This window comes from Acetobacter fabarum, assembly GCF_029069195.1.
Taxonomy (GTDB): Bacteria; Pseudomonadota; Alphaproteobacteria; order Acetobacterales; family Acetobacteraceae; genus Acetobacter; species Acetobacter fabarum_A.
Window position 1 is genome coordinate 1 of record NZ_JARDYK010000001.1, and the last position, 112,623, is coordinate 112,623.

Genomic DNA, 112,623 nt, shown 5'->3' on the forward strand with positions numbered 1-112,623 from the left:
TGGCTGATTACAGGACTGTTGTCCATGTCATGGCCGATGCCCAGAGGCTGGGGGTCACCCAGATGGGTATCGTCGGGCAGGAACAGTTCGTCGATCAGTAAGGAAATGAAGGAACTTCAGTTCAAAACGGGCGTGCCATAAGGCAGGCCCGTTTTTTTTATATCTGGTGCAGGGAATGTTTTGGAGGACGGTACACCAGAAATCATAAAAATAACATACGGGCAAAAATGTTTGCAGCGTATGATGCGCTCAAGGGAACTCGGGCATCTGTTGAGCGTATGGCACGAACAGAGCGGCATTGCATAACAAGGAGCAAAGCATCATGCGCCGGATGGGGGGAGTGCTGGTGGTGGCGACGTTGCTGTGGGGGCACGCAGGGTACGCACAGGCCTACCAGCGCACTGTTCATTTTCCCACTCAGGGGGAAGAGGCAACTGTTGCTGGCACGGTCGAGGGGGATGAAGTCGTCCAGTACAAGGTGCCAGCAAAAGTCGGGCAGTTTCTGCTGGTCGGGGGGCATGCAAAAAGCGCGCATGTCAGCTTTTGGGTGCATGATCCCGGTGGGGTAGAGGTTTATAACAGCAAGGTCCAGAACGCTGCTTATATTGGCAGGCCCGAGCAGGATGGAACGTATGTCGTAGGGGTGTTCCTGCGCAAGGCCGATGCCGCGCGCGGGCAGGCTGCGTTTTTTCGGCTGCGTTTTTCACGCAAGTCTCTGCCGGAAGGTTAAGGGGCGGGTGTGCTGCTGTGCGCGAAAGCGCAGGCACGTATCTGTCTGGTGCAGGGCAATGGTGCTGCCCGTTGTGGTATGGCGGACAAGAGGGTTGGAGTATGTTACAACGCACGCGGCAATGCCTGCTGCTCTGCGCGCGCGGCGTAACGGAAGAAGAGACTCCATGAGAAAGCCCGAAACAATAGCCAAGTCCCTGATTACGCGGTTTAATATGGCCGTTGCGGTAAAAATGACCATGCTGTTTGGCAGCATCTGGTGTGTTTATGTCTTTTTTGTATTTTCTCTGGTTCCGCTTATTGTGCCTCAATGGCAGGATACGCTGCTCTACATAAGTAATTGCATTCAGCTGGTTGCATTGCCCGCCCTTATGGTGGGGAGTGCGGTGCTGAGTCAGGGGGCGGACCAGCGCGCATCGGAAGACCATGCCGCCTTGCTGGAAATCCTGTCCGATGTGCGTGAAGAACTTGCAGACCTGAAGGATAAGACTGCCGGGATCGCACGGGATACAACCGAAGCTCTGGAACGCCCGGCAGTGACCGATGTCTCCATTTCCGACCAGACCATCGTGCTGGGGGATAAATCGGACGGAGACGAAAACTAAGACCATTTTGTGCGCTATATACCTGCATGTGTGGCTATGAGCATGACGGGGAGATGTGCGCTGGATAAAGGTCATAAAGGGTGCCAGACCTTGCGGGTCATATGGGCCTGTTATGGGGTGTCTGCTGTTTTTGTGGGAACTGTGGGGTCTCCCGCCGTGGCGGGAGAAACTGCGCTGGCTGGCAAGGCGCAGGTTGTTACGGTGCATGCCAGTCTTGCGCATCTCCCTGCGGGTGGGGGGCTGATCCGCCCCCAGTCAGAACCTCAGGCCCAGAGCATGGTGAATGCCGAATATATTGCCCGTCAGGCCCCCTCTGCCACGGCGTTTGACCTTGTCGCCCAGTTGCCGGGGGCTACGGTCAGCGGGTCGGACCCGTTCGGCTTTTCTCCCCAGAGCAGTATTTCCGTCAGGGGGATGAACGGGGATGCCATAGGGTATGTGCTTGAAGGCATGCCACTGAACGACATTGCCTATTACACGGGCTACCCGAGCCAGTTTGCTGATAACGAGAATTACGAAACCATAAGTCTGCAACAGGGGGCTCCAGACCTGAGCAGCCCGGTGCTGAATGCGGCTGGTGGATTGATGACGCTGCGGTTCAAACCCCCGGCGGACAAAGCCGGTGGGGTGTTTGATACCTCTTACGGCTCGTATAATACCAACCGTCAGTTCCTGCGGCTTGAAAGTGGTGAAATAGGCCATACCGGTCTGCGGGGTTTTGTCTCCTACTCCCACGGGGCAACGGATAACTGGCGTGGTCCGGGGCGGGATGAGCGCCAGCACGTCGACTTCAAGCTCCTTAAAACATGGGGGCAGAAGAGTAGTGTTGCCCTGCTTGGGTCATGGAACCAGGCGATAGACAGCTATTACCCGCAGGTTACAAAAGATGCCTGGCAGACTGATGGCATACATGGCGGCAATAATCTTGCCGCCCATTACAATGCAGACAACGCGGCAGGGGGAACGGATTACTGGCGTCTGGCCCGCCAGCCGGAGCGCACACTTTACATGGCCGCCCCCGTTACCCTCAGTCTGGGCAATGGGCTGGAACTGAGGGCGACGCCCTATGCGCAGGGGGCTTACGGCAATGCGGCGGGGGGCATGCAGTTGCCCGGTACGGGTCTGTTTAATGGCACGGAGGCTGTGCAGCTTGCTCCGGCTCTGGCTAACAGTCCGGATGGGTTCCTGCCCGTGCGGGCGGATTATACGCAGCGGAGTTACCGCTCAGGTTTTACCACTGCACTGGACTGGAAGCGTGGCCCCAATGACCTGACCATAGGCTACTGGTACGATTACGGGGATGATGCGCAAAAGCAGACTTTTTCCATGCTGGATGCCTCGGGGGCGGCCGGGTCCATATGGGGTGGTAACCCGCTGCGCACGGCAGGAGGGCAGGTGTTATGGGGGGTCAATAACCATACCATGACCCAGACCAATGCCCTTTTTGTAGGCGACCGGCTGAGTCTGCTGCATGACCGGCTGTTGCTGAGTGCGGGTTTTAAAGAAGTCATGTTCTCCCGCACAGGTAAAAACGCCATGCCGGGCAGCCGCTATGATGTTGGTATGAACACGGCTGTACCCTTGCCCCGCCTTGGTGCCAGACTTCAGATAACGCCGCATCATCAGATTTTTTTTAATGCCACCACCAACTTTCGTACTCCAGCAGAAACGGCGCTGTATGATGTCTATGCCCCCACAAGTGGTGCCTTGGAGCAAAAAGGCACTGGCAGTCTGAAGAATGAATACTCCATTGCAGAAGAACTGGGGTACCGTTACGCGGATGATCTGCTTGTGGGGAGCGTGACCCTGTTCAATTACAACTTTACCAACAGGCAGGTTTCTACCCTTGTCATGCTCAATGGTGCGCCGGTGCAATCCAGCATGAACGCAGGCGGGCAGACCACACGAGGGGTGGATGTGGAGGTGGGTCTAAGGCCGTGGCATCATATAAGTCCTTATTTTTCAGGTGAATATCTGCATTCCATTCTCGATAATGACCTGCCTTCGGGCTTGGAGGTTCTGCCAACACGGGGCAAACGTTCGGTGCGTTCCCCCACCTTGCAGGCGGCGGCAGGGCTGACATATGACGATGGACATTTTTTTGGAGTGATGACGGTCAAATATACCGGGCATCAGTATGCAACCTTTATGAATGACGAGCGCATGCCCTCCCACGTAACGGGCAATCTGGCGGTGGGGTACCGTATGAAGGATGTATCCGTGCTGCATGCCCCGCAACTGCGCATGAACTTCATCAATATTACCAACCAGCATTATCTGTCTGGTATTGCAGACCCGACCCTTGCCGCGCACGATACGGTGGGACGGCACGGGAGCGTCATCTCTGGCCAGTCGCCTGATTATTACATTGGGGGAGGTTTTGCCGCCCTGTTTACCGCATCCACCGGCTTTTAAGGCATGAGTGGGGAGGGGCAGGCCCAGTTTGGAGTGAACGGCGTGCAGCAGCGGCGCGACTGGCCCTGTCTGACCCTGGATGAGAGCCGGTTGATCCTTGGTTTTTTCCATAATATGCCGCCAGTTCAGGGTGTGGTGTGGCACAGCATGCGTCCTTTTTCTGCTCTGGGGCGTGTGCGGCTGGCGGGGCAGGGGGACTGTCTGCTCAAACGCCACCACGGAACCCTGCGCTCTGTAAAATGGCTGGAAGAGGAACATGCTTTCATAAACCATCTGGCAGGGCAGGGAGTTTCTGTCTGTCCGCCGCTGGTGTTGCCCGATGGCCATACGGCCTTAACGGTTGGGGATTGGACATACGAGGCTTTCTTGCCCGCCAGCGGGAGGGATGTTTATCAGAATGTCATGTCATGGAAGCCGTATCTGTCGGTAAGGCAGGCTTATGGTGCGGGTGTTGCGCTGGGCAGGCTGCATCTGGCTGCTGCCGGGTTTAAAGCTCCCGCGCGCGGTGGGGCGGAGGTGCCGCCGCTGCTCTCGGGGCTGCGGGCTGTGGGCCAGCCACAGCTTGTGCCTGCCTTGCAGCATTGGGCAGTCCGGCAGCCCCATCTGCCATCTGCTCTGGCCCATCGTAGCTGGGTAAGGGATGTGGAGGCAGTGCTATTACCCTTCCATCAACGTTTGCAGCCTCTGTTGCCCCATATTGTTCCGGCATGGGGGCACGGGGACTGGCACGGTTCCAATCTGTTCTGGAATGGAGATGGCGTGAGCAGTGTGCTGGACTTTGGCATGGCTGATCGTACCTGCGCATCTTTTGATCTGGCAGTGGCTCTGGAGCGGGCTGTGGTGGACTGGCTGGCCCTGCCAGCTACTGGTCTTGTTGCATGGGAGCAGGTGGCAGCCCTGCTGGAAGGGTATCAGTCCGTTCGCCCGCTGAGTGCTCTGGAGTGTGCGCAGGTTGTGGCGTTTCTACCCCTTGTGCATGTGGAATTTGCTTTGTCCGAAGTCGGCTATTTTACCGGGCTGGTTCATGATCTGGCCTCGGCCGAGGTTGCCTATACGGACTATCTGCTCGGGCATGGTCGCTGGTTTGCCTGTGGGGAGGGCAAGGCGCTTCTGGCTCGTCTGCCTGCTCTGCTGCGCCAGACCAGAGGCCAGCGGGGGGTAGAGTGAGCACGCTGGAATGGGCTGCCGCCTTGGCCAGCGCCCTTGGAGTCTGGCTGACAGGGCAGCGTCTGGTGGTATGCTGGCCTGTGCTGGTGGTGGCATCGGTCCTGTATGGCATGGTATTTGTGCAAGCCGCTTTGTACGCGGATGCCGCCTTGCAGGGTGTGTTTGTTGCGCTGTCCCTTTATGGCTGGTGGCAATGGCTATGTGGGGCCCGCGCAGAAGGGCAGGTGCGGGTAGCCTGCCTCCCCACAGCCGGGCAGTTATGGGGGCATATGGGGGGCGCGGGCCTTGCTGGTATAGGTCTTGCACTGGCGTTGCGGCACTGGACGGATGACCCGACCCCCATCGGCGATGCCCTGTTGAGCGCATACAGCATTCTGGCGCAGTTCTGGGGCGCGCTCCGTTACAGGCTGAGCTGGGTGCTATGGGGAGTGGTGGACGCCTTCTATACCCTGCTGTTTGTAGAGCGCGGCCTGTGGGTGACGGCGGTCCTGTACGCAGGGTTTGTGGTGCTGGCATTTCGGGGCTGGCAAAAATGGGGGCAGGTGCAATAAGACCTGCCAAACTGCGGGTCAGGAAAAAATAATGGTGCGATGCCCGTTCAGCATCACCCTATGCTCGGTATGCAGTTTGACTGCGCGCGCAAGCACCTGCGATTCCACCCCTCGGCCTGTGGCAATATAGTCATTGGGAGAGTGGTTATGGCTCACTCGTGCGGTTTCCTGCTCGATAATCGGGCCTTCATCCAGATCAGCGGTAACGTAATGCGCGGTTGCACCAATCAGTTTGACGCCGCGCGCATAAGCCTGATGATACGGGCGAGCGCCTTTGAAGGAAGGCAGGAAGGAATGGTGGATGTTGATGATCCGCCCGCTTAACTGTGCGCTCAGAGTGTCCGAGAGCACCTGCATGTAGCGGGCAAGAACAATCAGGTCTGTTTGCGTGTCGCGTACAAGTTCCAGCAGTCTGGCTTCCTGCTCCGCCTTGTTCTGCGGGGTTACGGGCCAGTAGTAGTAGGGAATACCTGCCTGTCGGGCTGTGGCCTCGCTGTCGGGGTGGTTGGAGACAATGGCTACAATCCGGGCCTGTAACCAGCCGACACGAACCTGATACAGCAGATTGAGCAAAGCATGGTCAAAGCGGGAGACCATAATAATCATGCGTGGCGGCACGGCTGCATCATGCAGGCGCATGTTCATGCCAAACTGTTCAGCCACGGGAGCCAGGCAGGTTTTTATGTCCACCATATCGTGGGGCGCAGGGGTGGAAAAAGCCAGCCGCATGAACAACTGGCCCGTACTGCGGTCACTGAACTGGTGGGTCTCTGTAATATCCGCACCCTGCCGTGCCAGCGCTGAGGTCACGCCCGCAACAATGCCAGCTTTGTCCGGGCAGGAAAAAGTAAGAATGAACTGCATAAGGCTCCGTCTGCTCCTCGGGCATGGAAGGAATCGCGCCGTAGTGTGCCAGTCATTTCCATATCTGCGCAATCAGGTGCGTGGAACTGGAGCATGGTTTGGGTGTGCGGGGGTGGGCATGTCAGGCTGTGGATGAATTACAACACCCCGACTCGTTGTTGGAATAAGAGGTCAAGAGGGTTTGGTGTCATAAAAGCTTAAAAAAGCTACAAACCGCAGGAAACAGACATTTTTAATACTCTTCGGGCAAAGAGGCAGATAAGCTTATCCACAAAGGAAGGGGACGGATTACGGGAAAACCCTGTGGATAGTTTTGTGGAAGGCAGGAGCGCGCATATGTTTCATCGTCTTTCTGCATTTGTTCCATATTTTACCGGTTTGTACGCAGGCAGGACGGGAAGTGGGTTCGCATTTTATAAAAACCATGCCAGTTAGGCGACATTCAGGATCAGTCCTGTCTGCCTTGGTGTGGGATCTTCCCCGCCCTGTCCGTAACCCGATGGAGCAGATTTTTTTGTTATGCGTCTGACTTTGTATACCGACTATGCATTACGCACCTTGCTGTATCTGGCCGTACACACGGACAGGCGCGTTTCCATACGCGAGGTGGCCCAGACTTATGGCATTTCCGAAAATCATCTGGTCAAGATCATCCATCATCTGGGGCGCGGCGGGTTTGTACATACACAAAGAGGGCGCGGTGGCGGGCTGACGCTGGCTCGCCCTGCCGAAGAAATTTGTGTGGGGGATGTCGTACGCCATACGGAAGAAGATATGGTGCTGGTCGGCTGTATGACCCGTAATGGGGAACAGGGAATGCCCTGCCTGCTTGCAAAGGGGTGCAGCCTGCGCGGAGTGCTGGGGCAGGCGCTGGATGCATTTATGGGGGTTCTGGATAAGGCCACACTGGCAGATCTGCTGCACCCCTATGAGCGGCGTACATTGTTGCAGGCGGCAAATCTCCGCCACAGCCCCGACCCTGCCGCCGGATAAGCCGGGCTGCTCCTCGTATGCGGCATGCATTTGTGTGTGAGGGCGGGTTACGGTGTTGGTGATACCAGCATGCTGGCATAGGCTGCTGGCGGTATTCTGGCAGAAATGGAAACAGATCAATGTCGCAGAAATTCAAAATCGCACTGGTAACCGGAGCGACTGCCGGGTTTGGGCACGCCATAGCTCTACGTCTTGTGCATGAAGGATACCGGGTTATTGCAACGGGCCGCAGGCAGGAGCGGCTGGAGGCTCTGGCAGGGCAGGTTGAGGCAGGCCGTATTCTGCCGCTACGTCTGGATATGACCGATCTGCCCGCCATACGCGCCCTGCCGCAGAGTCTGCCGCAGGAATGGCAGGCCGTTGATGTGCTGGTCAATAATGCGGGGCTGGCGCTTGGGCTGGAAAAAGCATGGCAGACCAATCCACAGGATTGGGAGACAATGATTGCAACCAACGTAACCGGGCTTGTGGAAATAACCCGTACCCTGCTGCCCGGCATGGTTGCGCGTAACCAAGGGCATGTTGTGTCTTTGGGGAGCACTGCTGGCACTTATCCTTACCCCGGCGCCAATGTGTATGGGGCGACCAAGGCTTTTGTGGATCAGTTCATGCGGAATCTGCGCAGCGACCTGCTGGGCAGGCAGGTCCGGGCGACAACCATTGCGCCGGGGTTGTGTGGGGGCAGTGAGTTCAGTCAGGTCAGGCTGGGGGATCAGGGTCAGGCTGATGCCGTATATGCAGGCACCGCCCCGCTGTTGCCGCAGGATATAGCTGAAACCGTGGCCTGGGTGCTTGGCCTGCCCGCCCATGTCAACATCAACCACGTGGAAATAATGCCGACCTGTCAGGCCTCTGCCGGTCTGGCAGTGGACCGGAGCATGCTGGGTTGATGTGATCTGTTGAGCGTTGCCGCAGCAGACAGAACGCAGCCTCGTGTTGTGGCTGTGTATCTGTCTGGTGTGGCTTAAGCGTGACCCTTTAGCTGCAAACCGGGTTATTCCGGCACTTTACAGGCAATACACAGCTTGTTGCCATCAGGGTCACGCAGATAGGCAAGGTAGAGCGGGCCAACGGGTGTCTGGCGTACGCCGGGTGGGTTTTCAATGGCTTGACCACCGTTTTCCACGCCTGCCTTATGCCATGCGTCCGCCATGGCTGGAGTATCTGCTTCAAAACCGATGGTGCCGCCATTCGCTGCTGTGGCGGGTTTGCCATCCAGCGGTGGGGTTACCATAAACCGGACGCCATGCTTGCCATAGGAAATGCGGCCCTTGGCGTTGATTTCTGCTGGAGGAATGTTCAGGGCAGCAAAAACGGCATCGTAGAATTTTTTTGAGCGGGCAATATCATTGGTACCCACCATGATGTGCGTGAACATGGTCTGTCTGTTCTCCAGTGGTTGGAACACGGGGAGGATGGCCCTCTCCGCTCCACACGGCAAGTCCTGTTCAGCTTATGCCCGCAATGCGTGCAAACCGTTGCTGCCGGCGGATGAACAGTTTTGCCGAAACGCGGAATGCCACGGTCTGCAACCAGCTATGGGGTGGCAGGCCAATGATCTTGAACACCATGGTTGTTACGCGGCGCAGGTGCTGGGGCCGGTAATTGCGCATGGCCCGCACCATATAGGCTGCAATACAGCGTGTATGGTCGTAGGGTTGGTCCGCCGGTACGTTGGTTGTGTAGTAGGCGGAGGCCAGTTCATCGTCCTCGGTTTCCGTCACACGGCCCAGCGCAATGCGGATGCGCCGCCACAGGCCAATCTTCTCGCGGTGCAGGTAACGGTGCATGTGGTCGTAAAACAGTTTGAAATGCCGGAACTCATCAGCCGCAATCTGTTTGCACAGGGCTTTAAGCACGGGTTCTTCCGTGGTGTCGGCCAGAGCAGAGTAAAAAGAAGAGGTGCCTGTTTCCACCATGCAGCGGGCGATCAGTTCCCCCGTGCGTGAACCGCGCACGGAGTGATCGACATCCAGCGGAATCTTGTAAAAATCGCGGTAACGCTGGAATGCTGCCTGATAATCCCAGCCGGGGTCGGCCAGCATGGCCCAGCGGCCCAGCGCATCCCCGTGCTGGATTTCTTCTTCCGCCCAGTGGTTGGCCGCCGTGCAGAAGTCCGGATCATTCCGGAAGACGTTGTTGAGGTATAACGCGTAGTCCACGCTGTTGCGCTCTACAACAGCGGCCGCCTTGATGGCGGGGATCAGTTCCGGGTCAACCTTGGAGGGATCAAAACGATCCCATGGCAGTTGATCAATCTGCCAGTGCTTCATGTACCGGACCTCCTGTTGCGCCAAATCCCTGCCGGTCCTGCATGGTTCGCCCTGTTGGAACAGGGGAGGGAGCAGAAGGGGCAGGCGGGTTTTTTAAACCATATGGTGCGTTGGCAAAGTAGCGCGTGACAAAAAAATATATCTGTACCCAAAGTGCCGCATATCCTGCCGGGGTCTGCCCCATGCGCAAGGTGGGTGGCGTAAGGGGCTGTTTATGGCACGGGTTGCCCGTGTACTGAAACAGGGAAAAACACGGCGCGGCAAATAAGGCCTGCGGCGCATCGTGGCTTAAGGGGTAACGATGCTGCCCGTCCCTTTGTGGAATATCCGCGTTTTTGGGGGACACTCAGGCGTTTTCGGGGCTGGTTGAGGGGAGCGTGTCTTCAAACGGCGGGAGTGCGCGTGGGCGGCGTTTGTCATCCAGTGCGACAAAAATGAACTCCCCTTCCGTCACCTTGGACGTAATATGGGTGTGGCGTGCCCTGCGCCATGTTTCCACATGAATGGTCAGCGACGTGCGGCCTGTCCGGATGATTTTGGTGTAGATGCTCACTTCATCTCCCACCACAACAGGTTCGAGAAAAACAAGACTGTTGATCGCAACGGTCACGCACCGCCCATTGGCCCGGAAGGCGGCGGTTGTTCCTGCGGCAAGATCCATCTGTGAGACAATCCATCCGCCAAACACGTCTCCTGCGGGGTTGGTGTCTGTTGGCATGGCCACAACGCGGATTGTGGGCACACCCGGCGGCAGATTGGAACTGGATGAAGGTTGCATCGCAAGTCTGTCCTTAATTTTTTCTGGATCGTCTGGAGTGGCGGAGATGAGTGTACACGATAAGCAGAATTGCACCGAGGATGCCTCCTCAGTTTTATGTGATCTGCATGCAAGGCCAACGGCAGCCGCGCATAATCAGCTCGGAACAGCATGGGCTGCATGTCTAGTTGCGGATAAGGATGTAATTCACGGTGACATCGAAGTTGATATGTTGGTCCTTCATGTCCGGGGGCACCGGGGGGAGTTGAGCGCCCTCGAACATGCCAACGGTTGAGGCGTCCAGTGCCGGGGTTGAAGAGCCGTTTAGGAAGACTTTAAACACATGTCCAGAACGGTCCAGAATAACATGGACGGATGTGCTGCCTTCTTCCCCCCGTTCAGCGGCTTCTGGCGGGTAGAACAGGTGGCGCTGGATCCATGCGTCAATTTCCGCACCGTAATCGCTGCTTACGCCATGGACGCTTGTGCGTGAGGCGTAGTGGGCATTCAGCTGTCCGTTTTCCACCATCGGTCCAATGGACAGGTCCAGCGGGGCGGATGACCCGCCAGGGCGCCCCCGGTTGGAGCGGCGGGGGGCTGGTGCCTCGTTAAATGAATAATCCATCGGGTGCTGAAGCAGGGATTTCAGGTTTCTGGGGAGCTGCTGGGGGGGCGTGTGCGTGCGCGGTACCGCGCGGCTGTTCGGCTTTGCTGTGGATTTGTGCGGAGTTGGCCGTGCTTTCTGGGGGGTGGATTGGGGCTTGGGCAGACCGTCATCCGACTGCGGAAGAGGGGGGACGTCCGGTGTTGCCGCACGGGTTTCGGGTGGGGCTGTCTGGGTTTCGGGCTGCTGTTCGGCCGGAGGCGGAGGGGCTGCCTGCGGAGCTGCATTGCCGCTGCCAGCTTCGGGCGAATGGGGGCCGACCATACCGCTGGAGGTTGTAGGCTGGGAAAAAACCATTTCCACCGAGGAAGACTGGGACGACTGGGGGGAACCAGCCTGCCCGTGGTGGGTCGCCTGATAGAGAAGCGCCGCCAGTAACAGAAAATGCGCAAGGGCGGAGGCTGTAAACACCGGTCCCAATGTGGGGTCGGCGTATATGTCCTTGCGGATGAGTGGTGTGGATGAGCCGCGCACCGGGCTGCCCGGTGGTTTGGGCACAGGCATGAACGGGAACAGCCGTGACCGTTGCCCCGCACCGTCTTCCATTCCATCTGGTGGAGGAGGGGCGGAAAGGGAGGGCGCAGGTTGCAGGCGGGGTTCCTGCCTGTTGAGCAGGGCGGTATTCGGGCGTGAGGAAGAGCGATGCTTATCGACCATGGACTGCCCGAGTTCTCCCTTGTCCCGCATGAGTATGGTGTGCGTGGGTATAGCCCACTTGCCCGCTATTTTGCCATTGCTCAAGCCCCGGTGCTACAGAGAACTTCAGTCCGGGGTCTGCACAGGTAATGGGTTGGGTAAAGGACCACTACAGGAATGGTCCGGTGTTGCAAGGCGGTTTGTCCTGCCGTAGCAGGTGATTTTACCAGATTTTAACGCGCTGTTGCAGCGGTAGGTACAGTTTGTCGCCGGGTTGTACGTTCCATGCATCATACCATGCGTCAATATTGTGCATGGGCAGGTTTACACGGGCTTCGGGAGGGGAGTGCGGGTCCGTGACAACCAGCCTGCGGATGGTTTCCTCCCGCAGTTTTTCGCGCCAGACCTGCGCCCAGCCCAAAAATACGCGCTGCTCACCACTCAGCCCGTCCACTACCGGGGCGGGTTTGCCATTAAGCGATGCATGGTAGGCATCAAGCGCTAAAGTCAGCCCGCCCAGATCGGCAATGTTTTCTCCCATGGTCAGCTTGCCGTTGACATGCACACCAGGCAGAACTTCAAACGCATCATACTGAGCACCCAGGCGGTCAGCCAGTTTCTGGAAGCGTTCGGCATCGTCCTTTGTCCACCAGTCGCGCAGGCGGCCGTGCTCATCAAACTGGCGGCCCTCATCATCGAATGAGTGGGTCATTTCATGGCCGATCACGCCGCCAATGGCGCCGTAGTTCACGGCCGGGTCCGCCTTGATGTTGAAGAACGGCGGCTGAAGAATGGCGGCGGGGAAAACCACCTGATCAAAAAGCGGGTTGTTGTAGGCGTTAACCGTTTGCGGGGTCATGTCCCATTCGTTGCGGTCTACCGGCTTGTCCAGACGGTCCAGCCAGTAGCGCCATTCAAAGGCCACACCGTTGCGGGCGTTTTCGTACACATCGCCTTTTTTCACCACAAGGCCCGTGTAGTCGCGCCAGCGGCTAGGATAGCCGACCTGAATTTCAAAGTTTTCCAGCTTGCGGAGTGCTGCGTCCTTGGTGGCCGCGCTCATCCAGCTATTGTTCTGCAACCGGACCCTGAAGGCGTTTTTCAGGTCGGCAGTCAGTTTTTGCATGGCTACGCGGTTTTCGGGGGGGAAGTAGCGCTGCACATAAACCTTGCCCAGCGCCATGCCCATGGCGGCACTGGTGGCCTGCACGCCCCGCTTCCACCGGGCGGTCAGGGTTGGCTGGCCGGTCAGGGCTTTGGTAAAGACAAACCGGGCCTGTTCAAAACTGTCCGGCAGGTAGGTTGTGGCATTTTCCACAAGATGGAAGGCAAGCCACGCACGCAGGGTGTCCATGTCTGTTGCCGCCAGAACCCGGGCTTCTCCTGTAATGGCGGAGGGCTCTCCGACAATCAGGCTCCGTTTGTCCATGTCCTGTGCGGACAGACCGGAGGCGCCTAGCCATGCGACCCAGTCAAACCCCGGTGCCCTGGTCCCCAGTTCGGCCAGTGTCATGGGGTTATAGGTTTTCTGTGGGTCACGCAGGTCTGCGCGGGGCCAGTGTGCTTCGGCCAGCTTGCTCTCAAAAATCACAATGGCGGCTGCGGCCTTGCCGGGTTCGGGCCAGCCTGCGAGCGTGAGTGCTTTTTCGATATAGCTCTGATAAGCGGCTTTTTTGGCCGCAAAGGCGGGTTTGAGATAATAGTCCCTGTCTGGCAGGCCCAGCCCGGCCTGATCAAGCGTGAGCGCATAGCGCGTGGGGTCCTTGGCGTCGGGGTTGATCCCAAGGGAGAAGGGAGCAAACTGGAACGACCCCGCAGCCGTACCGCTGAGTGCTGCAAACCCCGCCATGTCCTTTATGGCCCTGATGGCGTCCATATCCTGTGCCAGAGGCTGTGTGCCAAGGCGTTCCACTTCCGCCACATCCATGTAGGAAGCGTAGAAGGTGCCCAGTTTTTCTTCCGTGCTACGGGGCGAGGCCACAGGATGGGCGGACAGGTCATTCAGAATACTCTGGACCCGTGTGCGGGAGAGCTCGGCCAGAGCATTGAACGGGCCGTAGCTGGTCATGTCCGCAGGGATTTTAAGGTGCCCCAGATACGCGCCGTTGGCATAGCGGAAAAAATTGTTCCCCGGAACTACCGCAAGGTCCCGTCCGGCAAGGTCTACGCCCCATGCGCCAAAGCTGCCCTGTGCTGTTGGTGGCGTGCCCTGTGGCGCAGCGTGGGTCTGCCCGCCCAGACTCCCCGTCCCCACAATGGCGGAGAGCATAAGGGCATGGCGAAAAATGGCGCGCAAGGACAGGTCTGGCACAGGGGAACTCCGGTTCTTTATTATAGTTGCTGACACTACGGATTGCTGGCCGTGTTTCTTATGCAAAACACAAGACAAGCTTTTACCTTAGCCAGCTTGTTCCGGCCTGCCTACCCTCTTGTGGGCGAAGGTTTTCTTAAAAAAAACCTTATACACGGGTGCCGGTCTTTTTGATCGGGATATGCATGAATATGCAGCAAAACAGTTAAAAGTAAGATGGATTTGGGCCAACAGTCTTGCACAAGAGGGACTGTTTCCGTCATGAAAGAGGCAGGCTTTGCCGGGGGAGCATGGCTTGCGTGGCAACATATGGGTGGGGAAGGAGCGGATTATTTTCGGGCAGCAAGCATATGGCCTTCCTCTGGCCATGCACACAGGCAGGCAGAGCCGCACGTACTGGCAGCGTATGCTGTGCTGTGTCAGCCTGATCCCTCTCAGTCTGTTTGCTGTCCCTGCGGCACAGGCGCAGAACATATCAGGTCGTCCGGGCAAAGCGTCTGTATTGCCAGCCCTCCCTGTCAGGCCGGGCAAGGTGGGGCAGGTAAAACCCGCTCTTGTAGCCGCACATGGCATAACCCATGTGGATGTGGGGGCGCACCGGTCCGATTTTGCTTTTCCCGCGGCCCAGCATGAGCCGGATGCCACAACGTATTTAAGTGCGGAAATGCTGCGTAACAGGGATGTCACCACCCTGCGCGGGCTGGAGCGCGTGGCCCCAAACCTGACCATGCAGAGCATCAACGGTACGGCCTCGACCAATTTTTACCTGCGTGGAGCAGGGTTTAATGATTTTACACAGAACAACATGCCCCCCGTTCTGACGTATATGGATGATGTGGCCTACGCTTACCCTGCCATGAGCAACGGGTTGCTGTTTGATATGGCCGACGCGGCAGTGGACCCGGGGCCGGTGGGCACAAAACATGGTCAGTCCACCACTGGGGGGGAAGTGCGCCTGCGCACCAACGACCCGACCACCACATGGCATTACGGTGGAATGGAGGATATAGCCTCCTACGCCCGGAGCCGGAGCGAGGCTTATGTGTCTGGTCCGCTGGCCAAGGGGTGGAGTTTTCGGCTGGCAGGGCAGACGCGCCAAGGCGGGGGATGGCAGTATAACCCGACTAATGGCGCGCATCTGGGGGATGCGGATCTGTGGGCATTGCGGGGCAAACTGCGCTGGCAGCCTAATGAGCGCACGACCATCCAGCTCGGTGGTCATTTTGTGCAGGATAACAGTCAGGTGGTCACTGCGGTTCCTGTTCACAGGCTTATCGGGTCACAGCCTTTGCCGGATTTTGGGCTGGGACGGCAGGCGGAGTGGTCCATGCGGCCAGAGTTTGCAAGGCTGGTGGGGCGTGGTGCGGGCCTTAAACCCAGCGAGCATAACCAGTACTGGGGGGCTGACCTGCGGCTGATCCATGATTTTGGCCCCGCTACCTTTACCGCCATCAGCGCGTTCGAGACCGAGCGCCAGGGCGAATACACGGATCAGGATGGCACGGCCCTTTCTCAAGCGGATACATACCGTACCATAGATGCCAACGTGTTCACGCAGGAAGCCCGGCTGAACGGGGTTGCCCTGCGTGGGCGCCTGAGCTGGATTGTGGGGGCGTATTACCAGCGCAGCCGCATGGACCAGAAATTTTTCTTTGACTATACGGATTACTCTGCCCGCCGGTACATGATGGCCACAATCTTCGGCCTGAATCAGGACAGTGTTTCCGAGTTCGGGAATGTCAGTTACCGTCTGCCGCATAATGTGACCATCTGGGCCGGGCTTTTGCATGAGCTGGATGACCGGGGCATAACCAGCCTGAAGTCCCGGATATTCGGTGGAGCGACCCGGAATTTTGAACCCGAGAATACTGCTGCCAACCAGTTTGCCGGGCAGGTTGGGGTTTCATGGCAGTTCGTACCGCAGGCTCTGCTGTATTACAAAATGAGCAGGGGCTTCAAACCCGGTGGATTTAGCGCCAACAATACACAGGTGCAGGCCCAGTTGGACCCGTTTAAGCCGGAAACGGTTCTGACCTACGAACTCGGTCTGAAATCTGACCCCATACCGGGGCGGCTACGCCTGAATGGCGCTGCGTTTTACAACGATTTTCATAACCAGCAGGTCATAGGCACCGTGCTGATCCCCAATTTTGGTCCGTTGAGCGAAATTACCAACGCCCCCAAATCCGAAAGCTGGGGGTTTGAGGCAACACTGGAAGCCCACCCGTTTGGCCACCTGTTTTTAATGCAGAACCTTGGTTGGCAGCGCGGGGATTTTCAGGATTTTCCGAATGTGGACCGGGCCGCCACCAATGCTTACCATGCAAGCCATCCCCAGCAATGGCGGGCCGTGGAACGTAATTTTAGCGGCGTGGATAACGGCTCCCCCAAACTGACCCTGAACGGAGATGCCACATGGCGGCAGCCTTTACCCCAAAACTACAGGCTGGATTTTGGGCCGGACTGGCAATACAGGGGTAGTCAGGCCATTACCGTGGGGGGAACCGGGTTTTACCGCCTGCCGCCATATTTTTTGCTGGGGGCCCATGCGACCATGCACTCTCCCTCCCAGTTGTGGGATATAACGGTTTATGCCCGCAATATTCTGGACCGTCGCTATGCGGAGAGCGGGGGCATGGCCACTACAACCTATTTTTATATCCCCGGCGAACCCCGTTTTATTGGTGGCCGCATTGCCTGCCACTTTTAGCCGCTGAAAAAGCCATTGCCTGCAATCTGGCCCCCTATGGGCAAACAGGGCATGATGGCAGCATGACAAAACAGGCCGTTCAGACACAATCCTTCCTCCTCCGGCTAGCAGAGCAGACAGTGCATGTTCGCCAGGCAGGGGAGGGGCCGGGGCTGCCGCTGCTGCTGGTGCATGGTTTTGGTGGCAGCGCAACCAACTGGCAGCTTACTCAGCAGGTGCAGGCTGCTCACCGGCGGGTCATCGCGTTTGACCTGCCCGGGCATGGCCGGTCCAGCGTTCTGGCGCAGGCTCCAACACTGGCGCGTTTGGCGCAGGTTACAGCCCTTGTGCTGGATGGGCTGGGTGTGAGCAAAGCCCATATTCTGGGGCATTCTCTGGGGGGAGGTATTGCCCTGTCCTTGCTGGAGAGTGTTCCTGCGCGGGTTGCCAGCCTGTCCCTGCTGGCTCCGGCCGGGCTGGGCCGTACAGTCAACATGGCGTTCATGACCAGCTTTGTGGAGGCCAGCACTGTGGCGGATATGGCGCAGGCCATGGCCATGGCTGTGTACGATCCCAAGCTGATCGGGCGCAAGATTGCGGAGTTTCTGGTAGAAGCCCGCGCGGTGCCGGGGGCGCGCGCCGCGTTGCGCGCTATTGCGCAGACCTGCTTCCCCCACGGTGAGCAGGCCAATAACCTGCGTCCGCTGCTATATAATCCGCCATGCCCCGTGCAGATTATATGGGGGGAGGCAGATCAGGTTTTACCCGCCACGCAGGCGCAGGGGCTTTGCGCTCAGGATATCTGCCATTTTCTGGCCCGTACAGGCCATCTGCCGCATATAGAACAGGCGGCTACGGTGAATGCGCTGGTAAGGAAATTTTTATGTGCGTGTGAAAAAACCTGAGTACATCAGAGTGTTTGAACCAGATGGCATAGCCCTCCCCGGTAAAAAACGGGGGAGGGCTATGTGCCTAGTCCATGCGCACGGAGGGACGGATAAAACCATCCAGCCAGTCTGCAAAGCAGGCAATGGCGCCACGGAAGGGGCCATGCAGTTCAAACTGGTGCTGCCGGTAAAGAGCCATATGCCCAAGGCGTGCGCTCAGGCCGTTTAAAAACCCGCCACCAAAGGTCTTGCCGTCGGCAAAGGCGCCCCAGCCGTTATAGTCGCCAAGAGCGACAATGGCGCCCCGGTTACGGAAGTGGAAGTCAGGGACAGGCTTTTTGTTAAAGATATAGCCCGGCAGGTGGCGGGCCAGATGGTGGGCCTGCTGGCGTGCGACCTGAGCGGTAGGCGCAACGGGTGCATCCTTGATAAAGGAGCAGTCACCCAGCGCAAACACATGCTCGTCCACTGTGCTTTGCAGGTTGGCCCGTACGGTCAACTGGCCACCACGCTGGTAATCCAGCCCATCCATATCCCGCGTGACATCCGGCGCTTTAACACCCGCTGCCCAGACGCGGAACTGCGCATTAACGCGGCTGCCATCTTTGAGAATAAACCCGGTTTCGTCCGCACCGCTGACCATGGTGTTGGTGCGCACGGCAATATTCAGGTCTTCAAGCTGCTTCTGGGCTGCATCCGAGACAGTCTGCGGGAACGCGGGCAGAATGCGTGGCCCGGCTTCCAGCAAGGTTACGCGCATTTCCGGAGTGACCGGGGTAAAATTGTACAATGCGCCAATGTCGAGCGCCTTGTGCAGTTCTGCTGCAAGCTGCACGCCGGTGGCTCCTCCGCCGACAATGGCAATATCAACGGGCGTGCCACGGCCATAGGCCTGAATAATGGCATGGCGGAAGCGCTCGTTAAAATTATTGGCCTCAACCACATTGTCGAGGAACATGCAGTGTTCCACCACACCGGGGGTGCCAAAATCATTGGCGCGGCTGCCAATGGCAAATACTGCGGCGTCGTAATCCAGATGCCGCTCTTCAAGCAGAAGCTGGTTGTTCTCTTCCATCAGCGGGGCAAGGGTGATGCGCCTTCTGGCCCGGTCCAGATGTGCAATCTCGCCATAACAGAAGCGGAAGCCGTGGGCCGCAGCATGGGAGACAAACGTAATCCGGTCGTTTTCGTTCCGGGCGGTTCCAGCGGCAAAACAGTGGAGCATGGGTTTCCACACATGGCTGAAGCCTTTGTCCACAAGCGTGATTTCCAGCCTGCCGGAGCGACCGAGCGTGTTGCCCAGGCGGGTCGCCAGGGCCAGACCGGCAACGCCTCCACCAATAATCACGAGCCGGAACCTGTTCGTCATATCATTCCTGTCCTTTGTCTCCCCCTTTTGGCCGAAGGGGGAGACTGCTTTGCGGTATGTCGTCTGTCTGCGCCCCTGCACGGCGGACCGGCAGCGGCAGGGGTGTGCGTGGTTTTGTCCGGCTCAGGCTGCGCTGGACAGATCCAGCAGCCCGATCACTCCATCCTCCGTGCCAAAGCCCAGTGTGCAGCCATCCGGGCTGTAAGCCAGTGCGGTTACCGCGCCAGCCTGACCCAATGATACAGGAAGAACGCGCTGGGTCGTGGGCTCCATCATCACAACCGTGCCATTGGCAAAGCCAGCCGCCACAACTTCCTGCGAGGGATGGAAGGCAACGCGGGTGCACAACGCGCCACCTGCGCCGGGGAGTTCTGTCGGGGGTTTGCCCATGGGGCCGCCCCCAAAAAACGGCCACATCACCACAATATCCGCACCACTGGTGGCCAGCCATTTGCCGTTGCTGGAAAAAGACATGGAGCGGACCTTTGTCGGGTAGCCGCTCATGCGGATGTTATGTCCGTCCGCCAGCCGCCAGCCGTGCAGGTCGTTTTCCTGCATGGCGGTGACAACCGCATCTCCATTCGGGTGCATGGCGATGCCCAGATGGCTGCCCTTCCATTCCAGCAGTCTGGCGCTGCCATCCTTGGACTGGGTAAACCACAGCGACACACCATTATAGTGTGATGCGGCAAGGCGCTTGCCTTTGGGGTCAAACGCAATGCCGCCTACGGTGGTGGGGTGTTCAAGCGTGCGGGTAACCGTGCGGCCTGTGGCGTCGCGCAGTTCCACATTCTTGTCCGATGCAGCGGCGATCAGGGCGGTTTTGTCGCTGACAAATGTAGTAATGTGCTCCACCCAGCGACGGGTCTTGGCCAGTTCTTCAATTTCGCCCGTGGGGTCCAGGCGGCACAGGCGGCCATCATCCCCACCGGTTAAAAAGCTGTCAGCCAGCGTATCGGGGGAGAGAGCGAGCACCGGCCCGTCATGCACCGCGTAGGTTGTCCACGCGTTGGGGGTATTCAGGTCATGCCTGTGGGCGAGCACCACATCGCCTTCACCCGTGGTAAAGGCGAACCGGCTGGAATCGCGTGAGGCAACGCAGCCCGTAATTTCTCCCTCGATCTGCCTGAAGGCTCCACGCTTTTCAATCAACCCGCGCAGAAGGGTTTTCTGGGGCGCGCTCATGCTGCAATGCAGCTTTCAAGCCCACGGCGGAGTTGTGGCCTGTTCAGGTTGCGACCAATGAAGACCAGACGGCTCTCCCGCGGTTCGCCATCTTTCCATGGCCCAATGGCGTTGCCATCGGCCATCATGTGCACGGCCTGAAAAGCAAAGCGTTCGGGTTGGCCTGCAAAGTCCAGAATACCTTTGGTGCGCAGCATGTCTGCCCCTTTTTCCTGCAGCAGGGCGCTGATCCATGCCTGAAAACGCCCCGCATCCAGTGGCTGCTTGATCTGAAGGGACACGCTGGAAATGTCTTCCTCGTGGTGGTGTTCGGGGTGTTCAAGAAAATCAGGCGTGTTTTCCAGCACACGTGCCAGATCAAACCCACCACGGTCCAGCACATCGGTCAGGCGTACATTGCCCTTTTTGGTGTGGTGGATGGGAGCGGAGGCATTAATCTTGCGAATGGCGGCCTCAATCCGGGCAATCTGGTCTGCATCCACCAGATCGGTCTTGTTGAGGATAATCACATCGGCAAAGGCCACCTGTTCACGCGCTTCGGGGCTTTCGGCCAGTGTAGTCAGGAAGTTAAAGGCGTCCACAACCGTAACCACGGCGTCCAGTCTGGCTTTTTCGCGCACATCTTCATCCGCAAAAAAAGTCTGTGCTACGGGGGCAGGGGCGGCCAGGCCGGTAGTTTCCACAATAATGCCGTCAAATTTGCCGCGACGCTTCATCAACCCGTTCAGAATACGGATCAGATCGCCCCGGACGGTGCAGCAGATGCAGCCATTGTTCATTTCGAACACTTCTTCATCCGCATCCACAACCAGATCGTTGTCTACGCCCAGTTCGCCAAATTCATTAATGACCACGGCATATTTGCGTCCGTGTTCAGCGGTCAGGATATGGTTGAGCAAGGTGGTTTTGCCCGCGCCCAGAAAGCCGGTCAGCACCGTAACGGGCACACGGGTATCGGGCGTGCTTGTGGCAGCATTTTCCGGCGCGAGGGATGCGTCAGACATAGGGTAAGCCTCCAATTCAACAATCGTGCTTTTCATATAGGACGCCAGATTATGAGAAACCAGAGAGGCGCGGCCCTGCTGCGCCATAACCGGAACTTCCGTGGCGTGTAAAAAGCTTAGTTTCTGTGTGTATCCGTGGCGGTTGTGAGGGGCTGGAGTTTTTGTTTGGGAGCGGTAGACCGCAGGAACCGCACGGCCAGTGCACCGTAAAGTGCATGGCTGCACAATGCGCGTGAGACCCCAAAAGCCAGAAATGCACTGGCCATCAGCGCCAGAGTGATCTGCTGGTTATCGCACATTTCCATCACAATAACGGTGGCGGTCAGGGGGGACTGGGTGACTGCGGCAAAGTAGGCCACCGTGCCCAGAAGCACCACTGCGCCGGGCGTGGTGTGAGGCAGAAAATGCGCGATCCATCCCCCCATGCCCGCCCCGACGGAGAGCGAGGGTGCAAACAGCCCACCGGGAATGCCCGAACAGTAGGAAATAAGGGTAGCCAGCAGCTTGAACAAAAAGAACGAGGCCGGATACTGGTCCGAGCCCATAATAATGTCACGCGCCTGTGTGTAACCCGTGCCATAGGTCATGCCACCGCAAAGCAGGCCGATTATGGCCAGCGCCAGCCCGCATAACGCGGCGAACAGAACAGGATGCAGGCTGATAAACCGCCCGAACGCCCCGGGAATCCCACGGGAAATACGGACCAGAAGGGCGGAGAACATGCCCCCGCACAGCCCCCCCACAACCCCGCAGACCACAACGGCCAGCCAGCTTGCCCCAACCGGCACGGCGGAATAGGTGTGGCCGAAATAGGTGTAGTTCCCCACGAGGGCAATGGCGGTCACGCCGGAAATAACCACGCAGGTCAGCATGGTGCCGCTGGTGCGTTGCTCAAAAGAGTGGGCCAGTTCTTCTATGCCAAACACAATACCCGCAAGGGGGGTATTAAAGGCGGCGGCTACCCCGGCTGCCCCGCCCGCCTTGATCAGGGCGCGCTGTTTGGTCACATCGGTCAGGCCCGCAAGGCGGCCTACCGTGTGCATGATGGACGCCCCCACCTGTACGGTGGGCCCCTCGCGCCCGATGGAGGCGCCACACAGCAGGCCAAGGCAGGTCAGGCAGATTTTGGCCAGTGCAATCCGCAGGGCCAGAACCTTGTCCACAATAGTCATGTCATGCAGGTGCATGCAGGCAATGGCCTGCGGAATACCGCTGCCCTGTGCGCCGCGGAACCATGTGCGGGTCAGCCAGGTGGAAAGCGCCAGCCCCAGCGGGGTTATCAGCAGCATCAGCCAGGGGTTGATATGCATAAGGGTGGTACGCACATGCGCCGCTTTGTCTGCCAGCCCGGCAAAGGCCACGGCGACCAGACCAACCAGAGCCGCCCCCGACCAGTACATAAGCTTGCGCCGCCAGCTTACCGTACCAGCCTTGGCGTGCTCACGCAGATGGCGCAGGGACTCTGCAGTGGGTATCACGCTCGCGGAGGGCATGAGGCATCTCTTGTGTAAAAGAAAAAAGATGCGGCACAGTTTAACATTTCATGCGGCAGAAGAAAGACATTACCGTCTTTTATAACGGTTTTCTGTTTATTTTTCTGCTGAAGAACCGGAACTGGCGGAGGATGCCCCTGCGGGTGGTATGTCCAGAACCGAATTATCGTGCTTGGCGCAGGTTTCTGGTTCTATGTGAATATGGACAAGCGTGCTGCCCATATGCACGCGCAGGGCGTGTTCAATGCGGTCGCATATATCGTGCGCGGCTTTTACGTTCATGCTGCCCGGGACAACCAGATGGAAGTCAAGGAATGTCATGGCTCCCACAATGCGGGTGCGGATATCATGTGCCTGAATGGCACCCTGCCCGTTGGCGGTAATAATTGCGCCGATCTCGCCCAGTGTCTGGGCGTCCGGGGCTTCGTCCATCAGCCCGGCAATGGAGTCGCGCATGACTTCCCAGCCAACCCGCAGCACGTTCAGGGCTACCAGTCCGGCCAGAACCGCATCCAGTTGCGGCCAGCCCAGCAGGGGGATCAGCGCAACACCGACCACAAGGGCAACCCCTGTCCACACATCGGACAGCACATGCTGCCCCCCTGCGACAAGGGCTGGGGAGTGGCGGGCCCGCCCGGCGCGGAGCATGGTCAGCCCCCAGATCAGATTAACGCAGGTTGCCGCCCCGTTCAGCAGCAGGCCGCCCCATGGGGCCAGCGTGGTGTGGGGGTGCAGCCAGCCTTCCACCGCTTCGCGGCCAATGACAAACGCGGTAATGACCACCAGCGCCCCCTCGGCCACGGCGGACAGGTACTCCGCCTTGTAGTGGCCGTAGGTGTGGTTGTGGTCTGCCGGGCGCTCTGCAACGCTCAACGCCCACAGTCCTCCGGCGGCGGCAACCACGTTAATAATGGTTTCTATGGCGTCTGCGTGCAGGGCAACGCTGCCGCTTACGGCAAAGGCTGCGTATTTGAGCCCCAGTGCCACAAGGCTGACAAACAGGCTGACAACGGCAAGGCCCCTGTTACTTCTGGGGAGCGGGAGTTCGGGCATGGGTTCTTGTTTATCTGGTGTTAGACGGTATGCGGATCGGAGAGGTGACAGGTGGGGCTGTAATCCTGTGTTTCCATCTGCACGGTGGGGTGGGCAATGCCAAAGCGCTGGCGCAGGGTGGTGACGAGTGTGCTGAGCAGGAGGGTATCGCTTGCCTCATCTACGGGGGCTGCGCTGCGGACCAGATGCACGGTCAGGGCGGTTTCGGTCGTGCTTATGGGCCAGATGTGCAGGTCATGCAGGTCCGCAACTCCGGGGATACTGCGCAAAAAGCTTTCCACGGCACCGGGGTCCACCTCACGCGGGACGGCATCCAGCGCCATATCCAGCGAATCCCGCAAAAGGGACCATGTGCTCAGGACCACAACAACGGAAATGGCGAGGCTTATGGCAGGGTCTATCCATGCAACATGGCTAAGCAGTACCAGCCCCCCGGCAATAACCACGGCAAGGGATGTCAGGGCATCGGCCATGAGGTGCAAAAAGGCCCCGCGAATGTTCAAATCCCCTTTCTGCCCTGCTGCAAACAGCATGGCGGAGGCACCGTTTACTACAATGCCAATGCCTGCAACCACCATCATGGTCATGCCTGCAACCGGGGTGGGGTGCATCAGGCGGTGGATGGCCTCCCATGCAACGCCGCCAGTGACCAGCATGAGAATGATTGCATTGGCCAGCGCTGCCAGAATGGAGGAGCGGCGTAGCCCATAGGTAAAGCGCACGGTCGGGCTTTTGCGTGAGAGATACTCGGCCAGCCACGCGGCTGCCAGTGCCAGCACGTCAGAGAGGTTGTGCCCCGCATCGGCAATAAGTGAGAGCGAATGGGCATAAACACCCCATACCGCCTCCGCCACCAGATAGAGCGAGTTAACGGCAATACCTATGGCAAAAGCCATGCCAAAGGAGGCGGGCGTGTGCGCATGGTGGTGGCCAAATCCGTGCTTGTGCGTGCAGGCTGCCCCGTTGCCTTCATGCTCATGCTCATGCTCATGCTCATGCTCATGCTCATGCTCATGCTCATGCTCATGCTCATGCTCATGCTCATGCGTGCAGGGCGCGGGGCCGGTATTGTCTGCGCAGCCTGACTGATCCGTATGGTCATGCGCACGCATGTCTGGGGCTGGCATGGCTCTGGCTGCTTTCATTCATGCAAGGGGCCATGGAGTGGCCTTATCCGGGGGGCTGATACTTTATCTAGGGTGGGTTGGTGCGGAATGGAAGTGGAATATTCCTCCACCGATTACGCAGCAGACGTTGCACGCCCAAGCCGTTCCAGAATAGGGAAGGAACCAGAAGATTGTTTTGCCTCATATGCAATGACACTGGATGAACACGCCCCATGCTCCGTCTGACTGAACTGCGGCTACCGCTGGACCACCCGCCCGAAGCACTTCGGCAGGCAATCTGTGAGCGGTTGGGCATTGGTGCGGATGCACTTGAACACTATACCGTGTTCAAGCGTGGGCATGATGCACGCCGCCGCTCTGCCATATGGCTTGTGTACACACTTGATTGCGCAGTAAGGGACGAGACAGAGGTACTGGCCCGTTACCGGAGCGCGCATCCCGGCAACACCTGCGTACAACCCGCGCCGGACATGGTCTGGCATGCGCCCATTACCAATGGCGCATCCCTTGCCGCAGCCGTGGGGTATAAACGGCCCATTATTATCGGGGCCGGACCATGTGGGTTTATGGCTGCCCTGATTCTGGCCCGTATGGGGCTGCGGCCGCTGTTGCTTGAGCGCGGCAAGGTTGTGCGTGAACGCACGGTGGATACATTCGCCCTGTGGCGTCGCTCGGTGCTGACCCCGGAAAGCAACGTACAGTTTGGCGAAGGCGGGGCGGGCACTTTTTCCGATGGTAAGCTGTACAGTCAGGTGCGGGACCCGCGCTACCTGGGCCGCAAAGTGCTCGAAGAGTTTGTAAAGGCTGGTGCCCCGGAGGATATTCTGTATCTGGCGCACCCTCATATTGGCACGTTCCGGCTGGTCTCCATGGTGGAGCATATCCGTCAGGAGGTGGAACAGGCCGGTGGAGAATACCGCTTTGGGGCCAGAGTGGATGATCTGCTGCTCAATGCAGCCACCCGTAAGGTAGAAGGGGTAAGCCTTTCCACCGGGGAGGAAATTGCAGCAGACCATGTTGTGCTGGCCGTGGGCCATAGTGCGCGCGACACGTTCGCCATGTTGCAAAAACAGGGCGTGAGCATGCAGGCCAAACCTTTTTCCATGGGAGTACGGATCGAGCATCCGCAATCGGTTATTGATACGGCCCAGTTTGGCCCCAGTGCTGGCAACGAGCAGTTGGGAGCGGCTGAATACAGGTTGGTCCACCACGCAGTCAATGGGCGGGGTGTGTATTCCTTCTGCATGTGCCCCGGCGGTACGGTGGTGGCTGCAACCTCGGAAGAAGGGCAGGTTGTTACCAACGGCATGAGCCAGTATTCCCGCGCCGAGCGTAACGCCAATTCGGGCATGGTGGTGGAACTGCGTCCGGGGGAGGACTACCCGGATGATCCGCTGGCGGGCATTGCCTATCAGCGCCACTGGGAACGGCAGGCATTTCTGGCCGGAGGCGGGGATTACCGTGCTCCTGCCCAGCGTGTGGGGGACTTTCTGGCCGGTCGCCCCTCTACCGCGCTGGGGGATGTAGTGCCCTCCTACAAACCGGGAGTAACCCCGGCTGACCTGTCCACCTGCCTGCCGGGCTTTGTGGTCGAAGCCCTGCGGGAAGCTCTGCCCCGGTTCGAGCGTAAACTGCGTGGTTTCACCATGGATGATGCGGTTATGACCGGGGTGGAAACCCGTACATCCTCCCCCATCCGTGTGCCACGGGAGGGGAATGGACAGTCCATCAACACGCCGGGCCTGTACCCTGCGGGGGAAGGGGCTGGGTATGCCGGGGGAATCCTCTCTGCCGCCATGGATGGTATTCGCATGGCCGAAGCCGTGGCGCAGGATATGGCCGGTCTGCCGGTTACTCTGGCGTAAGGGTTTACCCTGCAGATGCGGGGTGTCAGGGAATGTTGGCCAAAAATTCTTCTACCAGTTCGCTAAAGCGCTGGGGGGCATCGGCATGGACCCAGTGGCCCGCACCACGAATGCTTTCCAGCCGGTGGTTGGGAAAAAGTGCCTGCATGGCCGGATGGTTGTCGGGGCTGATATAAGGCGAATTTTCCCCGCGAATGAACAGGGTCGGCCCATCATACCGTAAGTTCGGGGCAAGATGGGGCCAGCCCATGATATCGGGCATGGCGGCCAGAATGTCATGCAGACCTATGGCCCAGCCGGGATGATCGCCCAGCCTTATGTTCTGCACCATAAGCTGGCGCACTGCATCGCTCGTAATATAGGGGCGCAGCAGGTCGTTGGCGCTGTGCAGGTCCAGATGTGGGGGAAATTGCAGCCTGTCCAGATTTTCCGGCAGGTCCAGCCGGTCAAACCCGCCCTGTGCCGGGGCTATGTCCACCACAATCAGGGCGCGTATGGCGGCTGGGTGGGTCAGGGCCGCCATCATGGCTGTTTTGCCCCCCATGGAGTGCCCGAGCACAATGGCGGGGCTGGCATGGTGGTGTTCCATTGTGTCCAGCACGTCCTGCGCCATGGTGGGGTAGCTCATGGGACCATGAGGGCTGTTGCCATGGTTACGCAGGTCCATGGCCAGTGTACGTCGGGTTGTGGCAAGTTTGCGTTGTACAAAACCCAGATTGCGCGCCCGGCCAAACAGGCCGTGCAGCAGCACAACCGGCAGGGTTTTTTCGGGTGTTGGGTGTTCGGGGCCGCGCTCGCTCACGTTTAGCAACACTGTTCTGCTCTTTCCTCTGCTCTGGCGCGTAGGCGCATGGTGCGGGGAGTTTTGCCCAGCTTTATCGCTGAATGCGAGGGGCGGGATGCTGTTTTTTCTTCACCTTCCAGAGAGAGGGCATGTGTGCCACAGTCAGGTACAGCATGCACAGCCTTGCGGGTGGGCTGTCTGGCTGGGTGTTCAGGGTGGGCTGAGTGTTTTGCGTGCAAATGTCCAGCACAATGCGCCAAAGCCCAGCGTGCCTAGAATGGCGGGTAAGCTCTGAGGTACAAAAGCCGCGAGGGAAAAAGCATTATCCCGCCCTGTGGCACCGGAAAGAACGGCCAGTAATACCCCGGTCAGGCTTTCGCCCACAATAAAGCCCGATGCCAGCATGGTGCCGGTGGAGCCGCCCTCGGGGTTACTTTGGCCCGTAGTGTTGGCAGCACGCTGGTTGCGGTTCTGGCTGATCCGCTTGAGTATCCATCCCAGTATGGCTCCGCAGGCCAGTGTCAGGCTGACGGAGGCTGGCAGGTACAGGCCCACGGCCACACCTAGCGGCGGAAGAGCCCGCCCCCGGCGGCGCAGGCCAAGGTCCAGCGCGACCAGGCCCACCCCAAGAGCCATGCCTGCGCAAAGCATGCTCCAGTCCAGCGAATGGGTAAAAATACCCTTTGCAATAAGCGTGATCAGGGCAGGCTGGGGGGCAGACAGCGCATGGGCAGGGTCCATGCCCGGGCGGGGCATGGCGCCGGTAAACCCGTAAGCCTGATACAGCAGGTTGAGAACGGGCGGAATAACAGCGGCTCCAACAAGGCAGCCCGCTATTAACGCGACTTCCTGCTTCCAGGGTGTGGCCCCTACGAGCTGTCCGGTCTTGAGGTCTTGCAGGTTGTCGTTGGAAATGGCGATGGTGGCGGTAATGGCCGACAGAAGCAGGATGGTAAACGCTGTGGCCAGTTTCTGGCTATCTGCCGTCATGGCTTCAGGTGTCAGGCCCAGAGTTTCCAGCGCCAGAATCATCAGGGCGCACAAGACGGCACCAATAATGATAATGCCCGAAATGGGGGAGGACGATGACCCCACAATACCGGCCATGTACCCGCAGGCTGCTGCCATGACAAAACCGAACACAACGCAGAACAATACAGCCACACCGACAATTGGCCAGAACCCGTGTGTTACGGGGGCTAGAAACGCGGCAAAAAAACCAGCCAGCAACAGCATGGCTCCCGCCATAAGTCCTCCCATGGTACGGGCGGAAAGGTCCCTGTCTGTCGCAGAGGTCAGGCCCGTTGTGCGTTGCAGCATGGTGCGTATGCCCCGTAGCACGGGGGGCATGAGTTCGATCAGCGTCCACAGGGAGGCAACGGCAATGGCACCAGCCCCCACAAAGCGGACCTTGTGCAGCCAGATGTCCTGCGCAAACTGGGCTGGAGGCAGGAGTGTGGGGTTGGGTAACAGGCTGGTCAGCCAGGGCACACCTACGCCCCATGCCAGTATGCAGCCTGTCAGCATGGCCATGCCCCCGCTCAGGCCGACCAGATACCCGGCCCCGATCAGGGCGGGGGAAAACGCGGCACTGAACTGGAATACGGCATTACCCGCGCTGGCGGTCAGGTTAAGCCCATCGGCCAGCAGGCGCAGACCGCCACTGCAAAACGAAAAGACGGAGGCCATGACCCCGCCGCTTATAAGTGCCTGCAGGCCGCGCTGGTTGTTCCTGTCTGCCCCTGCGCGCAGAATTTCGGCTGCAGCCACGCCTTCAGGGTAAGGTAGGCTGCTTTGTGTTACCAGCGCGCGCCGGAGCGGGATGGTGAACAGGACCCCCAGTACCCCACCAGCAAAAGACAGTCCCGCCGTTTGCCAGAAGGGAAAATGTGTCCAGAACCCGGCAATGATCAGTCCGGGAAAGGTCGCAAACACGCATGACAGGGTGCCCGCAGCAGAAGCCTGACTTTGCACCATGTTGTTTTCCAGCAAGGTGCCCCCACCCATAAGGCGCAGCACAGCCATGGAAATAACCGCAGCAGGTATGGATGAGGCAAATGTCAGTCCGATCCGCAGGCCCAGATACACATTGGATGCGGTAAAGACGATGGTAATAAGCGCGCCAAGCAGCAGACCACGTAGTGTAAGTTCCCGTTGGGGGTTCGGGCTGGCCATGCGTCCTGTCTCTCCCGGAGGGTCATGGGGGGCACCATACGGTCAGGGGTGTGGTCTGGCGTTCCCCTGCGTATGCTCAGGAGCGGAGGCTTGCGGGCAGGCCGCGCTCCTCCACTCCTTTGTGCACATACGATGCTCACCGGGATTTGTCTGCCCCAAAGCGGGTCAGAAGGTCAGTTCAAGGTTGCTTTGTACAAAAGCACCAGACGTAGCTCCGGCGTTGATCATGCTATGCGAGGCAAAAATATATTCTCCATCAATGCTAAACGTAATGTGGCGCGTGGCCCGCCAGGTAAAGCTGGCCTGTGGCATGGTGGCTGTGTAGGCTCCATGCGGGCGATAGGCGTAAAAGGCGGTGCCATTGGCGTAAATGGCGTCCTGGCGGCTGTTGCGCCACACCGCAGGCACCTTGAGCAGCAAAGTGGTGTTGGGAGTGGGGGCAATCGTGGCGATGGGGCCTACGTCTATCAGGTTCGACTGACCGATGTAGGTACTTATATCCAGATAGTAGGCGCTGGGAACATAGGGGGACATGAAGCTACCCCATGAGCTTTGTTGGTCTTTGTGCATATTCCCGCCAGAGATACTGTCCACCTGTATACCGATGGCCGGATGGCCCGCCCATTTTGCAAACCGCCAGGAGAGCGTGGCATCAATGGCATAGGCGGAAACCGGGCGCGTTGGCCCGTTTTTGGCCGCGCGGAATTCACCCCCCTGCCACATTGCTCCGATCGAAAATTCCAGCGGGCCAGCATTGCCCCATATGCGTGTGCCCGGCGTGTCGCGGTGGGTGGACCCCGCAATGGAGCCACCACCTGGAGTGGGCAGAGCATTTTTGGAGAGAATGAACCCCAGATAGAACGTATCCACAAAAATCTGACTGTTGCGTCCCATGAACTTGAAGCTGGGCACCGCATAGGATGTATAGGCTCCGAACAGGCGCGAGTTCCATCCGACCTGATCGTGGAACATGGCCGAAGGTGCGGTGTTGGTCAGGGTCAGGTAAAACCCGTCTACACGGAAGTTTTTCCAGAACGCATAGCCGCGCAGGCCATTCCATGAATAGGGCACGGAGGGGTACACGCTTCCTGCGGTAAAATAAGGTGGTGCATCCAGAAAGGTCATGCGCCCGGCCATGCCACCCACAGTGGCATTGAGCACCTTGCCGCGCACTTCCACAAAGGCCTGTTGCACATCCAGTCTGCTGCGCCAGCGGCCTCCGGCATAGCCATAGTAATTGACCCCTGCGGCCTGACCGCTCATCAATTCCCCATACAGGCGCACATGCTCGCCCAGATGCAGGTCCGCGCCTCCATTCCAGCGGAAGTTGTTGCGGTAGGCGGGCACTTTCTGGGTTGCGCCAAAACCTGGGCGCTGGTCATAAAAATTGTGTTGGCGGAAGTTGCCACTCAAGGTCAGGTAAATATCGCCCGACGTGTTGAGCGGGATGTATTTGAGCGGATCCATGAAGTCCAGCCGATTGTGTTTGTCGCGCAGGCTGGACCAGTCCTCCGCCCAGCGGGAGACGGCATAATACCCCACAGTGCCAAAGCCTGCGGCTGCCCCCGTATTGGTGTTGAACACCCCCCACGGCCCCTGATGCAGCAGCGCTGTAGGCAGGGGAGTGAGCTCGAGTGACTGGGGCTGGCCGTAAGCTTCGGGGCGGCTGGTCAGGGTGGGGAGCAGTCGGCTGTTATCCCAAAAGCCGGCCCGGGGGGGCGTGGACGCAGGGGGGGTGACCGTAACAATACGCGCCCCTTTAACCTGCGCAGGAGCGCTGACGGTGATTGTTGTTGTGTCCGCCTGTGTGCTCTTCTGCGCAGCGGGTTGTGTGTGCGGCATATGGAGATACGCGGCATTGGGCGCGGTTTCGGCCCGGACGGGTACTGCCCATAGGCAGAGCAGGGCCGAGCCAGAGGCCAGCAGGCCTGTACGCAGGGCTATGGAAGGGCCGTGGCACCGCAGGCCCGCCAAGGGAGGGCATGCGGTGCGGGCAGAGGTTGGAGTGGTGTGGTCGGTGATTACGGTCATGGGCCGAGGTCACTTCTTGTTATTTTTATTAGGTCTGATAATTCATTCAGTTATTGAATGACTTATATTAGCATTATTGCTATAAATGCGCTTATGTCATATCGCATTTGCGTGTGCTGCATTGCTTATACGCAATGCAGGGGCATTGTTCGATAAAAAATTAGAAAAATTCTGTTAACAATTCTGTGTTTTTTCAAAATATGTTAGAAAAAACACAACTCAGGCTGACGGAGCCCTGCGCTGGAGCGTATGCAGGCAGGTTTGTGTGCGCGTAGCCAGGCGAATGTCATGTAATTTGGTTACGGCTCGTTCAGCCTGCTTGCGCCATGTGGTGGACATGCCTGTGGGCGAGCAGATGTTTCTGGTACTGCCAGTTGCGGCCGCATTGGGCTCGGTCGCGCTCAGCACCATTGCAGGCTGGCGGGGAAGCAGGCGTTGGAGTGTGTGTTCCAGTGTTCGGGCCGTGCGGGCATCGGTCTGTGGCATAACGGTCGCCACAATGCGGGCGGCCTCTGGCCTGCCCCGTGCCAGAGCCTGCATGACGTCGTCCCACCCATGAGGGCGGGAGAGTGCTGTTGCAGTCTGGGCTATCCCATCATGCGTTGCCATGTACAGCACGTGATCTGTTTTGTCGTTCTGCATGGTTGGCGGCAGGCGGCTGCCCTGCGTGGCCATAATGCACAGTCCGGCGGACACGCAGATAAGCAGGGCGGACAAAAGGGGGCGCAGTGCTCGCACGGTATAGGTATCTCCCTTGGTGAGAGAGACAGTTACACGGTGGAAAATGGCGCGGGCATGGCAAGGACGTGGCGCGTCTGCCAAAGGTTGCCCCGCCCGAGCGGGATGGCCTATAGGGTGCGGAACAGATCGGAAGGCGCGCACGCCGGGTTTATGGTCGTTCACCGTTGGCGGGACGATCGGATATGCCCCGTGCCCTGTTTTTCCTGATGCGTGATTTGGCTCGACTAAGGAATGAATGACATGAGCGATTCTCTTTCTGCTTCAGAGATCACCCGCCTCCAGAGCGCGCTGCGCCGCCTGCTGGGTTCGCCTGAACTGACCGTAAACCCGGCTCCGCGTGCAGGCATGTCGGTCGAACTGGCCGTAAAGGGTGAAGTTATAGGCACCGTCCACCGTGATGATGAAGATGGCGATGTCAGCTACGCCGTAAACATGGTGGTGCTGGAAGAAGACCTGCCTCGCGCCTGAACTGCAACACCAGCAAAAAGCCAGTCCGCCGCAATGGAGGACTGGCTTTTTTGTGGGTTCTGCTCAGCCTGTTCTCAGGTGTTGGGAGGTGTAGCCGATGCCTGCATGATGGGGGCACGCCGCACGGGCAATTCCACGTTGGTAATTTTCCATTTCCAGCCTTGAATGCGCAGTTCAACGCGCAGAGGCGTTTCACGCTCATGGCCGGGCAGGGGCAATTCCATGACAAACTGGTCCAGCCGGTTGAAATGGACCGAGGCCCGCGTAGCCAGCGATGCAAAAGACGGCGTGCCAGACTGCGCCGGGGAGGCGGAGGTGGGCAGGGCCTCATCCAGCAATGTGCCAAGGTTGGCCTGCGTGAGCGTGGTATCCACTGCGTTGGATACAGCCGTTGTGGCAAAGGACGAACCAAAATCGGGCAGTTCGTTCGCTGCGGGCTGTATGTTCAGGTGCAGGCCAGCCAGTGTCTGCCGTTTGAATGAGGCATCCAGCGCACCCCAGTTGATCATCCGCCCAAGGGCTGTGGCATCGTGGCGTTGCAGGTCGGAGGCAACAGACCACAACGTGACAAAAGGGGAGGCCAGATACAGGCTAAACGACGCAGCTGCCGTGGCAACACACACCCGGCGCGCGGTCTGGCGGCGGGGCAGACTGGCTGGCCGGACTGTCGGTCCGGGCTGGGTGAAGGTTGTCATATTACACATTCCTCGTATGTGTTTGGTGCAATTCTTATAAACCAGATATCCTCTTCTAACCAGATAATAATGTGTAAGGTTTCATGTGTTATTACAAAAATATGACCTTTGTTGCATGGAGTTTGGGATATCCATAACGCGTACGGGGGAGCGTATGCCCCCGGAGTACTCAGGAGTGGATACATAAAACCCATGCAGCTTGACCTTAGCGAAAATGAAATCCAGCGCTATTCTCGCCATATTCTGTTGCCCGAGGTCGGCGGGACGGGGCAGGTCGCATTAAAGAATGCTTCCGTGCTTGTGGTGGGGGCCGGGGGGCTGGGTGCGCCAGCGGCTTTGTATCTGGCCGCTGCGGGCGTGGGCCGAATCGGTCTGGTGGATGATGATGTGGTCGAACTGTCCAATCTTCAGCGGCAGGTGCTGCACACCACGCGCGCCGTAGGGCGTAAAAAGGTGGATACCGCATGCGAACAGCTGACCGCCCTGAACCCCGAGATCGTGGTGGAAGCATGGGATTTGCGGCTCAATGCCCGGAATGCCCATGACCTTGTAGCCAGATATGACCTTGTGTGTGATGGGTGCGATAACTTTGCGACCCGCTACGCGGTCAATGCCGCCTGTGTGCAGGCAGGTAAGGTGCTGGTCTCTGCCGCAGTGCAACGCTTTGAAGGACAGTTGGCTACATTCAGCCCTACACAGGCAGGGGGGTGCTATAACTGCCTGTACCCCGCAACAGATGGTCAGGCATCCGGTCTGAGCTGTGGCGAGGCCGGTGTGTTCGGCGCGGTGACCGGGGTGATGGGCACGTTGCAGGCAACCCAGGCGCTCAAGCAGATTCTGGGCCTTGGCAATACCGGCGCGGGGGAATTGCTGATGTGGGATGCCCTGCGCATGAAGTTTACAACCATGACCCTGAGCGCCGACCCGGCCTGCCCGGTCTGTGGCGCAGAGCACGCCCATGGCTGAGAGCAATGCCCCCTCCTGCGATCTGGTTTTGCTGGTAGTGGAGGCCCGGTACGAGCGTATTCATGCCGCTTACATGCTGGCTGCCACGGCGGCTGCCATGGGGCAGTGCGTTCTGCTGTTTGGCATGGGGGCCGGGGTTTGCGCTTTCTGCGGGGACTGGAACGGGCTGGACGGAGCCGCAGGCGCGGATATGCGCAAGCAGGCAGGGGTTGCCGGGCTGGATGACCTGCGTGAAGCAGTGGTGGATATGGGCGTAACCCTTATGGTGTGCGACTCCGGTGTAAAAACGCTGGGGCTGGATACGCAGGCCCTGTTGCCGGGGGTTGAAGTCGTAGGTCTGCCGAGTTTTTTTGACCGGGCAGGTGCTGCCCGACAACTCGTGTTTTAGCGGGCGAACATGCATGCAAAGGCAGGTTTGAACAGGGTTGAGGTGCAAGTCTGTTCTGCTGTGAAACGTAAAGTCGCGCGCGAAGTGTGCGCGCCCTCTTGCCCCCGCGTCACTCTCTTGGCAGGGATGCAGCCATGATGTGCACTCGCTCCTTTTTCCGGTTTCGCCTGCTTGTCTGCGTGACGGGCTGCATGGCAGCTTTTTCTGGCATCACGGCGTCTGCCGGTTTTGCGGTCGATGGTGTGGCGCCCCCGCTCCATAAACACCATAAACATACCCAGACAGCCCCACAGGCTGCATCTGCGCACAAGAGCGGGGGTAGTAAGGCCAAAACCAGAGGCAAGCATGAGACTGCCCTCACACGGAGCGGCAAAAAAGGCGCGCACCACAAAAAGCATGAGGCCGCCAACCTAAAGGCCGGAGCCGCGCACCATATTCCTGCGCACCACCATGTTGCGGCCGCCGCAGGTGCTGCGGCGGTTGCGGGTGCCGCTGTGGCGGCTTCCACCTCCACCACCACGCCCGCCGATATGGGAGCACCTGATGCAGGCGTGCAGAATGACCCCGCAAAAGGGAGCGTAACCGGCCTGCCGTTGCCACGCTATGCCGCCCTGCGCTCGGATGAGGTGAACATGCGTGCGGGGCCGGGGCAGCGTTTTCCTATTCTGTGGGTCTATCATCGGCGGGGTATGCCGGTACGGGTGGAACGGGAATTTGATGTCTGGCGTCTGGTGGAAGACCCCACCGGGCAAAAAGGCTGGATGCAGCAGGCCACATTGGCGGGCGGGCGCGATTTTCTGATTCCCGGTGAACCTCCGGGGGACGAAACGCCCGTGCCCTCACAGGCGGGTAAGGATGGTGAGAAGACCTTGCCTTCGGGGCATATGGATGCTCGGGTCGTAGCCAGTGCTGGCTCGGCGCAGGATGCGGCAAAACTGTCCGGCGTGGTGTTCATGCGGGCCAGTGCCAGCGAGGATGCTCCCATAGTGGCCGTGTTGCGGCCGGGTACGGTTGGTTCAGTCAGGGAGTGTGCGGCAGGCTCGGCCTGGTGCAAGGTTTCGGTCAAACAATATAACGGATGGGTGCCGCGCCGGGCCATCTGGGGAGTGGACGCTGAGGACGTGATCAGCCCATCCTGAATTTTTCCGGCGGATTGTTAAGGAGAATCAGGTTTATGTCTCTTGTCACAACGTCGGAGAGTCAAAAAACAGAGGCTGGGGCCTGTCGCACTAAAATTGTTGCAACACTTGGCCCAGCTTCTTCCGATTACGCCACCATCCGCGACCTTGCTTTGGCAGGGGCGGATGTGTTCCGCTTCAATTTTTCCCACGGCACACATGCCGATCACGCCAGTCGGCATGCTTTTGTAAGGCAGGTTGAGGCCGAACTGGGCCGCCCCATTGGTATTCTGGCCGACATGCAGGGGCCAAAGCTGCGGGTCGGGCGCTTTGGGGCTGGCAGGGTCGAGCTGGTGGCGGGGGCATCTTTTCGGCTTGATCTGTCCGATACACCGGGGGACGCTACGCGCGTGCAACTCCCCCACCCAGAAATCATCAAGGTCGCTACGCCCGGCAGCCGTCTGCTGATGGACGATGGCAGACTGGCCGTTGTGGTGGAGCAGGTCGGGCCGGACTGGCTGGCAACGCGGGTGGAAATCGGGGGGGCGCTCTCCGACCATAAAGGGGTGAACGTGCCCGATGTGGCGCTGCCCATTCCCGCCCTGACGGAAAAGGACAAGGTGGATCTGGCCTATGCGCTGGAGCTGGGGGTGGATTATGTGGCCCTCTCCTTTGTGCAAAGACCGGAGGATATGGTGCATGCCCGCAGCCTTGTGGGGGAGCGGGCCGCATTGCTGGCCAAGCTGGAAAAGCCTCAGGCGGTGGAAAACCTGTCCGCCATTCTGGCCCTGAGCGATGCCGTGATGGTGGCGCGCGGTGATCTGGGGGTGGAACTGCCGCCAGAGAGTGTTCCTCTTATTCAAAAACGGATTATCCGCGAGGCCCGCAGACTGGGTAAACCGGTGGTGGTGGCCACGCAGATGCTGGAAAGCATGATAACCGCACCAACGCCCACACGGGCGGAGGCCTCGGACGTGGCGGCAGCCGTGTTTGATGGGGCAGATGCAGTCATGCTCTCTGCGGAGTCGGCTGCGGGGCAGTACCCGCGTGAGGCGGTGCGGATCATGAACCGCATTTTGTCGCGGGTGGAGCAGGATGCAGGCTGGCAGGCCCACATGGCCGCAGCCCGCCTTGCTCCGGAGGATTATGTGGCGGATGCCATAGCCAGTGCTACCCAGCAGGTTGCAGCCACTCTGCGCGCTCCCGCCATTGTGGCCTATACGCACAGGGGGGCCACGGCCCTGCGTATTGCGCGTGAACGCCCGACATGCCCAGTACTGGGGGTAACACCCACGGCACAGGCCGCGCGGCGGCTGGCCCTTGTGTGGGGTGTGCATGCGTTTGTCAGCCCGCCGCACACGGCATCCACCACGGTGGAGCGGATGGTGGAAGAGGCACTGGCTGTTGTGGCCCGTGCACGGATTGGCGCCTCTGGAGATTCGGTGGTTATTGCCGCAGGTGTACCTTTTGGCGTGAGCGGTTCCACCAACCTGCTCAGGGTCGCCAGAATTCCCTGAACTCTATGCATCGTGTCAGAGCCTGCCGGAGGTGACAGTCCCCCCGTTGCAGGGTATGGCGGGAGGCGGCGGGGCCGGGCACTGGTCGTATGGGCGGCGTGCTGGCAAGGTAAGGCGCAAGGGGCTCAGATGGTAACCTCAGTACGGAACAGGTTGGTCAGGCGCAATGTAATCAAGGGGTTGTCCGGTCTGTCTGCCGGTCTGCTGCTGCCACGCATGAGTGCGCCCCAAAGAGCGCTGGCCGCCAGTGCAGGTGCGGCGATGACCGCCTTTCCGCCAGATGTGACCACCCAGCCGCCCCGGCAATGGGGGCCGGACGTGCCTCCATCCTATGCGCCGGACCCCGATGTGGTGGTGATCGACCGCTCTTTCCGCGATCTGGTCAGTGGTCATGCGACCATCCATCGTGTGTGGAATGGCGGGGTGTGGCTGGAAGGCCCAGCATGGTCGGCCGAGGGGCGCTACCTGCTGTTTAGCGATACCGTTACAAGCCGACAGTACCGCTACCTGTGGGAGACGGGGGAGGTTACGCTTTTCCGCCCGGAATCCTACCATTCCAACGGGAATACGTTTGACTATCAGGGCCGCCAGATTTCCTGCGAGCATTTTTTACGCCGTGTTGTGCGCTGGGAGCATGACGGGTCGGTACATGTGGTGGCCGATCATTTTGAGGGGAAACCCCTCAGCTCCCCCAATGATGTGATTGCCCATCCCGATGGTAGCATCTGGTTTACGGACCCGGGGTATGGAGACAGTGTGGCAGAAGGCCACGCTGATGCCGCCGGAGGGGAGGCCAATCCCGATGGGCGTATTCGCTGGCGGATGGGCGAGGAGCTGATCGGTGCTGTGGGCGGCGTGCACAGGCAGCCTGACCACACGTTCCGGGTTGATCCTTCCGGTCGGATTGATGTCGTGTTGACCCAGGACCAGTTGCCCAACCCTAACGGATTATGTTTTTCGCCCGATTTTTCGCATCTGTATGTCATTTCCTCAGGGCGGCAGAATGGTGCGGGCGGACATGATGGAGATCTGGCTGTGCATGAGTTCGATCTGCACAGACAGGAACTCCCTCTCTCCAACCCAAGGCTGTTCACCAATATGCGCTTTGAAGGGGTTCAGATGATCCCCGATGGGTTGAGGGCCGATATTTATGGCAACCTCTGGTGTGGGGTGAGTGGGCCATTGGGCCTGTGCGGGGTGTTCATCTACAACCGCGAAGGGCATCTGATCGGACGCATCCGCCTGCCTCATGGTGTGTCCAACCTGACCTTTGGCGGCCCCAAGCGGGACTGGCTGTTCATGTGCGCAGGGGAAGCCCTGTACAGCCTTCAGGTGAATACCCAGGGGGCTGGCCCGGCCTGATTGTGCACAGCACTCCTGCGTCAGCCGTTGGTTTTTAAAGCCGGGACAGGGGGTTTTGTGGAGTGTCCCCGATCAGATGGTTCAGCAGGTCGGGGGCAGTTACACGCTCTTTTTCAAAATCAGGGGCAGCAGGGCGAACAGGCCACATAATGTGGCGGCAAAAAGGGCAAGACCATGCGGGCTGGCCTGCATGGCTGCCGCACTTATGGCAGGGCCGGTAAAACTGCCCAAGCCCCATGCCAGAGAGCACAGAGCGTATACGGCAATCAGGTCTCCATCGCGGTAGCGGTTGCCTGCCGCGGCCATGGCAACGGAATATACGCTGGCGAATGCACCGTCCCATATAAACATGAGCGGGTAGGCAAAGGCGGGCTGGCGCATGGCCAAAGGCCATAGCAACGCGCCGCCACAGGCCAGCAGAGCCAGAATGATCTGCAAGGACCGTCGGTTGGTTCTGTCCCCGATCCAGCCAATGGGCACCTGCATGACCGTTGCGCCCAGCAGCATGACGCTCAGCAGCAGGGTGGCCGCCCGCTCGCTCCAGCCGGACTGGATGGCATAGAGCGCGAGAAAGGACGTGGCCGCAGCATCCAGCATGGCGATCAGCAACGTAGCGGTAATGGCAATAGGTGCCAGTGCCAGATAACGCCAGAGCCGGTGCTGCGTTGGTGCCGCAGGGAGTGGGGCTACCATCCATGGTGCCTGCGTTATGATTGCGGCCAGAAGCAGAAGGGCGGCGGTGCCAAAAAATGGCAGGTTACCCTGTCGTCCAGTCAGGCTGAGCAGGGCCGGACCTATGGCGATGCCAACAAAAAGCAGCGTGTTGTAAAGCCCCATGACACGGCCCCGTGCATGGTTGTCCGTTATCTGGTTCAGCCAGCTTTCGGACAGAACCAGAATGACCTCGCAAAATGCCCCGAGCAGGACACGCAGCGGGAACCACGGCCAGATGGAGTGACCCAGCGGAAAAAGCAGGAGTGTCAGCCCCGCGCCTGTCAGGGCCAGAAAAATGGCCCGTCGTGGCCCAAGGTATGTGGCCAGTCGGGGCATGAAGGGCGCAATGCCCAGCGCGCCCAGCGCATGCATCATGCTGTTGGCGGCCACCATGCCCGCGCCGTAGCCCCGATCCGTCAGATCGAGTGTAAAAAGAGGAGCGCCCAAGCCCATGACCAGCCCAAACACAAGGCCCATAAACGTCAGGGTTGTCGTGGGCCAGAACTGGATGCGCGGATTTAAAGAGGATGCGTGGTCCGGCATGCGGTCCTTCAGGGGTGTTGGCGTTATCAGGGCATCAAGGCAAGTCAAAGCCCAGTGGAGTCGCACAGGGGAGAAGCCGTTGGGTAGGGGCATCGGGTCTGTGCTGTGGTGCTCTGGTTCTGACGCACGCAGGGCTCAGGTCAACCCCCATGTGGGATAGACATAAGAATTTTACGTGCATTCTGGTGCGGGGAGAGCTATCTGTGCGGCCACGCAAACACCACAGCGATCGCTGACCGCCCTTTCAAGCACGGAGGAGGCGGTAAGGCGCGCAGGAGCAATCAGGCCGACTTCATGGATATCCGCAATATCGCCATCATTGCACACGTCGATCATGGCAAGACCACTCTCGTTGACGAACTGCTGAAACAGTCTGGCTCTTTCCACGAGCATCAGCACGTTGCTGAACGCGCCATGGACAGCAATGATCTGGAACGTGAGCGTGGTATTACCATTCTGGCGAAATGCACCTCTGTTGTGTGGAAAAATACCCGCATCAACATTATCGACACACCCGGACACGCCGACTTTGGCGGGGAAGTGGAACGTATTCTGAGCATGGTGGACGGCGCGGTTGTGCTGGTCGACTCTGCTGAAGGCGCTCTGCCCCAGACCAAGTTCGTTGTGGGCAAAGCTCTGGCCCGTGGGCTCAAGCCGATTGTGGTTGTGAACAAGATCGACCGTGGCGATGCCCGCCCCGACGAAGTTCACAACGAAGTGTTCGACCTGTTCGCAGCTTTGGGTGCGAATGACGAACAGCTTGACTTCCCCATGCTGTACGCCTCTGGCCGTCAGGGCTGGGCCGATCTGGAACTGGAAGGGGCCCGCAAGGACCTCAGCCCCATGTTCGACCTGATTATCAAGCATGTGCCCGCTCCTGTGCTGGACAAGGAAAAGCCGTTCGCCATGACGGCCACAATCCTTGAAAACGACAACTTCCTTGGGCGTGTGCTTACCGGGCGTGTCGAGCAGGGCCGTGCCCGCATGAACATGCCGGTCAAGGTGCTGCGCGCGGACGGTTCTGTGGTTGAAACAGGCCGCCTGACCAAGCTGCTCTCCTTCCGTGGTCTTGAACGCGTTGCGGTTGAAGAAGTGGAAGCAGGGGACATCGTGGCCGTGGCTGGTCTGTCCGAAGCTACTATTCCGGACACGATCGCCGCACCCGAAGTGACCGAACCGCTGCATGCCATTCCGGTTGACCCGCCGACCCTGTCCATGACCTTCCGCCTGAACGATGGCCCTCTGGGTGGCCGTGAAGGCAAGAAGGTGACGTCCCGCCAGATTCGTGACCGTCTGTTCAAGGAAACCGAAAGCAATATTGCTATTCGCGTGACCGACAGCCCCGAGAGCGAAGCGTTTGAAGTGGCTGGACGTGGTGAACTTCAGCTTGGCGTGCTGATCGAAACCATGCGCCGTGAAGGGTTTGAGCTGACCATCGGCCGTCCGCGCGTGCTGTTCCGCACGAACGAAGAAACCGGTGAACGCGAAGAACCGTACGAAGAAGTCACCATTGATGTGGACGAACCCTATTCCGGCGTGGTTGTGGAGAAGATGTCTCTGCGTAAAGGCCAGATGCAGGATATGCGTCCCTCTGGTGGTGACAAGGTTCGTCTGACCTTCATCATCCCCTCGCGCGGGCTGATCGGCTACCACGGCGAATTCCTGACCGACACGCGTGGCACAGGCATCATGAACCGTCTGTTCTTTGGGTATCAGCCTTACGCTGGCACCATTGAAGGGCGTCGTAATGGGTCGCTGATCTCGGCTGAAGATGGTAATACCACAACGTATTCCCTGTTCTCTCTGCAAGAACGTGGCACGCTGTTTGTGGATGCTGGCGAAAAAGTTTACGTTGGCATGATCATTGGTGAGCATTCGCGTGAAAACGATCTGGAAGTTAATCCGGTTCGTGAAAAGAAGCTGACCAACATGCGCGCATCCGGCAAGGACGATGCTCTGATGCTGACCCCGCCGCGCCGCATGTCTTTGGAACAGGCTATTGCTTACATTGAAGATGATGAACTGGTGGAAGTAACACCTTCAGCCATTCGTCTGCGTAAGCGTTACCTTGATCCGAACGAGCGCAAAAAGCGGTCCAAAAGCCGCGAAGGCTGATTGACCGGGGGCCACGCGCAAGCGTGGCCCTTGTTTTTTGTGGGCAGAGGCAAACTAAGGTTACTCTGTGGCAGGGATTATTTTTTTTGAGTGCATTACAGATATGAAAATTGGATACGGCTTTCTAAAATCAAGGAAAACCGCCCATTCGGGGCGGTTTTTTTATTGAGGATTTTTAAAATAAGGCAAAAATATGGCATGTGTGCGTTAAACACATAATAAGTGGGAATGTTGCGCAAATTTTAAACGCAGACGGCCGGTCTATGCCGTGATATGCATGAAGCCAGAAACCGGCTGAAGGTTTTTTTGCACGGGATGGTGCAGTAAAACCAAAGGAATTCTGGCCGGTTGTATTGGAGATTTAAGAAATGATTTCTCGTCGTCTGCTCGCAGCTCTTTCCACAGTCGCTCTGATGGGCGCTGCAGCTCCTTCTTTCGCTCAGGAAAACGCAGCTCCTGCCGCACCGGCTGTTGCCGCTCCTGCAGCTCCTGAAGCCGCAGCTCCTGCTGCAGCAGCTGAAGAAGGCAAAAAAGCCGAAAAGCATGCCAAGCACGCTGGCAAGCATGGCAGCAAGCACCACGCTAAAAAAGGCGGCAAGAAAGCTGCTGAAGGTGACGCTGCTCCGGCTGCTGAATCCGCTCAGTAAGTCTGCCATATCCAGTGGTGGAGTGGCGTAAGCCAGTCCACCAGTGATGTGGAGGCACAAGCGCCTTAAAACAAAAGGGCCAGAGAAGGAATTCTCTGGCCCTTTTGTTGTGTCTGCCGACCTGTAGCCGTGCTTAACCGTAGCGGGTTAAAGCCAGGTCCAGGGCAGGGATATCGGTTTTGCGGCCATCTATCATGTCTGCAATCAGGCGGCCGGAGCCGCAGGCCATGGTCCAGCCCAATGTGCCGTGACCTGTGTTGAGCCATAGATTACCAAATGGCGTAGCAGGGCCAATAATGGGTGTGCCATCGGGCGTGCAGGGGCGCAGGCCGGTCCAGTATGTAGCGGCACTCAGATCCCCCCCGCCATACAGTTCGGAAAAAGAGAGTTCCAGTGTTTCTCGCCGGTCAGGGCTGAGCTTAAGATTATACCCGGTCAGTTCTGCCGTACCGCCCACTCTTATGCGGTTGCCCAGACGTGTGATGGATACTTTGTAGATCGCATCATTCACCGTAGCAGCCGGGGCATGGCTCTCATCAGTTAGGGGGAGGGTCAGGGAATAACCTTTAACCGGGTATATCGGCAGGCGTAGCCCAAGGGGGCGTAGCAGGCGGGCGCTGTAGCTGCCCAGCGCCATAACATAGGCATCTGCGCTCAGGTGCCCCGCACTGGTCCTGACGGAAACAACCGTGCCCGCTGTGGCATCCAGTCCTTTAATGGTGGTGTTGTAGAGAAAGCGCACACCCCTGGCTTCGGCCATGCGGGCAAGTCTTTGGGTAAAGATGTGAGCATCTCCCGACTGGTCGTTGGGAAGAAACAGCCCGCCTTTGAGCAGATGAGCCGCGTGGCGTAACCCCGGTTCGCGGTCCAGAATATCGTCCACGCCGAGTAACTGGTGGGGAATACCGCTTTCGGCCAGCAGGCGCATGTCGCGCTGGCTTTTGTTGATCTGCTGTTCTGTCCGAAAAAGCTGGATCAGCCCTTGCTGGCGGTCGTCATAGGTCATGCCGGTTTCATCGCGCAGGGCGTCAAGGCAATCGCGGCTGTATTCGGCCACGCGAAGCATGCGGGCCTTGTTGAGTGCATAAGACTGCGCATTGCAGTTTTTAAGCAGTTGCCGCATCCAGCGCAGCATGGCCATGTCCAGCCGCTTGCGAATGACCAGCGGGCTGTGGCGGGGGTGCAGCATCCATGTCATGGCCTGCCAGGGCAGGCCGGGTGCTGCCCAGGGGGAGGAATAGCCGGGCGAGACCTGACCCGCGTTGGCAAAGGATGTTTCCAGCGCAGGGGCAGGCTGGCGGTCTATAACGGTGACTTCATGCCCCAGAGCGTTCAGGTACCAAGCGGAGGTTACGCCAATCACGCCTGCGCCAAGAATAACGATTTTCACGGCTTCATCCTTATAAGAGGATGGGAGGGAACTCTCCCGCCAGTATGGAAAGAGAGCCTGCGGGGCACCCTGCCTTTACCCCCCTACCCGGCAAAGGCGGTGGCATTATGGCAGCATGCCCGGCAGGTCGGACGGCGCAGATTACGCGGCAGGGACACCCTTACTGGTCGAATATTCAAAGTGCAGGGCCTGCTCGGGGTAAATAATGGGGTGGATGGCATGGGCAGCCATGGCGGCCTCGCTAAAGCCTTGCAGGATCAGCTTGAGCTTTCCGGGATAGGTGGCGACATCGCCAATGGCAAAAATGCCAGCAAGGCTTGTTTCACAACTGGATGGGGTGACGGGAATGGTGGAACGCAGGGTGTCCATACCCCAGCGGGCAACAGGGCCAAGATCGGTTGCCAGACCGAAGAAGGGGAGCAGTACATCTGCTTCAAGCGTGCGGGTGGCACCATCCATGTCAATAACATCCACGCCGTCAAGCACGCCATTGGCCCCTTGCAGGCCGTGGAGCTGGTAAGGCACCACTTTTTCAATCTGTCCGGCGGCTACGGCCTCCTCAAGCTGGCGGAGGCTTTCCGGTGCACCGCGGAAGCGGTCGCGCCGGTGCACCAGATAAAGCTTTGCTGCCGTGCTCTTGAGGGAAAGCGCCCAGTCCAGTGCGGAGTCTCCACCGCCTGCAATAACAATGCGCTTGTTCTGGAAATCTGCTTTGCGGCGTACATAGTATTGCACCGCACCGCTTTCTTCATACGTGCCAAGCCCGTCAAGTGGGGGGCGGTTGGGGCCAAAAGCGCCAGCGCCAGCGGCAATGATCACAGCCTTGGCGTGCAGATGTGCGCCCTTGTCCGTAGTGAGCGAAAAATCTCCGCGCTGGCCGCTTAGCCCCTCGACCCGGTGCTTGAGCAGGCGGGGAATGTCAAACGGAGCAATCTGGCGTTCCAGATTGGCAACCAGTTCGGCTCCCTCCACGGCGGGGCAGGCGGGAATGTCGTAGATCGGCTTTTCGGGGTAGAGGGCTGCGCACTGGCCGCCCACTTCGGGCAGAACATCAATGAGCACACAACGCAGGCGCAGCATGGCGCATTGGAAAGCGGCAAACAGCCCGGCTGGACCTGCCCCTATAATGGCTACGTCTGTTTCTGCGGGGATGACTGACATGCGCAGGGTCCTGCTCTTAAGGTTATGCTAAGATTCAAAGCCCTGTTTTGCGTCAGCGCCGGTTTGGACGCAATGGCAAATGGCATGGTTCCCAGCATATTTGGCAGGCCCTGCGGCGCGTGGTTGGCAGACGCATAAAAAGCAGGCCCACAGTGTGCGGGCCTGCTGTGACGGGTTTAGGCTTTGGCCAGTTCGTTCTTCAGCCTTTTGTCCAGCACGTCCAGAAAGTCCTGAGTATTGAGCCACTGGGCGTTTTTGCCAACAAGCTGGGCAAGGTCCTTGGTCATCTGCCCGGCTTCTACCGTATCAATGCACACTTTTTCGAGCGTGTTGGCAAAGTGTACCACGTCTGGGGTGTTATCAAACCGGCCACGGTAAGCCAGTCCGCGAGTCCATGCAAAAATGGAGGCAATGGGGTTGGTGCTGGTAGGGTTGCCCTTCTGGTGCTCGCGGTAGTGGCGGGTGACTGTGCCATGAGCGGCTTCGGCTTCCACCACATCGCCAGAGGGGCTGAGCAGCACGGAGGTCATCAGGCCAAGGCTGCCAAAGCCCTGAGCCACAATATCGCTCTCCACATCGCCATCGTAGTTCTTGCAGGCCCAGACATAGCCGCCGGGCCACTTGAGGGCGCAGGCCACCATGTCATCAATCAGGCGGTGTTCGTAGGTCAGGCCCAGTTTTTCAAATTCGGCCTTGAACTCCTTTTCATACACCTCGGCAAAGACATCCTTGAACATGCCGTCATAGGCTTTGAGGATGGTATTTTTGGTAGACAGGTAAACCGGCAGCCCACGATCGCGCCCGTAGGAAAGGGAAGCCCGGGCAAACCCTTCAATGGATGCGAAGGTGTTGTGCATGCCCAGCGTTACTCCGGGGCCCTTGAAGTCATGCACATCCAGCGTAATGGGGTCTCCCCCGTCATCTGGCACATAGTTCAGCGTGACCTTGCCGGGGCCGGGAATTTTTGTTTCGGCAGCACGGTAGATGTCTCCGTAGGCGTGACGGCCAATCACGATCGGCTTTGTCCAGTGCGGTACCAGACGGGGCACGTTGGAGCAGATGATGGGTTCGCGGAATATGGTGCCGTCCAGAATATTACGGATGGTGCCATTGGGGGAGCGGTACATTTTTTTCAGGCCAAATTCCTTCACACGGGCTTCGTCCGGTGTGATGGTGGCGCACTTGACCGCAACACCGTAGCGCTTGGTGGCCTCGGCGGCATCAACGGTGACCTGATCATGCGTGGCGTCGCGGTGTTCTATGCCCAGATCGTAGTATTTGAGGTCAATATCCAGATAAGGCAGGATCAGCCGCTCGCGGATGAAGTGCCAGATAATGCGGGTCATTTCATCCCCGTCCATCTCGACAACCGGGTTTTTGACCTTGATTTTAGCCATGATTACCAATCCATTTCCGACATGTTTTTCTTGATTTGTTCTTACAAATGCTGCGCAATATGTATGAGCGTCATGCACTGTATGGATTGAACAGCTTATCGTAGCCGTAAACAGCCAGAGACTTCACATTCGGGACAGAGGTTGCAGGCTTTATGCGCATATCTGGCAGGAATACGCCATTTTTTCGCCGGATAAACCCGCTTCATCACATTCTGGTCAGGCCCGCGGGCAGTGGGTGTTCCGTGGGCTCCCGGCCCTGCTGTCTGGGGTGGATTAGCGGCTGGGCACGGCTGGAACTGGCTGCAGAATAGGGTCCATGGGGGTGTTCATCTGTGCATTCTGTTGCACAAGGGCCGAGTTTTCCTGCTCCTGAATAAGCCCGATCTCGCTCCCGAACTGGTCGGGAGTGTAAAGGCCCTCGCGCAGATGCCGGGCGGCTTCAACCCCTTTTGACGCACCTTCCATATAAATGGCGGCATAGGGGCCATAAGCCTGTCGACCATATTTTTGTGTGGCTCTGGCAAGGCAGGTCATCAGCTTGCTCATGTTGTCCTTTGTAACCTGTCCAGGGCGGGTCTGGTAGGTGTCCAGGCAGTTCTGTTTGGCTTGGTACAGCGCGGATTCAGCCTGTGGCGTATTGGGGGGCGGCATAGGGGGAGTGCAGGCCGGAAGCATGATCAGGGCGAGCAGGCTTATGGGGGGCAACGTGCTTTGCATCGTATGATCTTATGCTATTGCCGCAGTGTTGGAAAATACACCAAACAAGGACTCTGGCCTGACTATGCTGCCACATATGCCGCAGCTATGGCAGCCTGATGGCTGGTGGTTTTAAAATCTTTTATTTTATAAGGGAATATGCTGGGGCGAACGACGGGACTTGAACCCGCGACCACCGGTACCACAAACCGGCGCTCTACCAGCTGAGCTACGTCCGCCGCACAGCAAGCGGACGTTTAGAGAAAAGAGTGTGGTCCGTCAATTGGATAATTACGGAATGGGTAGAAAAAACCGTTTTAGCGGTTTTTCCATGCTTCCATCCGGTTCAGGGCCTCTATCAATACCTCGGGGCGTTTGCAAAAGGCAAAACGGATCAGGTTACGTGGTGGGTCGGCCGCATAAAACGCGGAAGCGGGAATGGCGGTCACGCGCGCCTGCTCCGTAAGCAGGCGGGTAAAGGCGACATCATCCTGCCCATTCGCCAGTGGCGTAATGTCGGCCATGATAAAGTAGCTCCCCTGATAAGGCAGCACGCCAAAGCCCAGACGTTGCAGGCCAGAGGCAAGAATTGTGCCCTGCGTGGCCATGTCTTGCGCAAGAGTGGTAAAATAGGCTGCATCCTTGTTCAGCCCAAACGCCACAGCGCGTTGCAGGTTGGGGGGGGTGGCAAACACAAGGTTCTGGTGTGCCCTGGCAATAACGCCGGCCAGCGGTGCGGGGGCTGTGGCATAGCCCACCTTCCAGCCGGTCAGGGAAAAACTCTTGCCAGCACTTCCAATGCGCACGCAGCGTTCACGCATGCCGGGCAGGGACATGAGCGAGATGTGCCGGGTGTTGAACACCAGATGTTCGTAAACCTCATCGCAGATGGCGAACGTGTTGTGCTGCTGTACGAGCGTGGCAATAAAGGCCAGTTCGTCTGCCGTGAACACCTTGCCGGTCGGGTTCATGGGGGAGTTGAGGATAACCGCTTTGGTACGGGCAGAAAAAGCATCGGTCAGAGCCTGCCGGGGCAATGCCCAGTCGGGGGCTTGCAGCCGCACAATGCGCGGCACACCTCCCAACTGGCGGATAACAGGCAGGTAGGTATCGTATAGGGGTTCCATCAGCACCACCTCATCCCCCGGTGTGATCAGCGCCATAAGGGATGCGGCCAGCGCTTCCGTTGCGCCTGATGTGACTACGACTTCCGAATCGGCATCGACCCGAATGCCCTGAAAGCGCAGGTTGGCCTGTGCTACGGCGGTGCGCAGGTCTGGGAGTCCTGTCAGGGGCGCATACTGGTTCTGCCCGTCAAGCAGGGCATCGGCTGCGAGGCGAATCATGTCCTGCGGGCCTTCCTGGTCAGGAAAGCCCTGCCCGAGGTTAATGGCGCCATGCTGGCGGGCCAGTGCGGACATGACTGTAAAAATTGTTACAGGAAGATCGGCAAACTGCCGGTTAAATGCTTTTGTCATTGCAAATTTCCTTGCCCGGCAGGCGGAAAAGAAGAAAGATGGAGACGGAACCGAAACGGTCGCGATGAAATTTCTGTTTAATGCTTTACCGATACAAATTCGCATCTACCCGATTGCCCGACGGGTCAAGCCGTGCAAGTGTGTTCGGGTCTGATACCTGAAGTTTGTAACGGGTCGGGCAAAAGAACAAGAGAGTACAGGCCCCCATACGGGTCCAGCAACGGTGTGTTGACGACGCGAGATGAAAAAGATCGAGGCCATTATAAAGCCCTTCAAGCTTGATGAAGTGAAGGAAGCCCTTCACGAGCTCGGGTTGCAGGGTATTACCGTGATCGAAGCCAAGGGTTTTGGGCGCCAGAAAGGCCATACAGAGCTTTATCGCGGCGCTGAATACATTGTTGACTTTCTTCCAAAGATGAAAATCGAGGTTGTCTGCCCCGCTTCCATGGTGGAGCGCGCTGTGGAAGCTATTTCCACGGCAGCGCGCACCGGACGGATCGGTGATGGCAAAATTTTTGTGATCCCGGTGGATGATGTAGTTCGAATCCGCACGGGTGAGCGGGGAGAAGACGCGATCTGATCCGTGCTGCATGTCAGCAGGTTCGGGCAAGGCGGGCTCCATAATTCCACGGCATGTTTCCGCAGGGTGCGGAACATAAACAGGCTTTTTAGGTGAAGAGAGCATGGTGAAGAAAACAGCTTCGGCGGGCGACAGCAAGGCTGCTGCAATTGCCAAGGTTTTTGAGCTGATTCAGGAACATTCGGTCGAACTGGTTGACCTGCGGTTTACGGACACGCACGGCAAATGGCAGCATACGTGCCAGCACGTCAGCACCATTGAGGAAGACAGCTTTACCGACGGCTTTATGTTCGACGGGTCTTCCATCGCAGGCTGGAAAGCCATTAACGAAAGCGACATGGTTCTGCTGCCCGATCCGACATCGGCTGTTATGGACCCGTTTTCCGCCCGTCCGCAGCTTATCCTGTTCTGCGATATTATCGAGCCGTCCACCGGGCAGCCCTATAACCGCGACCCGCGTTCCACCGCCAAGCTGGCCGAGCAGTATCTGAAGTCCTCCGGTCTGGGTGATACGGCCTTTTTTGGCCCCGAAGCCGAGTTCTTCATTTTCGATAACGTCCAGTTCGGCACGGGCCCCAATTACGGGACCTACCAGCTTGACAGCATCGAAGGGCCCGATGCGTCCCTCAAGGACTATCCCGAAGGCAATATGGGCCATCGCCCCGGTGTAAAGGGTGGTTATTTCCCCGTAGCTCCTGTTGACAGCGAAAGCGACCTGCGCGCTGAAATGCTGGCAACCATGGGCGAAATGGGTCTGGCCATTGAAAAGCACCACCATGAGGTTGCGCAGTCCCAGCACGAACTTGGCACCAAGTTTGAAACGCTGGTCCGTTCCGCCGACTTCATGCAGATTTACAAATACTGTGTGCACAACGTGGCGCACTCCTATGGCAAGACCGCCACGTTCATGCCGAAGCCGATTTTTGGCGATAACGGTTCGGGCATGCATGTCCACCAGTCCATCTGGAAAGACGGCAAGTCCACTTTTGCTGGCAATGGTTATGCGGACCTGTCCGATACGGCGCTGTATTACATCGGCGGTATCATCAAGCATGCCAAGGCGCTGAACGCCTTTACCAACCCGTCCACCAATTCCTACAAGCGTCTGATTCCGGGTTTTGAAGCGCCCGTGCTGCTGGCATACTCCGCCCGCAACCGCTCTGCTTCATGCCGTATTCCGTACGCAACCAGCCCGAAGGCCAAGCGTGTTGAAGTGCGCTTCCCCGACCCCACGGCTAACCCTTATCTGGCATTTGCCGCAATGCTGATGGCGGGTCTGGACGGTATCAAGAACAAGATCCACCCTGGCGATGCCATGGACAAGGATCTGTATGACCTGCCGCCCGAAGAACTGAAGCAGATTCCGACAGTTGCTGGCTCCCTGCGTGAAGCGCTGGAAGCTCTGGCCGCAGACCACGAGTTCCTGCTGGCAGGTGGCGTGTTTACCAAAGATCAGATTGAAAGCTACATCACTCTGAAATGGAATGATGTGTACCGTTTTGAACACACGCCACACCCGATTGAGTTCGAAATGTACTACTCCGTCTAATTTCTGGCCCTTAGGGGCTAAGGAATGGATGATTAAAAGGCGCGGCCCTCGGATGGGGGTCGCGTTTTTTTTTATGATTTATCCTGAAATGAAAATTTATTCATTTTTCGATTATAATATGATAGATTTCTTCGTAAATAACATTGATCAACTCTGAAGAGCCGTTTCAATCCAGCAAAATGGTTTTTTGCAACGCAAGGAGACTGCCGGTCATGCAAGGCGACCATTCCCATAATCTGTCAAAAATCACGGCGCTACTCTGCGTTGTGCTTGGTTGTGTTCTGGCAGGGGGAGGTGGCTGGCTTGCTGTGCTGGGAGGCTCTGCATTTTACGCGCCATGCGGTCTGGCTCTTATGGCAACCGGGGCACTGCTCTGGGCGCAGCGGCGCGAGGCGCTGTGGCTTTATGCGGCAGTTGCTGCGGGCACTGTTGTCTGGTCCGTGGCAGAGGCGGGGTTTGACTTCTGGGCACTGGCTCCCAGAGGAGATGTCATCCTGCCTCTGGGGGGATGGCTGCTGCTGCCTTTTGTTGCGGGGGCATTGCGGCCAGCATCTGTCTGGAACCGCATTCCCTTACTGGTGGTTATTGTGGCCGGGCTGGGGGTGTATGGTTATGCACTGACGCAGGACCCGCAGGATGTGGCGGGTGTGCTCCCCCGTGCGCAGGCTGTTTATGCGGGTGTGCAGCTTCCGGGGGATGTGGCGGCTGTGCCTGCGCAGGACTGGCCGTCTTATGGACGTACACAGGCGGGGGACCGTTATTCACCGCTTAATCAGATTACAACGGATAATGTGAACAGGCTTAAGGTGGCCTGGACGTTTAGAACCCACGACCTGCGTGGACCTGATGATCCGGTGGAAGTGACGGATGAGACAACGCCGATCAAGGTTGGCAACACGCTTTACCTGTGCTCACCCCATCAGGTCGTGTTTGCGCTGGATGCGGCTACAGGCAGGCAGATCTGGCGCTTTGATCCCGGGCTGGTGGTTAATCCGACGTTCCAGCATCTGACCTGCCGGGGCGTGTCCTATGCGGCAACGCCTTCCCGTGCGGCAGCAGACGGTGCAGAACCGCAGAAGGAGGCGGCGGTGCAAGCCTCCTGTGCGGAGCGTATTTTCCTGCCAACCAATGATGGGCAGTTGATGGCGCTGGACGCAAAAACGGGTCAGCTGTGCCCGGCATTTGGCAATAAGGGTGTTGTGGACCTGACCGAAGGCATGCCTGTGCGTGTTCTTGGGTTTTACGAGCCGACATCGCCCCCCGTGGTAACGGACAAGCTGGTTATTATCTCTGGCGCGGTTACGGATAATTACTCCACGCATGAACCTTCGGGTGTTACACGGGCGTATGACCTGTATAGCGGCAAGCTGGTCTGGGCGTTTGATCCAGGGAGTGAGGACCCGAACCAGCTCCCCTCCGACAGTCACGAATATACGCCTAATTCGCCCAATTCATGGATCGTCTCGGCTTACGATGCCAAGCTGGGCCTGCTCTACATTCCCACCGGTGTGGCAACACCCGATATATGGGGTGGCAAACGGACGGATCTACAGGAGCGCTACGCCTCGGGTATTCTGGCGCTGGATGCCCGGACAGGGCACAAGGTCTGGTTCTATCAGACTGTTCACCATGACCTGTGGGATATGGATATGCCAGCCCAGCCCAGCCTGATCGACTTCAGGCAGGAAGATGGCACGGTGATACCCGCGCTGTATGCACCGGCTAAAACAGGCAATATTTTTGTGCTCGACCGCCGTAACGGGCAATTGCTGGTGCCCGCCCCCGAGCAGCCTGTGCCGCAGGGGGCCGCGCAGGGCGACCATGTCTGGGCAACCCAGCCGTTTTCACAGTTGACTTTCCGACCCAAAAATAACCTGACGGATAAAGACATGTGGGGAGCAACCATGCTGGATCAGCTGGTATGCCGGATCATGTTCAAAAAGCTGCGTTACGAAGGGCCGTTTACGCCGCCCTCCGTACAGGGCACTCTGGTTTTCCCCGGCAATCTGGGCATGTTTGAATGGGGTGGTCTGGCTGTGGACCCCGTGCGGCAGGTGGCGTTTGCCAACCCCATAGCCATTCCGTTTGTTTCCCGCCTTGTGCCACGCCCGACCGATAATCAGGTTGTGCCGCCAACCGCGCATGACCCCGCCGCAGCAGGGGGGGAGAACGGGTTGCAGCCGCAGTATGGCACACCGTTCGGGGTGGAACTGCATCCGTTCCTGTCCCCTCTTGGTATTCCGTGCAAGCAGCCCGGCTGGGGATATGTGGCTGGGATCGACCTGAAAACCAACAGCATTATCTGGCAGCACCGGAACGGCACAACACGGGACAGTTCCCCCCTGCCATTTGGTTTTAAGGCGGGGATTCCTTCCCTTGGTGGGCCAATCATCACCGCCGGTGGGGTCGCGTTCCTGACTTCCACAGCCGATTATTATATCCGTGCGTATGATGTTACGACCGGAAAGGTTCTGTGGGCGGACCGCCTGCCTGCCGGTGGTCAGTCCACCCCCATGACGTACGAAGTCAATGGTCGCCAGTATGTTGTAACGGTTGATGGCGGGCACGGCTCCTTCGGCACGAAGGAGGGGGATTACGTCATAGCTTACGCCCTGCCTGAAGCTTCTCGCCGATAACGGGCGGTATGGCGGAGTAAGCCTTGCAGTTCCATGCGGGATCGGTGATCCTGCATGGAATGTGGAATGACCCTTACCTGGAAACATGCTGCCGCTCCGCCCTGCACAGGCTTTACCTTGCCGGTGCGTGTGGCCGTCCCTGCGGCCTGATGGATGGCCCATGTCTTGAGCGGCTCGAGCGTATGGGGCTGGCCGAGCGTACGGTGCAGGCGCGGTTTGTGGCTACGGATGGGGGGTTGGCCCGCCATGCGCAGGAGGTGCTCAAGCACCAGGGTAAGCCTGTACCTACCTCATCCCCCCGGTCATGATCGCGCAGTCGCCGGTATTTTGGCATACGCTGGATATGCTTGCGCGTGAGCGTGGGTTTACTCCCTCCGCCCTTGCGCGTGCGGCGGGGCTGGACGCCACGGCGCTCAATCCGTCCCGCAGGGTGGGGGCTGGTGGCGCTACGCGCTGGCCATCGCTGCCCACACTTTTGCGGGTGCTGGATGTTTTGCAGGTGCCGCTGGCGGTTTTTGCCCGATCCGTTGCAGGGGAGGGGCTGCACCCTGCCATGCCCGACGAAGGTGTGGGGCTGTTGCACACCCTTGCGTATTCCATGCTGGACCAGAAAGGCGTGTTCGACCAGCACGGCCTGCCCTGTGGCCCGGTGTGGGCGCGGGAAGCCTCCCCCGGCCAATGGTGGGGCGAGCCTGATGCCTATGTTGTGCGGGTGGATACCGATGGTATGGAGCCGGTCGTGCGTGATGGCGGGGCGGTTGTTGTGGTGCCGTCGCTTCCACTACGGGAGGGAGACAGGGTTCTGATGCATGGTCCCGGTCGCGAGCCTGTTATGGGGTTGATGCTGGATGAACCGGGCGGCCCCGCCGTCTGCTCTTTTCGCCGGGGGGAGGTGCATGTGTCCCCCATGCGGGAGGGGGCGGTATGGTTGCACAGGATTGTCATGATGACGGTTTGAGAAAAACTATTTTTTAAAAAACCTGCCGAATAATGTTGCATAGACGGTGGTTATGGCGCTGTTCTTGGCCGGTTTTGGATTTATTGTAGTAGAATATTCTAAAATGTACTGTTTTTTCAATGTGTTGAAAATTGGGGCGTGCGTCTGATGAGGTTTCTAAGGTGCATTATTGGCCAGCACGACCTCGGGTTGGTCTGTGTTGCGGCCTTGCTGTGCATCTCTGGTGCCGGAGTGACCGCCTCTTTGTTCCGGCATGCTTTGCGGGCCAAAAACGGCCAATGGTACGCGTGGCTTTTTTTGACCGCTCTTTCTGGCGGTATTGCAATCTGGTGTACGCATTTTGTGGCCATGCTGGGTTATATGGGCCATACCGCCGCACGGTTTGACCCCTTGCTGACCAGTGCCTCCCTGTTGATAGCCGTCTTTGGCAGCACAATCGGCTTTATGCTGGCCACCTGCCGTTTTGCCCGGTTTCTGCCCGAACTGGGTGGTGCTATTGTCGGGCTGGCTATTGTTGCCATGCATTATACAGGCATGCTGGCTTACCACGTGCAGGGGCAGACAACATGGAACATGCCCTGCCTTGTGCTTTCGGTGCTGGCAGCCATTGTGCTGTGTGTGCTGGCTGTACGCGCAGGGGTTCGGCCCGGGCGGCGTGCAAGCACATTTATGGCTGGTGTGCTCGCACTGGCTGTTCTGTCTGTTCATTTTATTGGCATGGCGGCCTACCATGTGCAGGTCGGGTCTTCGGCAATGGAGAGTATGGGGCGTTCCGGGGATTCGCTGGTTCTGCCCGCTGCTATTGCCATTATGTCTTTCCTTATCCTTGGGGGTGGGCTGGTCAGCGGTATGATCGACGACAGCGCACGGGCGGAGTCGGTGGAGAAGCTGCGGCGGATGGCCCTGAACGACACATTGACCGGCCTGCCCAACCGGCTGAATTTTCATCAGCGTCTCGACCTTGAACTGGACTGGGCGCGTGAAAATAATGGCAGGCTGGCGCTGATCGGGATCGACCTGAACAGATTCAAGGAAATCAACGACCTGCGCGGCCATAGGGCGGGGGACGAGGTTCTGCGTATTCTGGGGCGGCGGTTGCGTGGACTGCTGCATGATAACCGTGGCGAGTTTATCGCCCGTACCGGAGGGGACGAATTTCTGGCCCTGTGCCGTGTTGTCTCGACTGAGCAGATCAAGGGGTTTTTGCGCAGGCTGGAGGAGGTGCTGTTCAAGCCCATCCGGTTTGAGGATACGGAAGTACTGCCTGGCGCCAGTCTGGGCGTGGCCATATGGCCTGATCATGCGGCGGACAAGGAAACCCTGATCAACAATGCTGATCTGGCCATGTATCGCGCCAAGGCTGATCCGGGTCGGCATCCATGTTTTTATGAACCTTCGATGGATGAAAAAGTGCGCACCCGGCGCAAGCTTTCCGCAGACCTTCGGCATGCGGTCAAGGCTGGGCAGTTAACCATCTGCTATCAGGTGCAAAGAGTGGTCGCTACGGGAGAAATCCGTGGTTACGAGGCACTGGTGCGGTGGCAGCACCCCACACGGGGCACCATTATGCCGGATGATTTTATTCCGCTGGCTGAAGAGAGCGACCTGATCCTGCAGATTGGGGAATGGGTGCTCCGCTCCGTATGTGCCGAGGCCGTGCAATGGCACCAGCCCTACACGGTTGCGGTCAACCTGTCGGGTATGCAGTTTGTCCACTCGGACATTGCCCGCATCGTGGCCAATATTCTGGAAGAAACAGGGCTGCCCCCCCAAAGGCTGGAACTGGAACTGACAGAATCGACCATTATTGCCGATCAGGCCCGTGCCCTGCAGGTGCTGCATCAGATCAAGGATATGGGGATCAGTCTGGCGCTGGATGATTTTGGTACGGGATATTCCTCGCTGGATACACTGCGCCGTTTTCCCTTCGATCGCATAAAAATTGACCGTTCATTTTTTGGAGCCATGCAAGCTAGCGAACACACGCAGGCGATTGTGCGTGCGGTGCTGGCTTTGGGCAAGGCGTTTGATATTTCGGTTATGGCGGAGGGGATCGAGACTGCGGACCAGTTGAGTATGCTCAACGCGGTCGGGTGTTATGAGGCTCAGGGATTTTTGCTGGGGCGACCCGCAGCACTGGTCGATATTGTCAAAAATGGTCAGATCACCATGAATGGAGCCGTCTAGCCCGCGTGTTCAGGAAGGGGTGTGGGCAGGGCAACGGGCCCGTGCATTAAAAAATTGTGCTAAAGTGGCGCTTAAAGCAGAGGAACAGGCTGACTTTTCTCTTTATTTACCGTAAAGGGGCAGCATGACCGATGTACCCCTTTCGCTCATCCGCAATTTTTCCATCATCGCCCATATCGATCATGGAAAGTCCACTCTGGCCGACCGCCTGATTCAGGCGTGTGGAGCCCTGACTGCCCGCGAGATGACCAATCAGGTTCTTGATAACATGGATCTGGAGCGGGAGCGTGGCATTACCATTAAAGCGCAGACCGTCCGGCTGGCTTATCCTGCCAAGGATGGCAAGACCTATGTTCTGAACCTGATGGACACGCCCGGACATGTTGACTTCGCCTACGAGGTCAGCCGCTCTCTGGCTGCGTGTGAAGGCTCGCTGCTGGTGGTGGACGCCTCTCAGGGGGTGGAAGCCCAGACTCTGGCCAATGTGTATCAGGCCATAGACGCCAACCACGAAATCGTGCCCGTGCTCAACAAGGTGGACCTGCCCGCAGCAGAGCCGGAACGTGTGAAGACGCAGATCGAGGAGGTCATCGGCATCCCCGCCGATGACGCGGTTGAAATTTCGGCCAAGACCGGCCTGAACATCGAAGGTGTTCTGGAAGCCGTGGTCACCCGCCTGCCGCCCCCCACAGGGGATGCGGAAAAGCCGTTGCAGGCCATGCTGGTGGATAGCTGGTATGACCCTTATCTGGGCGTGATCGTGCTTGTGCGGATCAAGGAAGGTCGGCTGAAGCGGGGCATGAAGGTGCGCATGATGTCCTCTGGTGCAGTGCATCAGGTGGATCAGGTGGGTGTGTTCGCCCCGCGCATGACGTCAGTGGAAAGTCTTGGTCCGGGTGAGATGGGGTTCATTAACGCCGCCATCAAAACCGTGGCTGACTGTAATGTGGGGGACACGATTACCGATGACCGCCGCCCCGCCGCTACGCCGCTACCAGGTTTTAAGCCTTCCATTCCGGTTGTGTGGTGCGGTCTTTATCCCATTGTCTCGGATGATTTTGAAAAACTGCGCGACAGCCTTTCCAAGCTGCGCCTGAATGATGCGTCTTTCCACTACGAGGCGGAAACATCGGCAGCCCTTGGCTTTGGCTTCCGCTGTGGTTTCCTTGGACTGCTGCATCTGGAAATTATTCAGGAACGTCTGTCCCGCGAGTTCGATCTTGACCTTATCGCTACAGCGCCGTCTGTTGTGTACAAGGTTCACCGCACCAACGGGGAGATGGAAGAACTCCACAACCCCGCCGACATGCCCGATGGTTCCCTGATTGAAAAAATAGAGGAACCCTGGATCAAAGCCAACATCATGGTGCCGGACGAGTATCTGGGGGCAGTGTTGACCCTGTGCACGGAACGGCGTGGTACTCAGGTGGACCTGACCTATGTTGGCAACCGTGCCATGGCTGTGTACCGTCTGCCCCTGAACGAAGTAGTGTTTGACTTCTATGACCGGCTCAAGTCACTCACGCGTGGTTACGCCAGCTTTGATTACCAGATGGATGGATATGAAGAGGGCGACCTTGTGCGTATTTCCATTCTGGTCAACCAGGAGCCGGTTGATGCGTTGAGCTTTATAGCGCATCGTTCTGCCGCAGAAACACGGGGCCGCTCCATTTGTGCACGGCTGAAAGACCTTATTCCCCGGCAGTTGTTCAAAATCGCCATTCAGGCAGCCATTGGCAGCCGGGTTATCGCGCGCGAAACCATTGGTGCACTGTCCAAGGATGTGACGGCCAAATGTTATGGCGGGGACATCTCGCGTAAGCGCAAGCTTCTGGAAAAGCAGAAGGAAGGTAAAAAGCGTATGCGCCAGTTTGGTAAGGTGGAAATCCCGCAGAGCGCTTTCCTTGCCGCGCTCAAGATGGAACACTAGCTATTCAATACCGGCTGCAGCCATGGGTGTGGCCGGTAAACCCCGGTCTGGCAGTGCTGGTGTAATCGGGGCTGACACGGTTTTTTGCCCGGCTTGGCCGGGTTGGAGAATGCAGCGGGTTTATGAACAGCACAACGCCCCTTACCGTTGGTGACCACCTGCATGCCAGTTTTCCCGAAGGGGTGGAACTGGACTGTGGTGTAACACTGGCTCCTGTTGATATTGCGTATTGTACGTATGGTCGGCTTTCGGCCAACAAAGACAATGCCATTCTCATCTGCCATGCTTTTACAGGTGACCAGTATGTGGCGGAAACGCACCCCCTTACGGGTAAGCTGGGTTGGTGGGGGCGTATGGTTGGTCCGGGCAAGCCAATTGATACAAACCGTTTTTTTGTCATCTGCTCCAATGTTCTGGGTGGCTGCATGGGCAGCACGGGGCCGCGTTCCCCAAGGACTGACGGGCAGGGAGCCCCGGGTGAGTTATGGGGTACCGCGTTCCCGCCCATTACCATCCGTGATATGGTGCGGGCCCAGCACAGGCTGGTACGCAGTCTGGGTATAGAGCGGCTGTTTGCCGTAGTGGGTGGTTCCATGGGAGGCATGCAGGTGCTCGAATGGGCAGTGACCTACCCGCAGATGATGCGCGCTGTCATGCCCATCGCCACAGCCCCCTTCCATTCAGCGCAGAATATTGCGTTTAACGAGGTTGGGCGGCAGGCCATTATAGCCGACCCGGACTGGCGGGGCGGGCGTTACTGGGAGGCAGGTGTAGTGCCCGCGCGCGGGTTGGCTGTGGCCCGCATGATGGCGCATATTACCTACCTGTCTGAGGAAACACTGACGCGCAAGTTCGGGCGGCGCATGCGCCGTGGACCAGTTGGCGGGCCTGGGCCAGAAGGCCCGGTTTCCACATTTGGTGATATTTTTGAGGTGGAATCTTACCTGCGTTACCAAGGTTCCAGCTTCGTCCGCCGGTTTGATGCCAATTCCTACCTGAGCATCACGCGGGCCATGGACTGGTTCGATATTGCCGCGGATCATGATGGGGACCTGACCCCGGCTTTTGCGGGGACAGCAGTCCGGTTTTGCGTTGTTTCCTTTTCTTCAGACTGGCTGTTCCCCACATCGGCAGCGCGGACGCTGGCCCGTGCCCTGAATAGGGCGGCGGCCAATGTTTCGTTTGTCGAGATTGAGACAGACAAAGGCCATGACGCCTTTTTGCTTGAAGAACCGGATTTTGACCGCACGGTGCGTGGCTTTCTGTGCGGTGTGGCCGAACATGCGGGATTGTCCTGATGCGTCTTGACCAACGCCTGATTGCGGACATGATCGAGCCTAAAACCCGTGTGCTCGATATCGGGAGCGGGGATGGCACACTGATCGGCCATTTATACCGCGAGCGTGGGTGCGATGCCCGTGGCATTGAACTGAATATGGAACTGGTGACCCGCTCGGTAGCCCATGGCCTGCCTGTTGTGCATGGTGATGCGGACCACGATCTGGCTTATTACCCCGATCATTCGTTTGATTATGTTGTACTCCAGCGCACATTGCAGGCCGTGGAACGCCCGAGGGAAGTGCTGCGGCAGATGCTGCGCATAGGGCGGTATGCTATTGTGTCCTTTCCCAATTTTGGGCACTGGCAACTGCGTCTGCGTCTGCTGCTTGGTGGGCGCATGCCCATGACGGCCGTATGGTATACCCCGTGGTATGAGACGCCCAATATTCACCCCTGTACGATTCGGGATTTTCTCGAGCTCTGTCGTCAAGATGGATATATCGTGGAAAAGTGGCTGGCAGTGGATGAAGATGGCGAGCGCGCTCCATGGCGGCGGTCCATACGGCTGGCCAATCTGTTTGGCGAGCAGGCACTGTTTCTGTTGCGCAGGCGCTAGTGTGCTCCGGTATCGAGTTGCGGAAATGGCTGGATTTATGGGCAGTTATTAACAGTCTTCTGAATAATACGTTAGAATGCAGAGCGTTCATAATCCTCTTCAAGTTGTGTTACGCATAAAACGTATGTGCAAAAATATATTAAAAATACTGGTTGCATGATAAAAATCCTGTATATATCGGTAGTATGATTATCGTGATTTGCAGATGTTATGACAGTTCTGCGGGCTGCTTATTTTCGGACCAATATGGTACGGAACCCTTGCGGGGCGCTCACACTGCTTTTATATAATCCTTTCAAGACAGTCTGCGCGGGATGCATGATTCCGAAAATTTCTTATTCTGTCTGTAATGTAATAAAATTCATGCTGACCTGTCAGTAAGGTCTGGCTTAGAGACGGTTCTGTTCTGTCCTCAATTCTGGTTTGGCAGTGCGTGACTGAAAGTAAGGCGGACGTGACACGTTTTCAGGTGCATGGAGAGGTTGCCCCTAAATGACTACTTTTTCGGATCTGAAACTAGCTGCACCCTTGTTGCAGGCGCTGATGGACCAAGGGTACGAAATCCCGACCCCAATTCAGGCGGGTTCCATTCCTCATCTGCTCGAAGGGCGTGATCTGTTAGGTCTTGCGCAAACGGGTACAGGCAAGACTGCGTCTTTTGCCCTGCCGATCCTGCAGCATCTGCATAATAACCCCAAGGCGGCAACGCCCAAGCAGCCGCGTGTTCTGGTGCTGGCTCCCACGCGTGAACTGGTTGCCCAGATCAGCGACAGCTTTAAAGCTTATGCGCGTTACATGAAGTTTTCTCAGGCCGTGGTGTTCGGCGGTGTAGGGCAGGGGCGACAGGTTGAAGCCATGCGCCGTGGCGTGGATGTGCTTGTGGCCGCTCCTGGGCGTCTGCTGGACCTGATCGGTCAGGGTTATATTGACCTGTCCGGCTTGGAAGTTCTGGTGCTGGACGAAGCCGACCGTATGCTGGATATGGGCTTTGTGCGCGATATTCGCCGGATCATGAACTATGTTCCAGCCCAGCGGCAGACCCTGCTGTTCTCGGCTACTATGCCAAAAAGCATTGAGGAACTGGCGGCATCCCTGCTGAGTAACCCTGCCCGCGTGGAAGTGGCACCGCCCTCCAGCACGGTGGACCGTATTCAGCAGGCCATCATGTTCGTAAACGGCACCAGCGATAAGCGTGATGCATTGCTGACCATGGTTGAATCCGACAAGGTTGCCCGTGCCGTGGTGTTCACGCTCATGAAGCATGAAGCCAACAAAGTTGCCGAATTCCTGAACAAGAATAGCGTTGTGGCCGAAGCCATTCACGGCAACAAGTCGCAGGGCGCGCGTGAGCGGGCCATGAAGGGCTTCCGTGCAGGTTCGGTCAAGGTTCTGGTGGCAACGGATATTGCTGCTCGTGGGATTGACGTGGATGAAGTCAGCCACGTGTTCAACTATGATCTGCCCAATGTGCCAGAAAGCTATGTGCACCGCATTGGCCGTACTGCCCGTGCCGGGCGCGATGGCTGGGCTGTTTCCTTCTGTGATGCGGAACAGCGTGCATGGCTGAAGGATATTGAAAAAACAATCGGCAAGTCCATTCCCGTAGTCCGCGATCATCCGTGGCATTCGGAAGAGGCCGAGTTCTCCACGCAGCGTCCGCCAGTTCTGGGTGGTGGCGGTGGTGGTGGCCGGGGCCGTGGTGGTCCGCCGCGCAATGGTGGCGGTGGTGGCGGCGGCGGTCGTGGTGGCCCGCCGCGTCGTTCTGGTGGTGGTGGTGGACGTTCGGGTGCTTCGCACAGGTCCGGCGCTCACGCCTGAGTGAGTTGAGTTGTAAAAAAGCCGCTGCGTAATCGTAGCGGCTTTTTTTATGGCGATATCTGGCGTGGTATTCTTAGTGTTATGGAAACGGGACAATGATCACTCAGGGTCCGTGCGCCGTCCTGCGGTAAGACCATAACACGCAGGGAATCTGGCTGTGCCCATTTGGGGGCGTCTCCTCCGAGTAGAATATGGTCAATAAAGCTGCTGCCGTTCTGGCAGGGGCTGGCACGCCCGGCCGTAACCAGTTCTAGCGGTGTAATCTGATTCAATGCCATGAACAGCGGGTCCGTGCGCGTCATGCGGCGGTTGAAATCCCCTATGATGGCAAAGGTTTCCCGATTTTTGGCTCTTTGGGTGAGCCAGTCCTGAAGTGCGCGGAATTGCTGAAACAAAATAGGGCAGGCATGGTGCGTTTCGGATAACGGGTTGTCCCAGCATCCAGTTTTAAGATGAACAACCAGAACTCGCAGTTCTGCACTCTCTGTGATTATGGTAACGTCCAGCCCGCTGCGCAGACGGTGCGATGTTGCGGCAGAGGCTGGTGCCAGAGCACTGACGTCCGGATTACGCTTTACGCGCAGATTCTTGCGCACGGCCAATGCGGTATGCTGGGGAATGTCATCTCCGGAAAGAAAAAGCTGATAATCCTGTGGGTCAAACAGGCGGCCAAGTATTGCCGTATCTCCCACCTCCTGCAAGCCAATCAGGTCGGGGTGCAGGTGTCTGGCATAAGTGGCTAATGCGGCAAGGTCATCCGCTGTTCTGTGGGGGATGTCGGGTGGCATCTGTGGGGCGTTCTGCATCTGGCTGTTCAGCAGCCATTCCACATTCCATGTGCTGATTTTTAAAGTTTGCGCAGGAGTTGCAGAGCCGGTAGCGGGCAAAAAAAAGCCGACACCCGCCAGGGCTATCAAGCCCAGACGGCGTGCCGACACGCAGAGAGCCGAAGTGTCAGGCAGTTTCCTGCTCGGTCTGTTCTTGCAGTTTTTCAATAATGCCACTGATTGGCACAGTGGTGCGGGTCTGTTCATCCAGCACCGAGATTTCCCCGGTGCCAATGTCATAGAACCACCCTTGCAGGAAGAGCGTGTTACGGGCCAGCCCGGCGGCAACGGCAGGATGTGTGCGCAGGTGTGCAAGCTGGAGCAGGACGTTCTGCTCGGCAAGGCAGCGCACGGTAGCTGGCCCGGCGTCCTCAGAATGCAAGGTGTTCATTGTTGCGGCCCGTGCGGCTTCGGCATTGCGGAGCCAGCTGCGCACTGTGGGCATTTTATCCAGCCCGTTCTTTTCGGGTTCGAGCAGCGCTTTCATGGCTCCACAGTCGGAGTGACCGCATACGATAATGGAGGACACGCCAAGCCCAAGGACTGCATATTCAATGGCGGAGGAAACACCCCCCAGCATTTCCCCATATGCGGGCACCAGATTGCCGATGTTACGCAGAATAAACAGGTCGCCCGGTTCAGTCTGGGTGATCAGGTTGGGGTTGATGCGGCTATCGGCGCAGGCAATGAACAGTGCACCAGGAGCCTGCCCTTTGGCCAGACTGGCAAACAGGGCTTCCTTCGCGGGGAAAATTTCGGTGTTGAAGTGTTCAACACCACGCAGGAGAGAAAGCAGCTTGCTTCTGGCTTCGGAACATGTTGGCATCAGTTAACTCCAGAAAACCTTGACGTTTGGCCTTTGGCAGGCCCATGGCCCCCCTAACGGGGGCAATGTTAGGCCAAACGCGTGAGGGACAGATACGTTCTAGGGCGTAGAGCAAAATTTTGTTTTGTAATATTGCACTTAGCTCAGCTTAGCGGATCATCCTCGGGTTCGCTCATCTGGTCTGCCGGGTGGCGGACTGGTGCGGGGTTGGTGCGGGGGCGGTTGGGTTCGGTCTGCCGGCGTGTAAAGTTGGCTCCCAGAGAGGCCAGTTCGAGGAACTGGTCGGCCTGTCTGCGCAGATCATCCCCGATCAGAGGGGGGGACGAGCGCATGGAGGAGGCAACCGACACGCGTGTGCCCTGCCGTTGCACGGCTTCTACAACCCTGCGGAAATCTGAATCTCCGCTGAATAGAATGGCGTGGTCTATATGTGGGGCCATTTCCATCATGTCTACCGCGATTTCGATGTCCATGTTGCCTTTAACGCGGCGCTTGCCGGTCGAATCCGTAAATTCGCGCGCGGGCTTGGTCACAAGGAAATAACCGTTATAGGAGAGCCAGTCGGTCAGTGGCTTGAGCGGAGAGTAATCCTCCGTGTCCAGAATGGCGGCATAATAATAGGCGCGGATTACATGCGTTTTGGCTGCAAAAAATTCGAGGAGTTTTTTGTAGTCAACGTCAAACCCAAGGCTTCGTGATGTCGAATACAGGCTTGATCCGTCAATGAAAAGACAGGTTTTTTCATCTTTTTTCAAGTTCATGAGCATGGTCCTCTAAATACATTCAAAGTTGTTTCTTTTGGGTTCTGATTATGTAGAAATGAAATTTTCATCATGCGCTTCGTAATGAAAGCCCCTCTGGCTGTTAGTTTGCAGGGCGCTCTTATAAAAGAGGCTCCAGGTGTGTTTAAAGCAAGGTATTCTACTCAGGCGTGAGACATTAATATGGCGGAAGAGAGAAATCATACCAGATCGGTCCTAATAGCAATAGGTGCAAATCTGCCTCTGGGGGAGCAATCCGCGCTGGAAAGCTGCGAGCAGGCCGTGCAGGCTCTACGTCAGGTGCCAGGGTTGAGTGTGCGGGCTGTTTCCCGCTGGTATGAGAGCGCGCCCATGCCGCCATCGGGGCAACCTCCTTACGTAAATGGGGTTGTGCTGGGTGTGACGAGTCTGCCTCCTCTGGTATTGCTGGATCATCTTCAAAGCATAGAAACGCAGCAGGGCCGCGAGCGTTCCGTGCCCAATGCTGCGCGTACCCTTGATCTGGACATCATAGATATGGACGCCCTGTGCCAGAGTACGGAGCGGCTGGTTCTGCCGCATCCGCGGGCTCAAGAGCGCGCCTTTGTGCTTTACCCCCTGCGCGATGTGCGGGCTGACTGGGTGCATCCACGCACCGGCCAGCTTCTGGAGCAGATGCTTCAGGCCGTAAAAGGGCAGGAAATCCGGGTGATCGGGTAATAAGCCTTTCCTGTTGGGGGTGGATGCGGTAATATGTCCTTTCTGTCTTTTTTATCTTATTTCTGTGCTGAACTGTCTGGAGGCTCTTCGTAATGGCCCGCGTCACCGTCGAAGACTGCGTTGAAAAGGTTCCAAACCGCTTTGAACTGGTGGTGTACGCCGCGCAGCGCGCCCGCAACATCTCCCGTGGCGAGGAGCTGACCATTGACCGCGACAACGACAAGAATCCCGTCGTTGCCCTGCGTGAAATTGCGGATGAAACCGTGCATCTGCCCGCCCTGCGCAACGATCTGATCCGTTCGCAGGCCCGCGAACCCGAACCTGAACCTGTGGAAGAAGAAGTGCAGGATCTGGTGCCGACCGAACAGAATATTTTTGGTCTGCAGGAAGTCTCCGCCGAGGAAGAGGCCGCCGATGACGTGCGTGCTATTGAAGCGGCTCTGACCGGTCGCGCGCGGCGGTAAAAGGGCGCGTGGACCAACCGGGCGGCGATATTCCCGTTCACACCTCTTCCCCCGAGCGGGAAGGGGGTGCCCCGGTTGAAGTGTCTTTTGCGCCCGTAGTTTCTGTCGGGCGTGAGGGGGAGATCGGCTGCGAGCGGCTGATCGCCAAGGTGCTGAGTTATGCGCCACAGGCTGATGTTCAGTCCATCCATCGCGCGTTCGATGTGGCCAACAGGGCGCATCAGAGCCAGATGCGCGACAATGGTGACCCTTATATAACCCATCCTCTGGCCGTTGCCATGATTCTGGCGCGCTTCAGGCTGGATGTACAGTCCATCTGTACGGCTCTGCTCCATGATACGATTGAAGATACCGGTGTTACGTATGATACGCTAAAGGCTGATTTTGGGCCCGTTGTGGCGGATCTGGTCGATGGCGTTACCAAGCTGACGCGGCTGGAGCTTCAGTCTGACCGTACCAAGCAGGCCGAAAATTTTCGCAAGCTTGTGCTGGCCATGTCCAAGGATATTCGCGTCCTTCTGGTCAAACTGGCAGACCGTCTGCACAACATGCGTACGCTCCATTTTGTGGAGCGGCAGGACCGTAGGCAGCGCATTGCGCGCGAAACGCTCGATATTTACGCGCCGCTGGCCGAGCGCATTGGTATGGACCGGGTCAAGACCGAGCTCCAGAACCTCTCTTTCGCGCAGCTTGAGCCCGAGGCTGACACCACCATCCGCACACGTCTGAATTACCTGCGGGGGCAGGGGGCGGATGTTATCGAAGATGTGCGGCGCGAACTGCTGCGCCTGTGCCATGAAGCCGGGCTGAAGGATGCTCAGGTTTCGGGGCGTGAAAAATCGCCTTACTCTATCTGGGAAAAAATGCAGCGCCGGAATGTGGCGTTCGAACAGTTGTCCGACATCATGGCCTTCCGCATGATCGTGAATACGCGCGAGGACTGTTATATGGCGCTAGGGGCAGTACATGCCGCCTACCCCATGATTGCCGGACGGTTCAAGGATTATATCTCCACCCCCAAAGCCAACGGGTATCAGAGCCTGCATACAGGGGTTACCCTGCGCTCCCCCCGTAACCAGAAAATAGAGGTGCAGATCCGCACGCAGGCCATGCATGACGTGGCTGAAAACGGCGTTGCAGCCCACTGGGTGTACAAGGAAGGCGGTACCACCAGCCCTGACGAAGGCGGGTATGGTGGAGTGCGGCGCCCGCGCTGGGTGCAGGACCTGCTGGAAATTCTGGAAGCCTCATCCGCCCCGGATGAATTTCTGGAAAACACCAAGCTTGAACTTTATCAGGATCAGGTTTTCTGTTTTTCGCCCAAGGGGCAGCTTATCTCGCTCCCGCGCGGGGCTACTCCGGTTGACTTTGCCTATGCAGTGCATAGCCAGATCGGAGACACCTGTGTAGGGGCCAAGGTTAACGGTCGCCTTATGCCGCTGCGGCATGAGCTGGAAAACGGCGATCAGGTCGAAATCATGACCGCCCGTGGTGGCGCGCCTTCTCCCTCATGGGAGCGGTTTGTGGTTACGGGCAAGGCGCGTGCGCGTATCCGCCGTTATGTGGCGCAGCAGCAGCGTCAGGTTTCGCTGGATAATGGGCGCGCGGCGCTGGCCAAGGCCTTCCGTCAGGAAGGTGTGGATGGCTCCGAAAAAATCATGGAGACCACACTCAAGGCGCTCAAGCAGAGTTCCTTGCAGGATCTGTACGTTGCGGTTGGCACCAGCAATCTGAACGCGCGGGACGTGGTGCATGCGGCCTACCCCGAGTTGCGGCGTGTGCAGCGTGTGCCACGCATGCTGGCGGGTCTGCCCGGTGTGCTGGGTACAGCAGGGCCAAGACCACGTGGCGCGCCTGCCATGCGCCGTCCGGCGGGTGGGGCAGTGCCTCTGGTCGGGCTTGGGGCGGGTGTTGCCGTACATTACGCAGCCTGCTGCCATCCTTTGCCGGGCGACCGCATTGTAGGGGTGGTGGCAACGGGCAAAGGTGTAACCGTGCATACACGCACCTGTCAGACGCTGGAAAGTTTTGCCGCAACGCCTGAGCGCTTTCTGGACGTGGACTGGGATTACGACGCCATGGCCCGCGCCGGTGGAACCGGGCAGATGCGGGTTGGCCGTATCAGCATTGTGGCCGAAAACGAAGGCTCTGTTCTGGCGTCCATTACCAATACGATTTCCAAGTGCGATGCGGCTATGGTCAATCTCAAGATCGTGCACCGCCAGCTCGACTTTACGGAAATCCTGCTGGATGTGGAGGTGCGTGACCTGCGCCACCTGTCTTCTGTTATTGCCGGGTTGCGGGCTGTATCGGGCATTACGCAGGCTGATCGGGCCAAGTCATGACCCTGCTGGCAACTGGTGTAGATCTGTGCGACATGCGGCGGATTGAGGAAGTCATGGAGCGGTTTGGGGAACGTTTTCTGGACCGTGTTTTTACGCCGTATGAGCGCGCCAAGGCAGAGAGGCGTGTAGGGGCTGCCAGAATAGGCACCTACGCCAAACGCTGGGCCGCCAAGGAAGCATGCGCCAAAGCGCTGGGTACGGGTTTTGCCCATGGGGTTGCGCAAAGCCAGATTGGGGTGGAAAATCTTGCATCGGGCCAGCCTGTGCTGGTACTGACCGGGGCTGCGGCCCAGAGGCTGGCAGAGCTTGTGCCCGCAGGCCATAAGCCTGAACTGATGCTGAGCATGACCGACGAACCCCCTTATGCGTTTGCGCAGGTGTTTATCTCGGTCCGTGCGGGTTGACATCACACCAAGCGCACGGCTTGATCCAGCGGATTTTATTTTTCTGGCATGATTATGGGAGCAGATGGGGCAGCGCATGAGTAAACCGGAGACTGCTCCAACTGGAGCGCAGCACGCTGTTACCGTCAGACATGCTGTGGTGGAATATGTACGGACGATTTTAACGGTCGTGATCGTTGTTGTTTTTGTACGTACGTTTTTGTTTGAATCCTTTGTCATCCCATCAGGGTCCATGATCCCCACCCTGCAGGTGGGGGACTACATATGGGTGTCCAAATACAGCTACGGTTATTCACGGTTTTCGCTGCCGTTCTCGCCCGACCTGTTCAGCGGTCGGGTCTGGGCGGGGCAACCGCACCGGGGCGATGTGGCTGTGTTCCGGTTCACCAAAGATACGTCCATAGATTACATCAAGCGGATTATCGGCCTGCCGGGGGATCGTATTCAGGTTACCGGGGGGCAACTGTTCCTCAATGGCGTGCGGGTTCCATGCGTGCAGCCGCATGCGTATGTGGCGCGGGATGAAACCCGCATGCCCATGGAGGGCGAAGCCTGCACGGAGGAGCTTCCCCAGCGGGATGGGCAGGGGGTGGTCCGGCACGATATTTTGAAACTGACCAATGATGGCCCGCAGAACGACACCCCCGAATATGTCGTGCCTCCCGGTTATTTCTTTGCCATGGGCGACAACCGGGATGATAGCGCGGACAGCCGTTTTGTGGGAGACGGCCCCAAGGATCTTGGCTTTGTGCCCATGGAAAATCTTGTCGGCAGGGCGCAGCGCATTTTCTTCTCGGTCGAGGCGGCCCATCCCATCTGGCAGGTCTGGTACTGGCCAGCCGAAATCCGCTGGGCCCGTCTGTTAAAAGGCGTGATGTAATGAGTGCGGGCCACTCCACGCCGCAATATCTGGCGTCCATGGCATTGCAGGAGCGTCTGGGCTATCAGTTTGCCAACCCTTCCCTTCTGCAGGAGGCGCTGACCCACCGTTCGGCGGCACACCAGAAAGCGGGCGGGCGCAGACGGAATAAAACCAAGGGAGCAGGTTCCAACGAGCGGCTTGAGTTTATTGGCGACCGTGTTCTGGGCCTGCTGATGGCGGAGCTGTTGCTGGAACGGTTTCCGGGTGAGCAGGAGGGGGCTTTGGGCTCGCGGCTTGCGCATCTGGTTTCACGTACAACGCTTGCGGATATTGCCGACCAGCTTGATCTGGCCGAGGCCTTGTCCGTGGCAGAGCATGAAGCCCGTGCTGGCGTGCAGACAGCCGCCAATGTTGTAGCCGATGGACTGGAGGCCGTGCTGGGTGCGGTTTTTCTGGATGGTGGGCTGGCTCCGGCCCGCAACATTGTGCGCACCTGCTGGAAACGGATACTCGATGCGCAGGCCCTCCCCCCCAAAGACCCCAAAACCGCATTGCAGGAATGGGTTCTGGGGCGTGGGCAGGGTTTGCCTGTTTACGAAACGATAGGGGCCGATGGCCCATCGCACGCCCCGCTGTTTGTGGTGCGGGTCAGTGCGGGGGGGTATTCGGCTGAAGGATGTGCAGGGAGCAAGCGGGCAGCGGAAAGTTCTGCCGCGGCAGCCCTGCTGGAAAAACTTGGAGGCAGCCATCAGGGCTGAAGCAACAGGCATGACACAAACAACACGTTGTGGCTTTGCTGCGCTGGTGGGTGCACCAAACGCAGGCAAATCAACGCTGCTTAACCGTATGGCGGGTGCCAAGCTCTCCATCGTCTCGCCTAAGGCGCAGACAACGCGCTTCCGGGTGCTGGGTATTCTCATGCGCGGGGCTAGCCAGATTTTGCTGGTGGACACGCCTGGTATCTTCAAGCCGCGCCGCAAGCTCGATCGCGCCATGGTGGCCGCTGCCTGGACTGGCTCGGATGATGCGGATATCACCTTGTTGCTGGTCGATGCCCGCACAGGTCTGACCGAAGCCGTGCAGGACATCATTACCCGTCTGGCGCAGGCCGGGCGGACCACATGGCTGGTGCTGAACAAGACAGACCTTGTGCCTGCATCTGCCCTGCTGCCCCTTACGGCGGCGATTACCGAAAAACTGGCCGTTGAGCATGTGTTCATGGTCAGTGCGCGCACTGGTGGTGGTGTAGACGATCTGCTGGACAAGCTGGCTTCCAGCCTGCCCGAAGGCCCATACCTGTACCCCGAGGATGACCTGACCGATCTGCCTGACCGCCTGCTTGCAGCCGAACTGGTGCGCGAGCAGATTTTTATGCAGACGCATGAGGAGGTGCCCTATGGCACCACAGCCGAGACCGAGAGTTTTCAGGAACGCCCCGATGGCTCGGTGCGGATTGAGGTGACGATTTATGTTGGCCGTACCGGGCATAAAGCCATTCTTATTGGTAATGGCGGGCAGAAGATCAAAATGATAGGCGAGCGGGCCCGCAAGCAGCTTGCTGGCCTGCTGGAACGTCCGTGCCATCTGTTTTTGAATGTCAAGGAACGCTCCGGCTGGGATGAAGAACGGGCCCGTCTGCGTGCCATCGGGCTGGATGACGTGCCATAAAGGATGGCTTGGCGCTTGTGGCCTTCCGCCTTGGAGGATAAGAGAGAGCGATCTTACACGCCGCGCGTCTGCGCGTGGCGGAGGTCTGTTTTTTGTCGGACTTTGCATGATTGAGGGCCTATGACTGCTTCTGTCTCTGAAACGCCAAGGCGTAAACGTGTATTGCTCAAGGTGTCTGGTGAAGCCCTGATGGGCGAGGGGGCCTTTGGAGTAGAACAGAAGACGGTCGAGCGGATTGCCAAGGATGTTGCCGAGGTCGTGCGCGGTGGTACGGAAGTGTGCCTGGTTGTGGGGGGCGGCAACATTTTTCGTGGAGTGGCTGCCGCCGCCAAGGGCATGGACCGCGCGCAGGGTGACTATGCTGGCATGTTGGCAACAGTCATTAACGCGCTGCTGCTCCAGAATGCGCTTGAGCGTGAACTGATAACAACGCGGGTCATGTCCGCCATTCACATGTCTTCCGTGGCCGAGCCGTATATCCGGCGCAGGGCGGTCAGACATATGGAAAAAGGGCGGGTGGTTATTTTTGCCGCAGGTACGGGCAATCCCTTCTTTACCACGGATACGGCCGCGGCCCTGCGTGCGGCGGAAATGGAATGTGATATCCTGCTTAAAGGGACGCAGGTCGATGGCGTGTATTCGGCCGACCCCAAGCATGACCCCAGCGCTACACGCTATGATGAACTGACATACATGACTGTACTCTCCAACCAGTTGAGTGTCATGGATGCGGCCGCCATCAGCCTTGCGCGTGAGAATAAACTGCCGATTATTGTCTTCAATATTGGTGAGGAAGGCTCGTTTGGTCGCGTTATGCGCGGCGAGGGCGCTTTTACGCGGATTATCGAAGCAACCTGACACCATGCAAACCGCTGCCCGTTAAGGCAGCACGCGGAATGAACTAGAGCGGAGGCAGGACAGCACAGTGCCTCCGTGACAAAACGGGAGAAACCGCCGTGTCTGACTTGAATGACCTGCTTGATGATATCAAGCGCCGTATGGATAGTGCGCTGGAAAGCCTGCGTCGTGATTTTTCCGGCCTGCGCTCCGGCCGTGCCAGTCCGGCCCTGCTCGAACCCGTACGGGTGGAAGCCTATGGAGGGGAAGTGCCGCTTACGCAGGTCGCCTCCATAGCTGTGCCAGAAGCACGCATGATTACCGTGCAGGTATGGGACCGTGTTCTGGCCGGGGCCGTGGAACGCGCCATCCGCGATGCCGGGCTGGGGCTGAACCCCGCTGGTGAAGGCCAGACCATCCGGGTTCCCATCCCGCAGTTGACCGAAGAACGCCGCAACGAACTGGCAAAAGCTGCCGCACGCTATGCGGAAGGCGCCAAGATTGCCGTGCGTGGCGTGCGCCGCGATGGCATGGACAAAGCCAAGGGTTTTGAAAAGAAAGGGGACATCAGTCAGGACGACGTAAAGACCTGGTCTGACGCCATTCAGAAAACAACTGATCAGTATGTCAAAAAAGTAGATGACATGCTTGCCGAAAAAGAGAAAGAAATCAAGCAGGTCTGAGGATCAGCCTGAACGGGGCCGGTTTTATTCCCGCTGAACTGAATACGGTGGATTTTTTCCTGTTATGTCTTCCCTGCCAGCCGACAGAAAAGCGGTCGTCCCTTCGCATGTCGCCATTATTATGGATGGCAACGGGCGTTGGGCGTGTGAGCGGGGTCTGCCGCGTCTGGCGGGGCATCGGGCCGGGGCAGATGCCGTGGCACGGTGTATCAGCGCGGCTATTCAGCGCGGTGTGCCCTATCTGACCCTTTATGCGTTTTCATCCGAAAACTGGTCGCGTGGCCCCAAGGAAGTATCAGACCTGACCGGTCTTTTGCGTTACTATCTGCGCCATAAGGTCAAGGAACTGCATAGCGAGGGTGTCCGCCTTCGTTTTATTGGTGATCTGAGCCGGTTTGATACGAGTTTACGCGAGGAACTGGCCCGTGCTGAGGCAATGACCCGCAATAACGGAAAGCTGGTTCTGTTGCTGGCCCTGTCCTACGGGGGACGGGGGGATATTATGCAGGCGGTCCGGCGTGTTGCCCAGGAAGTGCGTGATGGCTGGCTAACCCCCGAACAGATTGATGAAAACCTGTTTGTCAACCATTTGTGGACTGCAGGTGTACCAGACCCCGATGTGGTCGTGCGTACGAGCGGGGAGTATCGGCTTTCCAATTTTCTGCTCTGGCAGAGCGCATATGCGGAACTTGTTTTTCTGGATGTGTTCTGGCCCGATTTCAATGAAGGGCATTTTGCAACGGTGCTGGACCTTTATGCCCGTCGTGAGCGGCGCTTTGGTGCGCGACCGGTGGCTTCGGCATGACAGCGGACGGGCAATCCTCTGCATGGCGAGACCTGCGGCCACGCGTTCTGTCCGCCATGGTTCTGGTCGTGGTTGCTGGTGGATGTATCGGGGTGGGCGGGTTTGCCTATGCCCTGATGGTGCTTCTGGCCATGGGTGGAATGGCGGCTGAGGCTGCGGGTCTTCTCAGGCTGCCAGTCCGGAGCTGGCGCGGTGTGCTTTATGTGTTGTGGGCGATCTGTGGCGGGCTTTCCGCTGCAACCGGGCACTGGCAATATTTTATTCTGTTCAGTATCGGCTCGTGCGTATTTGGCGCGGAGTTGTGCACGATCATGTGTGTGATTATCATGGCGGGTACGGCTTTGCTGTGGCTGAGGCAGGCGAGTATCTGGCCCGTTCTGTTTGTTGTCGCTGTTGTGGTGGCGAGCGATACATCGGCCTACATGGCAGGTCGCTTGCTTGGTGGGCCAAAGCTGGCTCCACGTATATCCCCCGGTAAAACACGCTCTGGCGCTCTGGGTGGACTTGTGGGGGCTGTGCTTGTGGGGGGCGGCATAGCGCTCCTGTCGGGGCTGGGGAGCGTGGAGATGGCGCTGGTCTGGGGGGGCGTGCTGGGTGTGTCCGCCCAGCTTGGGGACCTGGCCGAAAGTGCCATGAAGAGGGCTCTGGGCGTTAAGGATTCCGGTACGCTGCTGCCTGGTCATGGTGGTCTGCTTGACCGGTTTGATGGTCTGGTGATTGCCGCCCCTGTTGCAGCCGCCATTTCCCTTGCCGTGCCCGGTGCACCATTCTGGAGTGCTGGCCTGCACGACCTTGTTCATAGCCTTGTTGCTGGTCTGCCGGGTTAGTCCAGTTCCTGGTTTTTGCCCTGCATGGTCGGGGCTTGTGTTATTCTTCGGGTGTGGAAAGGTAAAGCATGAGAACCGTAACCGTTCTGGGAACTACCGGTAGCATTGGCTGCTCTACCGTGGATCTGCTGGAGCAGACGCGTGACCAGTACCGGGTGCGTGCGCTTGTGGGTGGTAAAAACGCCGTCAAGCTGGCCGAACAGGCCCGTAGCCTGAAGGCAGAGCTGGCCGTGCTGGCCGATGAGAGCGCCTATGCCGAACTCAAGGCGCTTCTGGCCGGGAGTGGTGTTGAGGTGGCCTGTGGACGCGGGGCGGTCATAGAGGCTGCTGGTCTGCCAGCAGACTGGACCATGGCGGCCATTACCGGTGCCGCAGGTCTGGAGCCTACTCTTGCCGCGGTTAAAAACGGCAACAGCATTGCGCTGGCCAACAAGGAAGCGCTGGTCTGTGCGGGAGATGTCATGCTCCGTGCGGTGCAGGATGCTGGAGCAACACTGTTGCCAGTTGATTCCGAGCATAATGCCGTTTTTCAGTCCATGGCGGACCGACAGGCTGATCAGGTTGAAAAAATTATTCTGACAGCGTCTGGCGGTCCTTTCCGCAATGCCTCGCTCGATGTCATGCGTGCGGCCACTCCTGCTCAGGCGCTCAAACACCCGACATGGAGCATGGGCGCCAAAATCAGCATCGATTCCGCCACCATGTTCAACAAGGGGCTGGAGGTTATTGAAGCAGCCCGTATTTTTGGTCTGACCGAAGACCGGATTGATGTGCTGGTCCACCCCCAGTCCGTTGTGCACGGTATGGTGCAATATACCGATGGCAGCCTGATTGCGCAGATGGGGTCGGCCGATATGCGTATTCCCATTGCCCACGCGCTGGCATGGCCGCAACGTATGGCCACGACCTCCAGCCGTCTGGACCTTGCCGCTTTTGGCACGCTGGATTTTATTGCGCCTGATGAGGAGCGCTTCCCCGCCCTGCGTCTGGCGCGACAAGCCCTGCGGGCAGGGAGGGCTGTTCCGGCCATTCTGTCTGCGGCCAATGAGATTGCGGTTGAATCGTTCCTTAAAGAACAGATCGGCTTTCTGGACATTGCGCGTGTGGTCGAGGGCACCATGAACGCACTCGGCGCTCCACCGGCCGATACGCTCGATGCCGTGCTCCATTGGGATGCAGAAGCCCGGCGTGTTGCAACCCAACAGATTTCTGTCGTGGTTTCTTGAGAAAACCGCCTTCAGTCCCGATATCGGAGGAATGATGATACACGAATATCTACGCACCCTGATTTCCTTCGTTTTTGTTCTGGGCGTGCTGGTCACCTTTCACGAACTGGGGCATTACCTCGCGGCCCGCTGGCGTGGTGTGCATGTGGAGGTCTTCTCGCTCGGGTTTGGCCCAGCCCTGTTCAGGTGGCGTGACAAGAGCGGGACGGAGTGGCGCATCTGCCCGATTCCCCTAGGTGGGTACGTGCGCCCGCATGGGTTTGATGACCCCGAGGACGCCACGGAAGAGCAGAAGGCCGCATGGATTCCAGGCCGGACTTTTCATGATAAATCCGTATGGTCACGGGCCATCGTTATTCTGGCCGGGCCGGTTTTTAACTTCATTCTGGCTTTTGTGCTGTTTGTGCTGCTGTTTGCCACGGCTGGTCAGCCGCATGTGCGTAACGAGGTTGCATCCGTCATGCCCGGAAGTGCTGCGCAGAGTGCCGCCCTGCAAAAGGGCGACGTTATTCTGCGCATAGGCACACATGATGTTGCAGGTGTTGAGGATGCGCAGGCCACAGTGGCCCAGACACCGGGGCAGAAGACAACGCTGCTGGTGCGGCGTAATGGCCAGTCGCTGGAAATCCCCCTGACTATCGGCACCACGCAGGATTCGCGTGGGGGGGCGGCACGTGGCCTGCTTGGCGTGGTCTTTGCGGTTGAGCCGGGTAAGGCTCTGCCGTTGCCGCAGGCTGTCTCTGCCGGGGCCAAGGCGACATGGAATACCGTTGTGCAGACGCTCAGTGGCGTATGGCAGATTTTTAGCGGGCAGCATTCCGCGCGGGATCTGGGCGGTCCGCTCAAGATTGCGCAGCTCTCCGGGCAGGTTGCTCAATATGGGTTTGCCAGCCTGCTTTCCTTCATGGCGCTGCTGTCTGTTAATCTGGGTCTGATCAATCTCTTTCCCATTCCGCTTCTTGATGGTGGACGTCTGGTTTTTTATGCCATAGAGGCAATAAGAGGGCGTCCGGTTTCCAAGCGGGTGCAAGAGGTTAGTTTCCAGACCGGGTTTGCCGTGCTGGCGGGTCTGTTCTTGTTTTCGACGTTCAATGATCTGTCCAGCTTCGGGTTGTTCAGATGGATTGCAACGCTCGCAGGATGATAGTGAACCGGGCGTGAAGGGAAGGCTTGCGTGACAAGGGTAATTTCGGATACGTCCCTTGCGGGCGAGACAAGAACGGGAGATAGGCTTCCGTGCTGAACCGACCCGGATGGAGGGAGGCAGATCTTGACGGGTAAACGTTCGGCCCTGTTCGTTTCTGTCTGCATGTTGCCTTTTTTCCTGCTTGAGGGACGGGGGGCTATGGCCGCCCAGAATCAGGACGCACAGGCACCAGCAGCTGTTGTTGCATCGCCCGAGGGGGATACCGAAAGCCCTCCCGCGCCTCTGCCGGCTGCTCAGCCAGCCCCTGTGGGGGTGATTGATGAGATCCGTGTCTCGGGCAATACCCGTATCGAGACCAACACGGTGTTGTCCTACATGGTTGTCCGTGCGGGTGACCCGTTTACGCAGGATGATCTCGATCGTTCCCTGAAGACCCTGTACGCGACCGGGCTGTTCAAGGACGTGACCCTGCGGCGCGAGGGAAATACGCTTCTCGTCAAGCTCAAGGAAAACCCGATCGTCAACCGGATCGTGTTCGAGGGCAATCATGCCGCCAAGGATGAGGATCTGCGCAAGGTGCTCTCCCTGCGTCCGCGTGCGGTCTTCTCGGCAGAAACAACGGCGGATGACCGGCAGCGTATTCTGGAAATTTATGCCCAGAAATCCCACTTTGCAGCGGTGGTGACACCCCAGATCGTGCGCCTTGCGCATAACCGTGTGGATGTGATCTTCCAGATCAATGAAGGTCCGAACACCAAAATCCGCAAAATCGCGTTTGTGGGGAACAAAGCGTATAACGGAGCTGAACTGGCTGCTGCGATTTCCTCCAAGGAAACGGCCTGGTACCATTTTCTGGGATCATCTGACGAATATAACCCCGAACGTGTGAAGTATGACGGAGAGCTGCTGCGCCGGTTCTACCTGCATAACGGGTATGTTGATTTCCAGATCAAGGACATCAAGGGCGAACTTTCGCCTGATCGTAAATCCTTCTACATCACCATCACAATGGACGAAGGCATCCGCTACCGTCTGGGTAAGGTAGACATCCGCTCCAGCCTGCGGCATGTCCCCGCCAAGTCGTTGCGCAAGTATGTCGAGCTGTTTCCGCACCAGTGGTATGATGGCAAGGCCGTGCAGGATAACGCGACCGACATGGAGGAACTGCTCCAGTCGGAAGGGCATCCTTTTGCCGTGGTGCGTCCGGTTATTGCCCGCAACCCCGAAAAGCACATTGTCAATCTGCTTTTCGATGTCAGCGAAGGCCCGCGTCGCTATATTGAGCGGATTGATATCAACGGCAACACCATCACGCAGGATAACGTCATCCGTCGGCAGCTTCCGTTTGCCGAAGGTGACCCCTACACAAGCAGCTACAAGAAATACGCCAAGGAGGGGGTCCAGGATCTGGGCTACTTCAAATCGGTGGATGTGAAGGACGCCCCCGGTTCTTCTCCTGATCGTGCCAACGTGTCCGTTAACGTTGTGGAAAAACCAACAGGTGAATTCTCGCTTGGTGGTGGTTACTCTACCGACGTGGGGATTATTGGTAACGTCGGGCTCAAGCAGCACAATCTGCTGGGTACAGGGGTGGATGCAGGGTTCTCCGGAACTGTTTCGTATTATCAGAAACAGGCGGACCTTTCTGTTACGGACCCGGTCTTCCTCGGGCGCAATCTGGTTGTCGGCGCGGATATCTTCTTCATCGAAAACAATTACCAGACGTATCAGAATTACTCGGAAGGGCGGTACGGTATCACCCTGCGTATGGGGTATTCGTATAACCGGTACCTCTCCCAGTCTTGGAACTACAGCCTGATCCGCCGTTGGGTGGGGGATATGTGGAGTGAATCCTCTCCATATGTTCAGGAGCAGAAGGGCAAGTCGCTTCTTTCCCAGCTGAGCACTACGGTCATGTATGACCGGCGTGACAACCGCATGCAGCCGCATAGTGGCTATTTCGTTTCTGTGGGGGGGGACTTCGCCGGTATCGGCGGGGATGAAAATTACGTTCGCGGCAAGATTAACGGCGGTTACTATATTCCGCTTGATGACCTGACCAACAGCCACAACTGGACAATCGCCTTCCGTGGCGGCGCTGGCTACCTTGCCGACTGGGGTAGCAATGGCCGTCATGATATTATTGATAACTTCTATCTGGGTGGTAACACCCTGCGTGGCTTCCTTGATGGGGGTGCAGGTCCGCGAAGCGTAGGTAACGCAGCCCATCACTCCGAAGATCTGATCGGTGGGCGCTTCATGTACAATGCTTCGGCGCAGCTGAACTTCCCGATCCCCTTCCTGACAGATATGGGCGTGGGTGGCCGTGCCTTTGTGGATATGGGTTCGGTGGCGGGTTTGCGTGTGAAACACCTCTACACCAACCCCGCGACTGCTGGTGCGAACTATACGGCAGTATCGGGTGATATGGTGAGCCCGCGTATCAGTGCAGGCGCAGGTTTTTCGTGGAAAAGTCCGTTTGGTCTGCTGAATATTGACCTTGGTGTGCCGGTCAGACGCAGTTATAATGACCGGACACAGCTCCTTCGCTTCGGCTTCGGCCAGCAATTCTGAGGTAATGATGCGTTTCAGTTCAAAAGCTGCCCTTTTGGGGGCTGTTTGTCTTTCTTTTTCCGCAGCCCTCATGCCCGCAGCTCAGGCAGAAGGTGGGAACGGCTGGTTCGTGCCCAAAAGCCAGCCTGCTGCGCAGGCTCCGCATCCTGCCAGCCATAATGCCGCCCCGGCTCCTGTCGCACTTCCCGCTCCTGCAGCCGATAGTCAGGAAGCTGCCGATCAGGCACCCCCGGTTCTGCCCTTGCCGCCTATTCCCAATGCACCAGAAGTGGCCAAGGAAGCACCTCCACCCACCACCATTATCGGTGTGATCAGTGTATCCGGCGTTATGCGTCAAACCTTGGCTGCCATGCAGGTGGAGCGTGTTCTGGGGGCCCGCCGCGATGCGCTGGCTCAGGACCTCCAGCGTGAGCAGGCTGGCTGGCGCGATGAGCAGCAGACGCTGCAGGCTCAGGCTAAATCCCTGACATCCGACCAGATCCAGACCCGTGAGCGTAGTCTTCAGGCCAAAGTCATGAAGGCGCAGCGCGACTTCCGTAACCGTAACCGGATTATTCAGGAGGCGGCTCAGGTTTCTCTGGGGCAGATCGAGCGTGAACTGGTGCAGGTTATCCAGAAGGTTGCCGCAGCGCACGGCATGAATCTGGTGCTGCACAGCGAGCAGGTTGCCCTGCATGTGGATGGTCAGGATATTACGAACGAGGTGGCTGCAAACCTGAACAAGGTTCTGCCTAGCGTTTTCATTCCCGATGCCAATGTAGACCCCGAAGAACTGGCAAAATCCGGCAAGATGCCCACAACGGCTGATGGGGATTCGCAGATGGCGGCGTCCGGTCCAGCTCCGGTGGTTCCTGCGGCTCCAGCCGGGAAAAAGTAAGCATGGTGGATTGCAGGGCGTCTTCCGGGCCGGCTGATCCGCGTTTTTTTACGCGTGTTGGGCCCTTTGATGCATCGGTACTGGCAGAAGCAGCCGGTGCCGACCTGCGGCCTCCCCGGCAGGGGAGTTTTCCGCGTGAGGGATACACCGGCATAGCGCCTTTGCAGGTGGCCCGCGCGCGTGATGTGAGTTTTCTGGACAATCGCCGCTATGCCCCCTTGCTGGAGCATACACAGGCCGGTCTGGTGATTGTTGCACCGGCTTTTGCAGACAAGGTGCCAGAGCACTCCGCAGCCCTTGTGACCACCACCCCGTATCTGGCATGGTCGCGCATCGCGCGGCTGTTCCATCCACGCCAGATTGGCAAGGGTGGTATTCACCCTTCCTCAGTGGTAGATTCTTCTGCTGTTGTAGACCCCACAGCGGAAGTGGGGCCTTTTGTGGTGATCGGACCTGATGTGCAGGTCGGGTCTGGTTGCATTATCGGGTCTCATTCCGTTTTGGACCATGGTGTGCAACTTGGTGCGGAATGTCGCATTGGTTCCATGGTGACATTGTCACATGCTCTGGTGGGGGACCGTGTAACCATTCTGCCAGGTGCGCGTATTGGGCAGGAAGGTTTTGGGTTTGCTGTCGGACCAGACGGGTTTGAGAGCGTCCCCCAGCTTGGTCGTGTTATTATCGAGCATGATGTGGAAATTGGCGCCAACAGCACAATTGATCGTGGCTCGGTCAATGACACGGTTATCGGTGCCGGGTCCCGGCTCGATAATCTTGTCCAGATCGGGCATAATGCCCAGCTCGGGCGTTGCTGCATTGTGGTGTCGCAGGCTGGTATTTCCGGCTCCACGGTGCTCGAAGACTATGTAACGGTTGCTGCTCAGGCTGGTCTTATCGGCCATATCCGTATTGGTGCCAAGGCGCGCATTGGCGCGCAATGTGGTGTTATGTCGGATGTTGAGCGTGGCGCAGATGTCATAGGCAGCCCTGCCATGCCGTTCCGGGAGTTTTTCCGTAACGTGGCGGTGCTGCGCAAGTTGGCAAAAAAAGCGTCTGGGTCGGCCAAGGGCGATTCAGACAAGATATGAACTTATCCCGGATTGTGGTCCGGTACAGAGGGTGGTTTAGGGGACGTGGAGACACAACAAGAATCCCGGCAGGACGGCAAGACAATCGCACGGATTGATGTGAACCGTATCATGCAGGCGATTCCTCATAGATATCCTTTCCTTCTGATCGACAGGATGGAAGATATTGTCCTGGGGGAAGAAGCAACCGGTATCAAGAATGTCTCGGTTAACGAACCGTTTTTTCCGGGGCACTTTCCCGGACGGCCCGTTATGCCTGGCGTCCTTATTGTGGAAGCCATGGCCCAGACTGCGGCAACGCTTGTTGTCCTTTCGCTCGGAGAGGCATTTGAGGGCAAGCTCGTCTATTTCATGACGATCGAAGGGGCAAAGTTCCGCCGTCCGGTAGAGCCGGGTGACCAGTTGCGTATCCATGTCGCCAAGGAACGGCATCGCTCCAATGTATGGAAGTTCCGTGGGGAAGCGCGTGTTGATGGTGTTGTGGTTGCAGAAGCAACCTTTAGCGCCATGATCATGGGTTGATTTTTACGCTTGGTGTGCCGTTTGGCTCCAGATATGCTTCAGTCCGGTTTGCTTTTACCGGCCGACAGTCTGGCGCATGGGCCCAGTGATTCTGTGTTGCAAATCAGGCGGACTATTAAGGAACTGAAGTGGTGCACGCTGTAGAGGAAGCTAGGCAGACGCTTGTTCATCCAACCGCTCTGGTTGCTCCGGGGGCAAAGCTTGGGCAAGGCGTGGTTATTGGTCCGTGGTGCTCTGTTGGGCCAAATGCAGTTCTTGATGACGGGGTGGAGTTGATCTCTCACGTTGTTGTGGATGGGCATACGCATCTGGGCGCGTATTCACGCTACTTTCCGTTCTGCACGGTGGGTATGGCGCCACAGGATCTTAAATACAAAGGCGAACCAACCCGGTGTGAGGTCGGGGCCCGTACGGTTGTGCGTGAGCATGTGACCATTCATCGGGGCACGGCTACGGGAGCTGGGGTCACGCGTGTTGGTCAGGATGTGCTCATCATGGCCAATGCGCATGTTGCGCATGATTGTGTGCTGGGTGACCGTGTGATCATTGTCAACAATGTGGTCATGGGGGGGCATGTGACCATTGGTAATGATGCGCGTGTTATGGGTTCTGCCGCCATCCATCAGTTTGTCAGGATCGGGCATGCAGCTCTTGTGGGTGGGGTGGCCGGTGTTGAGGCCGATGTTATTCCCTATGGGAGTGTGCTGGGTAACCGCGCCAGACTGATTGGCCTGCACTGGATATGGCTGCGCCGCAATGGTGTGCAGTCGGCTGAAATCCAGTTGATGCGTAAAGCCTTTTTTACCCTTTATCCCAAGGTCTGTGGAGATGTGTCCTTTCAGGCACGGCTGGCGCATGTTCGTCAGACTTTTGCAGATAACGCTCGGATACAGGAAATTCTGAATTTTATTGATGCTCCCAGCCACCGTGGTCTTGTGCGACCCGCACGGGGTGGGGCAGCTGATCAGGCGGAAACCGAAGGCGCGTGAGTGCCACGCCAACAGCAGTTGGCATTCTGGCGGGCGGTGGTCCTTTACCAGCCAGAGTGGCAGAGGCGGCCCATGCGGCAGGTCGGCCTGTGTTCATTATTGGGTTTGAGGGGTTTGCCGACCCTGCCACTCTGGCTCCCTGGCCGCATGAATGTGTGCGCCTGGGGGCCGCGGGTCGCATGTTAAGTCTCTTACGTGCGCATGCCTGCTCCGATCTGGTGCTGATCGGTCCTATCCGCCGTCCTTCCCTGCGTAGTCTCTGCCCCGATGCCGAAGGAGCCCGTATTCTGGCGCGCCTCGGCAAAGCTTTGTTTGCGGGAGATGACGGGTTGCTTGCAGCCCTTGTGCGCATTCTGGGGGAAGAGGGGTTTCAGGTGCGTGGTGCACATGAATTTTTATCTCATTGTGTGGCTGGTGCGGGCGTGCTGGGCCAGTTAAGGCCAGATGCGCGCGCGCTGGCGGATATTCAGCATGGTGTGGCGGTTACCCAGGCACTTGGCAGGCTGGATATAGGGCAGGGGTGTGTGGTGCAGAGCGGCGTTGTGCTGGCCGTAGAGGCCATGGAGGGCACGGATGCCATGCTGGTGCGTTCGGGATCTTGCCGCCAGCCCGGAGATGGCGGTGTGCTGGTCAAGCTGCTCAAGCCGGGGCAGGAAAAAAGAGCGGATATGCCAACCATAGGCCCGACAACACTGCAGATCGCACATGCGGCTGGTCTGCGTGGGGTCGCGTTTGAGGCGGGGAATACCCTGTTAACAGACCGCGCCGCCTGTGTGGCGGAGGCCGAAAGGCTGGGCTTGTTCCTGATCGCCATAAACCCGGCAGAAATGCATTCCGTAGAGTAGCTGCGTCAAAGAGAGTGTGTGTCAATCTCAGGGGAGGAACGGCATGTCCGGTTTTTTGCATACTATGGTGCGTGTTCGTAATCTGGAACAGAGTCTGGCGTTCTACGCGCTGCTTGGTCTGCGTGAACTGCGTCGGCGTGACGTGCCAGAAGGCCAGTATACCCTTGTTTTTATTGGTTTTGCAGATAACGCGGCAGGGCAGGCTGAAATTGAACTGACCTATAACTGGGGGCGGGATAACAGGTACGACATAGGGACAGGATTCGGACATTTTGCCATAGGTGTGTCCGACGTTGCCGCTGTTGTGGACCGTGTTCGCGCAGGAGGCGGTAAGGTTGTGCGCGCTGCCGGGCCGGTCAAGTTCGGGACCAGCATTATCGCCTTTGTGGAAGACCCGGATGGTTACAGGGTTGAGCTGATCGAACGCCCGTAAAGCAGCGCCTAATCCGTTTTGCGCTGCTTGAGGCGGGCAGTCAGGCGGTCCAGCGAATCATTAATGGTTCCGGCTGCTTTTTTTGTAGCAGGGTCGGGGCTGAGCATAAGCTGGTCCGCGATCAGCATAACGGGTGAAATAATGCCCCGTATGTCATGGCGCAGTCTGGGATCGTTCTGCTCCGTTGGGGCGGTAGGGCTGGGTGGAGTATCTTCCTGCCGGGCGGAGGCTGGTTTGGGCTGACGTGCCGCTATCCATGCCGCACAGACCCCGGCAAGGCCCACAAACGCTGGGGTAAGTCTATGTGGAGCCCCCATGCCCCCCGCCAGCAGGCAGGCCAGAACAGGCAGGCCAATAATAGCCAGAATGGTCCAGAAGCGGGTGGAGGAGAGAGGCATGCGGCCTTCCATCATGCGGTTGATCGTGCGGGAATGGGCGCGCGACTCTGCGCCGCACATTGACGTTCTTCTATCTGAACTTTATAAGCCGCGACTTCAAGAGAGAGTGGCTCGTACTGCGGCCACTGGCGAAGCATATTCAAACTGAAGGGAGTGCAGCCATGAAGCGCACTTATCAACCGTCCCGGCTGGTCCGCAAGCGTCGTCACGGGTTCCGCACCCGTTCGGCTACCGTTGGCGGCCGTCGTATTCTGGCAAACCGTCGTTCCAAGGGCCGCAAGCGTCTTTCCGCGTAAGCGTTGTCCGGCAGTCCGGTTTTGATGGACTGGTCTGAAGGTCAGGAGCAGCCAGCCGCAGGGGCGCAAGCGTCCATGCGGCTTAAAAAGAGAAAAGAATTTCTCTTCATGGCAGCCAAAGGGCGAAAAGCTCCGGTGTCTGGTCTTGTCCTTCAGCTTTTCAGACGGCCCGATTCGGACCCTGCGCGTGTTGGCTTCACGGTGACCAAAAAAGTCGGGAATGCCGTGGTGCGCAACCGGGTACGCCGCAGGTTGCGTGAGGTTGTGCGCAGAGTGGAAGCCGATACACCGCTAAATGGGCTTGATCTGGTGCTGATAGGGCGGGGAGCCACGCGCGACCGCTCTTTTGATGCACTGGTGGCCGATTTTCGGAAAGCGTTGAAACTCTGTATGCGGGAGTCGTGAATGTCCCGTCTTGCATTCCTGTCGATCCTGCGCTGGAACACGGTTGTGCCGTTCAAGACCGCCCTTTGGGGTGGGTGTTGAGTTTTCCATTTCTGTTATGTGCAGGGGGCCTGTAGGCCAGAGCTCATGGATTCAAAACGTCTCATACTGGCAACGCTGTTGTCAGCTCTGGTTCTTATCGGGTTTGATTACTTCTTTCCCCAGGCTCCGGCACATCAGCCCGCTCCGCCGGTAACGCAGAGTGTGGCCAGCCAGACGGCTCCGGCTACCACGGTGGCGGCTGGTGCGGCTCAGGCAGCTGGCCCGCTGGCAGCCAGCGCGGGCGTTGCGGATGTGCCCGATGGGCCCGATACCCGCATTGCCATTAATGCGCCGTCTGTTCAGGGAAGCATCAACCTGCGTGGTGCCCGGCTGGATGATCTGGTACTCAAGCAGTACCGTGAAACCGTAAAGCCCAACAGTCCGGATGTGCGCGTTCTCAGCCCAGTGGATACCAAGCGGGCTGATTATGTGGATTTCGGCTGGCGCGCTGCTACGTCTGATGTGCCGGTTGCTCTGCCCAACGCCCATACGCTCTGGAAAGCTTCTGGCACACAGCTTGATGGTGAACATCCGCTGACCCTGAGTTGGGACAACGGGGCAGGGCTGACGTTTGAAGTCGCTCTTGGGGTGGACAAGGACTATATGTTCACTGTCACCCAGCGCGTGCACAATGCAACGGGGCAGAGCATCGCCCTGTACCCTTACTACCGCGTGAACCGTGGTTACACGCCTGAAGAAACTGGCGGTATGCTGGTGCATGAAGGCCCGATCTCGGTTATTGATGGTCGTCTGAACGAAGGGTCCTACAAGTCTGTCCGCAATGATGGCGTTCCGCCTGAGAACGTGGCCTGGAGCCATCAGGGCACGGGTGGCTGGGCCGGGATTACCGACAAATACTGGCTGATGGCCATTGTGCCCGATCAGGCTGCAAGCGTGGTGGGTACATATGTCTGGCAGGCTGCGCAAACGCAGTATCAGGTCGGGTTTACAGCGACCGCTCCCATGCAGGTGGGGGCGGGGCAGACCATTTCCACCCAGGCGCATGTGTTTGCTGGCGCCAAGGAAGTGCGGCTGCTTGAACAGTACGAGCACGATCTGCATATTCCCATGTTCTGGAAGGCCGTGGACTTCGGGTGGCTTTCCTTCCTGACCCGTCCGGTGTTTTTTGTGCTGGACTGGCTGAACAGCCATCTGGGCAGTTTTGGTCTGGCCCTGCTGACCTTTACGGTGATTGTGAAGGTGGCCTTCCTGCCGCTGACTATCAAGCAGATGCGCATGACCTGGAAAACCTCCCGTCTGAAGCCGCAGGTTGATCTGATCCGCGCACGTCACAAGGACGACCCGGTGGCTATGCAGCAGCAGATCATGATGCTGTACCGCAAGGAGAATGTGAGCCTGTTTGGCGGTTTCCTGCCTCTGTTTATTCAGGCTCCCGTGTTCTGGTGTCTTTACAAGGATCTGTATGTCACGATTGAAATGCGGCATGCGCCCTTTATCGGCTGGGTGAAGGACCTTTCTGCGCAGGACCCGACCAATATTTTCAATCTGTTCGGTCTGATCCCCTTTGACCCGGCGCAGCTCCTGCCCATACTTACACTTGGGGCATGGCCTATTATTTATGGCGGGACCATGTTTGTCATGCAGAAGGTCAGTGCCAGTTCCACCAGCATGGACCCCGCGCAGCAGAAGATCATGATGTTCATTCCGCTGCTGTTCACCTTCTTCATGGCGCGGCAGCCGGTTGGTCTGGTCATTTACTACTGCTGGAGTAACGTGCTGACCGCCATACAGCAGATTATCATCATGGGTCGGCTCAAGGCGGCGGATGCCAAGCCCCAACTGGTTGCCAAAAAATGACGTATCAAGAGCCTTCTTTCCGTGAACTGAAGGACGAAGCAGATGTTGCCGCCGCTCTGGAAGAAGGGCGGCGGCTTTTTGCCGGTTCATGCGATTTTGTGTTCGGCGCACAGAAACTGGGGCAACTGCCCCCGCAGACACTGCCCGAAATCGCGTTTGCCGGACGCTCCAATGTGGGTAAATCCAGCCTGATCAATGCCCTTACCGGGCGTAAGACGCTGGCCCGCGCTTCTTCCGAGCCGGGGCGGACCAAGCAGCTCAACTTTTTTGATCTTGCACAGCGCCTGATGCTGGTGGACATGCCCGGCTATGGCTATGCCCGCGCTACCAAGTCCGTCAAGGAAGACTGGCAGGAGATGATGTTCGATTACCTGCGCGGCCGTCCCAGCCTGCGCAGGGTCGTGTTGCTGCTGGATGCACGGGTGGAAATGAAAGCGCATGATCAGGAGGTGATGAAGCTTCTGGACCGTGCGGCTGTCAGCTTTCAGGTTGTGCTGACCAAGTGTGACGATGTTAAGCCTACCGCACTGGCCCGTAAACAGACTGATGTAGAGGCCGAAATTGCACGCCATGCGGCTGCTTTTCCGCATCTTTCTCTTACCAGCAGCCAGACCGGGCAGGGCATTGAGGCGTTGCGGGCGGAACTGGCAGAGTTTGCCCTGGCTTGATCAGGGATTATGGACAGACGACGGCAGGATTTTCACAGCATGACTGAACCGAGACTTCCTTCTACCGGCGACAAGCATGATGCTTTGCATGAAGCTGCCGTGCTGGCCAATGCCCTGCCGTACCTGCGGCGCTATGCAGGGGATACCATTGTGGTCAAGTATGGTGGCCATGCAATGGGGGATGTAGGGCTGGCCAAAACCTTCGGGCGGGATATTGCCCTGCTCAAGCAGGTCGGCATCAACCCGGTTGTGGTGCATGGGGGCGGTCCGCAGATCAACCAGATGCTCAAGCGGCTGGATATTCCCTCCCACTTCATTGATGGGCTGCGTGTTACGGATGCCAATGTGGTGGACGTGATCGAGATGGTTCTGGCTGGCTCAGTCAACAAGCAGGTGGCTGGGCTGATCTGCGAGGCAGGAGCACTTGCCGTCGGGATTTCGGGCAAGGATGGCAAGATGATCACCGCCCGCAAGATGCGGCGTACCGTGCGGGATATGGACAGCCAGATCGAACGCGTGCTGGATCTGGGTTTTGTGGGGGAACCGGTCAGGGTTGACCCGCGTGTGATCTATGCTCTTTCCGGCTCGGGGCTTATTCCGGTTATTGCCCCCGTGGGTCTTGGTGAAGATGGCGAGACCTATAACATCAACGCCGATACCGCGGCTGGTGCGGTGGCGGGGGCAGTACATGCCACCCGCCTGCTGATGCTGACCGATGTTCCTGGCGTGCTGGACAGGCAGGGCAATCTTATTCCCGAACTGACTGCGGCTCAGGCGCGTCAGGCCATTGAGGAAGGGGTAATTACCGGCGGCATGATCCCCAAGGTGGAAACCTGCATCGAGGCTGTGCAGGGTGGCGCAAGCGGGGCCGTTATCATTGATGGCCGCATGCCCCATGCCTGCCTGCTGGAGCTGTTTACGGCCTCCGGTTCGGGTACGCTTATCCGCGCGGAGTAAGGCTGCGCAGGCAGGGATGGCAGAACAGGACATGCGTTGACACGACAGCCCCCTGTCCGCATGGTCTTTTCCTCTTTTGTTGCCGGGCGGGCCTGTCGCCCGGGTTTATTTTTTCATGTTTCTGATTGGTGTGCCATGACAGACGAAACCCTCCGCGCTCACATTGAAACCCTGTGGGAAGAGCGTGACCGCATTTCTTCCGCCACCGTGGGCAAAGACCGCGACGCCATTGAAACGGCCCTTGAATCGCTGGATTCCGGTCGTCTGCGCGTGGCTGCCCCGCAGGAAGATGGATGGGTTGTGCATGAATGGCTGAAAAAAGCCGTACTGCTCTCCTTCCGCCTCAATGACAGTGTTATTCAGCCCGGTGGCGCTGCTGGCGCTCCAGCCTATGATAAAGTGCCCCTCAAGTTCGCTGGCTGGGATCAGGCCCGTTTTGACAAGGCCGGGTTTCGTGTGGTGCCTGGCGCGGTTGTGCGCCGTTCGGCCTTTATTGCCCCAGGCGCAGTGCTGATGCCGAGCTTTGTCAACGTTGGTGCACGCGTGGATAGCGGGACCATGGTGGATACATGGGCAACTGTTGGCAGCTGTGCGCAGATTGGCAAAAACTGCCACATCAGTGGTGGTGCAGGGATTGGCGGCGTACTGGAGCCGTTGCAGGCTGCTCCGGTTATTATTGAAGACAACTGCTTTATCGGTGCCCGTTCCGAAGTGGCCGAAGGCGTTATTGTTGAACGGGGTTCCGTCCTGTCCATGGGTGTGTTCCTGGGCGCTTCCACCAAGATCGTGGATCGTGCAACGGGTGAAATCTACATGGGGCGCGTACCGGCCTATTCCGTTGTGGTGCCGGGTACCCTGCCGTCTTCCAGCCCGGTTGGCCCGGATGGTCGCCCAAACCCGGCACTGGCCTGCGCGGTGATTGTCAAGCGTGTTGATGAACGTACCCGTTCCAAGACTTCCATCAACGACCTGCTACGCGACTGAACACCGCAAGACCTGAAGGACGAGACTGACGTATGACAAAGGCCACATCCGGCTCCCTCCCCGCTGATCTGGCGCTGACAGACCCGCTGGGTGTGGCCCGTTTGCTCATCCGTCAACCTTCGGTTTCTCCCGACCCCGGCGAATCCCAGCGTCTGCTGGGGAGCATGCTTGAACGCCTTGGGTTTGCCGTAACACATCTGCCTTTTGGCGAAGGGGCGGAGCGCACTCCAAACCTGTTTGCCCGTCTGGGGGAAGGTGCGCCACATATCTGCTACGCAGGTCATACGGATGTGGTGCCCGCCGGGAATGAGGCGGATTGGACGCACCCTCCCTTTGCCGCAGATGTTGTGGATGGCGTGCTCTACGGTCGGGGTGCGTGCGACATGAAGGGCGGCATTGCCGCCTGCGTGGCCGCCATCGCCCGTCGGGTACAGAGCGGGTTAGGTATGGGGTCCATCAGCCTGCTGATTACAGGGGATGAGGAAGGCCCAGCCACCTACGGTACCCAGAAGGTGCTGGAATGGATGGCCGTACAGGGCCAGATTCCCGACTACTGCCTTGTGGGAGAGCCCACAAACCCCCAGACACTGGGTGAGATGGTCAAAGTGGGCCGCCGCGGGAGCCTGAACGCCCGTATTCTGGTCGAAGGCACGCAGGGGCATGTTGCCTATCCGCACCGGGCGGATAATCCCGTGCATCGTCTGCTTGTGGTGCTGGCCGCCCTGCGGGCTGCGCCGCTGGACCATGGCTCGGAGTATTTTGAGCCTTCGAGTCTTCAGGTCACCAGTCTGGATGTGGGGAATACGGCCACCAACCTTATTCCCGCGCGGGCGGAAGCGCGGCTGAACATCCGGTTCAATGACCTGCATACAGGTGCAGCCCTTGGCGGCTGGATCAAGACCGTATGCGCCCAGTATGCGCCGCGTGCGCAGGTGGATATCAGCGTGAGCGGTGAATCTTTTTTTGCTCCACCGGGGGCGGAAATGGCCGTGCTGCAACAGGCCATTACAAGTGTTACCGGGCTTTCTCCCAGACTGGATACGGGTGGGGGCACGTCGGATGCGCGTTTTATTGCCCGCTACTGCTCGGTTGCGGAGTTTGGTCTGGTCGGGGCAAGTATTCATAAGGTGGATGAGCATGCAGCGGTTGCTGATATGGAAAAACTGACCCGGATTTACGAAGCCTTTTTAAAAGGGGTAGGGGTGTGATCCCAGATACAGGCAAGTTGGGCGCGGTAAGGCGCATCGTGCAGGGTATGTTGCAGTTGGCTGCTGGCAAGCGGGAAGGGCTGGCCTGTTTTGAAGGCACGCCAGACGCATTTGGCGCAGCCCTTGCTCCACAGATGGCCTTCATACTGGTGGGGGGGATTCAGATATTCCTGCTGCCTGATAAGGTCATGTCCGCGACCAAGCTGCTCCTTTCCCTTTGTGTGCTGTTTCTGCCTGCGGTTATTTCCCATTTTTACGCCCAGCGCTGGGGGCGTGGCGCGCTCTGGCTGCGCTATATTACCGCAGCAACATGGTGCGGCTGGGTTGTGGTGCTGATCTCGCTGGCCTGTGCGCTTGTTGCCGCGGTTATTACGCCAGACATAGCCCGCCAGCAGGTTTTTATCGGAGCGCTGGCCTTGTGTGCCGCAGCGTATGAACTGTGGCTGCAATGGTTTGTGGCCAAGGTTGGGTTGGGTATTTCCGGTAGTCGGGCCGCGTTGCTGTATGTGTCCGTTCTGGTGGCATCGGTCGTGCTTTATGGTCTGGCGGCGTTGTTGCCTCCGCATTACATGGTGCTGAATGATCTGCTTCAGCCCATGGTAAACGTAAAGACAAAGTAAGAGGGTGGCCCTTTTTTGGTATAAGACCTGATATTGGGCCACCGGTCAGGTCGGTTATGTGCGGTTCTGTGGGGGCGCACTGGTAAACGGGTCTGGCTCATAGCCGACACCATTTAAATATAATCCATCTGGTGGGGCTGTGGGGCCCGCAGCGCTCCGGTCGCGCGCGGCCAGGGCCTGAGCCACCCGTTCCGGCGCCCATGCGCCTGTTCCTACCTTTTTGAGCGTACCCACCATGTTGCGGACCTGATGATGCAAAAAGGACCGCGCCTTGGCAAACACCACTACTTCATCCCCCTCACGCGTAATGTCCAGTTGGTCCAGCGTGCGGACAGGGCTGTTGGCCTGGCAGGCCACAGCACGGAAGGATGTAAAGTCGTGCAGGCCCAGCAGCATGTTGGCGGCCTCCTGCATGCGATGCACATCCAGCGGAGATTTGACATGCCAGACATGGCCTTCGGCCAGTGCAGGGCGTGTACGCCGGTTGAGAATACGGTAGCGGTAAGATCGCCATGTGGCAGAAAACCGGGCGCTCCAGTCCAGACTGACCGGAGCTGCGTCCAGCACAACCACGGCATGGGGCTTAAGGTGGTAGCTTAATCCTTCCCGCACGGAATAGCTGGAAAAGCTGGTATCCGCAGGAAAGTCCAGATGTGCGACCTGTGCCAGCGCATGCACGCCCGAATCCGTGCGCCCTGCTGTAATGCTGGGTACGGGCCTGCCTCCGGCAAGACGAAAAGCGGCCTCTTCCAGCAGGGCCTGAACAGACAGGCCGGAAGCCTGTCTTTGCCAGCCGACTAGTCCGCGCCCATCATATTCCAGTTGAACAGCCCAGCGCTGGATGGTGGGGGTGGTCATGGGGTGCTGTCGGGTGCAGGGGCGCCAAGGCATGCACCTGCGGGCAGGGGTTGCCCACGGAGGAAGGCGTCTGCCTCCATCATGCCGCGACCGGGGCGTTGCAGGCGGGTCAGGCGGATGCAGCCGCTGGTACAGGCCACGGTTAGCTGGTCGTCTATGACCGTGCCGGGCTGCTGTGCAACGGGGCTATGGGGTAGAGGTATACCGCCCCCGATTTTGATGACAGTGCCATTTTCCAGCGTGGTGAAGGTGCCGGGCCAAGGTGTGAGGGCACGTATCTGGCGGTCGATGGTTGTGGCGTCCTGCGTCCAGTCAATACGCCCGTCTTCACGCGTCAGGCGGGGAGCGTAGGTAACACCTGTATCCGGCTGCACCTGCCGTGCCGGGCGGCCTGCGGCTATGCGAACCTGTGTTTCTGCCGTGTCTGCTTCGGCCGGGGGGAAGTCCTGCAACACCCGTAGCACCATGTCTCCCCCCAGTGTGCTCAGGGCGTCGTGCAGGGTGGAGGCGGTTGTCTGGTCTGTAATGCGGACGGCCTCACGCAGCAGCATGGGGCCTGTGTCCAACCCTGCTTCCATCTGCATGATGGTTACACCACTTTGGGTATCTCCTGCCAGAATGGAACTCTGGATCGGGGATGCCCCCCGCCAGCGGGGCAGCAGGCTGGCATGGATGTTTAAACAGCCCAGCCGGGGGGCGTCCAGCATGGTTTGCGGCAGAATCAGCCCGTACGCTGCAACAATGGCGGCATCGGCCCCAAGTGCGGCAAATTCTTCCCATTCCCGTGGGTTATTGCGGAGCGAGAGCGGGTGGCGCACAGGCAGGTCAAGGTCCTGCGCGGCCTGCTGCACGGGGGATGCACGTAGCGCCTTGCCACGCCCGGCCGGGCGGGGAGGCTGGGAATATACGGCAACAATGTCGTGCCCGGCGGCATGGAGCGCCTTTAGGGCCGGTACGGCAAAATCTGGCGTACCCATGAAAACAAGACGCATCGGGCGGGATTTTTCCACTTAATTGCGCTTCAGGTCCTTGGCCAGACGGCGCAGGATCATGTTGCGGCGCAGGGCGGACAGGTGGTCCACAAACAGAATGCCATCAAGGTGGTCAAGTTCGTGCTGGATACAGGTGGCCAGCAGCCCGTCTACATCACGTTCCTGCGTGTCGCCATTTATGGTGAGCCAGCGCACACGCACTTTTTCGGGGCGGACGACTTCAGCGTACTGGCTGGGGAGGGAAAGGCAGCCTTCCTCCCGTGTAGCCATTTCTTCCGTTTCGGCCACAATTTCCGGATTGATCAGGATTATGGGCGTGCGGTCTTCTTTTTCACCCAGATCAATCAGAACAAAACGTTGGCTCAGGCCGACCTGCGGTGCGGCCAGCCCAATGCCGGGGGCCTGATACATGGCGGCAAACATGCCGGGCAGAATCTTCTGGATTTCGGCCATGTCTTCAGGTTTGACCGGTCTGGCTTTCTGGCGCAGCACGGGGTGGGGCGGCGTCAGGATGGTCATGGGGACCGCTTTATCCGAGGCGGCGGAAAATGCGGCGTCTGTCAGGGCTGCGTTTGTCATACAGCCCGATTTAGCCTTCCGCTGTGGTGGATGCCAGCACAAAACGGCATTAAAAGCTTTTCTGGCACAAAAAATCTGTAACTTTGCTGCCACAATATGGCGTGCAGACCACAGTGTTCTGCTCGCCAGACCATAATGAGGAGGGACACAGGGTTGCGTGTGCCCGCTTCTATCCCATATCGTGAAGAGATCGGATGCCGTGGCGGGTCCGGTTTTATACGTCTCGCTCAGAAAGGAGGAGGCTTGTACAATGTCAGGCAGGCTTTTTGGCTCGCCCATGTTTTTGGGTTTTGATCATCTGGAACAGATGCTGGAGCGCGCCAGCAAAGGTTCGGGTGACGGGTATCCACCTTACAACATAGAGCAGATAGCCCCTAACGGCCTGCGTATTACCCTTGCGGTTGCCGGTTTTCGGATGGAAGATCTCCAGATTACGCAAGAAGACAACCAGCTTGTTATCCGTGGGCGTCAGGTGGAAGAGGGGGAGGAGCGTGTTTACCTGCATCGTGGTATTGCTTCCCGCCAGTTCCAGAAAGCGTTTGTGCTGGCCGAAGGGATAGAAATCGGCGGCGCATGGCTGGATAACGGGCTGCTGCATATTGACCTGTTCCGTCCTCAGCCCGAGGTCCGGGTCAAGCAGATTGAAATTATGCAGGGTGGACAAAAAGGGCAGGTTGGCGCGAATACTGGCGTTAAGCCCCGGCCCACGCCGCGTATGCTGCATCCGGTTATGGATGTGGATGGTAGTTGAAACCCCGAAGGAGGACGCAATGAAAAGCAGCATGCAGGGTGCTTACATGCCAGCTGGTCTGCCGCAGGCCGAACGCGTGGCGGATGTGCGGCAACTTTCGGATATGCAGTTCCGCTCCCTTGGGCTGAGCAAGGTTGCCTATACGCGCCCGGCCACCTTGGAGGACGGCGAGGAAGGCTGCGCCATTTATGCAGCGGACGGGTCGCTGCTGGCTGTGGTGGATGACATGGAAACAGCATGGGGCGCCATTGTGCAGAATGACATGGTGCCAGCCTCTCTCCAGTAAACCGTGTTGACGGGATGATAAAAAAAGGACCGGTTTGTGCCGGTCCTTTTTTGTTGGGGGCATAGCCCTGCCGCTCAGGCTGGAGGGGTATCCAGCGGGGCCGTGTCCAGCCAGCCGATATTGCCATCGTCCCGGCGGTAGACAAGGCTGATATGGCGGCTGGCCAAATTACGGAAAAGCAGAAAGCTGTGGCCGGACAGGTCCAGCCGCATCACGGCCTCACCCACTGAAAGCACGGGAATATCCGTAGGCTGTTCGGCAATGATGGTGGCAAAGGTTTCCTCCTCCGTTGTCAGCGGAGCAGAGGGGGGAGTGTCTGTTTCGGGTTCTTCTTCTATGGGTTGCAGAATATAGGAACGTGCACGTTCAGGCAGTTCCTGCCGGGTGGTGGCACGGGCGTGGGAGGTTACGCGCCTGTGGTAACGACGCAGGCGTTTGGCGATATGTTCGGCGGCATCATCAAAGGCGGCATTGGCATCTGCGGCCTCGCCCTCTCCGCGCAGGATCAGGCCACGACCGGCTTTTACGTTGATGTCGCATGTAAAAAAGGAACGGGCTTTACCAAAGGTGACCTGCGCCTGTAGCCCTGTATCAAAGTATCGTTCCGCAAGATTGCCCAGATGGGTGTTAACCCGGTGTTTCAAGGCGTCGGAAAGATCAATCTGTTTACCGGAAACCTGAATATGCATAGGACATTGTTCCTTGCGACTGGCAGGACGGTTCACCCTCAAAGCAGCTTCAGTGCGCGTTCAGGCGCACCGTGGAGCAATGGACTGGCCTGCGTTACACTGCGGGCAGGGCCTGCAATGTTTCATCCTGTATTTGGGCATGGGCGAGGTGTTGGTGTCCATGCCTTTGTTACAGATATAATGCAAAGCTTGACCCGCTGGTTGCATGGTCGGTGCGCTGGATGGAAATATAAAGATGCATGGCAGGCTTGTCGCCAGACCCACCCTGTGCCTACACAGGATGTGCTGGCCTGACATGTTCTCATCCGGATATTTGCCCACCATGCTTTTACGTTCCGTTCCACCTGAGCATATGCCCAAAATGCCGCGTGGCTGGGGGTGGCAGATCAAGCTGGGGTGCCTTGCGGCTCTTATGGCGCTGTATGGCGGCTTTATGTGGCACGTCACACACCAGAAAATACGCCCGGTTATGGAGCGGGTGGATATTCCGGTGACCATTGTGGCACCACCCAGCCAGCCAGCGCCCCCGGCACCTTCCATCACCATGCTTCCACCGCCACCTCTGGTTGCGCCATCTCCACCGGCTCTACCGGAAGCTGTGTCGCGGCATCCCTGAATGTCTGAATGGAGGTAGGGTGTGAGTGAACTATGCGTTACCAGCCTGCATATCTACCCGGTCAAGGGGTTGCACGGGCTTTCTCCCTCTACAGCCATGCTCAGCCCTTGGGGGCTGGATGGGGACCGCCGGTGGATGGTGGTGGACCCTGATGGCAGGTTTATAACCCAGCGCACCTGCCACGCCATGGCGCTGGTTACGCCTCTTCCCACGGCGGAGGGGATTACGCTCACCCGTGCCCGTATGCAGCCCTGTCCGGTGCGTTTTCCCGGCTCCGACGCCCCGATTGCGGTGGTTACGGTCTGGAAGGATCAGGTACAGGCGCGGGATGCGGGCGATGTGGCCGCAGCATGGCTGGAGCAGGCACTGGGGCAACCGTGCCGTCTGGTGTGGATGCACCGGCCAGAGCTGGCGCGTATCCGCCAGCTTGGCGCGCAGCAACGCCCGGTTTCGTTTGCGGATGGCTACCCGCTCCTGCTGGCCAACACCGCCTCGCTGGACGACCTGAATACGCGCCTGCCCGCCGGGCAGGGAGTGCCCATGACCCGCTTCAGGGCCAATGTTGTGCTCAGTGGCGTACAACCCTGGGCGGAGGATGGATGGCGGCGTTTATCTATTGGCGGGAGCGTTATGGTGCGCGTGCTCGCCCCCTGCTCGCGCTGTGTGGTGCCATCCATTGACCAGAATACGGCGCAGGTGCCCAACCCCAGGGAACCACTTGCCACACTGGCCAGATTCAGGCGCGCAGAGGGTGGAGTTATGTTTGCACAGAATGCAGTAGTGGAAAAAGGCGGGCTGATCCGCGTGGGGGACCGGGCCCGCGTGCTGGAGGAAGGTCCTTCCAACCTGCTGGACACGCAGGGAATGCTGGCCTGAAGCGTCTGGGGAGGGAAGGCGTGAGCCCCGCGCCTTCCGGTTCTGCCATGCCTGTCTGCTGCGGTTGTGGGCTAGAGCGAGAAGCTATCGCCCAGATAAACGCGCCGGACGTCCTCATGCGCGACAATTTCTTCCGGCACACCCTGCATCAGCACCTGCCCGCTATGCATGATGTAAGCCCGGTCAATCACTTCCAGTGTCTCACGCACGTTGTGATCGGTAATCAGCACCCCGATCCCGCGGTCCTTGAGGTGGGACACTAGATCACGGATTTCGCCCACAGCAATGGGGTCAATCCCGGCCAGGGGTTCGTCAAGCAGAATGTAGTGCGGCTGGCTGGCCAGTGCGCGTGCGATTTCCAGCCGCCTGCGTTCCCCGCCAGACAGGGCGAGGGAGGGGGAGTGGCGCAGGCGGGTAATGCCAAACTCGTTAAGCAGCCCATCCAGCATGACCTGCCGCTGGTCGGGGTCGGGTTCAACCACTTCCAGTGCCGCCATAATGTTCTGCTCCACATTCAGGCCACGAAAAATGCTGGCTTCCTGCGGCAGATAGCCAATGCCAAGGCGTGCGCGCCGGTACATAGGCAGTTGGGTAATGTCGGCCCCATCCAGTGTAATTGTGCCGGTATCGGGCTGGACCAGCCCCACAATCATGTAAAAACTGGTCGTTTTGCCCGCTCCGTTAGGGCCAAGCAGGCCAACGGCCTCCCCCCGATGGACTTCGAGCGAGACGTTTTTGACCACCTGCCGCTTTTTGTAGCTTTTGCCAATGTTATGGGCGATCAGGCCGTGCCCTGATTTGTGGGGGATGCTCAGGTTAGTGGGTTCTGGGCCAATACTGACAATTTCTTCGCGCACCGTTTCTTCGGACGTCCAGCTTACTTCCCGGTTCATTGTTACTTCCTGTCCGATGAATCGCCATTATTGGGAACAACCAGTCCGCTTACCCGGCCGCCGGGCCGTTCTGTCATGGTGGCGATACCCGTGTGCATGTTAATAATGGCCGCAGCTCCCTGAATCTGGTTTGGCCCGCGCGTGATGTGTACGTTGCCAACAATGCGGGCTATGCCCGAGTCCGGCACATACACACCGCGGTCGCCGGTGACGATTTCGGTCTGGGTGCGGACCCATACATGGCCGAAAGCATTGACCTTTTCCAACTTGCTGGAGCCGGACGCAAGGGGGTCATCCGAGCCGCCGGTTTTGTTCTGGCCGGGGGTTTCCGTCTTTGGGGTGTCGACCTGGGTGCTGTAACCGACAAGCACATCGGCCCGAATCTGCCTGTGATCATCTGTGGTGACGGTGGCATCGCCCCGGCCAATGGAAATATGCTGCTGTGAGTAATATTCCATGGAATCACGCGCGGTCAGCACATCCTGCGGTGTTGTCAGCCGGAGGTTTTTACCGGTCATGACCAGCACGGCCTTGTCCATGTCATAAACCGCCTTGTCGCCCCATGCCTGATCGGTATCGGTAAAGATATGGACGTGGCCTATGGCTTCCAGCCGGTAGATTTCGTTCGCGCCGGAATCCTGATCATCGGTGGTTTTGTCATCGCCAGTGGCGGCGGCAGGGGGGCTGGCTGCCGTGGCCGGTGGATTGGCCGTGGGCGGAGCCGGATGGGGGGGGGGATGGTCCGGCTGGCCAGCAGCAGGTGGGGGGGCTGCCTGTTCGGACTGCGTGGTGCCTGTGGGCAGTTTTTTACGGTAATAGGCAATCAGCCTGTCCGCGGTAACCGTAACGTTGTTCCGCACGGCTTTGGCCTGATCATAGGCGACCACTTTTTTAAGGTTCTGGTCCCAGTCAAATCCGCCCAGAGCCGTTACCGCAATCTGCCCGCCATGTGACAGGTCGATTGCCTGTGCCCGCGCCGCACCATGGCAGAGCATGCTGCCCACAGGCAGGCTGGCCAGCAGGCAGCAGCCGCGCGCAAAAGCGCGTATGGCGGAGGAAGAAGAGGACGGGGTTTGTGTTGTCATGCTTCAGGATGCCTTTTTGCCAGTTTGGGCATCGCTCTGGCGGTCATCATTAAGGATCAGGCGGCCGGGGCCACGGAACTGGGTCAGGCCATCATGCTGGCTGAGCAGGAAGCCACGTGCATCCAGCGAGCCAAACGGGCCTTCTGCCCGGACCCATGAATCAGAGGCGATAATACCGGCCTTGATGTCAATATCGGCAAGGGGGGAGTGCATCATCAGGCCATCGTTGCGGTACAGGGTGACTTCTCCGGTCAGGTCAAGAATCTGTGCGTGCTGCATGTAAACGCCTTTTTCTGATCGGACCATAAGCCACGCCCCTCCCTGTGTCAGAATGTCGGCCACGGGGCTGGTCAGGTCCAGCCTGCTGTCAGGCGCCTGATGCACAGTATCTGCCGTGATCGTGAACGGGCGACCACGTTCATCCACCCCACGATAGGTAGCTCCGACCAGATTGCCGCTTTCCATCTTGACCTTGCTTAACTCGCGTATGGTGGTCTGGTTGGCACTTATCAGGTGCTCCACTTCAGGCCAGACCGCAATGGCGGACAAAAGCAGCAGGGCCGTGGCGGGCAGCAGCCACTTGGCCCAGCGCAGCATGGAGCGCCTGCGCGCCAGTGTGGCGGCATCTGGTATTTTGCGCCTGATGGACGATGTTGCAAGGCGTTCGCGCTGCTGTTTTATATCCGTGCCCGAGCGGGCATAGTCCTCACGCTCGGGGCGTTTGCCGGGGGTGTCTGTCATCCAACGCCTGCCCGGACCAGATCATGCAGATGCACAACGCCAATGGGCTGGCCTGCGGGGTTAAGAACAAAAAGGGCAGTAACGGGCCGCTTACGTGCATTCATGACCTGCAACGCCTCGGAGGCAAGCACATCCGGGTTTATGGTAAGCGGGCGTGGGTTCATAATGTTTTTTGCCAGTGTGGTTGTAAGGTCATGGTCCAGCGCGCGACGCAGGTCACCATCCGTGATCAGCCCCGCCAGTTCCCCATTCTGCCCCACAATGCCAACGCAGCCTAGCGCCTTGTGTGTCATTTCCATAATGACATCCCGCATGGGCGTGTCGGGTGCGGTCAGGGGCATGGCGTTGCCTGTATGCATGACCTCGCGCACCGTGCGCAGGCGTGCCCCCAGCCTGCCCCCGGGGTGGAATACCCCAAACTCGGTTGCGGTAAAGCCTCTTTGCCGCAGCAGGGCAACGGCCAGTGCATCACCAAAGGCAAGCTGCATGAGCGTGCTGGTTGTGGGGGCCAGCCCCATGGGGCAGGCTTCTGGCATGGAAGGCAGGGTCAGGGCCAGGGTAGCTGCCGTAGCCAGGGTGGAAGTGGCCTTGCTGGTTACGGCCAGCAGGGGCTGGCCGGTGCGCAGGGCATGGGCGGCAATGTCGGCCAGTTCCGTGGTTTCCCCCGAATTGGAAAAAGCCAGAATGGCGTCTGTTGGCAACACCATGCCCAGGTCCCCGTGTGAGGCTTCGGCAGGGTGTACATAAAACGAGGGCGTACCAGTGGAGGCCAGTGTCGCCTGTATCTTGCGTGCAATATGGCCGGACTTGCCAATGCCCGTAACCACGACCCGGCCGGTAATGCCCAGCAGAACAGCCACAGCCTGGGCAAACACTCCCCCCAGACCGGAGGGGTCTTCCAGCGCAAGAGCCAGTGCATTCAACCCGGCCTGCTCCATACGCACGGTGGCGGCGGCATCCATGTCGGGGGAGGGGGGCGTGGTGTGGGCTGGGGGTGTCATTGGGTTTCAGGCGGGTCCGATGGCAGGGGGGAGCCAGATACGTCGTTACTCAGGCGCGATGGGAGAAAATATCCGGGTCTTCGTAACCCATCATGTCCAGCCGTGCGCGCGTGGGCAGAAAATCATAGCATGCCTGTGCAAGATCGCGCCTGTTTTCACGCTCCAGCAGGGCGGCCAGCTTGTGCCACAGCGCATGCAGGTACAGCACGTCCGAAGCCGCATAGGCCAGTTGTTCGGGTTTGAGCTCAGGCGCGCCCCAGTCCGAACTCTGCTGCTGTTTGCTCAGGTCCACGCCCAGCAGGTCCCGGCACAGGACGGCCAACCCGTGTCGGTCCGTAAAGGTGCGGACCAGACGGGCCGCAATTTTGGTGCACACAACGGGGCTGACCGTAATACCCAGCGCATGTTGTAGAATACGCACATCAAACCGTGCGTAATGCATGATTTTGACGAGCGTGGGGTCTGCCAGAACACGCTTGAGGTTGGGGCAGTCATACCCCGTTCCTCCAAGGGAGGGTGGCATAAGCTGGACCAGATGGGCCGTGCCATCCCCGCTGGAAAGCTGAACAAGGCAGAGCCGGTCGCGGTGGGGGTTCAGGCCCATTGTCTCCGTATCCACGGCAACGGAGCCGGTAAAGCGCAGGCCATCGGGCAGGTCGTTCCTATACAGGGTAATGGCGCCCGCACATGGGCCCTGAACTGCGGACATGGGGCGCTCCCGTTCTGCTGTTGTGTCTAGGCTGCTTTGCATCAGACGGATTACAGCCGCATGGGGGGAATGTCCATTCCCCGCTATGCCCGGATCTGTGACAGACTAAAGATAAGCTCCTGCGCCGTTGTGGGGATAGGCGGACACCCCGCTCATGCGCTAGGGGAGAGGCAGAGTGACTCCAACCTGGAACCGTATTGTCCATGCAGAACCCCCGCAAAGCCGCACGCCCCGCACGCCGTTCCCGTTTATCCGCCCATGGTGGCGGTGGGCGCGATGGTACGGCCCCGGCGGGTAAATGCTGGCTGTTTGGCACACATGCCGTGGCGGCGGCTCTGGCCAACCCGCGCCGGGTGTACGAACGCCTGCTGGTGACCGAAGCCGAACACCCGGTGCTCGAAGAGGCCGCCCGTGCGGGTGGACGGGGTTTGCAGGTCCCCCCCGAACTGGTGCAGCGCGCAAGGCTGGATGACCTGCTGGGACCGGAGGCGGTACATCAGGGTGTGGCCCTGCTGGCGCAGATTCTGCCATCTCTCTCGCTGGAGGAGGCGCTGGAACGCCCCGGTCCTGTACTGGTGCTTGATCAGGTGACAGACCCGCGCAATGTTGGCGCCATCCTGCGCTCGGCGGCGGCTTTTGGGGCGGCCTGCATTGTGGTGCAGGACCGCAATGCCCCGGAGGAAACCGCCGTACTGGCCAAGGCCGCATCTGGCGCGCTGGAAACCGTACCTTTTGTGCGCGAGGTCAATCTGTCCCGCGCGATAGAAATGCTTCAAAAGGCAGGCTGCTGGACAGTGGGGCTGGATGCTGGTGGCACAATCCTGAATGGCGCGGGGTTTGACGGGCGGCGCGTGGCCCTTGTGCTGGGGGCCGAAGGGCGCGGCCTGCGCCGCTTAACGCGGGAAAGCTGTGATGAGATTGCGGGGCTGTACATGCCCGGTGAGATGGAAAGCCTGAATGTATCCGTTGCGGCAGCACTTGGACTTTACGAACTGGTGCGGCGCGGTATGCCCGCCGCGTAACAGCTGGCAGCAACAAAAAAGCCAACATAATACCCAATGTCGGCTCCACCCAGCCAGCGGGCAATGGGGCCGGTGTACAGGCTGCTGGTGGAGAACAGGCCAATGGTCAGGGCGGTGGTTATGGCAAATATGCTTGCTCCCCGCGTCCAGCCGCTGGGGGTGGGTCTTGGAGTACGGTCTGTGCAGTACCAGTCAGCCAGCACAATGCCGGTCCACGGTGCAATCCAGTACATGGTGACCATCAGGTAGTCGGTGTAGAACGTGGCATACCGTCCTGCACCGGCCACGGCCAGCATGTAGCCCAGTGTGGCTGTCAGTATGGCTGCGGCAGCGCGGGGTATATGCAACCCGGCGGAAATAAGGCTGTAGCTTGCCGTGTTGTCGTTGAACGAATTGCCGGTGATGGAAGACAGCGCAATGGCGGCCAGTGCAAATGTGCCCAGTGGGCCCAGTGTATGCTGGAGCGATGCAATGACCGCCGTGGGTGAGGCATCTGCCACGCTACCGGCTGAGATCAGCCCCAGAATCTGGAATGGAATGGCCGAAGCCAACAACCCGGCCAGCGCAAGCAGCACCACTTTTCTGGGGTTGGCGCTGGCAGGCAGGTAGCGCGTATAATCCGAAGAATAGGACGCCCAGGACAGATTGAAGCTGACCAGAACCCCCACTGCCAGCAAAAATGTGCTCACGCTGACGGAGTGATGAGTACCAAGGGGTGCCTGCCCGCGCAGGGCAAACACAATGCCGATGAACACAAAGGCCAGCAGCAGGAACGCGCCAAGATATTTCTGTAATGTCTGCACCACATGATGGCCGTAGATCGAAGCCAGCATCTGCACCCCGGCCAGTACGCCAAGGGCTGCCCAGAAGGGGGCATGCATGCCCCACACCAGAAGCAGCGCAATCAGGGCGGTGGCGGCGGGTACGTTGTTTACCGCGTCCCACCCCACGCAGTAAATCCAGTTCAGGAACGCGGGCAGACGCAGGCCCATCTGCCCCAGTGCGCGGCGTGATGCCTCCATTTGCGTCAGCCCGGTCACAGGGCCTATGGCTGCGGCCAGAGCTACGGGTAATGCGCCAATCAGGTTGCCCAGTATAACGGCGGCAACACCTGTTTTAAAATCCAGCCCCATGCTGACCAGCAGGGCGCCCGTAACCCAGCCCCCCAGACCCAGATTGGGGGCAAAATGGCTCCAGAATACGCGGTCCATCTGCATGGTTTTCAGGTATTCTGGCACAGGTTCGCGCACGGCGGCGGCGGACATGTCTTCCATTATGGCATGTCCGCGCAGGGGGGTGTTCTGCGTCATGTCTGGGAGGTTCTGCATTGGGCCGGGGCGGGGGGTGGGGTCAACTCAGGTCGGGTTCGGGCATGCTGCCGGGGGCTCCGGCAGGCTGGCTGTTATAGTTGGCTTCTGCCAGTGTTATGGGTAACAGGTCCATAAGGCGTGCGCCAGCTGCCAGCCAGAGCGGAAAGGTAATGCGCCGCTCATTACGGGCAAGCCCGCGCAGAATGCGCCGACATGCACTGTCAACATCGGTCAGCCCCGGCATGGGAAAAGTGTTGCGCGCCACCATGGGCGTATCCACAAAGCCGCAGACAACTGAACTGAGCAGGATACCCGCCTTTCTGGCGTTGCCCCCGGTTGCCACCATAAACCGGTCCACCGCCGCCTTGGCCGCACTGTAAGATGGGGTGCCGGGGAAGGAGACAAGCCCGGCTACGGAGGAAATGGCGCAGATATGTCCGCGCAGGCCATCTGCGGTACGGGGCCGGCTTTGCATCAGTTCCAGTGCGGGGAGCACGGTATTGAGTACGCCGGTCAGGTCGGTTGCAAAAATCCGGCGGATCTGGGCCTGTGGTTCGGTGGGGGCATTATCCGGGCCTGCGGGTTTGCGTGTGCCCCCGGTAATGCCCGCGCAGGCCAGAACCATGTCTAGCCCGCCTGTACCATGTATCCATTGCGCCATGGCCGCAGCATCTGTGACATCACATATGTTCAGGTGCACGGTAGCGCCACGGCTTATGCAGTTTTGTGCGGTTTCTTCCAGCCGTGCCGTGTTGCGCCCGCCCAGCCAGAGTGTGCGGCCAGGGCGGGCCAGGGTCTGGGCCAGTGCGCGTCCCAGACCGGAGGAGCCGCCGGTTATGAGAACGGTATTGTGTTGCATGGCAAAATCCGCCTTCCGTGTGGCATAGAGCGCGGTGGCGCAGGATGGCCGCTTCTGGCATGAAGGGGCAAGAGCGTAAGTTTGAACAGTCAGGGTGTGAAAAGAGCAGTATGGCGCACAATGGAACGGCTCATCCGGGTCAGGCAATGCGGCGGGGTGTATGTCTTGTTATTTCCGCTCCTTCGGGTGCTGGCAAGTCAACTATCGCCAACGCGCTGCGTGCGTCGGACACAAAACTGAAGCATTCTGTGTCCGTGACCACACGCCAGCCCCGGCCGGGAGAAAAAGAGGGCGTGCATTACTTTTTCCGGACCATGGAGCAGTTTGAGGCCATGGCTGAGGCGGGTGAACTGCTGGAATGGGCCATTGTGTTTGGTCGGGGCTACGGCACGCCCCGCGCGCCGGTGGAGCAGGCTCTTGCCGCAGGTCATGACATGGTGTTCGACATAGACTGGCAGGGGCACCGGCAGATACGTGCGGCCCTGCCGGGAGATGTGATCAGCCTGTTTGTGCTCCCGCCCTCCCTGGAGGAACTGGAACGTCGGCTCAAGGGCCGGGGTTCCGATCATCCGGACGAAATTGCCCGGCGCATGGCTGCCGCGCGGGATGAAATTTCGCACTGGCAGGAGTTTGATAATGTTGTCATCAACACAGAGCTGGACCGGGCTGTGGCCGAAGTGCGCTCCGTGCTGGTGGCAGGTCGCCTGTTAACGCGCAGGCAGACCGGGCTTGCCGGTTTTGTGGCAACCTTTGGTGCCTGAAACGCGTCCTTGCCCCGCGGCATATGCCAGACCCGCACCTGTAACAGGCCGTTAATGTGAGCATGACAACACAGACCGACAAACCAAAGGAAGATGGCCTGCTAGGGCTGACCCTGCGCCAGCCTCCGGCCAATATTGAGGCCGAGCAGGCTTTGCTGGGCGCATTGCTGACCAATAACCGGGCGTATGACCGGGTATCCGACTTTCTGGCCGGTGAGCATTTTGCCAACCGCGTCAACGGGCAGTTATATGCAGCCATTGCCCGCAGGATAGAAAACGGGCAACTGGCCGACCCGGTCACCATGCGCGCGGAGCTGGAAAACTCCGGCATGCTCGATAACGTGGGCGGCATGGCCTATCTTGCCAAACTGCTGACCTCCATGGTCGGGATTATTAACGCCGGGGATTATGGGCGCGCTATCCATGATGCGTGGATTCGCCGCCAGTTGATCGATATCGGCGAAAATGTTGTTAACAGCGCCTTTGGAGCCACGGGGGACCTGTCCGGCCCCGACCAGATTGAGGCGGGGGAAGAAGCCCTGTTCAAACTGGCGACCGAAAAAGGGAAGGAAGGCGATTTTGTCGCCTTTAACAAGGCTCTTACAGGTGCGATCAACGTGGCGGCTCTCGCCTTCCAGAGCGAAGGGCACGTTACGGGCCTGACATCGGGCCTGCGGGATCTGGATAAAAAGACCGGTGGGCTGCATCCTTCCGACCTGCTTATTCTGGCCGGGCGTCCGGCTATGGGCAAAACGGCGCTGGCGACCAAGGTTGCCTTTTCCGCCGCACGGTCGCTGATGGACGAGGCCGAGGAAAAAGGGGGTAGGCCCAAAGGGTCTGTTGCCATTTTTTCGCTCGAAATGTCGGCCGAACAGTTGGCTACACGTATTTTGTCCGAACAGGCCGAGGTATCGGGCGAGCGTATCCGCCGGGGTGATATCGGACAAAAGGAGTTTGACCGGTTTGTGCGGGTCAGCCACGAACTTTCCCGCCTGCCGCTGCTGATTGATGATACGCCTGCAATTTCTCTGTCGGCCATGCGTACACGCTGTCGCCGCCTCAAACGCACGCAGGGGCTGAGCCTGATTGTGGTGGATTACCTCCAGCTCATGCGCCCTTCCGTTGGTACCCGCCCCGAAAGCCGCGTGCTCGAAATTTCCATGATCACGCAGGGCCTCAAGGCTATTGCCAAGGAACTGGAAGTGCCAGTTATTGCGCTGTCCCAGCTCTCCCGTCAGGTGGAAAGCCGTGAGGACAAGCGGCCTATGCTGTCTGACCTGCGTGAATCCGGCTCCATTGAGCAGGACGCCGATGCGGTGATGTTCGTCTATCGTGATGAATATTACCTGCAACAGCGCATGCCCAAGGAAACAGCCTATGATTCCATGGACAAATACGCAGTGGCCATGGACGAATGGCAACGCAAGATGGGGCTGGTCCATAACAAGGCCGAACTGATTCTGGAAAAACAGCGCCATGGGCCAACAGGCACCATCAATCTGTTCTTTGAAGGCGAATACACACGTTTTGCGGACCTGGATAATATTCACGAACAGTAATGTCAGGCTCTGTTTGGCAGGTATGACTGGTGCGTCAAAAGCCCGGCTCCCATTAGGGGGCCGGGCTTTTTGCTGCGGGTTTCTGATAAAAAGCGCAGAAGTGCCGCGGCTGCGCGCCACAAAGTCGGGTATGGGCTCGGATTTAGGGTGCGCGCACGGTCTGGCGGAATGTGACGGGGATCTCGTTTTCCTGAAAAGCCTGCCAGATTGCAAACAGGGCGCTGCTGCGGGCAGTTTTGATTTCCACCCCATCGCGCGCTTTGGCCGAGCCGGTCAGCACGGCCGAACCATCGGCGACAGATGTCATGCTTACGGTCGGGGGGCTGTCTGGGTCGGTATCGGCGCAGGCGCTCAGGGTGGCAATGACCACGCTGCTGGCCTTGTTCAGGTCCGAGGCAAATGGCAGGTCCAGTTCCACGGTAAACACGCCGGGCTTTTGTGCCCGCGTGGCGTTTTTGACCGCCGAAGTAATAAACTGCGAGTTCGGGACAATCATGGTGGATTTGTCATCCAGCCTTATGTCCGTGGAGCGCACGCTAATGCGTTCCACCTTGCCGGTAACCCCTGCAATAGTCACCACATCCCCAACAGATACAGGGCGTTCGGCCATAAGGATAATGCCCGATACAAAATTCTGCACAATGGATTGCAGGCCAAAACCAATCCCCACAGACAGGGCGCTGACAACCCATGTCATGCTTTTGACCGTAACCCCGAGGGCGGCAAACATGGCCAGCCCGATCAGAATCCATGCGGCATAACTCAGTATGCTCAGGATGGAAGCCTGCGCACCTATATCCAGATTGGTGGCAGGGAAAAACCTTTGCTGGAACCACGATTTAACAATTTTGATGGCCTGATACCCGAGCAGAGGCAAGGCAATGCAGAGCAGAATGGCATCGAGTGAAACAGAAGACGTATTGCTGTCTTCCGTGCCGTGGAAGAGGGAGTAAAGCTGCCGCCATATCTGGGGAGGGTCAAAATTGGCACCCGATGTAGCTACCGCATAGGCCACGGCCAGCAGGAGCACGTTGATCAGGCCGGGGATAAGAATACTGGCCTGGTTAATCAGGCGTGGTGGCAGCCCCAGTTCCACCAGGTGGCGACCCAACGGTGCGCGGGAGGCAAACAGAGTTCCCCCAACGGCGGTTGTGAGCATGGATGCCAGCAAAAGCGCGGTCATGCTCAGGGCCATCACACTGACCCATGAGATCAGGGTATAGGCAAGGGGAATATACCCCGAGAGCACCGCAATCCAGCAGATGATGGAAATGCCCATGGCCATGCTGCGCAGGAACTGCGCCAGTGGTGGGGTCTGCTCCGTTCCGCCTGGCTCGGCCTCTTCGTCCTGATCCTGTGCGGCTGTTGTGCGCAGCTTACGTGGAATGGCGAACAGGAGCGGGCTGACCGCAAGGGTATAAAGGCCATCCATAAGCTGTACGCTCAGCAGGGAAAGTCCGCTTTGCGTATCCACATAGCGCAGGATGCCTCGCACGATCATGGCAATGGCCAGCCATGCGGGGAACAGGCGCAGGCTGCGTGCCAGATCGTCCGACATGTTGAAAACACGCCATTCTGCTTTGCTGCTTAAAAAACAGAACCCAAGCTCCAGCACCAGCCCGCACAGGGGGGCCTGTGTGGCGACCATGCTGGCAAGCTGCGCCAGATCATCCCCCACGGCGGGGTTGTCAAACGCCAGCGTGTTCCAGAAAACCTGAAAGGAAATGGCACAGGCCAGTACGCTGACCGCCCCGCACAGAACCGTTGCGGCAATGGGGCGCACGCGGCCCGTGGGCAAAAAACGGCTACAGAGCAGGCGTATCGGCTTGCGTGCGTTCAGCCATCCGATCAGCAGCAGGATGGATGCGCACAGACCCGCCAGTGTTATAAAAACACGTTTGCCAGTCAGGGCTGTTGCCAGCATGGCAAGGGTTTCGGCTCCAAGTGCATTCAGCCTGCGGCCATCCTGCGGCGCGCTTTGCACAAACTGCGACCAGAAATTGACCCCAAGGGGGGAGGGCATCTGCTGCCATAGCGTGGCCTGCTGGATGGCGCTGTCATGCTGACGCAGTTCGTTGACGAGCTGTTGCGCTTCGAGCTGATAAAGCCTGAGCCGGGTCATCCGCGCGGAAATATCTTTTTGCCGCCTGCTCAGGCTTGCGCGCTGTTCGGTAATGGATGCGGCTTCGGGTGGGTCATCCTTGCCGGGGGGCTTTCCCAGAATATCCACAAAGTTCTGATAAACGTCCTGATACGGCTTGATCCGCGCCATCAGCCTGTCTGTCCGGGTGGAAACAGCCATCGCGCGCTGGAGCAGCGTGCTCAGGTCCAGCGCACTGTGCCCCGCCTGCTGTTCCGTTACGCCACTTGTGTAGATCGAGCGGATTTCTGCCCCGAGTTCATCAAGTGTTTTGTCAGAAACAATATCCTGTGCGCCCATGATCAGGGGCGTGAGCGTACTCGCTGCCGCTACGGGCTGGTCGGTATTCTGCGCATCAGCCGGAACGGACAGCCCAGACAGGGAAAAGAGGAAGAGCGAGAGTAAAAAAACTACGCGGACAGGTATACGAAGCATCAGGCAACCTTGCGCCGTGGAGAGAGAACATTACGGCTTCAAACGATCAGGGCGGATAACAGGTTGCATGCCACCATGGCGCAAAGCCGGAGCGCTTTATACCATGACCGGATTAATGTGAGAAAAATTTATCAGTTTTTAAAAACCGCCTTGTCAGCCACCACCATGTGGCTGCACTGCGGGGTGTAGCCCGCAGCCTGACGCACCGCCTGAGCTGGCCTGTGTTTTCTTCGGTGTTTTACCCGCGCGTGTTAGGTGTCGCTGCTGCTCAGGTGGTCATGGTACCCTAAGGGTTCCCACTGTGCGGGTTTGGTCAGTTGGCGCGGAGGGTGGTGGAACATTCCACAGGCGGAAAGTCCAAGCGCGCATGCCAGCAGCAGAACCGCACGTTTCATATGTGTCTTTCTCCACAGATGGATATGAGTGTCTCTATCTCATTCCCGCCTGCCATGGGCAAGGCAATTAGAATACCGTTAAAACCGTTATCGTCTCAATTCCATGGTGATCGGACCCTGGCGGCGGCCGTGGGTAAACTGGTCCACATAGTCGTTGCCGCTCTGCATGAGCGATGCCGCAGCTCCCTGCCAGACCAGCTTGCCCCTATAGAGCATGGCGGCTTCATCCCCGATCCTCTGGGCGGAGGCCATGTCATGCGTAATGGCAATGGCAGTGGAGCCGAGTTTTTTAACGCAATCCACAATCAGTCCGTCAATGACAGCGCCCATAATCGGGTCCAGTCCGGTTGTGGGTTCATCAAAAAACAGAATGTCGGGCTGGGCTGCAATGGCGCGCGCCAGCCCTACGCGTTTTTGCATGCCGCCAGACAGTTCGGAAGGGAAGAGGTCCCCTACGGAAGGAGCCAGCCCGACCTGTTCCAGAATAGCTCCAGCCTTGTCCCGCGCGTCTGTGCGGGCCAGTTTGTTGAGCGCAAGCAGGCCAAAGGTCACGTTTTCCCATACGGGCAGGCTATCAAACAGCGCACCGTTCTGGAACAGCATGCCAATTTCGCTGCGGAGCTGGTCGCGCCGTTTGGCAGGCGCTGCCAGTACGTCCTCGCCATCAATTTCAATACTGCCCGAATCCGGGGTCATCAGGCCCAGAATGCAGCGGAGCAGCACGGACTTGCCAGACCCTGACCCGCCAATAATGACAAACGACGTTCCTGGCGGCACATCAAGCGAAATGCCATCAAGCACCTTTTTGTCCCCGAAGGATTTGTGCAGATCCCGGATACGGATTTTGGGGGGAGCACTGGTCATGCTCTGGTCCATGGCTGCGGCACTCATTGTGAGAAAAACAGGTCTGTAATCAGGTAGTCAAAGGCCAGAAGCAGAATGGATGCCACCACAACGGCCGATGTGGTGGCGGAGCCTACGCCTTCTGCCCCGCCCTTGCTGTTATAGCCATAATAGCAGCCCATGAGCGTGATAAGGAACCCGAACAGCGTGGCCTTGACCAGCCCCACCGTAACGTCCATGGCCTTAACCGAGTTAAGCGTTGCCGTAATGTAGGCCGTGGGAGAAAATCCAAGTTTGACCACGGCAACCGTAAAGCCACCGGCCACACCCAGTACGTCCGCCACCAGAACCAGCAGGGGCAGGGCGATCATGCCAGCAAGCAGGCGCGGAGCGACCAGATACTTCATGGGGTTGGTGGAGAGTGTGCTCAGCGCATCAATCTGGTCGGTTACGCGCATGGTACCGATTTGGGCGGCCATGGCGGCCCCTACGCGGCCTGCTACCATAAGGCCTGCCAGCACTGGCCCAAGTTCGCGGGTTACGGCCAGCACCACAATACCGGCAATGGCGCTCTGGGCATGGTACTGTGCGAAACCCGTATAGGATTGCAGCGCAATAACCCCGCCCGAGAACAGGGCCGTCAGCGCGACAACCGGCAGGGAGAAAAACCCGGTTTCCAGAAACGTGCGTACAAACACACGCCCGTAGAACGGTGGCCGCAGAATGTGGGACAACCCGGCCAGCGCAAAAAGCGCCAGAGCGCCCGCACTGCGGATAAGCGAAAGTGTGGCGCGGCCTGTGCGGGCCACAAGATCAAGCACCATATCCATGAGTTCGGGCTGTCTGTTCCTGTTGTGTGTGGTCTGGGTCTGCTGTGGTGTGAGCCGTAACCCGTTCGGGCCGGGTTCGTCAAAGCATGGTTTTGTTTTGTCGGCCCGGAAGAGTTTGATGCGTTATGGCGTGGGGTGGGGTACGGCCTGCGCCGGGGCTTGAGTTTGTTCTTGTTTTATTCCATTCATAATGCTCCAGCAGGGTAGGAACAGGGGGAGTTTCCGTGGCCAAAAAAACGTCCCGCCAGTATGTGTGTAAAGCGTGCGGCGCTGTTCATGCCAAGTGGGCAGGCCAGTGTGATGCCTGCCAGGAATGGAATACGCTGGAAGAAATGGCCGTGGAGCCTCTGGCGGCCTCGTCGGCCTCAACCCGCGCAGGCAAGAGGCGGCGTGTGCAGCTGCATGGACTGGGGGGCAAGGTGGAACTTCCTCCCCGCACGGGCACGGGTCTTGCGGAACTGGACCGGGTGCTGGGCGGAGGACTGGTTCCGGCCTCTGTCGTGCTGGTTGGGGGGGACCCGGGTATTGGCAAATCCACCCTTCTGTTGCAGGCGGCCAGCCGTCTGGCGGGCCGGGGGGAGCGGGTTCTCTATATTTCGGGGGAAGAGGCGGTGGACCAGATCCGCCTGCGTGCCATCCGTCTGGGGGTTGTGGAATCCAGTCTGGATCTG

The 112,623-nt window shown here is 58.5% G+C and carries 109 protein-coding genes, 1 tRNA gene and 1 pseudogene (1 of these 111 only partly in view); 66 read left to right on the forward strand and 45 right to left on the reverse strand.

Annotated elements, in window-relative coordinates:
* Both PY793_RS00005 and PY793_RS00010 read left to right on the forward strand, forming a co-directional pair.
* Window positions 1-101: pseudogene (locus PY793_RS00005) on the forward strand (biopolymer transporter ExbD); the annotation flags it as partial.
* Between the two features lie 221 nt (window positions 102-322).
* Complete coding sequence (locus PY793_RS00010; protein ID WP_275176100.1) at window positions 323-730, forward strand: hypothetical protein; 408 nt, start codon at window positions 323-325, stop codon at window positions 728-730.
* Here PY793_RS00010 and PY793_RS00015 read toward each other — a convergent pair.
* The gene (locus tag PY793_RS00015) at window positions 704-898 is read right to left on the reverse strand and encodes a hypothetical protein (protein ID WP_275176101.1); all 195 of its coding nucleotides are present in this window, start codon (window positions 896-898) and stop codon (window positions 704-706) included. The two genes, PY793_RS00010 and PY793_RS00015, sit on opposite strands and share 27 nt — an antisense overlap.
* Between PY793_RS00015 and PY793_RS00020 the strand changes: the two genes are divergently transcribed.
* From PY793_RS00020 to pnuC, 4 genes are read left to right on the forward strand one after another with little or no spacing between them, the layout of a single operon-like run.
* Window positions 897-1,334, forward strand: a complete 438-nt coding sequence (locus PY793_RS00020; protein ID WP_275176102.1) for a hypothetical protein — start codon at window positions 897-899, stop codon at window positions 1,332-1,334. The two genes, PY793_RS00015 and PY793_RS00020, sit on opposite strands and share 2 nt — an antisense overlap.
* A gap of 42 nt (window positions 1,335-1,376) precedes the next feature.
* Window positions 1,377-3,749 carry a TonB-dependent receptor gene (locus tag PY793_RS00025; RefSeq protein WP_275176103.1) on the forward strand — a complete coding sequence of 791 codons (2,373 nt, stop codon included), beginning with the start codon at window positions 1,377-1,379 and terminating at the stop codon, window positions 3,747-3,749.
* A gap of 3 nt (window positions 3,750-3,752) precedes the next feature.
* Window positions 3,753-4,916, forward strand: a complete 1,164-nt coding sequence (locus PY793_RS00030) for a phosphotransferase enzyme family protein (protein WP_275176104.1) — start codon at window positions 3,753-3,755, stop codon at window positions 4,914-4,916.
* The gene (gene pnuC, locus PY793_RS00035; protein ID WP_275176105.1) at window positions 4,913-5,467 is read left to right on the forward strand and encodes a nicotinamide riboside transporter PnuC; all 555 of its coding nucleotides are present in this window, start codon (window positions 4,913-4,915) and stop codon (window positions 5,465-5,467) included. Before PY793_RS00030 ends, pnuC begins: the two co-directional genes overlap by 4 nt.
* Window positions 5,468-5,485: 18 nt before the next feature.
* On the opposite strand, the gene purU is transcribed toward pnuC, so the two are convergent.
* Complete coding sequence (gene purU / locus PY793_RS00040; protein ID WP_275176106.1) at window positions 5,486-6,331, reverse strand: formyltetrahydrofolate deformylase; 846 nt, start codon at window positions 6,329-6,331, stop codon at window positions 5,486-5,488.
* 519 nt (window positions 6,332-6,850) lie between these two features.
* Here purU and PY793_RS00045 point away from each other — a divergent pair.
* Together PY793_RS00045 and PY793_RS00050 are read left to right on the forward strand one after the other, a co-directional pair.
* Complete coding sequence (locus tag PY793_RS00045; protein ID WP_275176107.1) at window positions 6,851-7,324, forward strand: RrF2 family transcriptional regulator; 474 nt, start codon at window positions 6,851-6,853, stop codon at window positions 7,322-7,324.
* A 119-nt stretch (window positions 7,325-7,443) separates the two neighbouring features.
* Window positions 7,444-8,214, forward strand: a complete 771-nt coding sequence (locus PY793_RS00050; protein WP_275176108.1) for an SDR family NAD(P)-dependent oxidoreductase — start codon at window positions 7,444-7,446, stop codon at window positions 8,212-8,214.
* A gap of 104 nt (window positions 8,215-8,318) precedes the next feature.
* Here the strand turns inward: PY793_RS00050 and PY793_RS00055 are convergent, their stop codons facing one another.
* From PY793_RS00055 to PY793_RS00080, 6 genes are all read right to left on the reverse strand, one after another.
* A complete protein-coding gene (locus PY793_RS00055; RefSeq protein WP_275176109.1) occupies window positions 8,319-8,702 on the reverse strand; it encodes a VOC family protein in 384 nt (127 codons plus the stop codon).
* A gap of 70 nt (window positions 8,703-8,772) precedes the next feature.
* Window positions 8,773-9,597 (reverse strand): ferritin-like domain-containing protein, encoded by an 825-nt coding sequence (locus PY793_RS00060; RefSeq protein ID WP_275176110.1) that lies wholly within the window; start codon window positions 9,595-9,597, stop codon window positions 8,773-8,775.
* Window positions 9,578-9,943, reverse strand: coding sequence for a hypothetical protein (locus tag PY793_RS00065; protein WP_275176111.1), 366 nt, complete (start codon window positions 9,941-9,943; stop codon window positions 9,578-9,580). The genes PY793_RS00060 and PY793_RS00065 overlap by 20 nt, the downstream gene beginning before the upstream one ends.
* Window positions 9,944-10,375, reverse strand: coding sequence for an acyl-CoA thioesterase (locus PY793_RS00070; protein WP_275176112.1), 432 nt, complete (start codon window positions 10,373-10,375; stop codon window positions 9,944-9,946).
* 163 nt (window positions 10,376-10,538) lie between these two features.
* Complete coding sequence (locus PY793_RS00075) at window positions 10,539-11,759, reverse strand: energy transducer TonB (RefSeq protein ID WP_275176113.1); 1,221 nt, start codon at window positions 11,757-11,759, stop codon at window positions 10,539-10,541.
* Between the two features lie 118 nt (window positions 11,760-11,877).
* A complete protein-coding gene (locus tag PY793_RS00080) occupies window positions 11,878-13,923 on the reverse strand; it encodes a M13 family metallopeptidase (protein WP_275176652.1) in 2,046 nt (681 codons plus the stop codon).
* A 409-nt stretch (window positions 13,924-14,332) separates the two neighbouring features.
* On the opposite strand from PY793_RS00080, the gene PY793_RS00085 reads away from it, so the two are divergent.
* Complete coding sequence (locus PY793_RS00085) at window positions 14,333-16,675, forward strand: TonB-dependent receptor (RefSeq protein WP_275176653.1); 2,343 nt, start codon at window positions 14,333-14,335, stop codon at window positions 16,673-16,675.
* A gap of 62 nt (window positions 16,676-16,737) precedes the next feature.
* Complete coding sequence (locus PY793_RS00090; protein WP_275176114.1) at window positions 16,738-17,559, forward strand: alpha/beta fold hydrolase; 822 nt, start codon at window positions 16,738-16,740, stop codon at window positions 17,557-17,559.
* Between the two features lie 67 nt (window positions 17,560-17,626).
* On the opposite strand, the gene PY793_RS00095 is transcribed toward PY793_RS00090, so the two are convergent.
* The 6 genes from PY793_RS00095 to PY793_RS00120 form a co-directional block, all read right to left on the reverse strand.
* Complete coding sequence (locus tag PY793_RS00095; protein WP_275176115.1) at window positions 17,627-18,910, reverse strand: NAD(P)/FAD-dependent oxidoreductase; 1,284 nt, start codon at window positions 18,908-18,910, stop codon at window positions 17,627-17,629.
* 123 nt (window positions 18,911-19,033) lie between these two features.
* Window positions 19,034-20,095, reverse strand: a complete 1,062-nt coding sequence (locus PY793_RS00100; protein WP_275176116.1) for a WD40 repeat domain-containing protein — start codon at window positions 20,093-20,095, stop codon at window positions 19,034-19,036.
* Window positions 20,092-21,099 (reverse strand): CobW family GTP-binding protein, encoded by a 1,008-nt coding sequence (locus PY793_RS00105; protein WP_275176654.1) that lies wholly within the window; start codon window positions 21,097-21,099, stop codon window positions 20,092-20,094. The genes PY793_RS00100 and PY793_RS00105 overlap by 4 nt, the downstream gene beginning before the upstream one ends.
* Window positions 21,100-21,215: 116 nt before the next feature.
* Entirely contained in the window at window positions 21,216-22,592 is a 1,377-nt protein-coding gene (locus PY793_RS00110; protein ID WP_275176117.1) for a chloride channel protein, read from the reverse strand.
* 96 nt (window positions 22,593-22,688) lie between these two features.
* On the reverse strand, window positions 22,689-23,645 hold the full coding sequence (locus PY793_RS00115) for a cation diffusion facilitator family transporter (protein WP_275176118.1): 957 nt from the start codon (window positions 23,643-23,645) through the stop codon (window positions 22,689-22,691).
* Between the two features lie 20 nt (window positions 23,646-23,665).
* Window positions 23,666-24,772 carry a cation diffusion facilitator family transporter gene (locus tag PY793_RS00120; RefSeq protein ID WP_275176119.1) on the reverse strand — a complete coding sequence of 369 codons (1,107 nt, stop codon included), beginning with the start codon at window positions 24,770-24,772 and terminating at the stop codon, window positions 23,666-23,668.
* A gap of 212 nt (window positions 24,773-24,984) precedes the next feature.
* On the opposite strand from PY793_RS00120, the gene PY793_RS00125 reads away from it, so the two are divergent.
* Window positions 24,985-26,637 (forward strand): NAD(P)/FAD-dependent oxidoreductase, encoded by a 1,653-nt coding sequence (locus PY793_RS00125; RefSeq protein WP_275176120.1) that lies wholly within the window; start codon window positions 24,985-24,987, stop codon window positions 26,635-26,637.
* A 25-nt stretch (window positions 26,638-26,662) separates the two neighbouring features.
* On the opposite strand, the gene PY793_RS00130 is transcribed toward PY793_RS00125, so the two are convergent.
* The 4 genes from PY793_RS00130 to PY793_RS00145 form a co-directional block, all read right to left on the reverse strand.
* Entirely contained in the window at window positions 26,663-27,451 is a 789-nt protein-coding gene (locus PY793_RS00130) for an alpha/beta fold hydrolase (RefSeq protein ID WP_275176121.1), read from the reverse strand.
* A gap of 180 nt (window positions 27,452-27,631) precedes the next feature.
* The gene (locus PY793_RS00135; RefSeq protein ID WP_275176122.1) at window positions 27,632-29,596 is read right to left on the reverse strand and encodes an OPT family oligopeptide transporter; all 1,965 of its coding nucleotides are present in this window, start codon (window positions 29,594-29,596) and stop codon (window positions 27,632-27,634) included.
* Between the two features lie 165 nt (window positions 29,597-29,761).
* Window positions 29,762-31,627, reverse strand: coding sequence for an alginate export family protein (locus tag PY793_RS00140; protein WP_408744631.1), 1,866 nt, complete (start codon window positions 31,625-31,627; stop codon window positions 29,762-29,764).
* A 219-nt stretch (window positions 31,628-31,846) separates the two neighbouring features.
* The gene (locus PY793_RS00145) at window positions 31,847-32,449 is read right to left on the reverse strand and encodes a hypothetical protein (protein ID WP_275176123.1); all 603 of its coding nucleotides are present in this window, start codon (window positions 32,447-32,449) and stop codon (window positions 31,847-31,849) included.
* Window positions 32,450-32,608: 159 nt separating this feature from the next.
* Between PY793_RS00145 and PY793_RS00150 the strand changes: the two genes are divergently transcribed.
* On the forward strand, window positions 32,609-32,836 hold the full coding sequence (locus PY793_RS00150) for a DUF3126 family protein (RefSeq protein WP_275176124.1): 228 nt from the start codon (window positions 32,609-32,611) through the stop codon (window positions 32,834-32,836).
* 74 nt (window positions 32,837-32,910) lie between these two features.
* On the opposite strand, the gene PY793_RS00155 is transcribed toward PY793_RS00150, so the two are convergent.
* A complete protein-coding gene (locus PY793_RS00155; RefSeq protein ID WP_275176125.1) occupies window positions 32,911-33,531 on the reverse strand; it encodes a DUF2939 domain-containing protein in 621 nt (206 codons plus the stop codon).
* A gap of 192 nt (window positions 33,532-33,723) precedes the next feature.
* Between PY793_RS00155 and PY793_RS00160 the strand changes: the two genes are divergently transcribed.
* From PY793_RS00160 to PY793_RS00180, 5 genes are all read left to right on the forward strand, one after another.
* Window positions 33,724-34,497: a HesA/MoeB/ThiF family protein gene (locus PY793_RS00160; protein WP_275176126.1), complete on the forward strand. Its 774-nt coding sequence runs from the start codon at window positions 33,724-33,726 to the stop codon at window positions 34,495-34,497.
* Entirely contained in the window at window positions 34,490-34,885 is a 396-nt protein-coding gene (locus tag PY793_RS00165; RefSeq protein ID WP_275176127.1) for a DsrE/DsrF/DrsH-like family protein, read from the forward strand. The genes PY793_RS00160 and PY793_RS00165 overlap by 8 nt, the downstream gene beginning before the upstream one ends.
* A gap of 134 nt (window positions 34,886-35,019) precedes the next feature.
* The gene (locus tag PY793_RS00170) at window positions 35,020-36,024 is read left to right on the forward strand and encodes an SH3 domain-containing protein (protein WP_275176128.1); all 1,005 of its coding nucleotides are present in this window, start codon (window positions 35,020-35,022) and stop codon (window positions 36,022-36,024) included.
* 35 nt (window positions 36,025-36,059) lie between these two features.
* Window positions 36,060-37,520 (forward strand): pyruvate kinase, encoded by a 1,461-nt coding sequence (pyk, locus tag PY793_RS00175; protein ID WP_275176129.1) that lies wholly within the window; start codon window positions 36,060-36,062, stop codon window positions 37,518-37,520.
* Between the two features lie 216 nt (window positions 37,521-37,736).
* Complete coding sequence (locus PY793_RS00180) at window positions 37,737-38,882, forward strand: SMP-30/gluconolactonase/LRE family protein (protein WP_408744648.1); 1,146 nt, start codon at window positions 37,737-37,739, stop codon at window positions 38,880-38,882.
* 99 nt (window positions 38,883-38,981) lie between these two features.
* On the opposite strand, the gene PY793_RS00185 is transcribed toward PY793_RS00180, so the two are convergent.
* Window positions 38,982-40,232, reverse strand: a complete 1,251-nt coding sequence (locus tag PY793_RS00185; RefSeq protein WP_275176131.1) for an MFS transporter — start codon at window positions 40,230-40,232, stop codon at window positions 38,982-38,984.
* A 78-nt stretch (window positions 40,233-40,310) separates the two neighbouring features.
* Window positions 40,311-40,532: a hypothetical protein gene (locus tag PY793_RS00190; protein ID WP_275176699.1), complete on the reverse strand. Its 222-nt coding sequence runs from the start codon at window positions 40,530-40,532 to the stop codon at window positions 40,311-40,313.
* On the opposite strand from PY793_RS00190, the gene typA reads away from it, so the two are divergent.
* Together typA and PY793_RS00200 are read left to right on the forward strand one after the other, a co-directional pair.
* A complete protein-coding gene (gene typA / locus PY793_RS00195) occupies window positions 40,434-42,254 on the forward strand; it encodes a translational GTPase TypA (RefSeq protein WP_275176132.1) in 1,821 nt (606 codons plus the stop codon). The two genes, PY793_RS00190 and typA, sit on opposite strands and share 99 nt — an antisense overlap.
* A gap of 368 nt (window positions 42,255-42,622) precedes the next feature.
* A complete protein-coding gene (locus PY793_RS00200; RefSeq protein ID WP_275176133.1) occupies window positions 42,623-42,901 on the forward strand; it encodes a hypothetical protein in 279 nt (92 codons plus the stop codon).
* Window positions 42,902-43,034: 133 nt separating this feature from the next.
* Here the strand turns inward: PY793_RS00200 and PY793_RS00205 are convergent, their stop codons facing one another.
* The 6 genes from PY793_RS00205 to PY793_RS00230 form a co-directional block, all read right to left on the reverse strand.
* Window positions 43,035-44,291: a D-amino acid dehydrogenase gene (locus PY793_RS00205; protein ID WP_275176134.1), complete on the reverse strand. Its 1,257-nt coding sequence runs from the start codon at window positions 44,289-44,291 to the stop codon at window positions 43,035-43,037.
* 141 nt (window positions 44,292-44,432) lie between these two features.
* Complete coding sequence (locus PY793_RS00210) at window positions 44,433-45,452, reverse strand: NAD(P)/FAD-dependent oxidoreductase (RefSeq protein ID WP_275176135.1); 1,020 nt, start codon at window positions 45,450-45,452, stop codon at window positions 44,433-44,435.
* 176 nt (window positions 45,453-45,628) lie between these two features.
* Window positions 45,629-46,849, reverse strand: coding sequence for an NADP-dependent isocitrate dehydrogenase (locus PY793_RS00215; RefSeq protein ID WP_275176136.1), 1,221 nt, complete (start codon window positions 46,847-46,849; stop codon window positions 45,629-45,631).
* Between the two features lie 273 nt (window positions 46,850-47,122).
* Window positions 47,123-47,566, reverse strand: coding sequence for a hypothetical protein (locus PY793_RS00220; protein ID WP_275176137.1), 444 nt, complete (start codon window positions 47,564-47,566; stop codon window positions 47,123-47,125).
* Between the two features lie 142 nt (window positions 47,567-47,708).
* Window positions 47,709-47,784: transfer RNA gene (locus PY793_RS00225), tRNA-His, on the reverse strand.
* A 78-nt stretch (window positions 47,785-47,862) separates the two neighbouring features.
* A complete protein-coding gene (locus tag PY793_RS00230) occupies window positions 47,863-49,023 on the reverse strand; it encodes an aminotransferase (protein ID WP_275176138.1) in 1,161 nt (386 codons plus the stop codon).
* 241 nt (window positions 49,024-49,264) lie between these two features.
* On the opposite strand from PY793_RS00230, the gene PY793_RS00235 reads away from it, so the two are divergent.
* The 10 genes from PY793_RS00235 to PY793_RS00280 all read left to right on the forward strand — a co-directional run bounded on the left by PY793_RS00235 (window position 49,265) and on the right by PY793_RS00280 (window position 62,578).
* A complete protein-coding gene (locus tag PY793_RS00235) occupies window positions 49,265-49,603 on the forward strand; it encodes a P-II family nitrogen regulator (RefSeq protein ID WP_025826259.1) in 339 nt (112 codons plus the stop codon).
* A gap of 103 nt (window positions 49,604-49,706) precedes the next feature.
* Window positions 49,707-51,152, forward strand: coding sequence for a type I glutamate--ammonia ligase (gene glnA, locus PY793_RS00240; protein WP_275176140.1), 1,446 nt, complete (start codon window positions 49,707-49,709; stop codon window positions 51,150-51,152).
* A gap of 212 nt (window positions 51,153-51,364) precedes the next feature.
* Complete coding sequence (locus PY793_RS00245; RefSeq protein ID WP_275176141.1) at window positions 51,365-53,788, forward strand: glucose/quinate/shikimate family membrane-bound PQQ-dependent dehydrogenase; 2,424 nt, start codon at window positions 51,365-51,367, stop codon at window positions 53,786-53,788.
* A gap of 23 nt (window positions 53,789-53,811) precedes the next feature.
* On the forward strand, window positions 53,812-54,096 hold the full coding sequence (locus PY793_RS00250) for a hypothetical protein (protein WP_408744632.1): 285 nt from the start codon (window positions 53,812-53,814) through the stop codon (window positions 54,094-54,096).
* On the forward strand, window positions 54,093-54,746 hold the full coding sequence (locus tag PY793_RS00255) for a helix-turn-helix transcriptional regulator (RefSeq protein WP_275176142.1): 654 nt from the start codon (window positions 54,093-54,095) through the stop codon (window positions 54,744-54,746). The genes PY793_RS00250 and PY793_RS00255 overlap by 4 nt, the downstream gene beginning before the upstream one ends.
* Before the next feature lie 147 nt (window positions 54,747-54,893).
* A complete protein-coding gene (locus tag PY793_RS00260) occupies window positions 54,894-56,933 on the forward strand; it encodes a putative bifunctional diguanylate cyclase/phosphodiesterase (RefSeq protein ID WP_275176143.1) in 2,040 nt (679 codons plus the stop codon).
* A 124-nt stretch (window positions 56,934-57,057) separates the two neighbouring features.
* A complete protein-coding gene (gene lepA / locus PY793_RS00265) occupies window positions 57,058-58,863 on the forward strand; it encodes a translation elongation factor 4 (RefSeq protein WP_275176144.1) in 1,806 nt (601 codons plus the stop codon).
* A 122-nt stretch (window positions 58,864-58,985) separates the two neighbouring features.
* Entirely contained in the window at window positions 58,986-60,161 is a 1,176-nt protein-coding gene (gene metX, locus PY793_RS00270; RefSeq protein ID WP_275176145.1) for a homoserine O-acetyltransferase MetX, read from the forward strand.
* Window positions 60,161-60,760, forward strand: a complete 600-nt coding sequence (gene metW, locus PY793_RS00275; protein ID WP_275176146.1) for a methionine biosynthesis protein MetW — start codon at window positions 60,161-60,163, stop codon at window positions 60,758-60,760. Before metX ends, metW begins: the two co-directional genes overlap by 1 nt.
* 492 nt (window positions 60,761-61,252) lie before the next feature.
* A complete protein-coding gene (locus tag PY793_RS00280) occupies window positions 61,253-62,578 on the forward strand; it encodes a DEAD/DEAH box helicase (protein ID WP_275176147.1) in 1,326 nt (441 codons plus the stop codon).
* 47 nt (window positions 62,579-62,625) lie between these two features.
* Here PY793_RS00280 and PY793_RS00285 read toward each other — a convergent pair whose 3' ends face one another.
* The 3 genes from PY793_RS00285 to PY793_RS00295 all read right to left on the reverse strand — a co-directional run bounded on the left by PY793_RS00285 (window position 62,626) and on the right by PY793_RS00295 (window position 64,992).
* Window positions 62,626-63,516 carry an endonuclease/exonuclease/phosphatase family protein gene (locus PY793_RS00285; RefSeq protein WP_275176148.1) on the reverse strand — a complete coding sequence of 297 codons (891 nt, stop codon included), beginning with the start codon at window positions 63,514-63,516 and terminating at the stop codon, window positions 62,626-62,628.
* A 16-nt stretch (window positions 63,517-63,532) separates the two neighbouring features.
* On the reverse strand, window positions 63,533-64,231 hold the full coding sequence (locus tag PY793_RS00290) for a carbonic anhydrase (protein ID WP_275176149.1): 699 nt from the start codon (window positions 64,229-64,231) through the stop codon (window positions 63,533-63,535).
* Between the two features lie 143 nt (window positions 64,232-64,374).
* Window positions 64,375-64,992, reverse strand: a complete 618-nt coding sequence (locus PY793_RS00295; protein WP_275176150.1) for a LabA-like NYN domain-containing protein — start codon at window positions 64,990-64,992, stop codon at window positions 64,375-64,377.
* A 183-nt stretch (window positions 64,993-65,175) separates the two neighbouring features.
* Here PY793_RS00295 and folK point away from each other — a divergent pair, with 183 nt between their 5' ends.
* The 20 genes from folK to gloA all read left to right on the forward strand — a co-directional run bounded on the left by folK (window position 65,176) and on the right by gloA (window position 84,287).
* On the forward strand, window positions 65,176-65,691 hold the full coding sequence (gene folK, locus PY793_RS00300; protein ID WP_275176151.1) for a 2-amino-4-hydroxy-6-hydroxymethyldihydropteridine diphosphokinase: 516 nt from the start codon (window positions 65,176-65,178) through the stop codon (window positions 65,689-65,691).
* Between the two features lie 92 nt (window positions 65,692-65,783).
* Window positions 65,784-66,155 carry a DNA-directed RNA polymerase subunit omega gene (gene rpoZ / locus PY793_RS00305; protein ID WP_275176152.1) on the forward strand — a complete coding sequence of 124 codons (372 nt, stop codon included), beginning with the start codon at window positions 65,784-65,786 and terminating at the stop codon, window positions 66,153-66,155.
* Between the two features lie 8 nt (window positions 66,156-66,163).
* Window positions 66,164-68,500 (forward strand): RelA/SpoT family protein, encoded by a 2,337-nt coding sequence (locus tag PY793_RS00310; RefSeq protein WP_408744633.1) that lies wholly within the window; start codon window positions 66,164-66,166, stop codon window positions 68,498-68,500.
* Window positions 68,497-68,904, forward strand: coding sequence for a holo-ACP synthase (gene acpS, locus PY793_RS00315; protein WP_275176153.1), 408 nt, complete (start codon window positions 68,497-68,499; stop codon window positions 68,902-68,904). The genes PY793_RS00310 and acpS overlap by 4 nt, the downstream gene beginning before the upstream one ends.
* A 76-nt stretch (window positions 68,905-68,980) precedes the next feature.
* Window positions 68,981-69,784, forward strand: a complete 804-nt coding sequence (gene lepB / locus PY793_RS00320; protein ID WP_275176154.1) for a signal peptidase I — start codon at window positions 68,981-68,983, stop codon at window positions 69,782-69,784.
* Entirely contained in the window at window positions 69,784-70,524 is a 741-nt protein-coding gene (rnc, locus tag PY793_RS00325; protein WP_275176155.1) for a ribonuclease III, read from the forward strand. The genes lepB and rnc overlap by 1 nt, the downstream gene beginning before the upstream one ends.
* A 10-nt stretch (window positions 70,525-70,534) precedes the next feature.
* A complete protein-coding gene (gene era / locus PY793_RS00330) occupies window positions 70,535-71,434 on the forward strand; it encodes a GTPase Era (protein WP_275176156.1) in 900 nt (299 codons plus the stop codon).
* Window positions 71,435-71,554: 120 nt separating this feature from the next.
* Window positions 71,555-72,292, forward strand: coding sequence for a UMP kinase (gene pyrH, locus PY793_RS00335; protein ID WP_275176157.1), 738 nt, complete (start codon window positions 71,555-71,557; stop codon window positions 72,290-72,292).
* 140 nt (window positions 72,293-72,432) lie between these two features.
* Complete coding sequence (frr, locus tag PY793_RS00340) at window positions 72,433-72,954, forward strand: ribosome recycling factor (protein ID WP_221441729.1); 522 nt, start codon at window positions 72,433-72,435, stop codon at window positions 72,952-72,954.
* A 64-nt stretch (window positions 72,955-73,018) separates the two neighbouring features.
* Complete coding sequence (gene uppS, locus PY793_RS00345; RefSeq protein WP_275176158.1) at window positions 73,019-73,759, forward strand: polyprenyl diphosphate synthase; 741 nt, start codon at window positions 73,019-73,021, stop codon at window positions 73,757-73,759.
* A complete protein-coding gene (locus tag PY793_RS00350) occupies window positions 73,756-74,586 on the forward strand; it encodes a phosphatidate cytidylyltransferase (protein ID WP_275176159.1) in 831 nt (276 codons plus the stop codon). The genes uppS and PY793_RS00350 overlap by 4 nt, the downstream gene beginning before the upstream one ends.
* 68 nt (window positions 74,587-74,654) lie before the next feature.
* Window positions 74,655-75,812: a 1-deoxy-D-xylulose-5-phosphate reductoisomerase gene (dxr, locus tag PY793_RS00355; protein ID WP_275176160.1), complete on the forward strand. Its 1,158-nt coding sequence runs from the start codon at window positions 74,655-74,657 to the stop codon at window positions 75,810-75,812.
* A gap of 31 nt (window positions 75,813-75,843) precedes the next feature.
* Window positions 75,844-76,956 (forward strand): RIP metalloprotease RseP, encoded by a 1,113-nt coding sequence (gene rseP / locus PY793_RS00360; RefSeq protein ID WP_275176161.1) that lies wholly within the window; start codon window positions 75,844-75,846, stop codon window positions 76,954-76,956.
* A gap of 126 nt (window positions 76,957-77,082) precedes the next feature.
* Window positions 77,083-79,533, forward strand: a complete 2,451-nt coding sequence (bamA, locus tag PY793_RS00365; protein WP_275176162.1) for an outer membrane protein assembly factor BamA — start codon at window positions 77,083-77,085, stop codon at window positions 79,531-79,533.
* A gap of 4 nt (window positions 79,534-79,537) precedes the next feature.
* Entirely contained in the window at window positions 79,538-80,410 is an 873-nt protein-coding gene (locus PY793_RS00370; protein WP_275176163.1) for an OmpH/Skp family outer membrane protein, read from the forward strand.
* 2 nt (window positions 80,411-80,412) lie between these two features.
* Window positions 80,413-81,498, forward strand: a complete 1,086-nt coding sequence (lpxD, locus tag PY793_RS00375) for a UDP-3-O-(3-hydroxymyristoyl)glucosamine N-acyltransferase (RefSeq protein ID WP_275176164.1) — start codon at window positions 80,413-80,415, stop codon at window positions 81,496-81,498.
* Between the two features lie 45 nt (window positions 81,499-81,543).
* Window positions 81,544-82,020 (forward strand): 3-hydroxyacyl-ACP dehydratase FabZ, encoded by a 477-nt coding sequence (fabZ, locus tag PY793_RS00380; protein ID WP_275176165.1) that lies wholly within the window; start codon window positions 81,544-81,546, stop codon window positions 82,018-82,020.
* Between the two features lie 131 nt (window positions 82,021-82,151).
* On the forward strand, window positions 82,152-83,009 hold the full coding sequence (lpxA, locus tag PY793_RS00385; RefSeq protein WP_275176658.1) for an acyl-ACP--UDP-N-acetylglucosamine O-acyltransferase: 858 nt from the start codon (window positions 82,152-82,154) through the stop codon (window positions 83,007-83,009).
* Window positions 83,006-83,854, forward strand: coding sequence for an LpxI family protein (locus PY793_RS00390; RefSeq protein ID WP_275176166.1), 849 nt, complete (start codon window positions 83,006-83,008; stop codon window positions 83,852-83,854). The genes lpxA and PY793_RS00390 overlap by 4 nt, the downstream gene beginning before the upstream one ends.
* Window positions 83,855-83,897: 43 nt before the next feature.
* Entirely contained in the window at window positions 83,898-84,287 is a 390-nt protein-coding gene (gloA, locus tag PY793_RS00395; RefSeq protein WP_275176167.1) for a lactoylglutathione lyase, read from the forward strand.
* 8 nt (window positions 84,288-84,295) lie between these two features.
* On the opposite strand, the gene PY793_RS00400 is transcribed toward gloA, so the two are convergent.
* Window positions 84,296-84,745 carry a hypothetical protein gene (locus tag PY793_RS00400; RefSeq protein ID WP_275176168.1) on the reverse strand — a complete coding sequence of 150 codons (450 nt, stop codon included), beginning with the start codon at window positions 84,743-84,745 and terminating at the stop codon, window positions 84,296-84,298.
* A 101-nt stretch (window positions 84,746-84,846) separates the two neighbouring features.
* Between PY793_RS00400 and rpmH the strand changes: the two genes are divergently transcribed.
* The 8 genes from rpmH (at window position 84,847) to PY793_RS00440 (ending at window position 91,722) form a co-directional block, all read left to right on the forward strand.
* A complete protein-coding gene (gene rpmH / locus PY793_RS00405) occupies window positions 84,847-84,981 on the forward strand; it encodes a 50S ribosomal protein L34 (protein ID WP_081774758.1) in 135 nt (44 codons plus the stop codon).
* Between the two features lie 24 nt (window positions 84,982-85,005).
* The gene (gene rnpA / locus PY793_RS00410; RefSeq protein ID WP_086645211.1) at window positions 85,006-85,386 is read left to right on the forward strand and encodes a ribonuclease P protein component; all 381 of its coding nucleotides are present in this window, start codon (window positions 85,006-85,008) and stop codon (window positions 85,384-85,386) included.
* 126 nt (window positions 85,387-85,512) lie between these two features.
* Window positions 85,513-87,285, forward strand: a complete 1,773-nt coding sequence (yidC, locus tag PY793_RS00415) for a membrane protein insertase YidC (RefSeq protein ID WP_275176169.1) — start codon at window positions 85,513-85,515, stop codon at window positions 87,283-87,285.
* A complete protein-coding gene (gene yihA / locus PY793_RS00420) occupies window positions 87,282-87,953 on the forward strand; it encodes a ribosome biogenesis GTP-binding protein YihA/YsxC (RefSeq protein WP_275176170.1) in 672 nt (223 codons plus the stop codon). The genes yidC and yihA overlap by 4 nt, the downstream gene beginning before the upstream one ends.
* A gap of 39 nt (window positions 87,954-87,992) precedes the next feature.
* Window positions 87,993-88,910 carry an acetylglutamate kinase gene (argB, locus tag PY793_RS00425; protein WP_275176171.1) on the forward strand — a complete coding sequence of 306 codons (918 nt, stop codon included), beginning with the start codon at window positions 87,993-87,995 and terminating at the stop codon, window positions 88,908-88,910.
* Between the two features lie 135 nt (window positions 88,911-89,045).
* Window positions 89,046-89,894, forward strand: coding sequence for a 2,3,4,5-tetrahydropyridine-2,6-dicarboxylate N-succinyltransferase (dapD, locus tag PY793_RS00430; protein WP_275176172.1), 849 nt, complete (start codon window positions 89,046-89,048; stop codon window positions 89,892-89,894).
* A gap of 32 nt (window positions 89,895-89,926) precedes the next feature.
* Window positions 89,927-91,102, forward strand: a complete 1,176-nt coding sequence (dapE, locus tag PY793_RS00435; RefSeq protein WP_275176173.1) for a succinyl-diaminopimelate desuccinylase — start codon at window positions 89,927-89,929, stop codon at window positions 91,100-91,102.
* The gene (locus PY793_RS00440; protein ID WP_275176174.1) at window positions 91,099-91,722 is read left to right on the forward strand and encodes a hypothetical protein; all 624 of its coding nucleotides are present in this window, start codon (window positions 91,099-91,101) and stop codon (window positions 91,720-91,722) included. The genes dapE and PY793_RS00440 overlap by 4 nt, the downstream gene beginning before the upstream one ends.
* 54 nt (window positions 91,723-91,776) lie before the next feature.
* On the opposite strand, the gene truA is transcribed toward PY793_RS00440, so the two are convergent.
* From truA to def, 3 genes are read right to left on the reverse strand one after another with little or no spacing between them, the layout of a single operon-like run.
* Complete coding sequence (gene truA / locus PY793_RS00445) at window positions 91,777-92,580, reverse strand: tRNA pseudouridine(38-40) synthase TruA (protein WP_275176175.1); 804 nt, start codon at window positions 92,578-92,580, stop codon at window positions 91,777-91,779.
* Entirely contained in the window at window positions 92,577-93,572 is a 996-nt protein-coding gene (gene fmt, locus PY793_RS00450; protein WP_275176176.1) for a methionyl-tRNA formyltransferase, read from the reverse strand. Before fmt ends, truA begins: the two co-directional genes overlap by 4 nt.
* Before the next feature lie 18 nt (window positions 93,573-93,590).
* Window positions 93,591-94,151 carry a peptide deformylase gene (def, locus tag PY793_RS00455; RefSeq protein ID WP_275176177.1) on the reverse strand — a complete coding sequence of 187 codons (561 nt, stop codon included), beginning with the start codon at window positions 94,149-94,151 and terminating at the stop codon, window positions 93,591-93,593.
* 250 nt (window positions 94,152-94,401) lie between these two features.
* On the opposite strand from def, the gene PY793_RS00460 reads away from it, so the two are divergent.
* Both PY793_RS00460 and PY793_RS00465 read left to right on the forward strand, forming a co-directional pair.
* A complete protein-coding gene (locus tag PY793_RS00460) occupies window positions 94,402-94,902 on the forward strand; it encodes an Hsp20 family protein (protein WP_275176178.1) in 501 nt (166 codons plus the stop codon).
* A gap of 19 nt (window positions 94,903-94,921) precedes the next feature.
* Window positions 94,922-95,188, forward strand: a complete 267-nt coding sequence (locus PY793_RS00465; protein ID WP_275176179.1) for a hypothetical protein — start codon at window positions 94,922-94,924, stop codon at window positions 95,186-95,188.
* A 74-nt stretch (window positions 95,189-95,262) separates the two neighbouring features.
* Here the strand turns inward: PY793_RS00465 and hpf are convergent, their stop codons facing one another.
* Window positions 95,263-95,877: a ribosome hibernation-promoting factor, HPF/YfiA family gene (gene hpf, locus PY793_RS00470; RefSeq protein ID WP_275176180.1), complete on the reverse strand. Its 615-nt coding sequence runs from the start codon at window positions 95,875-95,877 to the stop codon at window positions 95,263-95,265.
* A gap of 322 nt (window positions 95,878-96,199) precedes the next feature.
* Here hpf and PY793_RS00475 point away from each other — a divergent pair, with 322 nt between their 5' ends.
* Both PY793_RS00475 and PY793_RS00480 read left to right on the forward strand, forming a co-directional pair.
* A complete protein-coding gene (locus tag PY793_RS00475) occupies window positions 96,200-96,493 on the forward strand; it encodes a hypothetical protein (protein ID WP_275176181.1) in 294 nt (97 codons plus the stop codon).
* Window positions 96,494-96,514: 21 nt separating this feature from the next.
* The gene (locus PY793_RS00480) at window positions 96,515-97,369 is read left to right on the forward strand and encodes an MOSC domain-containing protein (protein ID WP_275176182.1); all 855 of its coding nucleotides are present in this window, start codon (window positions 96,515-96,517) and stop codon (window positions 97,367-97,369) included.
* Window positions 97,370-97,440: 71 nt separating this feature from the next.
* On the opposite strand, the gene lptB is transcribed toward PY793_RS00480, so the two are convergent.
* Genes lptB through PY793_RS00505 form a run of 5 tightly spaced genes read right to left on the reverse strand, consistent with a single transcriptional unit; the run spans window position 97,441 to window position 101,798 of the window.
* Window positions 97,441-98,262, reverse strand: a complete 822-nt coding sequence (gene lptB / locus PY793_RS00485; protein WP_275176183.1) for an LPS export ABC transporter ATP-binding protein — start codon at window positions 98,260-98,262, stop codon at window positions 97,441-97,443.
* A gap of 2 nt (window positions 98,263-98,264) precedes the next feature.
* Entirely contained in the window at window positions 98,265-99,347 is a 1,083-nt protein-coding gene (locus tag PY793_RS00490) for an LptA/OstA family protein (RefSeq protein ID WP_408744634.1), read from the reverse strand.
* Window positions 99,348-99,350: 3 nt separating this feature from the next.
* Window positions 99,351-100,088: an LPS export ABC transporter periplasmic protein LptC gene (lptC, locus tag PY793_RS00495; RefSeq protein WP_275176184.1), complete on the reverse strand. Its 738-nt coding sequence runs from the start codon at window positions 100,086-100,088 to the stop codon at window positions 99,351-99,353.
* Window positions 100,085-101,089 (reverse strand): KpsF/GutQ family sugar-phosphate isomerase, encoded by a 1,005-nt coding sequence (locus PY793_RS00500; RefSeq protein ID WP_275176185.1) that lies wholly within the window; start codon window positions 101,087-101,089, stop codon window positions 100,085-100,087. Before PY793_RS00500 ends, lptC begins: the two co-directional genes overlap by 4 nt.
* 49 nt (window positions 101,090-101,138) lie before the next feature.
* A complete protein-coding gene (locus tag PY793_RS00505; protein WP_275176186.1) occupies window positions 101,139-101,798 on the reverse strand; it encodes a ribonuclease D in 660 nt (219 codons plus the stop codon).
* Between the two features lie 203 nt (window positions 101,799-102,001).
* Between PY793_RS00505 and rlmB the strand changes: the two genes are divergently transcribed.
* Entirely contained in the window at window positions 102,002-102,820 is an 819-nt protein-coding gene (rlmB, locus tag PY793_RS00510) for a 23S rRNA (guanosine(2251)-2'-O)-methyltransferase RlmB (RefSeq protein ID WP_275176187.1), read from the forward strand.
* Here rlmB and PY793_RS00515 read toward each other — a convergent pair.
* Both PY793_RS00515 and PY793_RS00520 read right to left on the reverse strand, forming a co-directional pair.
* A complete protein-coding gene (locus tag PY793_RS00515; protein ID WP_275176188.1) occupies window positions 102,784-104,130 on the reverse strand; it encodes a purine-cytosine permease family protein in 1,347 nt (448 codons plus the stop codon). The genes rlmB and PY793_RS00515 overlap by 37 nt on opposite strands.
* A 40-nt stretch (window positions 104,131-104,170) precedes the next feature.
* Complete coding sequence (locus PY793_RS00520; protein ID WP_275176189.1) at window positions 104,171-104,989, reverse strand: SDR family NAD(P)-dependent oxidoreductase; 819 nt, start codon at window positions 104,987-104,989, stop codon at window positions 104,171-104,173.
* 110 nt (window positions 104,990-105,099) lie between these two features.
* Between PY793_RS00520 and gmk the strand changes: the two genes are divergently transcribed.
* Window positions 105,100-105,750, forward strand: a complete 651-nt coding sequence (gmk, locus tag PY793_RS00525) for a guanylate kinase (protein WP_275176660.1) — start codon at window positions 105,100-105,102, stop codon at window positions 105,748-105,750.
* Window positions 105,751-105,812: 62 nt separating this feature from the next.
* Window positions 105,813-107,309, forward strand: coding sequence for a replicative DNA helicase (locus PY793_RS00530; protein ID WP_275176661.1), 1,497 nt, complete (start codon window positions 105,813-105,815; stop codon window positions 107,307-107,309).
* Window positions 107,310-107,451: 142 nt separating this feature from the next.
* Here the strand turns inward: PY793_RS00530 and PY793_RS00535 are convergent, their stop codons facing one another.
* The 3 genes from PY793_RS00535 to PY793_RS00545 form a co-directional block, all read right to left on the reverse strand.
* Window positions 107,452-109,884 carry a DUF3772 domain-containing protein gene (locus PY793_RS00535; RefSeq protein WP_275176190.1) on the reverse strand — a complete coding sequence of 811 codons (2,433 nt, stop codon included), beginning with the start codon at window positions 109,882-109,884 and terminating at the stop codon, window positions 107,452-107,454.
* A gap of 482 nt (window positions 109,885-110,366) precedes the next feature.
* On the reverse strand, window positions 110,367-111,155 hold the full coding sequence (locus PY793_RS00540; RefSeq protein ID WP_275176662.1) for an ABC transporter ATP-binding protein: 789 nt from the start codon (window positions 111,153-111,155) through the stop codon (window positions 110,367-110,369).
* Between the two features lie 11 nt (window positions 111,156-111,166).
* Complete coding sequence (locus PY793_RS00545) at window positions 111,167-111,952, reverse strand: MlaE family ABC transporter permease (protein ID WP_275176191.1); 786 nt, start codon at window positions 111,950-111,952, stop codon at window positions 111,167-111,169.
* On the opposite strand from PY793_RS00545, the gene PY793_RS00550 reads away from it, so the two are divergent.
* Both PY793_RS00550 and radA read left to right on the forward strand, forming a co-directional pair.
* Window positions 111,951-112,115 carry a hypothetical protein gene (locus tag PY793_RS00550; RefSeq protein ID WP_275176192.1) on the forward strand — a complete coding sequence of 55 codons (165 nt, stop codon included), beginning with the start codon at window positions 111,951-111,953 and terminating at the stop codon, window positions 112,113-112,115. The two genes, PY793_RS00545 and PY793_RS00550, sit on opposite strands and share 2 nt — an antisense overlap.
* 61 nt (window positions 112,116-112,176) lie before the next feature.
* Window positions 112,177-112,623, forward strand: partial view of a DNA repair protein RadA gene (radA, locus tag PY793_RS00555; RefSeq protein ID WP_275176193.1) — the 5' end (the start) only. The gene runs 945 nt beyond the window's last position; only the first 447 of its 1,392 coding nucleotides appear in the window; the start codon lies at window positions 112,177-112,179; its stop codon lies beyond the right edge, outside the window.

What these genes read in the sequence shown, in the direction of transcription:
- PY793_RS00515 (WP_275176188.1), bottom strand. Translation starts at nt 104,130, where the DNA reads ATGACGCAGAACACCCCCCTGCGCGGACATGCCATAATGGAAGACATG.
- dxr (WP_275176160.1), top strand. Translation starts at nt 74,655, where the DNA reads ATGAGAACCGTAACCGTTCTGGGAACTACCGGTAGCATTGGCTGCTCT.
- rpoZ (WP_275176152.1), top strand. Translation starts at nt 65,784, where the DNA reads ATGGCCCGCGTCACCGTCGAAGACTGCGTTGAAAAGGTTCCAAACCGC.
- PY793_RS00060 (WP_275176110.1), bottom strand. Translation starts at nt 9,597, where the DNA reads ATGAAGCACTGGCAGATTGATCAACTGCCATGGGATCGTTTTGATCCC.
- PY793_RS00120 (WP_275176119.1), bottom strand. Translation starts at nt 24,772, where the DNA reads ATGCCAGCCCCAGACATGCGTGCGCATGACCATACGGATCAGTCAGGC.
- PY793_RS00155 (WP_275176125.1), bottom strand. Translation starts at nt 33,531, where the DNA reads ATGACAACCTTCACCCAGCCCGGACCGACAGTCCGGCCAGCCAGTCTG.
- rpmH (WP_081774758.1), top strand. Translation starts at nt 84,847, where the DNA reads ATGAAGCGCACTTATCAACCGTCCCGGCTGGTCCGCAAGCGTCGTCAC.
- pyk (WP_275176129.1), top strand. Translation starts at nt 36,060, where the DNA reads ATGTCTCTTGTCACAACGTCGGAGAGTCAAAAAACAGAGGCTGGGGCC.
- PY793_RS00070 (WP_275176112.1), bottom strand. Translation starts at nt 10,375, where the DNA reads ATGCAACCTTCATCCAGTTCCAATCTGCCGCCGGGTGTGCCCACAATC.
- PY793_RS00150 (WP_275176124.1), top strand. Translation starts at nt 32,609, where the DNA reads ATGAGCGATTCTCTTTCTGCTTCAGAGATCACCCGCCTCCAGAGCGCG.
- PY793_RS00200 (WP_275176133.1), top strand. Translation starts at nt 42,623, where the DNA reads ATGATTTCTCGTCGTCTGCTCGCAGCTCTTTCCACAGTCGCTCTGATG.
- PY793_RS00180 (WP_408744648.1), top strand. Translation starts at nt 37,737, where the DNA reads ATGAGTGCGCCCCAAAGAGCGCTGGCCGCCAGTGCAGGTGCGGCGATG.
- PY793_RS00505 (WP_275176186.1), bottom strand. Translation starts at nt 101,798, where the DNA reads ATGTCCGCAGTTCAGGGCCCATGTGCGGGCGCCATTACCCTGTATAGG.
- metX (WP_275176145.1), top strand. Translation starts at nt 58,986, where the DNA reads ATGAACAGCACAACGCCCCTTACCGTTGGTGACCACCTGCATGCCAGT.
- metW (WP_275176146.1), top strand. Translation starts at nt 60,161, where the DNA reads ATGCGTCTTGACCAACGCCTGATTGCGGACATGATCGAGCCTAAAACC.
- PY793_RS00020 (WP_275176102.1), top strand. Translation starts at nt 897, where the DNA reads ATGAGAAAGCCCGAAACAATAGCCAAGTCCCTGATTACGCGGTTTAAT.
- PY793_RS00260 (WP_275176143.1), top strand. Translation starts at nt 54,894, where the DNA reads ATGAGGTTTCTAAGGTGCATTATTGGCCAGCACGACCTCGGGTTGGTC.
- PY793_RS00235 (WP_025826259.1), top strand. Translation starts at nt 49,265, where the DNA reads ATGAAAAAGATCGAGGCCATTATAAAGCCCTTCAAGCTTGATGAAGTG.
- def (WP_275176177.1), bottom strand. Translation starts at nt 94,151, where the DNA reads ATGACAAACGCAGCCCTGACAGACGCCGCATTTTCCGCCGCCTCGGAT.
- dapE (WP_275176173.1), top strand. Translation starts at nt 89,927, where the DNA reads ATGACAAAGGCCACATCCGGCTCCCTCCCCGCTGATCTGGCGCTGACA.
- lptC (WP_275176184.1), bottom strand. Translation starts at nt 100,088, where the DNA reads ATGACAGACACCCCCGGCAAACGCCCCGAGCGTGAGGACTATGCCCGC.
- purU (WP_275176106.1), bottom strand. Translation starts at nt 6,331, where the DNA reads ATGCAGTTCATTCTTACTTTTTCCTGCCCGGACAAAGCTGGCATTGTT.
- PY793_RS00185 (WP_275176131.1), bottom strand. Translation starts at nt 40,232, where the DNA reads ATGCCCCTACCCAACGGCTTCTCCCCTGTGCGACTCCACTGGGCTTTG.
- PY793_RS00170 (WP_275176128.1), top strand. Translation starts at nt 35,020, where the DNA reads ATGATGTGCACTCGCTCCTTTTTCCGGTTTCGCCTGCTTGTCTGCGTG.
- PY793_RS00055 (WP_275176109.1), bottom strand. Translation starts at nt 8,702, where the DNA reads ATGTTCACGCACATCATGGTGGGTACCAATGATATTGCCCGCTCAAAA.
- frr (WP_221441729.1), top strand. Translation starts at nt 72,433, where the DNA reads ATGGATAGTGCGCTGGAAAGCCTGCGTCGTGATTTTTCCGGCCTGCGC.
- PY793_RS00520 (WP_275176189.1), bottom strand. Translation starts at nt 104,989, where the DNA reads ATGCAACACAATACCGTTCTCATAACCGGCGGCTCCTCCGGTCTGGGA.
- PY793_RS00030 (WP_275176104.1), top strand. Translation starts at nt 3,753, where the DNA reads ATGAGTGGGGAGGGGCAGGCCCAGTTTGGAGTGAACGGCGTGCAGCAG.
- PY793_RS00465 (WP_275176179.1), top strand. Translation starts at nt 94,922, where the DNA reads ATGAAAAGCAGCATGCAGGGTGCTTACATGCCAGCTGGTCTGCCGCAG.
- PY793_RS00140 (WP_408744631.1), bottom strand. Translation starts at nt 31,627, where the DNA reads ATGACCGTAATCACCGACCACACCACTCCAACCTCTGCCCGCACCGCA.
- PY793_RS00475 (WP_275176181.1), top strand. Translation starts at nt 96,200, where the DNA reads ATGCTTTTACGTTCCGTTCCACCTGAGCATATGCCCAAAATGCCGCGT.
- rseP (WP_275176161.1), top strand. Translation starts at nt 75,844, where the DNA reads ATGATGATACACGAATATCTACGCACCCTGATTTCCTTCGTTTTTGTT.
- PY793_RS00100 (WP_275176116.1), bottom strand. Translation starts at nt 20,095, where the DNA reads ATGAGCGCGCCCCAGAAAACCCTTCTGCGCGGGTTGATTGAAAAGCGT.
- PY793_RS00105 (WP_275176654.1), bottom strand. Translation starts at nt 21,099, where the DNA reads ATGTCTGACGCATCCCTCGCGCCGGAAAATGCTGCCACAAGCACGCCC.
- PY793_RS00350 (WP_275176159.1), top strand. Translation starts at nt 73,756, where the DNA reads ATGACAGCGGACGGGCAATCCTCTGCATGGCGAGACCTGCGGCCACGC.
- PY793_RS00050 (WP_275176108.1), top strand. Translation starts at nt 7,444, where the DNA reads ATGTCGCAGAAATTCAAAATCGCACTGGTAACCGGAGCGACTGCCGGG.
- lepA (WP_275176144.1), top strand. Translation starts at nt 57,058, where the DNA reads ATGACCGATGTACCCCTTTCGCTCATCCGCAATTTTTCCATCATCGCC.
- PY793_RS00230 (WP_275176138.1), bottom strand. Translation starts at nt 49,023, where the DNA reads ATGACAAAAGCATTTAACCGGCAGTTTGCCGATCTTCCTGTAACAATT.
- PY793_RS00085 (WP_275176653.1), top strand. Translation starts at nt 14,333, where the DNA reads ATGCACACAGGCAGGCAGAGCCGCACGTACTGGCAGCGTATGCTGTGC.
- PY793_RS00025 (WP_275176103.1), top strand. Translation starts at nt 1,377, where the DNA reads ATGACGGGGAGATGTGCGCTGGATAAAGGTCATAAAGGGTGCCAGACC.
- yihA (WP_275176170.1), top strand. Translation starts at nt 87,282, where the DNA reads ATGACGTATCAAGAGCCTTCTTTCCGTGAACTGAAGGACGAAGCAGAT.
- PY793_RS00220 (WP_275176137.1), bottom strand. Translation starts at nt 47,566, where the DNA reads ATGCAAAGCACGTTGCCCCCCATAAGCCTGCTCGCCCTGATCATGCTT.
- gloA (WP_275176167.1), top strand. Translation starts at nt 83,898, where the DNA reads ATGTCCGGTTTTTTGCATACTATGGTGCGTGTTCGTAATCTGGAACAG.
- rlmB (WP_275176187.1), top strand. Translation starts at nt 102,002, where the DNA reads ATGCAGAACCCCCGCAAAGCCGCACGCCCCGCACGCCGTTCCCGTTTA.
- PY793_RS00255 (WP_275176142.1), top strand. Translation starts at nt 54,093, where the DNA reads ATGATCGCGCAGTCGCCGGTATTTTGGCATACGCTGGATATGCTTGCG.
- PY793_RS00190 (WP_275176699.1), bottom strand. Translation starts at nt 40,532, where the DNA reads ATGCTCGTGGAAAGAGCCAGACTGTTTCAGCAGTTCGTCAACGAGAGT.
- rnpA (WP_086645211.1), top strand. Translation starts at nt 85,006, where the DNA reads ATGGACTGGTCTGAAGGTCAGGAGCAGCCAGCCGCAGGGGCGCAAGCG.
- PY793_RS00215 (WP_275176136.1), bottom strand. Translation starts at nt 46,849, where the DNA reads ATGGCTAAAATCAAGGTCAAAAACCCGGTTGTCGAGATGGACGGGGAT.
- PY793_RS00010 (WP_275176100.1), top strand. Translation starts at nt 323, where the DNA reads ATGCGCCGGATGGGGGGAGTGCTGGTGGTGGCGACGTTGCTGTGGGGG.
- rnc (WP_275176155.1), top strand. Translation starts at nt 69,784, where the DNA reads ATGAGTGCGGGCCACTCCACGCCGCAATATCTGGCGTCCATGGCATTG.
- pyrH (WP_275176157.1), top strand. Translation starts at nt 71,555, where the DNA reads ATGACTGCTTCTGTCTCTGAAACGCCAAGGCGTAAACGTGTATTGCTC.
- era (WP_275176156.1), top strand. Translation starts at nt 70,535, where the DNA reads ATGACACAAACAACACGTTGTGGCTTTGCTGCGCTGGTGGGTGCACCA.
- glnA (WP_275176140.1), top strand. Translation starts at nt 49,707, where the DNA reads ATGGTGAAGAAAACAGCTTCGGCGGGCGACAGCAAGGCTGCTGCAATT.
- PY793_RS00045 (WP_275176107.1), top strand. Translation starts at nt 6,851, where the DNA reads ATGCGTCTGACTTTGTATACCGACTATGCATTACGCACCTTGCTGTAT.
- PY793_RS00370 (WP_275176163.1), top strand. Translation starts at nt 79,538, where the DNA reads ATGATGCGTTTCAGTTCAAAAGCTGCCCTTTTGGGGGCTGTTTGTCTT.
- PY793_RS00095 (WP_275176115.1), bottom strand. Translation starts at nt 18,910, where the DNA reads ATGACGAACAGGTTCCGGCTCGTGATTATTGGTGGAGGCGTTGCCGGT.
- PY793_RS00210 (WP_275176135.1), bottom strand. Translation starts at nt 45,452, where the DNA reads ATGTCAGTCATCCCCGCAGAAACAGACGTAGCCATTATAGGGGCAGGT.
- PY793_RS00540 (WP_275176662.1), bottom strand. Translation starts at nt 111,155, where the DNA reads ATGGACCAGAGCATGACCAGTGCTCCCCCCAAAATCCGTATCCGGGAT.
- PY793_RS00295 (WP_275176150.1), bottom strand. Translation starts at nt 64,992, where the DNA reads ATGAACTTGAAAAAAGATGAAAAAACCTGTCTTTTCATTGACGGATCA.
- PY793_RS00400 (WP_275176168.1), bottom strand. Translation starts at nt 84,745, where the DNA reads ATGTGCGGCGCAGAGTCGCGCGCCCATTCCCGCACGATCAACCGCATG.
- hpf (WP_275176180.1), bottom strand. Translation starts at nt 95,877, where the DNA reads ATGCATATTCAGGTTTCCGGTAAACAGATTGATCTTTCCGACGCCTTG.
- PY793_RS00290 (WP_275176149.1), bottom strand. Translation starts at nt 64,231, where the DNA reads ATGCCAACATGTTCCGAAGCCAGAAGCAAGCTGCTTTCTCTCCTGCGT.
- fmt (WP_275176176.1), bottom strand. Translation starts at nt 93,572, where the DNA reads ATGCGTCTTGTTTTCATGGGTACGCCAGATTTTGCCGTACCGGCCCTA.
- dapD (WP_275176172.1), top strand. Translation starts at nt 89,046, where the DNA reads ATGACAGACGAAACCCTCCGCGCTCACATTGAAACCCTGTGGGAAGAG.
- lpxD (WP_275176164.1), top strand. Translation starts at nt 80,413, where the DNA reads ATGGTGGATTGCAGGGCGTCTTCCGGGCCGGCTGATCCGCGTTTTTTT.
- PY793_RS00125 (WP_275176120.1), top strand. Translation starts at nt 24,985, where the DNA reads ATGCTCCGTCTGACTGAACTGCGGCTACCGCTGGACCACCCGCCCGAA.
- folK (WP_275176151.1), top strand. Translation starts at nt 65,176, where the DNA reads ATGGCGGAAGAGAGAAATCATACCAGATCGGTCCTAATAGCAATAGGT.
- PY793_RS00550 (WP_275176192.1), top strand. Translation starts at nt 111,951, where the DNA reads ATGAGTTCGGGCTGTCTGTTCCTGTTGTGTGTGGTCTGGGTCTGCTGT.
- PY793_RS00535 (WP_275176190.1), bottom strand. Translation starts at nt 109,884, where the DNA reads ATGCTTCGTATACCTGTCCGCGTAGTTTTTTTACTCTCGCTCTTCCTC.
- acpS (WP_275176153.1), top strand. Translation starts at nt 68,497, where the DNA reads ATGACCCTGCTGGCAACTGGTGTAGATCTGTGCGACATGCGGCGGATT.
- PY793_RS00160 (WP_275176126.1), top strand. Translation starts at nt 33,724, where the DNA reads ATGCAGCTTGACCTTAGCGAAAATGAAATCCAGCGCTATTCTCGCCAT.
- PY793_RS00080 (WP_275176652.1), bottom strand. Translation starts at nt 13,923, where the DNA reads ATGCTCTCCGCCATTGTGGGGACGGGGAGTCTGGGCGGGCAGACCCAC.
- PY793_RS00135 (WP_275176122.1), bottom strand. Translation starts at nt 29,596, where the DNA reads ATGGCCAGCCCGAACCCCCAACGGGAACTTACACTACGTGGTCTGCTG.
- lepB (WP_275176154.1), top strand. Translation starts at nt 68,981, where the DNA reads ATGAGTAAACCGGAGACTGCTCCAACTGGAGCGCAGCACGCTGTTACC.
- PY793_RS00115 (WP_275176118.1), bottom strand. Translation starts at nt 23,645, where the DNA reads ATGCCCGAACTCCCGCTCCCCAGAAGTAACAGGGGCCTTGCCGTTGTC.
- PY793_RS00165 (WP_275176127.1), top strand. Translation starts at nt 34,490, where the DNA reads ATGGCTGAGAGCAATGCCCCCTCCTGCGATCTGGTTTTGCTGGTAGTG.
- PY793_RS00110 (WP_275176117.1), bottom strand. Translation starts at nt 22,592, where the DNA reads ATGCCCTCCGCGAGCGTGATACCCACTGCAGAGTCCCTGCGCCATCTG.
- yidC (WP_275176169.1), top strand. Translation starts at nt 85,513, where the DNA reads ATGGATTCAAAACGTCTCATACTGGCAACGCTGTTGTCAGCTCTGGTT.
- lptB (WP_275176183.1), bottom strand. Translation starts at nt 98,262, where the DNA reads ATGAACCGGGAAGTAAGCTGGACGTCCGAAGAAACGGTGCGCGAAGAA.
- PY793_RS00530 (WP_275176661.1), top strand. Translation starts at nt 105,813, where the DNA reads ATGACAACACAGACCGACAAACCAAAGGAAGATGGCCTGCTAGGGCTG.
- PY793_RS00460 (WP_275176178.1), top strand. Translation starts at nt 94,402, where the DNA reads ATGTCAGGCAGGCTTTTTGGCTCGCCCATGTTTTTGGGTTTTGATCAT.
- truA (WP_275176175.1), bottom strand. Translation starts at nt 92,580, where the DNA reads ATGACCACCCCCACCATCCAGCGCTGGGCTGTTCAACTGGAATATGAT.
- gmk (WP_275176660.1), top strand. Translation starts at nt 105,100, where the DNA reads ATGGCGCACAATGGAACGGCTCATCCGGGTCAGGCAATGCGGCGGGGT.
- typA (WP_275176132.1), top strand. Translation starts at nt 40,434, where the DNA reads ATGGATATCCGCAATATCGCCATCATTGCACACGTCGATCATGGCAAG.
- PY793_RS00015 (WP_275176101.1), bottom strand. Translation starts at nt 898, where the DNA reads ATGGAGTCTCTTCTTCCGTTACGCCGCGCGCGCAGAGCAGCAGGCATT.
- uppS (WP_275176158.1), top strand. Translation starts at nt 73,019, where the DNA reads ATGTCTTCCCTGCCAGCCGACAGAAAAGCGGTCGTCCCTTCGCATGTC.
- PY793_RS00545 (WP_275176191.1), bottom strand. Translation starts at nt 111,952, where the DNA reads ATGGATATGGTGCTTGATCTTGTGGCCCGCACAGGCCGCGCCACACTT.
- argB (WP_275176171.1), top strand. Translation starts at nt 87,993, where the DNA reads ATGACTGAACCGAGACTTCCTTCTACCGGCGACAAGCATGATGCTTTG.
- PY793_RS00090 (WP_275176114.1), top strand. Translation starts at nt 16,738, where the DNA reads ATGACAAAACAGGCCGTTCAGACACAATCCTTCCTCCTCCGGCTAGCA.
- PY793_RS00280 (WP_275176147.1), top strand. Translation starts at nt 61,253, where the DNA reads ATGACTACTTTTTCGGATCTGAAACTAGCTGCACCCTTGTTGCAGGCG.
- PY793_RS00500 (WP_275176185.1), bottom strand. Translation starts at nt 101,089, where the DNA reads ATGACACCCCCAGCCCACACCACGCCCCCCTCCCCCGACATGGATGCC.
- PY793_RS00245 (WP_275176141.1), top strand. Translation starts at nt 51,365, where the DNA reads ATGCAAGGCGACCATTCCCATAATCTGTCAAAAATCACGGCGCTACTC.
- PY793_RS00490 (WP_408744634.1), bottom strand. Translation starts at nt 99,347, where the DNA reads ATGACAACACAAACCCCGTCCTCTTCTTCCTCCGCCATACGCGCTTTT.